At 70.2% G+C, this 112952-nt stretch carries 106 protein-coding genes, 5 tRNA genes and 1 pseudogene (1 of these 112 running past the window's edge); 77 read left to right on the forward strand and 35 right to left on the reverse strand.

Going from position 1 to position 112952, the window contains the following annotated elements:
* Positions 1-498: 498 nt before the first annotated feature.
* Both IM767_RS14890 and IM767_RS14895 read left to right on the forward strand, forming a co-directional pair.
* Positions 499-777: a hypothetical protein gene (locus IM767_RS14890; RefSeq protein WP_109211118.1), complete on the forward strand. Its 279-nt coding sequence runs from the start codon at positions 499-501 to the stop codon at positions 775-777.
* Positions 774-1454 (forward strand): recombinase family protein, encoded by a 681-nt coding sequence (locus IM767_RS14895; protein WP_109211119.1) that lies wholly within the window; start codon positions 774-776, stop codon positions 1452-1454. The genes IM767_RS14890 and IM767_RS14895 overlap by 4 nt, the downstream gene beginning before the upstream one ends.
* 82 nt (positions 1455-1536) lie before the next feature.
* On the opposite strand, the gene IM767_RS14900 is transcribed toward IM767_RS14895, so the two are convergent.
* Together IM767_RS14900 and IM767_RS14905 are read right to left on the reverse strand one after the other, a co-directional pair.
* Positions 1537-1857: a hypothetical protein gene (locus IM767_RS14900; RefSeq protein WP_109211120.1), complete on the reverse strand. Its 321-nt coding sequence runs from the start codon at positions 1855-1857 to the stop codon at positions 1537-1539.
* Positions 1858-2002: 145 nt separating this feature from the next.
* Positions 2003-3538 carry a recombinase family protein gene (locus IM767_RS14905; RefSeq protein WP_109211121.1) on the reverse strand — a complete coding sequence of 512 codons (1536 nt, stop codon included), beginning with the start codon at positions 3536-3538 and terminating at the stop codon, positions 2003-2005.
* A gap of 31 nt (positions 3539-3569) precedes the next feature.
* Here IM767_RS14905 and IM767_RS14910 point away from each other — a divergent pair.
* The 3 genes and pseudogenes from IM767_RS14910 to IM767_RS14920 form a co-directional block, all read left to right on the forward strand.
* A pseudogene (locus tag IM767_RS14910) lies at positions 3570-4184 on the forward strand (ATP-binding protein); the annotation flags it as partial.
* Entirely contained in the window at positions 4181-5368 is a 1188-nt protein-coding gene (dprA, locus tag IM767_RS14915) for a DNA-processing protein DprA (protein WP_109211122.1), read from the forward strand. The pseudogene IM767_RS14910 and the gene dprA, both read left to right, overlap by 4 nt.
* Positions 5369-5582: 214 nt before the next feature.
* Complete coding sequence (locus tag IM767_RS14920; RefSeq protein WP_239453390.1) at positions 5583-6488, forward strand: tyrosine recombinase XerC; 906 nt, start codon at positions 5583-5585, stop codon at positions 6486-6488.
* Positions 6489-6555: 67 nt separating this feature from the next.
* On the opposite strand, the gene IM767_RS14925 is transcribed toward IM767_RS14920, so the two are convergent.
* On the reverse strand, positions 6556-7122 hold the full coding sequence (locus IM767_RS14925) for a murein hydrolase activator EnvC family protein (protein WP_109211124.1): 567 nt from the start codon (positions 7120-7122) through the stop codon (positions 6556-6558).
* A 333-nt stretch (positions 7123-7455) separates the two neighbouring features.
* On the opposite strand from IM767_RS14925, the gene rpsB reads away from it, so the two are divergent.
* From rpsB to IM767_RS14970, 9 genes are all read left to right on the forward strand, one after another.
* Positions 7456-8370: a 30S ribosomal protein S2 gene (gene rpsB, locus IM767_RS14930; RefSeq protein ID WP_109211125.1), complete on the forward strand. Its 915-nt coding sequence runs from the start codon at positions 7456-7458 to the stop codon at positions 8368-8370.
* Positions 8371-8472: 102 nt separating this feature from the next.
* A complete protein-coding gene (gene tsf, locus IM767_RS14935) occupies positions 8473-9300 on the forward strand; it encodes a translation elongation factor Ts (protein WP_109211126.1) in 828 nt (275 codons plus the stop codon).
* Positions 9301-9384: 84 nt separating this feature from the next.
* Entirely contained in the window at positions 9385-10104 is a 720-nt protein-coding gene (gene pyrH / locus IM767_RS14940) for a UMP kinase (protein ID WP_109211127.1), read from the forward strand.
* A 52-nt stretch (positions 10105-10156) separates the two neighbouring features.
* Positions 10157-10711: a ribosome recycling factor gene (gene frr / locus IM767_RS14945; RefSeq protein ID WP_109211128.1), complete on the forward strand. Its 555-nt coding sequence runs from the start codon at positions 10157-10159 to the stop codon at positions 10709-10711.
* Positions 10712-10720: 9 nt separating this feature from the next.
* Entirely contained in the window at positions 10721-11764 is a 1044-nt protein-coding gene (locus tag IM767_RS14950) for a phosphatidate cytidylyltransferase (RefSeq protein WP_109211129.1), read from the forward strand.
* Positions 11761-12324: a DivIVA domain-containing protein gene (locus tag IM767_RS14955; RefSeq protein WP_109211130.1), complete on the forward strand. Its 564-nt coding sequence runs from the start codon at positions 11761-11763 to the stop codon at positions 12322-12324. The genes IM767_RS14950 and IM767_RS14955 overlap by 4 nt, the downstream gene beginning before the upstream one ends.
* 229 nt (positions 12325-12553) lie before the next feature.
* Complete coding sequence (locus IM767_RS14960; protein WP_109211131.1) at positions 12554-13153, forward strand: aggregation-promoting factor C-terminal-like domain-containing protein; 600 nt, start codon at positions 12554-12556, stop codon at positions 13151-13153.
* Between the two features lie 3 nt (positions 13154-13156).
* Entirely contained in the window at positions 13157-13441 is a 285-nt protein-coding gene (locus IM767_RS14965; protein ID WP_109211132.1) for a hypothetical protein, read from the forward strand.
* 1 nt (position 13442) lies between these two features.
* Positions 13443-14171: an alpha/beta hydrolase gene (locus tag IM767_RS14970; RefSeq protein WP_109211133.1), complete on the forward strand. Its 729-nt coding sequence runs from the start codon at positions 13443-13445 to the stop codon at positions 14169-14171.
* A 4-nt stretch (positions 14172-14175) separates the two neighbouring features.
* On the opposite strand, the gene IM767_RS14975 is transcribed toward IM767_RS14970, so the two are convergent.
* Complete coding sequence (locus tag IM767_RS14975; protein WP_109211134.1) at positions 14176-15243, reverse strand: AI-2E family transporter; 1068 nt, start codon at positions 15241-15243, stop codon at positions 14176-14178.
* A gap of 173 nt (positions 15244-15416) precedes the next feature.
* Here IM767_RS14975 and IM767_RS14980 point away from each other — a divergent pair, with 173 nt between their 5' ends.
* Both IM767_RS14980 and IM767_RS14985 read left to right on the forward strand, forming a co-directional pair.
* Positions 15417-17300 (forward strand): DUF8094 domain-containing protein, encoded by a 1884-nt coding sequence (locus IM767_RS14980; protein ID WP_162564328.1) that lies wholly within the window; start codon positions 15417-15419, stop codon positions 17298-17300.
* Positions 17300-18244 (forward strand): tetratricopeptide repeat protein, encoded by a 945-nt coding sequence (locus tag IM767_RS14985; RefSeq protein WP_109211136.1) that lies wholly within the window; start codon positions 17300-17302, stop codon positions 18242-18244. Before IM767_RS14980 ends, IM767_RS14985 begins: the two co-directional genes overlap by 1 nt.
* A gap of 28 nt (positions 18245-18272) precedes the next feature.
* Here the strand turns inward: IM767_RS14985 and glgB are convergent, their stop codons facing one another.
* From glgB to glgX, 3 genes are all read right to left on the reverse strand, one after another.
* Positions 18273-20450, reverse strand: coding sequence for a 1,4-alpha-glucan branching protein GlgB (glgB, locus tag IM767_RS14990; RefSeq protein ID WP_109211137.1), 2178 nt, complete (start codon positions 20448-20450; stop codon positions 18273-18275).
* Positions 20447-22531 carry a maltotransferase domain-containing protein gene (locus IM767_RS14995; protein WP_109211138.1) on the reverse strand — a complete coding sequence of 695 codons (2085 nt, stop codon included), beginning with the start codon at positions 22529-22531 and terminating at the stop codon, positions 20447-20449. Before IM767_RS14995 ends, glgB begins: the two co-directional genes overlap by 4 nt.
* Positions 22532-22607: 76 nt before the next feature.
* Positions 22608-24695 (reverse strand): glycogen debranching protein GlgX, encoded by a 2088-nt coding sequence (gene glgX / locus IM767_RS15000; RefSeq protein WP_109211139.1) that lies wholly within the window; start codon positions 24693-24695, stop codon positions 22608-22610.
* Positions 24696-24801: 106 nt separating this feature from the next.
* On the opposite strand from glgX, the gene IM767_RS15005 reads away from it, so the two are divergent.
* From IM767_RS15005 to IM767_RS15020, 4 genes are all read left to right on the forward strand, one after another.
* Complete coding sequence (locus IM767_RS15005) at positions 24802-25986, forward strand: cysteine desulfurase family protein (RefSeq protein WP_109211140.1); 1185 nt, start codon at positions 24802-24804, stop codon at positions 25984-25986.
* A 9-nt stretch (positions 25987-25995) separates the two neighbouring features.
* A complete protein-coding gene (gene mnmA, locus IM767_RS15010; protein ID WP_109211141.1) occupies positions 25996-27093 on the forward strand; it encodes a tRNA 2-thiouridine(34) synthase MnmA in 1098 nt (365 codons plus the stop codon).
* A 157-nt stretch (positions 27094-27250) separates the two neighbouring features.
* A complete protein-coding gene (gene ligA / locus IM767_RS15015; RefSeq protein WP_109211270.1) occupies positions 27251-29551 on the forward strand; it encodes an NAD-dependent DNA ligase LigA in 2301 nt (766 codons plus the stop codon).
* A gap of 68 nt (positions 29552-29619) precedes the next feature.
* The gene (locus IM767_RS15020) at positions 29620-29928 is read left to right on the forward strand and encodes a YciI family protein (RefSeq protein WP_109211142.1); all 309 of its coding nucleotides are present in this window, start codon (positions 29620-29622) and stop codon (positions 29926-29928) included.
* A gap of 80 nt (positions 29929-30008) precedes the next feature.
* Here IM767_RS15020 and IM767_RS15025 read toward each other — a convergent pair whose 3' ends face one another.
* Positions 30009-31709, reverse strand: a complete 1701-nt coding sequence (locus tag IM767_RS15025; protein WP_109211143.1) for a long-chain-fatty-acid--CoA ligase — start codon at positions 31707-31709, stop codon at positions 30009-30011.
* A 101-nt stretch (positions 31710-31810) separates the two neighbouring features.
* On the opposite strand from IM767_RS15025, the gene gatC reads away from it, so the two are divergent.
* From gatC to IM767_RS15055, 6 genes are all read left to right on the forward strand, one after another.
* Positions 31811-32110, forward strand: coding sequence for an Asp-tRNA(Asn)/Glu-tRNA(Gln) amidotransferase subunit GatC (gene gatC / locus IM767_RS15030; protein ID WP_109211144.1), 300 nt, complete (start codon positions 31811-31813; stop codon positions 32108-32110).
* 9 nt (positions 32111-32119) lie between these two features.
* Entirely contained in the window at positions 32120-33640 is a 1521-nt protein-coding gene (gene gatA / locus IM767_RS15035) for an Asp-tRNA(Asn)/Glu-tRNA(Gln) amidotransferase subunit GatA (RefSeq protein ID WP_109211145.1), read from the forward strand.
* Positions 33640-35163: an Asp-tRNA(Asn)/Glu-tRNA(Gln) amidotransferase subunit GatB gene (gene gatB / locus IM767_RS15040; protein ID WP_109211146.1), complete on the forward strand. Its 1524-nt coding sequence runs from the start codon at positions 33640-33642 to the stop codon at positions 35161-35163. The genes gatA and gatB overlap by 1 nt, the downstream gene beginning before the upstream one ends.
* A gap of 92 nt (positions 35164-35255) precedes the next feature.
* Complete coding sequence (gene dinB, locus IM767_RS15045) at positions 35256-36515, forward strand: DNA polymerase IV (protein ID WP_109211147.1); 1260 nt, start codon at positions 35256-35258, stop codon at positions 36513-36515.
* Between the two features lie 111 nt (positions 36516-36626).
* Positions 36627-36947, forward strand: coding sequence for a hypothetical protein (locus tag IM767_RS15050; protein ID WP_109211148.1), 321 nt, complete (start codon positions 36627-36629; stop codon positions 36945-36947).
* Positions 36922-37515, forward strand: coding sequence for a nucleoside/nucleotide kinase family protein (locus IM767_RS15055; protein ID WP_239453391.1), 594 nt, complete (start codon positions 36922-36924; stop codon positions 37513-37515). Before IM767_RS15050 ends, IM767_RS15055 begins: the two co-directional genes overlap by 26 nt.
* Positions 37516-37523: 8 nt before the next feature.
* On the opposite strand, the gene IM767_RS15060 is transcribed toward IM767_RS15055, so the two are convergent.
* The 6 genes from IM767_RS15060 to IM767_RS15085 all read right to left on the reverse strand — a co-directional run bounded on the left by IM767_RS15060 (position 37524) and on the right by IM767_RS15085 (position 39610).
* Entirely contained in the window at positions 37524-38018 is a 495-nt protein-coding gene (locus tag IM767_RS15060) for a DUF2017 family protein (RefSeq protein ID WP_109211149.1), read from the reverse strand.
* The gene (gene clpS, locus IM767_RS15065; protein WP_109211272.1) at positions 38015-38314 is read right to left on the reverse strand and encodes an ATP-dependent Clp protease adapter ClpS; all 300 of its coding nucleotides are present in this window, start codon (positions 38312-38314) and stop codon (positions 38015-38017) included. Before clpS ends, IM767_RS15060 begins: the two co-directional genes overlap by 4 nt.
* The gene (locus IM767_RS15070) at positions 38314-38655 is read right to left on the reverse strand and encodes a metallopeptidase family protein (protein ID WP_162564329.1); all 342 of its coding nucleotides are present in this window, start codon (positions 38653-38655) and stop codon (positions 38314-38316) included. Before IM767_RS15070 ends, clpS begins: the two co-directional genes overlap by 1 nt.
* Positions 38656-38719: 64 nt before the next feature.
* Positions 38720-38795: transfer RNA gene (locus IM767_RS15075), tRNA-His, on the reverse strand.
* A 37-nt stretch (positions 38796-38832) separates the two neighbouring features.
* Positions 38833-39459 (reverse strand): oligoribonuclease, encoded by a 627-nt coding sequence (orn, locus tag IM767_RS15080; protein WP_109211151.1) that lies wholly within the window; start codon positions 39457-39459, stop codon positions 38833-38835.
* A 78-nt stretch (positions 39460-39537) separates the two neighbouring features.
* Positions 39538-39610 (reverse strand) — tRNA-Arg (locus IM767_RS15085).
* A 105-nt stretch (positions 39611-39715) separates the two neighbouring features.
* Here IM767_RS15085 and IM767_RS15090 point away from each other — a divergent pair.
* Complete coding sequence (locus IM767_RS15090) at positions 39716-39928, forward strand: methyltransferase (RefSeq protein WP_109211152.1); 213 nt, start codon at positions 39716-39718, stop codon at positions 39926-39928.
* Between the two features lie 35 nt (positions 39929-39963).
* Here the strand turns inward: IM767_RS15090 and yczE are convergent, their stop codons facing one another.
* Complete coding sequence (gene yczE, locus IM767_RS15095) at positions 39964-40572, reverse strand: membrane protein YczE (RefSeq protein ID WP_109211153.1); 609 nt, start codon at positions 40570-40572, stop codon at positions 39964-39966.
* Between the two features lie 63 nt (positions 40573-40635).
* Between yczE and yczR the strand changes: the two genes are divergently transcribed.
* A complete protein-coding gene (gene yczR / locus IM767_RS15100) occupies positions 40636-42060 on the forward strand; it encodes a MocR-like transcription factor YczR (protein WP_109211154.1) in 1425 nt (474 codons plus the stop codon).
* 77 nt (positions 42061-42137) lie between these two features.
* Here the strand turns inward: yczR and IM767_RS15105 are convergent, their stop codons facing one another.
* A complete protein-coding gene (locus IM767_RS15105) occupies positions 42138-42401 on the reverse strand; it encodes a hypothetical protein (RefSeq protein ID WP_239453393.1) in 264 nt (87 codons plus the stop codon).
* Positions 42402-42630: 229 nt separating this feature from the next.
* On the opposite strand from IM767_RS15105, the gene IM767_RS15110 reads away from it, so the two are divergent.
* The 4 genes from IM767_RS15110 (at position 42631) to IM767_RS15125 (ending at position 46062) form a co-directional block, all read left to right on the forward strand.
* Positions 42631-43176 carry a single-stranded DNA-binding protein gene (locus IM767_RS15110; RefSeq protein WP_109211155.1) on the forward strand — a complete coding sequence of 182 codons (546 nt, stop codon included), beginning with the start codon at positions 42631-42633 and terminating at the stop codon, positions 43174-43176.
* A 42-nt stretch (positions 43177-43218) separates the two neighbouring features.
* Entirely contained in the window at positions 43219-43752 is a 534-nt protein-coding gene (locus IM767_RS15115; protein WP_339327403.1) for a DUF6993 domain-containing protein, read from the forward strand.
* 113 nt (positions 43753-43865) lie between these two features.
* Positions 43866-45545 (forward strand): energy-dependent translational throttle protein EttA, encoded by a 1680-nt coding sequence (ettA, locus tag IM767_RS15120; protein WP_109211156.1) that lies wholly within the window; start codon positions 43866-43868, stop codon positions 45543-45545.
* Complete coding sequence (locus IM767_RS15125; RefSeq protein WP_109211157.1) at positions 45538-46062, forward strand: acyl-CoA thioesterase; 525 nt, start codon at positions 45538-45540, stop codon at positions 46060-46062. Before ettA ends, IM767_RS15125 begins: the two co-directional genes overlap by 8 nt.
* Positions 46063-46141: 79 nt before the next feature.
* Here IM767_RS15125 and IM767_RS15130 read toward each other — a convergent pair whose 3' ends face one another.
* Positions 46142-46990, reverse strand: coding sequence for an acyl-CoA thioesterase (locus tag IM767_RS15130; RefSeq protein ID WP_109211275.1), 849 nt, complete (start codon positions 46988-46990; stop codon positions 46142-46144).
* Positions 46991-47100: 110 nt separating this feature from the next.
* On the opposite strand from IM767_RS15130, the gene IM767_RS15135 reads away from it, so the two are divergent.
* Positions 47101-47778: a DUF8185 domain-containing protein gene (locus tag IM767_RS15135; protein WP_109211158.1), complete on the forward strand. Its 678-nt coding sequence runs from the start codon at positions 47101-47103 to the stop codon at positions 47776-47778.
* A 33-nt stretch (positions 47779-47811) separates the two neighbouring features.
* On the opposite strand, the gene IM767_RS15140 is transcribed toward IM767_RS15135, so the two are convergent.
* The 4 genes from IM767_RS15140 to pepN form a co-directional block, all read right to left on the reverse strand.
* Positions 47812-49473, reverse strand: coding sequence for an FAD-binding dehydrogenase (locus tag IM767_RS15140; protein ID WP_109211159.1), 1662 nt, complete (start codon positions 49471-49473; stop codon positions 47812-47814).
* 46 nt (positions 49474-49519) lie between these two features.
* The gene (locus IM767_RS15145) at positions 49520-50059 is read right to left on the reverse strand and encodes a globin (protein ID WP_109211160.1); all 540 of its coding nucleotides are present in this window, start codon (positions 50057-50059) and stop codon (positions 49520-49522) included.
* On the reverse strand, positions 50056-51168 hold the full coding sequence (locus IM767_RS15150) for a mechanosensitive ion channel family protein (RefSeq protein WP_109211161.1): 1113 nt from the start codon (positions 51166-51168) through the stop codon (positions 50056-50058). Before IM767_RS15150 ends, IM767_RS15145 begins: the two co-directional genes overlap by 4 nt.
* A gap of 66 nt (positions 51169-51234) precedes the next feature.
* A complete protein-coding gene (gene pepN, locus IM767_RS15155) occupies positions 51235-53781 on the reverse strand; it encodes an aminopeptidase N (RefSeq protein WP_109211162.1) in 2547 nt (848 codons plus the stop codon).
* A gap of 184 nt (positions 53782-53965) precedes the next feature.
* Between pepN and IM767_RS15160 the strand changes: the two genes are divergently transcribed.
* The 7 genes from IM767_RS15160 (at position 53966) to IM767_RS15190 (ending at position 61262) form a co-directional block, all read left to right on the forward strand.
* Positions 53966-55162 carry a ferrochelatase gene (locus IM767_RS15160; protein WP_109211163.1) on the forward strand — a complete coding sequence of 399 codons (1197 nt, stop codon included), beginning with the start codon at positions 53966-53968 and terminating at the stop codon, positions 55160-55162.
* A gap of 86 nt (positions 55163-55248) precedes the next feature.
* The gene (locus IM767_RS15165; protein WP_109211164.1) at positions 55249-55806 is read left to right on the forward strand and encodes a ribose-5-phosphate isomerase; all 558 of its coding nucleotides are present in this window, start codon (positions 55249-55251) and stop codon (positions 55804-55806) included.
* Positions 55807-55810: 4 nt separating this feature from the next.
* Positions 55811-56809: an Fpg/Nei family DNA glycosylase gene (locus tag IM767_RS15170; protein WP_109211165.1), complete on the forward strand. Its 999-nt coding sequence runs from the start codon at positions 55811-55813 to the stop codon at positions 56807-56809.
* A gap of 121 nt (positions 56810-56930) precedes the next feature.
* Positions 56931-57572 carry an FMN-binding negative transcriptional regulator gene (locus IM767_RS15175; RefSeq protein ID WP_194398900.1) on the forward strand — a complete coding sequence of 214 codons (642 nt, stop codon included), beginning with the start codon at positions 56931-56933 and terminating at the stop codon, positions 57570-57572.
* Complete coding sequence (locus IM767_RS15180) at positions 57569-59071, forward strand: amidohydrolase (RefSeq protein WP_109211166.1); 1503 nt, start codon at positions 57569-57571, stop codon at positions 59069-59071. The genes IM767_RS15175 and IM767_RS15180 overlap by 4 nt, the downstream gene beginning before the upstream one ends.
* A 110-nt stretch (positions 59072-59181) precedes the next feature.
* Positions 59182-60573: a sensor histidine kinase gene (locus IM767_RS15185; RefSeq protein ID WP_109211167.1), complete on the forward strand. Its 1392-nt coding sequence runs from the start codon at positions 59182-59184 to the stop codon at positions 60571-60573.
* Between the two features lie 20 nt (positions 60574-60593).
* Entirely contained in the window at positions 60594-61262 is a 669-nt protein-coding gene (locus IM767_RS15190) for a response regulator transcription factor (protein ID WP_109211277.1), read from the forward strand.
* Positions 61263-61315: 53 nt separating this feature from the next.
* On the opposite strand, the gene IM767_RS15195 is transcribed toward IM767_RS15190, so the two are convergent.
* Complete coding sequence (locus tag IM767_RS15195; protein ID WP_109211168.1) at positions 61316-61798, reverse strand: Dps family protein; 483 nt, start codon at positions 61796-61798, stop codon at positions 61316-61318.
* 165 nt (positions 61799-61963) lie between these two features.
* On the opposite strand from IM767_RS15195, the gene IM767_RS15200 reads away from it, so the two are divergent.
* Together IM767_RS15200 and IM767_RS15205 are read left to right on the forward strand one after the other, a co-directional pair.
* Entirely contained in the window at positions 61964-64111 is a 2148-nt protein-coding gene (locus IM767_RS15200; RefSeq protein WP_109211169.1) for an acyltransferase family protein, read from the forward strand.
* Positions 64108-64647, forward strand: coding sequence for a gamma carbonic anhydrase family protein (locus IM767_RS15205; RefSeq protein ID WP_109211170.1), 540 nt, complete (start codon positions 64108-64110; stop codon positions 64645-64647). The genes IM767_RS15200 and IM767_RS15205 overlap by 4 nt, the downstream gene beginning before the upstream one ends.
* Before the next feature lie 36 nt (positions 64648-64683).
* On the opposite strand, the gene IM767_RS15210 is transcribed toward IM767_RS15205, so the two are convergent.
* Positions 64684-65586, reverse strand: a complete 903-nt coding sequence (locus IM767_RS15210; RefSeq protein ID WP_109211171.1) for an alpha/beta fold hydrolase — start codon at positions 65584-65586, stop codon at positions 64684-64686.
* Positions 65587-65693: 107 nt separating this feature from the next.
* A tRNA-Gly gene (locus IM767_RS15215) sits at positions 65694-65767 on the reverse strand.
* 183 nt (positions 65768-65950) lie between these two features.
* Between IM767_RS15215 and IM767_RS15220 the strand changes: the two genes are divergently transcribed.
* From IM767_RS15220 to IM767_RS15265, 10 genes are all read left to right on the forward strand, one after another.
* Positions 65951-66024: transfer RNA gene (locus IM767_RS15220), tRNA-Pro, on the forward strand.
* A gap of 83 nt (positions 66025-66107) precedes the next feature.
* Positions 66108-67619 (forward strand): trigger factor, encoded by a 1512-nt coding sequence (tig, locus tag IM767_RS15225; protein ID WP_194398904.1) that lies wholly within the window; start codon positions 66108-66110, stop codon positions 67617-67619.
* 165 nt (positions 67620-67784) lie between these two features.
* The gene (locus IM767_RS15230; protein WP_109211173.1) at positions 67785-68375 is read left to right on the forward strand and encodes an ATP-dependent Clp protease proteolytic subunit; all 591 of its coding nucleotides are present in this window, start codon (positions 67785-67787) and stop codon (positions 68373-68375) included.
* A 29-nt stretch (positions 68376-68404) separates the two neighbouring features.
* A complete protein-coding gene (locus IM767_RS15235) occupies positions 68405-69076 on the forward strand; it encodes an ATP-dependent Clp protease proteolytic subunit (RefSeq protein WP_109211174.1) in 672 nt (223 codons plus the stop codon).
* Between the two features lie 194 nt (positions 69077-69270).
* Complete coding sequence (clpX, locus tag IM767_RS15240) at positions 69271-70539, forward strand: ATP-dependent Clp protease ATP-binding subunit ClpX (protein WP_109211175.1); 1269 nt, start codon at positions 69271-69273, stop codon at positions 70537-70539.
* A gap of 31 nt (positions 70540-70570) precedes the next feature.
* Positions 70571-71557 (forward strand): serine hydrolase domain-containing protein, encoded by a 987-nt coding sequence (locus IM767_RS15245; protein ID WP_109211176.1) that lies wholly within the window; start codon positions 70571-70573, stop codon positions 71555-71557.
* Between the two features lie 9 nt (positions 71558-71566).
* Positions 71567-72682, forward strand: a complete 1116-nt coding sequence (locus tag IM767_RS15250; protein WP_109211177.1) for an epoxide hydrolase family protein — start codon at positions 71567-71569, stop codon at positions 72680-72682.
* Between the two features lie 212 nt (positions 72683-72894).
* Positions 72895-73731, forward strand: a complete 837-nt coding sequence (locus IM767_RS15255) for a hypothetical protein (RefSeq protein WP_109211178.1) — start codon at positions 72895-72897, stop codon at positions 73729-73731.
* Positions 73732-73880: 149 nt separating this feature from the next.
* Positions 73881-75005 carry a class I SAM-dependent methyltransferase gene (locus IM767_RS15260; RefSeq protein ID WP_162564331.1) on the forward strand — a complete coding sequence of 375 codons (1125 nt, stop codon included), beginning with the start codon at positions 73881-73883 and terminating at the stop codon, positions 75003-75005.
* An 80-nt stretch (positions 75006-75085) separates the two neighbouring features.
* Positions 75086-76162 (forward strand): alpha/beta fold hydrolase, encoded by a 1077-nt coding sequence (locus IM767_RS15265; RefSeq protein ID WP_198426003.1) that lies wholly within the window; start codon positions 75086-75088, stop codon positions 76160-76162.
* Here the strand turns inward: IM767_RS15265 and IM767_RS15270 are convergent.
* Complete coding sequence (locus tag IM767_RS15270) at positions 76159-78210, reverse strand: M3 family metallopeptidase (protein ID WP_109211180.1); 2052 nt, start codon at positions 78208-78210, stop codon at positions 76159-76161. The genes IM767_RS15265 and IM767_RS15270 overlap by 4 nt on opposite strands.
* 106 nt (positions 78211-78316) lie before the next feature.
* On the opposite strand from IM767_RS15270, the gene IM767_RS15275 reads away from it, so the two are divergent.
* Genes IM767_RS15275 through IM767_RS15285 form a run of 3 tightly spaced genes read left to right on the forward strand, consistent with a single transcriptional unit; the run spans position 78317 to position 80528 of the window.
* Entirely contained in the window at positions 78317-78955 is a 639-nt protein-coding gene (locus IM767_RS15275) for an ArsR/SmtB family transcription factor (RefSeq protein ID WP_339327404.1), read from the forward strand.
* Positions 78952-79182 (forward strand): hypothetical protein, encoded by a 231-nt coding sequence (locus IM767_RS15280; RefSeq protein WP_109211181.1) that lies wholly within the window; start codon positions 78952-78954, stop codon positions 79180-79182. Before IM767_RS15275 ends, IM767_RS15280 begins: the two co-directional genes overlap by 4 nt.
* Positions 79179-80528 (forward strand): MFS transporter, encoded by a 1350-nt coding sequence (locus tag IM767_RS15285; protein WP_109211182.1) that lies wholly within the window; start codon positions 79179-79181, stop codon positions 80526-80528. Before IM767_RS15280 ends, IM767_RS15285 begins: the two co-directional genes overlap by 4 nt.
* A gap of 12 nt (positions 80529-80540) precedes the next feature.
* Here IM767_RS15285 and IM767_RS15290 read toward each other — a convergent pair whose 3' ends face one another.
* The 3 genes from IM767_RS15290 to IM767_RS15300 all read right to left on the reverse strand — a co-directional run bounded on the left by IM767_RS15290 (position 80541) and on the right by IM767_RS15300 (position 84856).
* Positions 80541-80789 carry a hypothetical protein gene (locus IM767_RS15290; RefSeq protein ID WP_109211183.1) on the reverse strand — a complete coding sequence of 83 codons (249 nt, stop codon included), beginning with the start codon at positions 80787-80789 and terminating at the stop codon, positions 80541-80543.
* Between the two features lies 1 nt (position 80790).
* Entirely contained in the window at positions 80791-83385 is a 2595-nt protein-coding gene (gene valS, locus IM767_RS15295; protein WP_109211184.1) for a valine--tRNA ligase, read from the reverse strand.
* Between the two features lie 133 nt (positions 83386-83518).
* On the reverse strand, positions 83519-84856 hold the full coding sequence (locus IM767_RS15300; RefSeq protein WP_239453395.1) for an MFS transporter: 1338 nt from the start codon (positions 84854-84856) through the stop codon (positions 83519-83521).
* 309 nt (positions 84857-85165) lie between these two features.
* Here IM767_RS15300 and ileS point away from each other — a divergent pair, with 309 nt between their 5' ends.
* The 4 genes from ileS to ndk are packed head-to-tail and all read left to right on the forward strand — an operon-like array spanning position 85166 to position 90786.
* A complete protein-coding gene (gene ileS, locus IM767_RS15305) occupies positions 85166-88579 on the forward strand; it encodes an isoleucine--tRNA ligase (RefSeq protein WP_109211185.1) in 3414 nt (1137 codons plus the stop codon).
* The gene (locus tag IM767_RS15310) at positions 88576-89934 is read left to right on the forward strand and encodes a bifunctional folylpolyglutamate synthase/dihydrofolate synthase (protein ID WP_109211186.1); all 1359 of its coding nucleotides are present in this window, start codon (positions 88576-88578) and stop codon (positions 89932-89934) included. Before ileS ends, IM767_RS15310 begins: the two co-directional genes overlap by 4 nt.
* Positions 89922-90332, forward strand: a complete 411-nt coding sequence (locus IM767_RS15315; RefSeq protein ID WP_109211187.1) for a DUF4233 domain-containing protein — start codon at positions 89922-89924, stop codon at positions 90330-90332. Before IM767_RS15310 ends, IM767_RS15315 begins: the two co-directional genes overlap by 13 nt.
* Positions 90333-90369: 37 nt before the next feature.
* Positions 90370-90786 (forward strand): nucleoside-diphosphate kinase, encoded by a 417-nt coding sequence (gene ndk / locus IM767_RS15320; protein WP_109211188.1) that lies wholly within the window; start codon positions 90370-90372, stop codon positions 90784-90786.
* A gap of 37 nt (positions 90787-90823) precedes the next feature.
* Here the strand turns inward: ndk and IM767_RS15325 are convergent, their stop codons facing one another.
* Entirely contained in the window at positions 90824-91441 is a 618-nt protein-coding gene (locus IM767_RS15325) for a vitamin K epoxide reductase family protein (RefSeq protein ID WP_109211189.1), read from the reverse strand.
* Positions 91442-91783: 342 nt separating this feature from the next.
* On the opposite strand from IM767_RS15325, the gene IM767_RS15330 reads away from it, so the two are divergent.
* Both IM767_RS15330 and IM767_RS15335 read left to right on the forward strand, forming a co-directional pair.
* On the forward strand, positions 91784-94324 hold the full coding sequence (locus IM767_RS15330) for an Rne/Rng family ribonuclease (RefSeq protein ID WP_109211190.1): 2541 nt from the start codon (positions 91784-91786) through the stop codon (positions 94322-94324).
* Positions 94325-94424: 100 nt separating this feature from the next.
* Positions 94425-95519, forward strand: coding sequence for a glycosyltransferase (locus tag IM767_RS15335; protein ID WP_109211191.1), 1095 nt, complete (start codon positions 94425-94427; stop codon positions 95517-95519).
* A gap of 5 nt (positions 95520-95524) precedes the next feature.
* Here IM767_RS15335 and IM767_RS15340 read toward each other — a convergent pair whose 3' ends face one another.
* Positions 95525-95791, reverse strand: coding sequence for a DUF4031 domain-containing protein (locus IM767_RS15340; protein WP_109211192.1), 267 nt, complete (start codon positions 95789-95791; stop codon positions 95525-95527).
* A 162-nt stretch (positions 95792-95953) separates the two neighbouring features.
* On the opposite strand from IM767_RS15340, the gene rplU reads away from it, so the two are divergent.
* The 10 genes from rplU to IM767_RS15390 all read left to right on the forward strand — a co-directional run bounded on the left by rplU (position 95954) and on the right by IM767_RS15390 (position 102922).
* Positions 95954-96262 carry a 50S ribosomal protein L21 gene (gene rplU, locus IM767_RS15345; protein WP_109211193.1) on the forward strand — a complete coding sequence of 103 codons (309 nt, stop codon included), beginning with the start codon at positions 95954-95956 and terminating at the stop codon, positions 96260-96262.
* A 19-nt stretch (positions 96263-96281) separates the two neighbouring features.
* On the forward strand, positions 96282-96539 hold the full coding sequence (gene rpmA / locus IM767_RS15350) for a 50S ribosomal protein L27 (protein ID WP_109211194.1): 258 nt from the start codon (positions 96282-96284) through the stop codon (positions 96537-96539).
* A gap of 125 nt (positions 96540-96664) precedes the next feature.
* Complete coding sequence (gene obgE / locus IM767_RS15355) at positions 96665-98173, forward strand: GTPase ObgE (protein ID WP_109211195.1); 1509 nt, start codon at positions 96665-96667, stop codon at positions 98171-98173.
* A complete protein-coding gene (gene proB, locus IM767_RS15360; protein WP_109211196.1) occupies positions 98170-99012 on the forward strand; it encodes a glutamate 5-kinase in 843 nt (280 codons plus the stop codon). Before obgE ends, proB begins: the two co-directional genes overlap by 4 nt.
* Positions 99009-100268, forward strand: a complete 1260-nt coding sequence (locus IM767_RS15365; protein WP_109211197.1) for a glutamate-5-semialdehyde dehydrogenase — start codon at positions 99009-99011, stop codon at positions 100266-100268. The genes proB and IM767_RS15365 overlap by 4 nt, the downstream gene beginning before the upstream one ends.
* A gap of 54 nt (positions 100269-100322) precedes the next feature.
* On the forward strand, positions 100323-100547 hold the full coding sequence (locus IM767_RS15370) for a hypothetical protein (RefSeq protein ID WP_109211198.1): 225 nt from the start codon (positions 100323-100325) through the stop codon (positions 100545-100547).
* Positions 100548-100557: 10 nt separating this feature from the next.
* Positions 100558-101154 (forward strand): nicotinate-nucleotide adenylyltransferase, encoded by a 597-nt coding sequence (nadD, locus tag IM767_RS15375; protein ID WP_109211199.1) that lies wholly within the window; start codon positions 100558-100560, stop codon positions 101152-101154.
* Positions 101151-102398, forward strand: a complete 1248-nt coding sequence (locus IM767_RS15380; RefSeq protein ID WP_239453397.1) for a hypothetical protein — start codon at positions 101151-101153, stop codon at positions 102396-102398. The genes nadD and IM767_RS15380 overlap by 4 nt, the downstream gene beginning before the upstream one ends.
* A complete protein-coding gene (gene rsfS / locus IM767_RS15385; protein ID WP_109211200.1) occupies positions 102398-102778 on the forward strand; it encodes a ribosome silencing factor in 381 nt (126 codons plus the stop codon). The genes IM767_RS15380 and rsfS overlap by 1 nt, the downstream gene beginning before the upstream one ends.
* 71 nt (positions 102779-102849) lie before the next feature.
* Positions 102850-102922, forward strand: a tRNA-Ala gene (locus IM767_RS15390).
* 123 nt (positions 102923-103045) lie between these two features.
* Here IM767_RS15390 and IM767_RS15395 read toward each other — a convergent pair.
* Positions 103046-103615, reverse strand: coding sequence for a dihydrofolate reductase family protein (locus IM767_RS15395; RefSeq protein WP_109211201.1), 570 nt, complete (start codon positions 103613-103615; stop codon positions 103046-103048).
* A 159-nt stretch (positions 103616-103774) separates the two neighbouring features.
* Here IM767_RS15395 and IM767_RS15400 point away from each other — a divergent pair, with 159 nt between their 5' ends.
* From IM767_RS15400 to IM767_RS15420, 5 genes are read left to right on the forward strand one after another with little or no spacing between them, the layout of a single operon-like run.
* Positions 103775-104251: a VOC family protein gene (locus IM767_RS15400; RefSeq protein WP_109211202.1), complete on the forward strand. Its 477-nt coding sequence runs from the start codon at positions 103775-103777 to the stop codon at positions 104249-104251.
* Positions 104248-105387, forward strand: coding sequence for a PQQ-dependent sugar dehydrogenase (locus IM767_RS15405; RefSeq protein WP_109211203.1), 1140 nt, complete (start codon positions 104248-104250; stop codon positions 105385-105387). The genes IM767_RS15400 and IM767_RS15405 overlap by 4 nt, the downstream gene beginning before the upstream one ends.
* Positions 105388-105426: 39 nt before the next feature.
* Positions 105427-106512, forward strand: a complete 1086-nt coding sequence (locus IM767_RS15410) for a zinc-binding metallopeptidase family protein (RefSeq protein WP_109211204.1) — start codon at positions 105427-105429, stop codon at positions 106510-106512.
* Positions 106509-108188, forward strand: coding sequence for an acyl-CoA dehydrogenase family protein (locus tag IM767_RS15415; RefSeq protein ID WP_109211205.1), 1680 nt, complete (start codon positions 106509-106511; stop codon positions 108186-108188). The genes IM767_RS15410 and IM767_RS15415 overlap by 4 nt, the downstream gene beginning before the upstream one ends.
* A gap of 42 nt (positions 108189-108230) precedes the next feature.
* The gene (locus IM767_RS15420; protein ID WP_239453401.1) at positions 108231-109430 is read left to right on the forward strand and encodes a glycoside hydrolase family 3 N-terminal domain-containing protein; all 1200 of its coding nucleotides are present in this window, start codon (positions 108231-108233) and stop codon (positions 109428-109430) included.
* A 1-nt stretch (position 109431) separates the two neighbouring features.
* Here the strand turns inward: IM767_RS15420 and IM767_RS15425 are convergent, their stop codons facing one another.
* The 4 genes from IM767_RS15425 to IM767_RS15440 form a co-directional block, all read right to left on the reverse strand.
* Positions 109432-110304 carry a 3-methyladenine DNA glycosylase gene (locus IM767_RS15425; RefSeq protein WP_422613781.1) on the reverse strand — a complete coding sequence of 291 codons (873 nt, stop codon included), beginning with the start codon at positions 110302-110304 and terminating at the stop codon, positions 109432-109434.
* Between the two features lie 46 nt (positions 110305-110350).
* On the reverse strand, positions 110351-111064 hold the full coding sequence (locus tag IM767_RS15430; RefSeq protein WP_109211206.1) for an SOS response-associated peptidase: 714 nt from the start codon (positions 111062-111064) through the stop codon (positions 110351-110353).
* Positions 111065-111127: 63 nt separating this feature from the next.
* Positions 111128-112183, reverse strand: a complete 1056-nt coding sequence (locus IM767_RS15435; RefSeq protein WP_109211207.1) for an App1 family protein — start codon at positions 112181-112183, stop codon at positions 111128-111130.
* 4 nt (positions 112184-112187) lie between these two features.
* Positions 112188-112865 (reverse strand): DedA family protein, encoded by a 678-nt coding sequence (locus tag IM767_RS15440; protein WP_109211208.1) that lies wholly within the window; start codon positions 112863-112865, stop codon positions 112188-112190.
* A 42-nt stretch (positions 112866-112907) separates the two neighbouring features.
* Here IM767_RS15440 and IM767_RS15445 point away from each other — a divergent pair, with 42 nt between their 5' ends.
* Positions 112908-112952, forward strand: the start of a protein-coding gene (locus IM767_RS15445) for an anthranilate synthase component I family protein (protein WP_109211209.1). 1269 nt of this gene lie beyond the right edge of the window; the window shows 45 of its 1314 coding nt (coding positions 1-45); it begins with the start codon at positions 112908-112910; the stop codon falls past the right edge of the window.

Below are 112952 nucleotides of genomic sequence, written 5' to 3' on the forward strand. Positions count from 1 at the left end.
GACGGCGGCGTCAGCGCCGCCTGGGCCGTTTGACCCCCATCGAGTTCGAGACCATCATGAACACGACCGTCGCACTGGCGGCGTGACTACAACCTGTCACCGATCCGTGCAGCAGTCCCCACCCTCGCGACCATCCGTGCCGAACGGCCCTCGACCTTCGCAGGGTTGAAGCTGATCCTCGATCGGTTCGAGCCACCTTCGAGCGGAGACGCCTTCTTTCCAGGCGGTGCGGACGACACGCTCGCACTCGCGCTCATGAGCGCAGGCTGGTCCGTCGCCTTCGAAGAGGGCGACTACTTGTACACGGCGGCTCACCCAACCTCCGGTGCCGTGCTTCAACACGTTGAGGGCGACCTGTACTGCCTGCTCGAAGGCACCGTGCCCTCGCTCACAGACTCACCGCGCAGCCACTAACTGCACGGCGGGACATCAGGGCAGGGACAGGCGAGCCACTAACAAGCCTGTCCCTGCTTCACCCACCATACGAAAGGCAAGACCATGAACACGACAGACTCGAACCTCAGCGAGACCATCAAGCAGGTCGGCGCGTTGGAGAATTCCCGCAAGCGACGCAAGGCGAACGCGATCACGCTCGCGGTGATCGGCGCAGTCGTCCTCGCGTTCCTCGCCATCACGATTCCCGTGACCATCGCCAACACCGCGAACGACACGGCACGGTGCGTCGCCATCCTCGAAGAGGCAGCCGTCGACAACGCGAAGGCCCTCTGCGACGACTCGGCTCACCGTTCCGAAGTCCTGGAAGGCATCGACCGATGAGCCCCGTGAAGGGCCGCAGGATCATCGCCTACCTGCGAGTCTCGACGGACAGGCAAGACCTCAGCATGGACGCCCAGCGTGACCTGATCGAGCGGTGGGCGGCGTACCGCGAGTGCCAGATCGTCGCGTGGATCACCGACCCCGATGTGAGCGGGCGAACCTGCATCGCTGAGCGAGAGGGCGGCGCGAAGATGCTCGCGATGCTCACGGCGAAGGAGGCTGACGGCATTGTCGTGACGAAGCTCGACCGGCTCAGCCGCGACGTTGCCGACTTCGCCGCGACGCTCAAGCAGTTCCGCGAGAAGGGCTGGACCATCGCCGCGCTCGACTTCGACATCGACACGGCGACCACCAACGGCGAGATGTTCGCCAACATGCTCATCAACCTGAGCCAGTGGGAACGCCGCACGATCAGCGACCGCACGAAAGCCGCCCTTGCCGAACTGAAGCGCCAGGGCAAGTCGGTCGGCCGGCCCGCCCTCGTGCCGCTCGACGCCCCGGAGGTCCAGTACATCGACCGCGCCCGCCGTCGAGGCGAGACCGTCTCGCAGATCGCCGCCGAGCTCAACGCTCTGGGCTTCACCCCGCCGCGAGGCAAGCAGTTCTACCCGGCGAGCGTCCAGAAGTTGATTCAGCGCCTCGACAAGGCCGAATCCGCACTCGCAGAGGCGTCCTAGGCGCCGCTCCGACACTGAGGGCCGAGGGTCGATTGATTCGATCACCCTCGGCCCTCAGATGCTTGTAGGCGCGTCTACAGATTCACCGCGAGGCGGCGATCACCGCCAAAACGCCCTCCCATGCCTGGAGGTTCGTCTCGTTCGGAAGACCGATCTTCGCGGCGAGATCCATCAGAAGGTCTTGTGTCTCCTCGTCATAGTCCTTCCCGAGCGAGGTGACTTGACTGATTCGTACGTCCACCCCGTGACGACCGTCCGGAGTCGTGTGCACGCCGCCGCCGTCGCTGGCCATGTGAACGGAGAAGCAGAAGATGTGGCCCTCGTCGTGGCAGTGACCGTCAGGCGGGTTCTCAAGGCCGCGCTCGCGCTTCACTTCGCCGTCGAGTTCGAGATTGATAGTCATGATGTTCCCTTTGGGTTGGGCGCTCCCGAGTCCAAAAGGAAAAGGACATCAGGAGCAATGAATGTTCATTGCTACTGCTGTCCTTGTGGAGCCTTCCCCTAGGGCTGGCGGCTCAGACCAGTCCGCTCAGCATACACATACGCGATCACGCGCGCCACTCAATCTCGACGCGTCGCTCGACGGCCTCACGCAGGATCGCGTCCCGAGCCCCGGCGTAGTCCTCGTCGGACTCGTTGCGGAACTGCGGGCGCGTGCGGGGGAGACCCTCGGGCCATTCATCGACCACGACGCGCTCGATCAGCAGCCGGAGGAACTGGCGGCGCTGACCCGGCGTCCACTTAGGCCACCCGGCGAGGATCTTGTCTCGCCCGCCGAATGCGCTCTCGATGTCGGGCGAGCCGATCAGCTTCTGAATGTCCTTGCCGATCTGCTCGGACTCGGCCTCGATCGCATCCAGGCGCGAGCGCCGTTCCGTGCGGGTGAGGTCGCCGTCCTCGTACATCTCCAGCACTCGGGCGCGGCGCTCAGACAGGCGCTCACGCTGGGCGTTGAGCGCGGCGATTTTGTTCTCGGCGTCCGGGTCCTGCTCGGCTTTGCGCTTCTGCCAGTAGGCGGTGTCGTTGAGGCGAGCGATGGCCTGCTCGAACACGTACGCCTCGAGGAGGTCGTGACGGATGGTCACCCTGCCAGTGTCCTGCATCACCTTGACCCTCTCGCCGTTGCGAGTCGTGACCCGCTCCACGCGCGGGTGGTGCGGGCTCGGACCGTGTACGCGGGCGAGACAGCCAATGGACGGTTCCGCCCTGCCTGACTTCGTGTTCGTCACGAGCGGCTTGCCGCACTTCGCGCATACGCTCAGTCCGCCGCCCATCGAGTACTTGCCGCCCTTGACGCCGGGGGAGTGGGTGACTTTCCGTGCGGGGTCGGTGAGCAACGCCGTCACATGGTCGAAGGTCTCGGCGTCGATGATCGGGTCCCAGCCGACGACGCCCGCCTTGGTCTCTCCGAGCATCGAGCGGTTGAGCATGATCGACCGCAGGTTCGCCTGCCGCCAGTGATTCCCCTTGCGGGTCTGGATGCCGCGGTTGTTCCAGTCGGTGACGATGGCATGCATCGGCTCGCGGAGGCTCAGCAATCTCCGGGCAACTTCCTTGACGCGCTTAACCTCATCCGGCGCAGGGACGAGGCGACCGCCCTCGACGCGGTATCCGTAGGGCGGAATCCCACCGTGCCACTCACCGCGCTCAGCCTTCGCCGCCTTGTGGCGACGCTGGCGCTCACTCGCGCGGCGCGTCTCGAAGCGACCGATGCCCGCGATCATCGTGGCGCGGAACTCACCGTCAGCCGAGGCGAGGTCGATCTCGCCGTCGACGGTGACCACCTGTGCTCCGAGGTCAACGAGCTTGTTGAGGTCCTTCGTGCTTCGAACGAGCCGATCGAGGTCAACCGCGATGATCACCTCGAAGTCGCGCCCGATGCCGCTGAGCATTCGGTGCCAGTCGGTTCCCTCGCCGCGCTCACCCGAGGCTCGAACCTCGTTGTCGGTGAACGTCGCGACAACCGGCCAGCCTTTCGCGTCGGCCAGGGCCGTGCAACGCTTGCGCTGGGCCTCGATACCTTCGGCGCGGTCGAGCGACTGGCGAAGATAGATCGCTGCGCGCCGGATGGAAGAACTACTCATAGTTGACAATATCACTAGGGTGTTTTCTTGATTCCTCGCCGAGGCCGGAGAGTTCGCGGCGAGCGCGCTGGATGCGCTTCGCCAGCCGCTGGAGTCGGGGTCGATCACGATCCACCGGGCCGGTGCGATGGCGGAGTACCCGGCGCGCTTCCAGCTGGTGCTCGCGACCAACCCGTGTCCGTGCGGCGACTACGGCATCCGTGGCGGCACCTGCACGTGCCCGCCGGCCGCCATCCGCCGGTACCTCGGGCGGCTGTCCGGGCCGCTGCTGGACAGGATGGACATCGAATTGACGCTCACCCGCGTGTCGGTCGCGCAGCGGGATCACGGACCCGCGCTGTCGACCGCCACCGCTCGCGCGCGTGTGATCGAAGCGCGCGCCCGAGCCGCGCGGCGCCTGGAGGACACACCGTGGCGGGTGAATGCGGACGTTCCCGGCAGCTGGCTGCGCGAGGGACCGGGAGCACCGTCGCCGGTCGTGCGCCGCCCGCTCGACGCCGCCCTGCACCGGGGCGCGCTGACGCTGCGCGGCTATGACCGCGTGCTGAGGGTCGCGTGGTCGCTCGCCGACATCGAGGGGCGCGGGCAGCTCAGCGCGGAACACGTCGGGCGCGCGCTCTATCTCAAGAAGGGTCTGGCGCTGTGACGGGATTCGACCTGACCAGCGGGAGCGCAGAACGAGCCCTCGCACCCTTGGGGCTCGCGCTGGGAGCCGACGAGTCGCTGGAGCGTTACGCCACCGCGGTCTGGTCGCAGATCACCGAGCCCGGCGACTCCGTCGCGGGGCGGATCGTCGCTGCGCGCGGGGCCGTGGCCGGTCTCGAAGCCGTCCTCTCGGAGGGCGCGCTCGACGAAGTCACGCCCCGCGAGCTCGCCGACGGCCGGAAGCGCTGGATGCCGCGATTGTCCGCCCGCGCGGTCGCCGACTCGCTTCGCGTCGCGGCTGCGCGCGGGGTGCGTCTCCTCACCCGGAGCGATCCGGAATGGCCGTCGCAGCTCGACGACCTCGGCAGTCACAGACCGCTGTGCCTCTGGGTGCGCGGCGACGCGGCCGCCCTCGGCATGGCGCACGCGTCGGTGGCGATCGTCGGGGCGCGCGCCGCCACCCGCTACGGGGACCACGTCGCGATGGAACTCGCCGCCGACCTCGCCGGGCACGGCATCGCCGTCGTCTCCGGCGGTGCCTACGGCATCGACGGCGCCGCGCATCGTGCCGCCCTGACGGCGGGCGGCCTGACGGTGGCCCTGCTGGCGGGCGGCGCGGATCGCGCCTACCCCGCCGGACACACTCAGCTCATCGAGGACGTCGCGCGACACGGCGTGGTGGCGAGCGAGGTGCCCTGCGGCTCCGCGCCCACGAAATGGCGCTTCCTGCAGCGCAATCGCCTGATCGCCGCGGTGTCGATGGCGACAGTGGTCGTCGAAGCAGGCTGGCGCAGCGGGTCGCTCAACACCGCAGGACACGCCGCGGCGCTGTCACGACCTCTCGGCGCGGTGCCGGGCCCCATCACCTCGGCCGCCTCGGCGGGAGCACATCGCCTCATCCGCGAGTACGGCGCGGAGTGCATCACGAGCGCCGACGATGTCCGCGAGCTCCTCGGGCTCCCGCCGGCGAACGCCGCCGGCACGACCCCCGGGTCGGGCTACACCGACGACGCGACGCGGGTGCAGGACGCCCTGAGCACTCGGGCGTGGCGCGACGTCGAGGAGGTCGCGCGGCGAGCCGGTATGGCGGCGGACGGCGTCCGAGCACTCCTCGGGCTGCTCCAGCTCGACGGCCGCGTGCAGTCGGGGCCGGACGGATGGAGGCTGCTCCCCACGGCGGGATGAGCACGAATCGTCGACAGAGCGGTTTGAGAGCCCGCCGGAGGACCGACGTCGCCGGGGCACACCGGATGACGCTGCGCTGCGTCGCGGGCACACGGGATGACCCTGCGGTGCGTCGCGGCCACACCGGATGACGCTGCGGTGCGTCGCGGCCACACCGGATGACGCTGCGGTGCGTCGCGGCGACGTCTGCGCGCCGGCGGGGCAAGGTAGAGACGTGGAGATCCTCGAGGCCGCCGAGAAGTACCTGCGGCAGCTGGCCGACGTGCGGCGGCTCTCGCCCGCGACGGTGCGCGCGTACCGCGCCGACCTCGCGAGCCTCTCGGCGGCGTGCGGTGACATCGCGTTGGACGATGTCGACCTCGAGAATCTCCGCGACTGGCTGTGGCAGTCGGTGCAGCGGGGCGACAGCCGGGCGACCATCGCGCGCCGTACCGCCGCCGTCCGCGGATTCTTCGCCTGGGCGACGGAAGCCGGCCTCCTGGCAGCCGACCCGAGTCTTCGCCTCGTCGCCCCCAAGCGCGGCCGGACGCTGCCCAAGGTGGCGACCGCCGACGCCCTCGCCGACGTGCTGGCGCGGATGGAGAACGCCGCCGCCCGCGGCGACCCGATCGCCCTGCGCGACCACGCCGTGCTGGAGCTGCTCTACGGCGCCGCGGTGCGTGTGTCGGAGCTGTGCGGGCTCGACGTCGACGATGTCGACCGGGGTCGGCACACGGCACGCGTGCTGGGCAAGGGGGCGAAGGAGCGTGTCGTGCCGTTCGGCCTTCCGGCGCTGCGGGCGATGGACGCCTACCTGGTCCGTGGTCGCCCGGCGCTCGTGGCCCGCCGTCCTGACGACGCCCCGACCTCCGCGATGTTCCTTGGTGCGCGCGGCGGCCGGCTCGGCTCCCGCGCGGTGTACGACCTCGTCGCGCGCGAGCTCGGTCCTGAGCTGGGTGAACACGTCGGCCCCCATGCGCTCCGGCACTCTGCCGCCACCCATCTGCTGGACGGCGGGGCCGACCTCCGTGCGGTGCAGGAGATGCTCGGGCACTCGAGCCTCGGCACGACGCAGATCTACACGCACGTCTCCAGCGAGCGGCTCGCGGCGTCGTACCGGTTGGCGCATCCGCGCGCCTGACGATCCGCTCAGCGCCGGAGCGGTTCCGACCCCGGGCTGGGGCGGAATCTCGACCACGCGCCGGCGTTCAGCAGCACGGAAGCAGCACGGCGCGCGGCACGCCGCCCAGCAGCACCAGAGGGTTGATGTACTCGCCGTCCAGGCGGACGCCGAAGTGCAGGGCGCCGGGGGCGGTGTGTCCGCCGAGCGCGATCGATCCGACCGGCTCCCCGGCTGCGACCGGCGTGCCCGCCGCGAGTTCGGAGTCCACCGGCTCGAGCGTCGTGACCAGGCCCGAACCGTGATCGAGCGTCAGGACGCCGCGACCCGCGACCCCTCCTGAGAACGCGACGACACCGCCGGCGGGTGCGCGCACCACGGTCTCGCTCAGCGGCCGAAGGTCCACGCCGCGGTGACCGGGTCCGTACTCGTGGGCCGGCGCGACGAAGACCTGCTCGAGCCGGAAGGGGTGGACGGGCCACGTCCATCCAGACGCGACCGCGACCGTCCCACCGTCGGCCCCGGTCCCATAGGTGAGCACGGCGCCCGCCGAAGCGACCCCGGCGCCTGGCAGCACGGCCACGGCGAACGTCGCCAGCACCGCCCCGACGCGCCTGCCCGCACCCCGTCGTCGATCTCTCCCGGCCGTTCTCATGCTCCGACCCTCGACCCGCCTCGATGTGAACGGGGACGGATGCCATCGCCCGGTGGAGAACGCGTGTCCGGTGGTCCCGGGGGAGGAGGGGCGGGAACCCCGCCTGCTGATACACTGGATGCGCACTCCGCATGTCGGGGTGACTCCGCGTGCCCACAGCGCCGCAAGCCCCGAGTCTGACGAAGGGCGCGGCGCGGCATCCAATCCCAACGGTCCCTGCGAGCGCTCACCAGTGCTCCGGGGTGGGATTGAGCCGGGCACCAGGCTCGCCGGCCCCTGCCGGCGCGAGAACAACCGCAACAGGCGCGCACGCGCCGGAACAGGAGAACGGCCATGGCCGTCGTCACCATTCGCCAGCTGCTCGACAGCGGCGTCCACTTCGGACACCAGACCCGCCGGTGGAACCCGAAGGTCAAGCGCTTCATCCTCACGGAGCGCTCCGGCATCCACATCATCGACCTGCAGCAGTCGCTGACGTACATCGACAAGGCGTACGAGTTCGTCAAGGAGACGGTCGCCCACGGCGGCACCATCCTCTTCGTCGGCACCAAGAAGCAGGCGCAGGAAGTCATCGCCGAGCAGGCGACCCGCGTGGGCCAGCCCTACGTCAACCAGCGCTGGCTCGGCGGTCTGCTCACCAACTTCTCGACGGTGTCCAAGCGCCTCGCCCGCATGAAGGAGCTCGAGGAGCTCGACTTCGAGGACCCGGCGGCAAGCGGCTTCACCAAGAAGGAGCTCCTCCTCAAGAAGCGCGAGCTCGACAAGCTGCACAAGTCGCTCGGCGGCATCCGCAACCTCCAGAAGACCCCGTCGGCCATCTGGGTCGTCGACGCCAAGCGCGAGCACCTCGCGATCGACGAGGCCTCGAAGCTCGGCATCCCGGTGATCGGCATCCTCGACACCAACGCCGACCCCGACGAGTTCCAGTACCCGATCCCCGGCAACGACGACGCGATCCGCTCGGTGGGCCTGCTCACCCGCATCATCGCCGACGCCGCCGCCGAGGGCCTCATCCAGCGCCACCAGCCCACCGACGAGGCCGCCGACGCCGAGCCGCTGGCCGATTGGGAGCGCGAGCTGCTCGAGCAGGGCGCGGCGGTCGAGACCGAGGTCGCCGCCGTCGAGACCGCCGCGACCGAGTCGGCCGCCGACGAGGCGGGCGCCGATGCCGCTGAGGCGACCGAGGCCGCTGAGGCGACCGAGTCCGCTGAGGCGACCGAGTCCGCCGAGGCGACCACCGCCGAGTAAGTCTCACCCACACTCCGCCTCGGCGGGATCGTCCGGCCGGAAGGCTCGGACGGTCCCGCCGAGGCATCCACGAGAACTCACACAACCAAGGAGCCGCCACCCATGGCAAACTTCACGATCGCCGACATCAAGGCGCTGCGCGAGCAGCTCGGCACGGGCATGGTCGACACCAAGAAGGCTCTCGAGGAGGCCGACGGCGACCTCGAGAAGGCCGTCGAGATCCTGCGCCTCAAGGGTGCGAAGGGCAATGCCAAGCGCGCCGACCGCTCCACCAGCGAGGGTCTCGTCGCTGCGAAGGAGGTCGACGGTCAGGTCACGATCATCGAGCTCAACACCGAGACCGACTTCGTCGCGAAGAACGACCGCTTCATCGCGCTGGCCGAGAAGGTCCTCGACGCCGCCGCCGCCGCCCACGCCGACTCGGCCGAGGCCGCCCTGGCCGCGCCCGCCGGCAGCCAGACGGTCGCCGAGCTGATCTCGGACGAGGCAGCCATCATCGGCGAGAAGGTCGAGCTGCGTCGCGTGAACACGCTCTCGGGCGACAAGTTCGAGATCTACCTCCACCGCACCAGCAAGGACCTGCCGCCGCAGGTCGGTGTCGTCCTGGCCTACTCGGGCGACGACGCCGAGACGGCTCGCAGCCTCGCACAGCACATCTCGTTCGCCAACCCGTCGTACCTCTCGCGCGACGAGGTCCCCGAGGCCGACGTCGAGAAGGAGCGCGAGATCGTCACCGAGATCTCGCGCAACGAGGGCAAGCCCGAGGCCGCCCTCCCGAAGATCGTCGAGGGCCGCGTGAACGCGTTCTTCAAGCAGGTCTCGCTGCTCGACCAGGACTACGCGAAGGACAACAAGCTGTCGGTCGCGCAGGTCGCGAAGGACGCCGGTCTGACCCTGACGGGCTTCGCCCGCTACAAGGTCGGCGCCTGACACCTTGAGAAGGCCCGCACCGGCGACCCGGTGCGGGCCTTTTCTCATGCCCTTCGGTAGTTTGTCGTAGACGAGAGGACCACAGTGATCAACGAGAACACCGGACGCCGCCGCGTCCTTCTGAAGCTGTCCGGCGAGGCGTTCGGCGGAGGGCAGCTCGGGGTCAACCCCGATGTGGTCAGCCAGATCGCCCGTGAGATCGCGGCCGCGGTCGACCGGGTCGAGATCGCCGTGGTCGTCGGCGGCGGCAACTTCTTCCGCGGCGCCGAGCTCAGCCAGCGCGGCATGGACCGAGGCCGCGCCGACTACATGGGAATGCTCGGCACGGTGATGAACGCCCTCGCCCTGCAGGACTTCCTCGAGCAGGCGGGCGCGGCGACACGCGTGCAGTCGGCGATCTCGATGACCCAGGTGGCCGAGCCATACATCCCGCGCCGGGCCGAGCGTCACATGGAGAAGGGCCGCGTCGTCATCTTCGGCGCCGGGGCCGGCCTGCCGTACTTCTCCACCGACACGGTGGCCGCCCAGCGCGCGCTCGAGATCGACGCGCAGGAGGTCCTGGTCGCCAAGAACGGCGTCGACGGGGTCTACACCGCGGATCCGAAGAAGGATGCCTCGGCCACGCGCATCGACCGCATCACCTACCTCGACGCGCTGCAGCGCGGACTCAAGGTCGTCGACTCGACCGCCTTCAGCCTCTGCATGGACAACAAGATGGACATGCGGGTGTTCGGGATGGAGCCGGAGGGCAACGTGACCCGCGCTCTTCTGGGCGAGACCATCGGCACGCTCGTCACGGCGTGACCGCCCTCCCGCCGATACACTTGACCAGCCCCATCTACGCGAAGGAGACACTGTGATCGCGGACGTCTTGGCCGATGCCGGAGTGCGCATGGACCGCGCCGTCGAGGCTGCGAAGGAGGACTTCGCCACGGTGCGCACCGGACGCGCGAACCCGCAGCTGTTCCAGAAGGTCCTCGTCGACTACTACGGCAGCCCGACGCCGCTCGCGCAGCTCGCGTCGATCAACAACCCCGAGGCCCGCACGCTTCTCATCACGCCCTACGACAAGTCGGCGCTGAAGGCGATCGAGCAGGCCATCCGCGACATCCCGAATCTCGGCGTCAATCCGACCAACGACGGCAACCTCGTCCGCGTCACCATGCCGGAGCTCACCGAGGAGCGTCGCAAGGAGTACGTCAAGCTCGTGCGCAGCAAGGGCGAGGACGCGAAGGTGCACGTGCGCGGCATCCGCCGCAAGGCGAAGGACGACATCGACGCGCTCAAGGGCGAGGTCGGCGAGGACGAGCTGGCCCGCGGCGAGAAGGAGCTCGATGCGATCACGCGGGCTCACGTCGACGGGATCGACGATGCGCTGAAGCGCAAAGAGGCCGAGCTGCTCGAGGTCTGAAGTCTGTCCATGACCGACGCAACCGAGCCGCCTCGACGCGACGAACCCGCCTCCCCGCAAACGCGGCGCGAGGCGGGCGAGGCGCGGCGGACCGCCGAGCCGCATGACACCGGCCCGGCGCTGGGGGCGCACCTGCGCGCCGCCCGGAGCGAGCTCGAGAGCCAGGTCGCACAGGCCAGGGCGGACTTCGAAGAGGCCAACGAGCGCATCAAGGAGCGCACGGGACGCGATCTCATCCTCGCCATCCTCATCGCACTCGCGATCGGGGCGGTGCTGCTGGGCTCGCTCCTGTTCGTCAAGTGGGCATTCGTGCCGTTCGCCCTCGCGGCAGCACTCCTGGCGATCTTCGAGTTCTCGCGCGCCCTGATCGTAAGCGGACGGCGCGTCGACCTGGTGCCGCAGCTGCTCGCCGGCGCGGCGGTGGTGCTGTCGGGCTACTTCGCGAGCTCGTGGTTCCACTGGGTCGTGCTGTTCGTCGCGCTGGCGTTCGTGGTGGTCTGGCGGCTCGTGGCGCAGATGGCGGCGAACGACGGTCGCGCCTACGCCACGGTGCTCGGCGACGTCTTGATCGCCACGTTCCTGCAGCTGTACGTCGCGTTCCTCGGGAGCCTCTGCCTGGTGCTGCTGCAGCAGGAGGACGGGCAGTACTGGGTGCTCTCGTTCATCATCGTCGCGGTCGCGTCCGACACCGGCGCGTACGTCGCGGGCATCACGATGGGCAAGCACCCGATGGCTCCTCGGATCAGCCCGAAGAAGACCTGGGAAGGCTTCGCCGGCGCCACCGCGGCGGCGATCATCGCGGGCGTGCTCGCCGGGATCTTCATGCTCGGCATCGATTGGTGGATGGGCGTCATCTTCGGCATCGTCATCCTGCTCACGGCCACGGTCGGCGACCTGGGAGAATCGATGATCAAGCGCGACCTCGGAATCAAGGACATGAGTTCCTGGCTCCCGGGGCACGGCGGCGTGCTGGACCGGCTCGACTCGATCCTCCTGTCGGTCGTCGGGGCGCTGGGCCTCTATTACCTCTTCACTCCGCTGGTGGCATCATGACGGCATCCCAGACGACGGCGCGAGCGTCGTTCCCCGAGGCGCGCGGCCGGGAGAAGGGCTACGACAAGGAGCCCGTCGATGAATTCCTCGACCGGGCGCGGGCCGCGTTCGAGAACGGGAGCGACGAGCTCACGTCGGCAGACATCCGGCAGGTCGCGTTCCCCCTCGTGCGCCACGGGTACGCGATCGCCTCGGTGGACGCCGCGCTCGGACGCATCGAGGACGCCTTCGCCGCGCGCGAGCGCTCGACGGCTCTGGCCGCGTCGGGTGTCCGGGCGTGGGTCGGCCACACCCGCGAACTCGCGCAGGAGGTGCTGGACCGGCTCTCGCGGCCGGAGAAGGAGCGCTTCGACCGCGTATCGCTCCTGCGCTACGGCTACCGGATCGCCGAGGTCGACCTCGTCGCCGACAAGCTCGCGCGATATCTCGAGAACGGCGACTCCGTCACGGTCGAGCAGGTGCGCGCGGTCGCCTTCCGCATGCAGCGCGGCGGCTACCGCGAGACGCAGGTGGATGCGGTGCTCGACGCGGTCGTCGAGATCATGCTCGCCGTGAAGTGATGAGGCCGCGCGCCGCTGATGGCAGGCGCGCTCAGCCGTGTGCGAGAATCGGGACACTGTGACTTCTGGAAACGAGCTGCACCCGACCCGGCGCGCCCGTCGTCACGAGATGTCGACGCGGGCATCGCGGGCTGTGGCGACGGCCCAGGCACCGACTCAGTCCACGGCGCGGACCTCCTCCGCAGCCGCGCCGCGGCCGGCAGCCCGATGGTCCCGCCGACGCGGTGTGGTGGGCGCCTTCGCCGCCTTCGCCGTGCTCGGATTCGCAGCGGCGTACATCGGCCCGACGGGCCTCGCGCTGGCACAGGTCAGTGCCGAGGAGGGCGCGGTGTCGCTGTACGCCAGCTCTCTCGACGACGTCCAGTCGCGCGCCGGTGACGAAGACGCGCCGGTGGCCGAGCCTGCCGCCCTCGACCGGGGCACGTACTCCGTCTACGTCAAGCCGAAGCCGACTCCCACGCCCACCCCGGCCGCGTCCTCGTCGTCTTCCTCCGGCGGCTGGCGACCGCCGTTCGTGACGCCCGATCCCGGCACCGCGCAGGCGATCGCCTACGACATGGTGCTCGCGCGCGGGTGGGGCGACGACCAGTTCGCGTGCCTCGTCGCGCTGTGGAAGAAGGAGTCCGGCTGGCGCGTGAACGCGTACAACGCCGGCAGCGGCGCCTATGGCATCCCGCAGGCGCTGCCGGGAAGCAAGATGGCGACGGCAGGCGCCGACTGGGAGACGAATCCGGCGACCCAGATCACGTGGGGCCTCGGGTACATCGGCGGGCGCTACGGCACGCCGTGCGGGGCGTGGGACCACTCGCAGCGCACGGGCTGGTACTGAGCCGTGCCGCGTTCCAACCGCCGCAGACCGGACTCCAGCGGCGATGACTCGTTCGAGCGCCTCCTCGCCGGCTGGAAGCGCACGGAGGTGCGGCGCGGGGTCGTCTGGACCGTGCAGCCCGTCTCCGCCGCCCAGGCGCAGAAGCCGTACACCTGCCCCGGCTGCGGCGGCCAGATCGACATCGGCGTCGCGCATCTCGTGGCCTGGCGCGCCGATGGCGTCCTCGGCGACGCCGCGGACCTCGCCGCCCGCCGGCATTGGCATCAGCACTGCTGGAAGGTGGCTTGACATGGAGATCCGAGGCCCGATGCTGCTTCCCGCGCGTCGAGAGGACATCGAGCTCGAGACCCTCGACGGCCTGACGCTGGTGGGGGAGCTGGCGCTTCCCGAGCACGGCGAGCCCGCTGCGACCCTCGTGACGCTGCACCCGCTGCCGACGGCGGGCGGCTTCATGGATTCGCACATCCTGCGCAAGGCGGCCGCCCGCCTTCCGGCCCTCGCCGACCTCGCGGTGCTGCGCTTCAACACCCGAGGCACGACGTCGCCGCGCGGCACCAGCGAGGGCGCGTTCGACGGCGGGCGGGCGGAGGCCTTCGACGTCGCCGCGGCGATGGAGTTCGTTCGCGCGCGCGGGCTGCCGCGGCCGTGGTTCGTGGGATGGTCGTTCGGCACCGAGCTCGTCCTCAAGTACGGGCGCGACCACGCGGTCGAAGGCGCCGTGCTGCTGTCCCCGCCTCTTCACCGGGCGACCGACGCCGAGGTCGCGGCGTGGGCGGGCGACGAGCGTCAGCTGATCGTGCTGGTTCCCGAGTTCGACGACTACCTGCGACCGGATGCCGCAGCCCAGCGTTTCGCGAGCGTGCCCGACGCCGTGCTCATCCCGGTCGAGGGAGGAAAGCACCTGTGGGTGGGGGAGAACCAGACCCGCCGCGTGCTCACCGAGATCGTCGCCGCGGTGAACCCCGACGCTCTGCCGCTGCCCGTCGAGTGGGACGGGCCGGTCCCCGAGGAGGGATGAGCGGTCACCTCTCGTTCTGGCGGGGGATCACGACCTGGCGGTAGATGATGAGGATGCTGGCGGCGACAGGGATCGCCACGAGCGCACCCAGGAGTCCGAGCAGCGAACCGCCCGCGAGCGCGGCGATGACGACGACGGCTCCGGGCACCGAGACCGCGCGACCCATGATGCGGGGCGAGATCACGTAGGCCTCGATCTGCATGTAGATCAGGTAGTAGATCGCGGCGATGAGCGCCGTCGTCGGCGAGCCCACGATGAGGCAGAGGAGCACGATGATCGCCGAGCCCGTGAGCGTGCCCACGAGCGGGATCAGCGAGAAGAAGAAGGCGATGACGGCGAGGACGGCCGGGAAGGGTGCGCCGATGATCGAGAGGAAGATCGCACTCAGCACGCCGTTGATGACGCCGAGGGTCACCTGGCCGATGACGTAATAGCCGACGGAGTCGGTGATCTGCTCACCGAGGTCCATGAACCGGGCCCGCTTGGACGCGGGGACCAGCTGGTAGACCGCGCGCTTGAGGTTCGGCGTGGAGGCGGTGAAGTAGATCGTGAGGATCAGCACGATGAAGGCGCCGGCGAACCCGGCCACCAGCGCGCCGATGATCGCGATGATGCTTCCCCCGACCTCCGAGCCGATGGCCCCGACGTCCAGCGATGCGTACCAGTCCTCGATGTAGCCCCACACCTCGTCGACGTTGAGCGCAGGGAAGACGTCCTTGAGCCAGCTCTGGATCGCCCCGACCGGGTCGTCGAACATCCCGTCCTCTGCCAGACCCTCGATAGCGGACACCAGCTGACCGATCTGCTGCACGATGATCGGCACGACCATCAGGACGATGCCGGCGAATGCGGCGAGGACGCCCAGGATCGTGATGAGCACGGCCGCCCACCGGGGGAGCTTGCGACGTTCGAGCCAAGCGACGATCGGGTCCAGGCCCAGCGAGAGGAAGAGCGCGGTGCCGACGTAGAGCAGGATCGTCTGCAGGTTCTGGATGCTCCCGATGAGCAGCAGCCCGAGGCCCACCCCCAGCGTCGCGAGGAGCGCTGTGCGGAACGGGTTGTGCAGCTTCATCGATTCCCCCTTCCACCGACGAGGCGTCGATGCGTGTTCGCCCAGAATACGCACGACGGCCGCTCAGCCTGTGGAATGGCACCTCCCACGCGCCTTTCAGGTCGAGTTCGCTAGTCTGAAATGTCGAATCGAAGGGTTGCGCCCTGCGCGCGCGCCCGGGAAAGGTGTTCTTCGTGCGTTTCGTGTGGGCCGTGGCGGCGTTCGTGCTCGCCACTGTGATGATCGGGGCGGGCATCGCCCAGCGGACGATCTTCCAAGGACCCCGGACCGAGACCACGGCGATCTCGGTCGAGGAGGACACGCCGTATCTCCTGATCGACGGAGCCGTGCTCAACCAGATGCCGGGCACTCAGACTCTCCGCGCTCAGGCGGAGGGTGAGATCTTCGCGTCCTACGGCCGCACCGCCGACATGCAGGCGTGGCTCTCCGACGCCACCTACACCCGGGTGACGCTCGACGACCAGGGCGGTCTCGAGACGACCGTCGTCGAGCCCGAAGGCACCGCCGAGGACGCGGCCGCCGACGACGCGGCCGCCGACGACGCGGCCGCCGACGACGCGGCCGCCGAAGGCGACACCGCGCAGGAGGCCCCCGCCGACGGCACCGCGGCCGAGGCACCCGGCCGCAGCCCGGTGGGCTCGGATCTGTGGCTCGACGAGTATCAGCAGACCGACCTCCTGATCGCGCCGCTGCAGCTCCCCGAGGAGATGAGCGTTCTCGTGGCGGCCGATGGGACCGCACCCGCACCGAGCCAGGTAACGGTGACGTGGCCCCTGCAGACCTCCACCCCGTGGGCCGGCCCGCTGATCGTCGGCGGCGGCATCATCATGGCCGTCGGCGTGTTCCTCTACATCCTCGGCATCCGTCACGCCCGCCGCAAGCGCGGCCCGCGACGCAAGGGCCTGCCCCTCCCGGTGACCGAGCCCATCGACATCGCGATCGACGGCGACGACGACAAGGGCGTCATCAGCGCCTCGGCGGCCCCCACGCGACGCGCCGTATCGAGCGGGCGCCGTGCGTTCGCCGTGGTCCCCGTCGTCGCCGTGTCGGCGCTGCTGTTCTCGGGGTGCTCCGCCGACGCGTGGCCGCAGCTCGCGCCCACGCCCACGCCGACCCCGACCGCCACGGTGATCGCGCCGGAAGGGCAGCAGGCGCCCGCCGTCACGAAAGCCCAGGCCGAGCGGATCCTCACCCGGATCGCCACCACGGTCGCCGACGCCGATGCCGCCATGGACGGCGATCTCGCCGAGACGCGGCTCGAGGGCGCTGCGCTGGCTGCGCGCGACACGAACTACAAGCTCCGTGCGGCGATCGCCGACTACGCGGTGCCCGCACCGATCCTCGCCAAGCCCCTCGAGATCATCCTCCCGCAGGCGTACGACGACTGGCCGCGCTCGGTCATCGCCGTGGCGGACGACGACGAGTCGAAGACCTCGAGCATCATGCTGATGACTCAGCAGGATGCCTGGTCGGACTACAAGCTCTCGTACATCGCGAGCCTCGAGGCCTCGACGACGCTGCCCGATCTCGCGCCCGCGTACATCGGCGCCGCGCAGGTGGAGCCCGATTCGCCGTTCCTGCTGCTGCCGCCTGACCAGGTGGCTGCCGCGTACGCCGACGTCATCAACAACGGCGAGGACAGCGAGTCGTACGACCTCTTCGAGGCCGAGGGCGACCAGCTGCGGGTGGCGATCGCCGCCGACCGCCAGCGCCGGCTCGACGAGTTCAACCAGACGGGCGCATCCACCGGCAAGTTCGAGTTCACGTCCGGACCCGGCACGCAGCTGCCGTTCGCACTCCAGACGCTGGAGAGCGGCGCGATCGTCGCGGTGAACATCAACGAGGTCGAGAACGTCACCCCGACGACGCCGGATGCCGTGATCCGGCTTCCTGACAACCAGACCGTGAAGGCGATCACGGGCACCGACCAGTCGCCGAGCGGCTTCGCGACGACATACAGCGATCAGGTCTTCTTCTACGTGCCCAACGGAGGCTCGAACGAGAAGATCCGCCTGCTCGGTTACTCATCCGACATCCTCGATGCGAAGATTCTGTAGTGACCGATCCCACTCTGGGCGCCTCGCTGCGCGGCGCCGTCGACCTGTCCGCTCTCCGCAATCGTCCTGCGCCCGCCGCGCCGGGTGAGGAGATAGCCCAGGGCGGCGACGTGGTCGTCCCGTCGCTCGTGCTCGACGTCACCGACGAGACCTTCCCCCAGGTGCTCGAGCTCTCGCGCACCGTCCCGGTGGTCGTCGACCTCTGGGCGGAGTGGTGCGGGCCGTGCAAGCAGCTGAGCCCCGTCCTCGAGAAGGTCGTGATCGAGCTCGGCGGCCGTGTCGTGCTGGCCAAGGTCGATGTCGACGCCAACCCGCAGCTCTCGCAGGCCTTCCGCGCCCAGTCGATCCCGATGGTCGTGGCGCTGGTCGGGGGGCAGCCCGTGCCGATGTTCACCGGCGCCGTTCCCGAACAGCAGGTGCGCGACGTGTTCGCACAGCTGCTGCAGCTCGCGGCGCAGAACGGCGTGACCGGCACCGTGTCGACGGACGGACAGGCGGATGCCGCGGCGGAGGATGCCGCCGAGCCTCCGCTTCCGCCGCTGCATGCCGAGGCGTTCGAGGCGATCGAGGAGGGCGACTACCCCCGCGCGATCGCCGCCTACGAGAAGGCCCTTGCCGAGAATCCCCGTGACGCCGAGGCCCGTGCCGGTCTCGGACAGGTCCGGCTGCTGGACCGCGTGCAGGGTGTCGATCTGCAGGCCGCACGGTCGGCTGCGGCATCCGCTCCCACCGACGTCGCCGCGCAGCTCACCGTCGCCGATCTCGATCTCGCCGGCGGGCACGTCGACGACGCTTTCGGCCGTCTGCTCGACCTGTTCGCGCAGCTGCCCTCGGACGAGCGCACGCCGGTGCGCGAGCGACTGCTCGAGCTGTTCGCGCTCGTCGGCGACGCCGACTCGCGGGTGATCGCGGCGCGCGGTCGCCTGGCTTCGCTGCTCTTCTGATCGGCGGGGGCGCAACGCCCCCCGCCGATCAGCCCTGAGTCGGCGAGGGGATGTGCGCGCCCGTGCGGTGGCGCAGCCACAGCACGCCCAACGGCGGCAGCACCATCGACGCCCGCCCTCCGGCTCCGGCGTGGACGACCCCGAGATTGCCGACTCCCGAGCCGCCGAAGGACTGCGCGTCGGTGTTGAGGATCTCGTCCCAGACGCCGGCGTCGGGTAGGTCGAGCTCGTAGCCGGTGATCGGGCCGCCCGAGAAGTTCGCGACGACCACGACGGTGTTGCCGTGCCAGTCGCGTCGCGCGAACGCCACCACGTTGGGGTTCCACTTCGGGGCACCGAGCCGGGTGAAGGCGGCGCCGTCGCTGTCGCGCGACCACAGCGCGGATTCGTCGCGGTAGATGCGGTTGAGAGTGCCGACGAATTGCTGCAGCTGGGCGTGCGTGGGCTGGTCGAGCAGCCACCAGTCCAGCGAACGGCCCTCGGACCATTCGGACAGCTGCCCGAACTCCTGGCCCATGAACAGCAGCTGCTTGCCCGGGTGACCCCACATGTAGGCCAGGAAGGCGCGCATGTTGGCCAGCTGCTGCCAGTGGTCGCCGGGCATCCTGCCGAAGAGGCTGCCCTTGCCGTGCACGACCTCGTCGTGGCTGATGGGCAGCACGTAGTTCTCGCTGAACGCGTACACGAACGAGAACGAGAGCTCGCCCTCGTGGTGCGAGCGGTAGATCGGGTCGCGCTTGATGTACTGGAGCGAGTCGTTCATCCAGCCCATGTTCCACTTGAACCCGAACCCCAATCCGGCGTGGTCGGTCGGCGCCGTGACCCCGGGGAAGCTGGTCGATTCCTCGGCGATCATGGCGATGCCGGGATAGCGCTTGTACGCCGTGGCGTTGACCTCCTGCAGGAACCGGATCGCCTCCAGGTTCTCGCGGCCGCCGTGCACGTTCGGCGCCCACTCGCCCTCGTTGCGCGAGTAGTCCAAGTACAGCATCGAGGCCACCGCGTCGACCCGCAGGCCGTCCACGTGGAACTCCTCGAACCAGTACAGCGCGTTGGCGACGAGGAAGTTGCGCACCTCGTTGCGGCCGTAATCGAAGATGTAGGTGCCCCAGTCGCGGTGCTCGCCGCGGCGAGGGTCCGGGTGCTCGTAGAGCGGCTCGCCGTCGAAGCGGGCGAGGGCGAACGCGTCCTTCGGGAAGTGGCCGGGTACCCAGTCCATGATCACGCCGATGCCGGCCTGATGCAGACGGTCGATGAGATAGCGCAGATCGTCGGGGTGCCCGAAGCGGCTGGTGGGCGCGTAGTAGCCCGTGACCTGGTAGCCCCACGACCCGCCGAACGGGTGCTCGGCCAGGGGGAGGAACTCCACGTGAGTGAACCCCTGCCCGCCGACGTAGTCGATGAGCTGGTCGGCGGCATCGCGGTACGACAGCCCCTGCCGCCACGAGCCGAGGTGCAGCTCGTAGATCGACATCGGCTGCGACACCGGCGTCGACTTCGCGCGCGCCGCGAGCCAGGCGCCGTCGCCCCAGGAGTAGGAGGAGCCCACGACGCGAGAGGCGGTCGCCGGGGGCACCTCGGCGAATCGCGCCATCGGGTCGGCTTTGACGACCCAGGCGCCGTTGCGCCCACGGAGTTCGAACTTGTACGTCGCGCCCTCGCCGATGCCCGGGATGAACAGCTCCCAGACGCCGCTGGAGCCCATCGAGCGCATGGCGTGGCCTTGACCGTCCCAGCCGTTGAAGTCCCCGAGGACGCGCACCGCGCGGGCGTTGGGCGCCCAGACGGTGAATGCCGTGCCGAGGGAGCCGCCGTGCTCGCGCTCGTGCGCTCCGAGGACGCGCCACAGCTCCTCATGACGGCCCTCGCCGATGAGGTGCAGATCGAGCTCGCCGATGGTCGGAGAGTGGCGGTACGGGTCGTCGGCGACGTAGTCGGGTCCCTCCGGGTAGGTGGTCGCCAGCTCGTACGACGTCAGCGCGCCGACGCGCGTGCCCTCCCAGATCCCCGCACGGACGTGCTCAAGAGGAACGCGCATGCCGTCGGCGAAGACGGCCGTCACGCTGCGCGCGAGAGGTCGACGTGCACGCACGGTCCACGTGCCGGTGCCTTCGGCATCCGTGTCGGGGTGGAGGCCGAGCACCGCGTGGGGGTCGTGGTGCGTGCCCGCGGCGACGGCGTCGAGGATCTGGTCGGCGGGGGTCATGCGGGCTCCTTCACGTGGAGGATGTGGACCGGCTGGGTGAATGCGTCGAGCATCACGTAGTTGTGATCCGACCAGGTCCACCGGGCGCCCGTGACGAGGTCCTCGACCTCGTAGGCCTCTCCGGGCTCGACGCCCCACACGCGGGTGTCGAGGTGGACCATCGTCTGGCGCACCGAATGCGGATCGGTGTTGACCACGACGATGATCGTGTCGCTGCGGCCGTCCGGGGAGAGCCCGGCGTCCAGGTGCTTGGCGTACACGAGGATCGCGTCGTCGTCGCTCCAGTGGATGCTGAGGTTGCGCAGCTGGCGCAGCGCCGGATGCGCCCGCCGGATCTCGTTGAGGCGACCGAGGAAAGGTGCCAGCGAGTCGCCGCGCTCGATGGTTCCCGCCCAGTCGCGGAGCTTGTACTCGTACTTCTCGTTGTCGATGTTCTCTTCCGAGCCCGGTCGGGCGACGTTCTCGTAGTGCTCGTAGCCGGCGTACACCCCGTAGGTCGGAGCGGCGGTCGCCGCGATGGCGGCGCGGATCCGATAGGCCGCCCGCCCGCCGTACTGCAGGTACTCGGTAAGGATGTCGGGCGTGTTGACGAAGAGGTTCGGACGGAGGAAGTCCGCCGTCTCGTGGGCGAGGGACGACAGGAACTCCTCGAGCTCGGCCTTCGTGTTGCGCCAGGTGAAGTACGTGTAGCTCTGCTGGAAGCCGGCCGCCGCGAGGCTCTGCAGCGGCGCCGGGCGGGTGAACGCCTCCGCGAGGAAGACCACGTCAGGATTCTCGGCGTTGATCGTGGCGATCAGCCATTCCCAGAACTGCAGCGGCTTCGTGTGCGGATTGTCGACCCGGAAGATGCGGACACCCTGCGCGACCCAGTGGCGCACGACCCGCAGCACCTCCTCGCGGATGCCGACGGGATCGTTGTCGAAGTTCACCGGGTAGATGTCCTGGTATTTCTTCGGCGGGTTCTCGGCGTACGCGATCGAGCCGTCGGGCAGCGTCGTGAACCACTCCGGGTGCGCGGCGACCCAGGGGTGGTCGGGGGCCGCCTGCAGAGCGAGATCGAGGGCGATCTCGATGCCCTCCCGCCCGGCGGCGCGCACGAACGAGCGGAAATCGGCCAGTGTGCCGAGGTCGGGGTGGACGGCGTCGTGGCCGCCCTCGGCGGATCCGATCGCCCACGGCGATCCGGGATCGCCCGGGCCCGCATCGAGGGTGTTGTTCGGTCCCTTGCGGTTGAGCGTTCCGATGGGATGGATCGGCGGCAGATAGAGCACGTCGAACCCCATCTCGGCGACCGCGCCCAGGCGCTTGGCCGCGGTGCGGAAGGTGCCGCTCTTGACGGTGCCGTCCTTGAGGCGCCGCGCGCCCTCCGAACGGGGGAAGAACTCGTACCAGGCACCGACGCCCGCCCGCTCGCGCTCCACGAGCAGTTCGAGGTCGTCTCCGACGGTCGCGAGCGCCATCACCGGCCGATGCCGGAAGAACGCCGCGATGGCCGGGTCCTCGACGATGGCGAGCGTCGCGGCGTCGTCGAGGCCGGCATCGCGGAGGGATGCCGCAGCCGCCGCGAGCGACCGGCGCTCGGCCGCGGGGCGGCCCTTCTCGGCACCGGCCCGCTCGAACAGCTGTGCGCCGATCTCGCGCATGAGCGGGGCATCCACCCCCGCCGCGATCTTGAGCGAGGCGGCGTGCTCCCACGTGGCGAACTCGTCGCCGAACGACTCGAAGCGGAAACGCCAGATCCCCTGCTCGAGCAACGCGACCTGGGCCTCCCAGCGATCGAACCCGTCCTCGAGCGGGTCGAGGCGGTGCAGCGACTCGTCGCCGGAGGGGGAGAACAGACGCAGCTGCACGCCGATCCGGTCGTGCCCCTCGCGGAACGCGGTCACCCGGAACGGGACCACCTCGCCTTCGAACGCCTTCGGGCGGTAATCGCCCCACGGCACAGCGGGTGACGGCTTGGCAAGCGGGACGCGCCGCGCCGCCGTGTCTCGCTCGGCCTGCCAGGCAGGGATATCGCGGACGGGGAGAGCCGAGGCGCTCCGCCACGGGCGGGTGCGCGGAGAGCGCGTCGTCGTGACCACGCTTCGAACCTATCGCGCGCCCGGGACGTATGACAGCCGCTTGACAGGGCGCGTCCGCCGGAGCGTCGGCGTCGGTCTACTCGACGCGGAACAGGTGCATCGACGTGCCCGGCAGGGACACCATGTCGCCGGGGGCGAAGCTCCCGCGCGTGTCGTCCGGCCTCTCGTCGGCGCTGCACCACAGCGACTCGTACCGCGTCGCGCCCTCGATGTCGGGCAGGGTCACCTCGGTGGCGCGCTCGGTGCCGTGGATCATGAGCAGCACGCGGTTGGAGCTCTCGAACTCGGGCGTCGAAGCGGCGACGTACTGCAGGGTCCGGTGCGCCGGGTCCGCCCAGCGCTCCCCGGACATCGTCTCGCCGTGCTCGTCGTACCACTCCATCACCGAGGCCGAGGGCGTGCGCTTGCCCAGCCGGGCGAAGCGGCCGGGACGCAGCGCCGGGTTCTCGCGACGCATCCGCAGAAGGTGACGCACGTGGGCGTAGAGATCGCGCTGCCAGGGCGCGTGCTCCCACGAGAGCCATGTGAGCACCGAGTCGTGGCAGTACGCGTTGTTGTTGCCCCGCTGGGTGCGCGCGAACTCGTCGCCCGCCGTGATCATCGGCACCCCGGCCGACAGCAGGAGCGTGCCGATGAGGTTGCGCATCGCCTTGCGGCGCGTCGCGAGGATCGCCTCGTCGGCGGTCGGCCCCTCGGTGCCGTGGTTGAAGGACCGGTTGGTGTCGGCGCCGTCGCGGTTCTGCTCGCCGTTGCCGAGATTGTGCTTGACGTCGTACGAGACGAGGTCGCGCAGGGTGAAGCCGTCGTGCGCGGTCACGAAGTTGATGCCCGCCAGCGGCCCGCGCTCGTCGGCGAAGGTGTTGGCGGAGCCGGCGAGCCGGGTCGCGAAGCCGCCGATGCCGACGGGGGAGGTCGAGGCCCGTCGGGCGTAGTCGACATCGCTGAGCCAGAAGTTGCGCACCCGATCGCGATAGCGGTCGTTCCACTCGCTCCAGCCGTGGCCGAAGTTGCCGGTCTGCCAGCCGCCCATGCCGACGTCCCACGGCTCCGCGATCTTCTTCACCCCGGCGAGCTGCGGGTCGTCGAGGATCGCCTGGAGGAGGGGGTGCTCCGGCGTGAAGTGGTGCGCGCCGTCGCGGCCGAGCGTCGCGGCGAGGTCGAAGCGGAAGCCGTCGATCTGCACGTCGTTCGCCCAATACCGGAGCGAATCGAGCACCAGGCGGGCCGCGGCATCCGTCGACGTGTTCACCGAGTTGCCGCAGCCGGTGACGTCGATGTAGGCGCCGTCCTCCTGCTGGCGGTAGTACGCCCTGTTGTCGATGCCCCGCAGGCTCGAGCGGGGTCCGCCGATGCCCTCCTCCGAGGTGTGGTTGTAGACGACATCGAGGATCACCTCGAGCCCGGCCTCGTGGAGGAGCTTCACCATGCCCTTGAACTCGCGCAGCACCGCCTCGGGGCCCTGCCGGCGCGCGTCCTCGGTGGCATACGCCGCATGGGGTGTGAAGAAGTTGACCGTGTTGTAGCCCCAGTAGTTGGCCAGGCCGTGCTGGAGCAGCCGCGGCTCCGTGGTGAACGCGTGCACCGGGAGCAGCTCGATGCTGGTGATCCCGAGGTTGAGGAAGTGCTGGACCATCGCCGGGTGCGCCAGGCCCGCGTACGTTCCGCGCAACGCGCCCGGGACGTCCGGATGCCGCTTGGACATGCCCTTGAGATGTCCCTCGTAGATGACGGTCTGATCCAGCGGCACGGCGGGCTTCGAGACACCGGCCCAGTCGAAGTAACCCTCCACGACCACGGATCGCCAGCCGTCGTAGCCGGTGCGGTCGAGCCCGCGCGAGTAGGGCTCGAGAAGGAGCGTGCCGTGGTTGAAGGTGTTGCCGGGGCCGTGCGGGCCGTCGACGCGGATCGCGTACCGCGTGCCCGGACGCAGGAGCGGGGTGGTCAGCTCCCACACCCCGCCGCCCACTGGCGCGAGCGGCTCGGTGGCGGTGATCCAGTCGAGATCGGAGTCGTCGAAGACGACCAGGTCCACGGCTTCGGCGGCGCCCGACCACACCCGCAGCCGCGCGCCGTCGGGGAGGAGCACGACCCCGAGCCCATCCAGCTCGGGACCGAGCAGGGCGGGCGCGACAGGGAGCGGGGCGAGGGACTCCGGGCGGACCATGCGGACTACCATAACCATGGTCCGAGTCGCGAGTGTTACGGGACCGGGTCCCACGGTCACCGGCACTCGGGCGCAGCCCGTGCGACCACAAGGCGGAGGAGGGGCCGTGCCGATCTACCTGGATCACGCCGCGACGGCGCCGCTGCGCCCTGAGGCCCGTGAGGCGTGGATCGACGCCGCGGGGGCCGTGGGCAACGCCTCCTCGATCCACGGCGCGGGACAGCACGCGCGACGGATGCTGGAAGAGGCGCGCGAACGCCTTGCGGCGGTGGTCGACGCGGACCCGATCGAGATCGTCCTCACCTCCGGCGGCACGGAGGCCGTCAACCTCGCGGTGAAGGGCCTCTGGTGGGCGCGCGCACCGCAGACGGATGCCGTCGTCCTGCCGGACGGTGAGCACCACGCGACGCTCGATGCGGTCGAGTGGCTGGAGGCACAGGGCGCTCCGGTCAGGCATGTCCCGCTCGATGCCCTCGCCCGCATCCGGCTCGACGACTTCCGCGCCGCTCTGCCGGGAGCGGCTCTCGCGACGGCGCTCGTGGCGAACAACGAGGCGGGAACCGTCAATGACGCCGCGTCGCTGTCGGCGATGGCTGAGGAGGCGGGGGTCCCGCTGCACCTGGACGCCGTGGCGGCGTTCGGGCACGTGCCCGTCTCGTTCCGGCGCTGGCGCGGCGCCGCACGCGGGCGGGCAGGTCTGGCGGCGATGAGCGTGTCGGCCCACAAGATCGGCGGTCCGGTCGGCATCGGCGCCCTCGTGGTCGCGCGCGGCGCCGAGATCACCGCGCTGGTCCACGGCGGCGGTCAGCAGCGCCGCCTGCGGGCGGGCACGCAGGACGTCGCGGGGGCCGTGGCGTTCGCCGTCGCGGCGGAGCTCGCCGAAGCGGAGCGCGAAGACGAGGCGCGGCGACTCGGGGCGATGCGCGATCGCCTGGTACGCGGCATCCGGAACACCATCCCCGATGCCGAGCTGCTGGGCGATCCCGTCGACCGCGTGCCCGGCAACGCCCATGTGCTGTTCCCGGGCGCATCCGGCGAGACGCTGCTGTTCCTTCTCGACATGGCCGGCATCGCCGTCTCGACGGGTTCGGCCTGTCAGGCCGGCGTGCCGGAGCCCTCCCATGTGGTCCTGGCGATGGGACGGTCCGATGCCGAAGCCCGGCAGGTGCTGCGCTTCACGCTCGGGCGCACCACGGCGGACAGCGACGTCGAGGCGCTCCTGGCCGAGCTGCCCGGCGTGGTCGAGCGGGCGCGTGCCGCGTCCGGGTCTTCGTCAGGCAGGCTTTCGTAGACTGGAGCCATGCGGATCCTTGCGGCCATGAGCGGCGGAGTGGACTCCGCCGTCGCGGCCGCCCGGGCCGTGGAGGCGGGGCACGACGTCATCGGCGTGCATCTCGCACTCTCGCGCGCCGGCGGCACGCTGCGCACGGGCAGCCGCGGATGCTGCACGATCGAGGACGCGATGGACGCGCGCCGCGCGGCCGATCGCCTCGGCATCCCCTTCTACGTGTGGGACTTCTCGGAGCGGTTCCGCGACGACGTCATCGACGACTTCGTGGCCGAGTACCGGGCCGGTCGCACGCCGAACCCCTGCATGCGGTGCAACGAGAAGATCAAGTTCGCCGCGCTTCTTGAGCGCGCGCTGGAGCTCGGCTTCGACGCCGTGTGCACGGGACACTACGCGACCCTCGTCGGCGGGCCGGACGGGCTCGAGCTGCACCGCGCGTCGGATGCCGCCAAGGACCAGTCCTACGTGCTCGGCGTCCTCAACGCCGAGCAGCTGGCGCACACGTACTTCCCGCTCGGGTCGACGCCCTCGAAGGCGGTCGTGCGGGCCGAGGCCGAGGAGCGCGGCCTCACCGTCGCCCACAAGCCCGACAGCCACGACATCTGCTTCATCCCCGACGGCGACACGCGCGGCTGGCTCAACGACAAGGTCGGCACCGAACGCGGCGACATCGTCGACCGCACCGGCGCAGTCGTCGGATCGCACGAGGGCGCACACGCCTTCACCGTCGGCCAGCGCCGCGGCCTGCAGCTCGGCGTTCCCGCGGCCGACGGCAAGCCGCGCTTCGTGCTCGAGGTGCGCCCGGTGTCCAACACCGTCGTGGTCGGTCCCAAGGAGGCGCTGGCCACCGCCGAGATCGCGGGGGAGCGGTTCTCGTGGGCTGGACGCCCGCAGCAGCCCGGGGAGTTCCCCTGCCACGTGCAGATCCGCGCGCACGCGGAGCCGGTGCCCGCCACCGCCACGCTCGCAGGCGGGCTGCTGACGGTCGTCCCCGAGACGCCCTTCGACGGCGTGGCCCCGGGGCAGACGGCGGTGCTCTACGACGGCACGAGGGTCATCGGGCAGTTCACCATCGACCGGACCGTCTCGGCGGTCCCGGTCGGGGCCTGAGACACGGGGACGGATGCCGCGGCCCGCCGCGGGCGCCATCGATCGGCCCCGCGCTGTCCGAGCCCGCTCCTAGACTGAGCGGGTGACGGAAGACGATCTCGGTACGCCCGCCTCCGCCCCGCTCGACGCGGCCACCGCGCTCCCGCCCGATGCCGGTCTGGACACCTCCCGGGCAGAGGCGCAGGAGCTCACGGAGCGCATCATCGACGCCCGCGACGCTTACTACGGACGCAACGCCGAGCTCGTCGACGACGCGACGTACGACGGGTGGATCCACCGGCTCGAAGAGCTCGAGCGCCTGCACCCCGAGCTGCAGAGCCAGGACTCGCCCACGCAGACGGTCGGCGCCGCCGAGACGTCGATGTTCGCGCCGGTCGAGCACGCCGAGCGGATGCTGAGCCTCGACAACGTCTTCAGCCTCGACGAGCTGCGCGACTGGTGCGTCAAGACCGAGGGTGCGGCCGGTCGCAGGGTGCGGTGGCTCACCGAGCTGAAGATCGATGGCCTGGCGATCAGCCTGCGGTACGAGCGCGGCGTCCTCACTTCTGCGGCGACCCGCGGCGACGGCCGGACCGGAGAAGACGTCACGGTGAACGCCGTGCGGGTCGCGGGCATCCCGCAGCGGCTCGCCGGCACCGGGCACCCCGATCTCGTCGAGGTCCGCGGCGAGGTGTTCATCCCGGTCGCGGCGTTCGAGCGGCTCAACGCTCTCCAGGCCGACATGCGCGATCGTGCCGTCGAAGAGACACGGGCGCGCAGCCGCGCGTTCGACGAGGCGAAGGCCCGCGTGAGCGCCGAACGCCGCTTCCCGTCCTTCGCGAACCCGCGCAACGCGGCGTCGGGCGGGCTCCGCCAGCAGCTCGACAAGAAGGACGGTCTGGAGCGCGAGGCCGGGCAGGCCCGACTGGACTCGCTCCGGCTCTTCGTCCACGGCATCGGGGCGTGGAGCCGGCCGCCGGTCGACTCCCAGAGCGAGACGTACGAGCTGCTGGCGGAGTGGGGTCTTCCCACGAGCCCCTATTTCCGCACGGCCGACGACATCGACGGCGTGCTCGACTTCGTCTCGCACTATGGCGAGCACCGTCATGACGTCGAGCACGAGATCGACGGCGTCGTGGTCAAGGTCGACGAGCTCGCACTGCACGACGAGCTCGGGGCGACGAGCCGCGCGCCGCGGTGGGCGATCGCCTACAAGTACCCGCCCGAGCAGGTGAACACGAAGCTCCTCGACATCGTGGTGTCGGTCGGCCGTACCGGTCGCGCCACGCCCTTCGCCGTGATGGCTCCCGCGCGCGTGGCGGGGTCGGTGGTACGTCAGGCGACGCTGCACAACCAGGACGTCGTCCGCGCCAAGGGCGTCCTGATCGGCGACACCGTCGTGCTGCGCAAGGCCGGTGACGTCATCCCCGAGATCCTCGGCCCCGTCGTCGAGCTCCGCGATGGGACCGAGCGCGAATTCGTCATGCCCGCCGACTGCCCGGAATGCGGCTCGCCGCTCGCGCCGGCGAAGGAGGGCGACATCGACCTGCGCTGCCCGAACACGCGGGCGTGCCCGGCCCAGGTCCGCGGCCGGGTCGAGCACATCGGATCGCGGGGCGCGCTCGACATCGAGGCGCTGGGCGAGGTGACCGCTGCCGCGCTCACCCAGCCCACCGTCCCCGAGGCCCCGCCGCTCGAGACGGAGGCCGGGCTCTTCGAGCTCACGCTCGAGCAGCTCGTGCCGATCGAGGTCGTCGTGCGCGACGCCGAGACGGGTGAGCCGCGCATCGACGACAAGACGGGGGAGCCCGTTCGGCGGGCGCCGTTCCGCCGCAATCCCAGCCAGACGGAGAAGAAGGCCGGTTCGACCGGTCCGCAGCCGTCGGCTCAGGCGCTCACGCTGATCGATCAGCTCGAGCGGGCGAAGACGAAGGAACTCTGGCGCTATCTCGTCGCCCTGAACATCCGCCACGTCGGACCCGTGGCCGCCCGCGCGCTCGCCCAGTGGTTCGGCTCGGTCGAGGCGATCCGGACCGCGTCGCGAGATGATCTCGCCGGCGTGGAAGGAGTCGGCGGCATCATCGCGGACTCGCTCCGCGACTGGTTCGACGTCGACTGGCACCGCGAGATCGTCGACCGGTGGGCGGCAGCGGGTGCGCAGCTCGCCACACCGGGGCATCCCGGGCCCGGCGCCGCTGCGACCGTCGGCGGGGTCCTCGACGGGCTCACCGTCGTCGCGACCGGTTCTCTCGACGGGTACAGCCGTGAGGGAGCGCAGGAGGCGATCATCCAGGCGGGCGGCAAGGCTGCCTCGAGCGTGTCGAAGAAGACGGATTTCGTCGCGGCCGGACCGGGCGCCGGCTCGAAGCTGACCAAGGCCGAAGAGCTGGGCATCCGCATCCTCGACGCCGCTCAGTTCCACGTGCTCGTCACGCAGGGCCCGGCGGCGCTGGACGCGCCCGGCCCCGACGCGGGGTGATCGGAAGTTCCGGCTGCTGATCCGTCGTCGTCGGTGCGCCGGCGGTCGTCGCCTGCGATGATGGCGCCATGGCGCAGTGGCTGTATCGCATCGTCCCGACGCGGGCCGACATGGTGGTCGACGCGACGCAGGAGGAGCAGCGGATCGTTGGCGAGCATTTCGCGTATCTCGTCAGCCTGCGGGACCGTGGCGCGTTGATCCTCGCCGGGCGCACGCAGGAGTCCGACGGCACGTTCGGCATCACGATCTTCGACGCCGACGATGAGGCGTCGGCACGCGCGATCATGGATGCCGACCCCGGAGTCGCCGGCGGTGTGTTCGCGGCGACGCTGCATCCCTACCTGGTCGCGGTCGCACGCGACGGGCTGGAGGGCTGAGCGCTCAGTCGCTGCACGCCCGGGCGCCTGAGCGCTCAGGTGCAGAGCGCTCAGGCGCCGAGCGCTCAGGCGCCCAGCGCTCAGGCGCCCGCGTTGAGCGCCAGGAGCCGGTCCCGCACCTGACGGCGCAGCACCTTGCCGATGAGCGACTTGGGCAGTTCGTCGACCACGTAGATCCGCCGGGGCACCTTGTAAGGGGTCAGGATGCCGCGCGCGAACTCCCGGATCGCCTCGACGTCGACCTCCGCACCTGGTGCCACGACGATCGCCGCGACGACCTCCTCGCCCGAGTGCTCGCTCGGCAGACCGACCACCGCGGCGTCCTCGACCTGCGAGTGCTGCCGCAGCGCGTTCTCCACCTCTGTCGGGGCGACGTTGAACCCGCCCGTGATGATGAGCTCCTTGATGCGGTCCACGATGCGTACGAAGCCGGCCTCGTCGATCGTGACGATGTCGCCGGTGCGGAACCAGCCGTCGGCGAAGACCTGCTCGGTCTCCTCGGGCTTGCCGTAGTAGCCGCTGAACACCTGCGGCCCGCGGACGACGAGCTCGCCGCGCTCTCCGGCGGGCACGTCCTGGGTGGGGTCGTCCGGGTCGACGACGCGGCACTCCGTGCCGGGAAGCGGCAGTCCGACGGTGCCGGGCACGCGGTTGTCGGCGACAGGATTGGCCATCAGGACCGGCGAGCACTCGCTGAGGCCGTAGCCCTCGACGAGGAACCCGCCGGATGCCGCCTCGAACGGCACCACGAGCTCGTGCGGAAGTGCCATCGCGCCGGAGATCGCGACCTCGGTGCCCGCGAGCGAGACGCCGTGCTCGCGGGCGGCCTTCAGGAGACGGTCGGCGATCGGCGGCACGAGGGGGAGGAAGGTGGCCGGGTGCTTCTTCGTCACCTCCAGGACCATGTCGGGGTCGAAGCGCGGGAAGAGCACCAGACGCGCGCCCATCGACATCGCGAACGTCAGGCAGAGCGTGAGCCCGTAGGCGTGGAACATCGGCAGGACCGCGTAGACGACGCAGCCGTCCCCGCGCACGATCGACGGCACCCATGCCCGCGCCTGCGCCGCGTTGGAAAGCAGATTGCGGTGGGTCAGCGACGCGCCCTTCGGGGCGCCGGTGGTGCCGCTGGTGTACTGGATGAGAGCGAGGTCGTCCGTGCCGGGGCGGGGGTGCGAGGCCGGCAGAGGAGCCGATGCGACGACCTGCTCCCACGGCACCGTGCCCGAGACACGCTCGGTGAGCGCCGCGCGCGCCTCGCGCGCTTTGGCGATGGGCAGGGTGAGCGCGACCCGCATGCGCCACGGCATCGCCTTGACCACGTCGACCGAGACCAGGCCGGTGACCGCGAGGTCGGCGGGGAAGTCCTGCACCGTCTTCACGACCTTCGACCACACGATCGCGTGCTTCGCGCCGTGGTCCTCGAACTGCTTGCGCAGCTCGCGGGGTGTGTACAGCGGATTGTGCTCGACGACGACGGCGCCCAGTCGCAGGATGGCGTAGAACGCCACGATGTGCTGCGGGCAGTTGGGGAGGACGATCGCCACGGGGTCGCCCGCCTTGACCCCGAGATCGCGCAGCCCGGCGGCGGCGCGCTCGATCTGCTCGTGCAGCGACCGGTACGACGTCTCGCGTCCGAAGAACTGCAGGGCCGCGGCATCCGGATAGTCGCGGGTCGAGGCATCGACGATGTCGACGAGCGAGCCCGTCACGGGGGACAGGTCCTCAGGGACTCCTTCGGCGTAACTGGCGATCCAAGGGCGAGGAGGGTCGTAGGTCGTCACGCGCTCAGCCTACGCCGGGGGTGCCGGAAGCACCGGGAGCCCGAACAGGTGCGGCCGTTCGCTGTCCGGGGGCGTGCGTGGTCCCCGACTAAACTGTCGGGGTGTCTGAAATCACCCCCGATCTCGTGCGCCATCTCGGTGTGCTCGCCCGGATCCAGCTGAGCGACGAGGAGGTCGAGCGACTGACCGGTCAGCTCGACGCGATCGTCGACAACATCGCCAAGGTCTCCGAGGTCGCCACCGCCGAGGTTCCCGCCACCAGCCACCCGATCCCGCTGGAGAACGTGTTCCGCTCGGACGTGGCCGGCGACCAGCTGACGCCCGCGCAGGTGCTGCAGAACGCGCCCGATTCCGCGGACGGCCGCTTCCGCGTGACAGCGATCCTCGGCGAAGAGCAGTAAGGGACAGACGTGACCGATCTCACGAAGCTGAGCGCTGCCGCGCTCGCAGACAAGCTGACCGCCGGCGAGGTGTCCAGCGTCGAGGCGACGCAGGCGCATCTGGACCGGATCGCCGCGGTGGATGCCGACGTCCACGCCTTCCTGCATGTCAACGGCAACGCACTCGACGTCGCCGCCGACATCGACCGCCGACGCGCGGCCGGTGAAGAGGTCGGCCCGCTCGCCGGCGTCCCCCTCGCGATCAAGGACGTGCTCGTCACGACGGACATGCCGTCCACGAGCGGTTCGAAGATCCTCGAGGGATACATGTCGCCCTACGACGCGACGGTGGTCGCGCGCTCGCGCGCGGCGGGCCTCGTGCCGCTGGGCAAGACGAACATGGACGAGTTCGCGATGGGCTCGTCGACCGAGCACTCCGCGTACGGGCCCACCCGCAACCCGTGGGACCTGACCCGCATCCCCGGCGGCTCGGGCGGCGGTTCGGCGGCGGCCGTCGCCGCGTTCGAAGCGCCTCTCGCCCTCGGCTCCGACACGGGCGGCTCGATCCGCCAGCCCGCGCACGTGACCGGAACGGTCGGCATCAAGCCGACCTACGGCGGCGTCAGCCGCTACGGCGCGATCGCGCTCGCCTCGAGCCTCGACCAGGTCGGACCCGTCACGCGAACCGTCCTGGACGCGGGGCTGCTGCACGACGTGATCGGTGGACACGACCCGCACGACTCGACCTCGCTCGCGCACGAGTGGCCTTCGTTCGCCGCCGCTGCCCGTGAGGGCGCGACCGGCGACGTCCTGAAGGGCCTCAAGGTCGGGGTGATCCGCGAGCTTCCCGACAGCGGCTTCCAAACCGGTGTCTCGGAGTCGTTCCGCACGGCCCTGGCGGCCATGGAGGCGCAGGGCGCCGAGATCGTCGAGATCAGCGCCCCGCACTTCGAGTACGGAGTCGCCGCGTATTACCTCATCCTCCCGGCCGAGGCATCCAGCAACCTGGCGAAGTTCGACTCGGTGCGATTCGGCCTGCGCGTGGACGTGCCGGGCGGCACCGTCGAGGACGTCATGGCCGCGACGCGCGACAAGGGCTTCGGCGACGAGGTGAAGCGCCGCGTGATCCTCGGCACCTACGCCCTCTCTGCCGGCTACTACGACGCGTACTACGGGTCCGCGCAGAAGGTGCGCACGCTCATCCAGCAGGACTTCTCCAACGCGTTCTCACAGGTCGACGTGATCGCGACGCCGTCGGCGCCGACCACGGCGTTCAAGATCGGCGAGAAGATCGACGACCCGCTGCAGATGTACCTCAACGATGTGACGACCATCCCCGCCAACCTCGCCGGCGTGCCGGGCATCTCGATCCCCTCCGGCCTCGCGGCCGAGGACGGGCTGCCTGTCGGCATCCAGTTCCTCGCGCCCGCTCACGAGGATGCCCGCCTGTACCGCGTCGGAGCTGCGCTGGAGTCCCTGCTGGTCGACTCGTGGGGCGGAGCGCTCCTCGACAGGGCGCCGGCGCTCGGCGCGAACGGAGGTGGCCGCTGATGGCCAAGGCCAAGCTGATGGATTTCGACAAGGCGCTGGAGCTGTACGAGCCGGTGCTCGGCTTCGAGGTGCACGTCGAGCTCAACACCGAGACCAAGATGTTCTCGTCGGCGGCCAACCCGGCCAACTCGGCGAACCACGGCGCCGAGGCGAACACGCTCGTGGCTCCCGTCGACATGGGTCTGCCCGGGGCGCTGCCCGTCGTCAACGAGACAGCGGTGCGCTACTCGATCAGCCTCGGCCTCGCGCTGGGCTGCTCGATCGCACCGTCCAGCCGATTCGCGCGGAAGAACTACTTCTACCCGGACCTCGGCAAGAACTACCAGATCTCGCAGTACGACGAGCCGATCGCGTTCGAGGGCTCCGTCGACATCGAGCTGGCCGACGGCGAGGTCATCAGCGTGCCGATCGAGCGTGCGCACATGGAAGAGGATGCCGGCAAGCTCACGCACGTCGGTGGCTCCACGGGGCGCATCCAGGGCGCCGAGTACTCGCTCGTGGACTACAACCGGGCGGGCGTCCCGCTCGTCGAGATCGTGACCAAGCCCATCTTCGGCGCCGAGCACCGGGCCCCCGAGATCGCGAAGGCATACGTCGCGACGATCCGCGACATCGTCATCGCGCTCGGCATCTCGGAAGCGCGCATGGAGCGCGGCAACCTCCGGTGCGACGCGAACGTCTCGCTGCGCCCGCGCGGCCAGGAGAAGCTCGGCACACGCACCGAGACGAAGAACGTCAACTCGATGCGGTCGGTCGAACGTGCGGTGCGCTACGAGATCCAGCGGCAGGCGGCGATCCTCGCCGACGGCGGCACCATCATCCAGGAGACGCGGCACTGGCACGAGGACACCGGGACCACGTCGCCCGGCCGCCCGAAGTCCGACGCTGACGACTACCGGTACTTCCCCGAGCCGGACCTGCTGCCGGTCGCGCCCTCGCTCGAGCTCATCGAGCACCTCCGCGCAGCGCTGCCCGAGCCGCCTGCGGCGCGTCGGCGCCGGCTGAAGGCGGACTGGGGCTTCACCGATCTTGAGTTCCAGGACGTCGCGAACGGCGGTCTGCTGGCGGAGGTCGAGGCGACGATCGCCGCCGGCGCTTCTCCGGCCGCGGCCCGGAAGTGGTGGACCGGCGAGCTCACCCGCATCGCCAACGCCCAGGGGCGCGAACCCGCCGAGCTGGCGACGCCGGCCGACGTGGCCGCCCTCCAGGGGCTGGTCGAGGCGGGCACGCTCACCGACAAGCTCGCTCGGCAGGTGCTCGAGGGCGTCGTAGCCGGTGAAGGCACCCCGCAGGAGGTCGTCGACGCACGTGGCCTCGCGGTCGTGTCGGACGACGGCGCGCTGATCGCGGCGATCGACGACGCGCTGGCGGCCCAGCCCGATGTGCTGGAGAAGATCCGTGACGGCAAGGTCCAGGCAGCCGGCGCGGTCATCGGGGCAGTCATGAAGGCGATGAAGGGCCAAGCCGACGCGGCGCGCGTGCGCGAGCTCATCTTGGAGCGCGCGGGTTCGACCGGAGCTTGAGACTTCGGACCGCTCGGTCCAGTTCTTCGAGAGGGCGGTCCCACCGGGTCCGCCCTCTCTCGGATGTCGGCGATCGCTGAGAGGATCGAGCAATGGGACGCGGTGACGGAACCGGGCGACTGACGTCGCCCGCCGACGCCGACGACACCGGTACCGGCATCCTCCACGTCGACATGGACGCGTTCTACGCGTCGGTCGCCGTTCTGGACGACCCGAGTCTCAAGGGGCTTCCGATCATCGTCGGCGCAGCCGAGGGGAGAGGGGTCGTCTCGAGCGCGTCGTACGAGGCACGTCGTTTCGGCGTGCGCTCGGCGATGCCCGTCGGTCAGGCACTGCGAATGTGTCCGAGCGCGATCGTCGTGTCGCCGGACTTCGGCCGCTTCCTGGAGGAGTCGGCGAAGGTCATGGCGATCTTCCGCGACTTCACGCCGCTGGTCGAGCCGCTGTCGATCGACGAGGCGTTCCTCGACGTCCGCGGAGCCCGTCGGCTGTGGGGGAGTCCTGGCCGGATCGCGCGGATGCTCCGCGCCCGCGTACTCGACGAGACCGGGCTGACGTGTTCCGTCGGCGTGGCAGCGACCAAGCATGTCGCGAAGATGGCCTCGACGATCAGCAAGCCCGACGGGCTCCTCATCGTGCCTGCAGCCGCCACCGCAGAGTTCCTTGCGGGTCGGCCCGTCGGCGCCCTGTGGGGCGTCGGACCCAAGGCGGCCGAAGCGCTGCATGGGCGCGGCATCCGTACCGTGGCCGACATCCTGCAGACGCCGCGCGCCGTGCTCGATCGCACGCTCGGGCCGGCGATGGGCGAGCGCGTCTGGCATCTCGCGCGAGGGACGGACGCCCGGACGGTCGAGACCGAGCACATCGAGAAGAGCGTGGGTCACGAGGAGACCTTCGACGTCGACATCGCCGACACCGCGGTGCTCCGCAGCGAACTGCGGCGACTCGCCGACCGCGTGGGTGCGCGACTTCGCCGGCACGGCTGGGAGGCGTCGACGATCTCGATCAAGATCCGCTTCGCCGACTTCACCACCATCACGCGGTCGCAGACGCTGCCCGACCCGACCGCGGTCGGTCAGCGGATCGGCGATGCCGCGCATGAGCTGTTCGACGGCCTCGACCGACGCCTTCCCGTGCGACTGGTCGGCGTCAGAGCCGAGAAGCTGCGTCCTGCCGGTGAGTCGGCTCCGGCGCTGTGGGACGAGGATGCCGAGTGGCGGAGCATCGAGGGAGCCCTCGACGGCGCGACCGCACGGTTCGGCAAAGGCGCCATCACGCGTGCCACCCTGCTGGGCAAGAGCCGCGGCGGCGGCACGCTGCCGTCGAATCCTCGGCCGCCCCGCGAGGGCTGACGACGGCGCGGGCACGGTGCGGCCGGCCAAGGACGCCGCGCGATGGTCTTCAGCGAGGATCGTCCTGCATCGCTACTGGGCGTGCGCACGCGGGGCCGGTAGCGTGGACGCATGCCCAACATCGCACTCGAACTCGGCCAGCAGTCCGCGTCTTTCGGCGTGAAGAGCGCCTACGGCGAGCAGCAGGACGTCGACGGCGTCCGCATCATCCCGGTCGCCCTGACATGGTCCGGATTCGGGGGCGGGTCCGACGAAGCGGGCAACGGCGCGGGCGGCGGCGGAGGCTGGGCCGTCCCGGTCGGCGCTTACATCCGCCGCGGAGACGATCTGAGATTCGAGCCGAACATCGTCGCGCTGATCACGGTCGCGATTCCGTTCGTCATCTTCGCCGGCCGCGCCCTCAGCCGTGTCATCCGCGCCCTCAAGAAGTGATCAGGACGCGGTCGGCAACTCCCTGACGGTCGCGGTCGAGCACATCATCGACGCGGTCGCGGCGGTCGCGGCATCCAACCCGGTCGTCCTCATCGACGGACGCAGCGGGGCCGGCAAGACCTCTCTCGCCCGAGCGCTCGTGGGTCGATGGCCCCTGCGCGGGCGGGTGCAGCTGGTGGCACTGGATTCCCTCTACCCGGGTTGGGACGGGCTCGACCAGGGCGTCGAGCTCGCCCGCGAGCTGATCCTGACCCCGCACGCGCGCGGCATGGTGGGCGTGTGGCAGCGCTGGGACTGGACGGTGGGGGAACCGGCCGAGGCGCACGCGGTCGATCCGTCCCTGCCGCTGATCGTCGAGGGAGCGGGACTGCTGACGCCGGCGACCGCCCGGCTCGGAGACGTACGAGTGTGGCTGGAGTCGCCTGCGGCCTCCCGCAAGCAGCGCGCACTCAAGCGGGACGGCGACGCGTTCCGTCCGCACTGGGACCGCTGGGCGCGCCAGGAGCAGCGTCACGTCGAGCGGGACGATCCCCTGCGCCTCGCGACGCTGGTGTTTCCGGTGCCCTGACCGCGCGATCAGTCCTCGCGTTCGAGCGCCCCCACGAGCCCGTCCAGTCGATAGCCGATCCAGTCGTACACCCCGAATCGCGGGTCGTCGTGGTCGTGGTCGTCCTCCTCCACCACGCCGAGCCGCGTCGCCAGCACCAGCCGCACGGCAGCGAGGGTGCGCAGCCACGCCCGCGCGGTCTCGGCGTCGAGCCGGATCTCCACCTGCTCGAGAAGGGCGGGGTCCTCGGGGTCGTCGGGGATGTCGGCGGCGTCGGTGAGAGACGCGAGCACGAGGCCGGCGTCCGCTCCGCGGCGATCGAGCAGGTCGGACTGCGTCAGCGATCGGAACTCCCGGGCCGCGGTGTCGTCGTCCGTGTAGGCCGACGGCACGAGCCGCGCGATCGCCGGGTCGCCCTCTTCCGGCGCGGAGTCGCGCAGGAGATCCGCGAACTGCCCGACGAGGCCCGCGAGGTGCGCGGCCTCGATGCGGGTGATCTCGACGACGACGATGCGGTCGATCATTTCGGCGCCTGCCTCACGGTCGCCCACAGCCCGTAGTCGTGCATCGCCTGCGCGTGGAGCTCCATCTGCTCGCGCGCCCCCTCCGACACGACAGCGTGCCCCTCGTTGTGCACGGCGAGCATGAGCCGCTCGGCGTCGGCGCGGGGGAGTCCGAAGTATTCGCGGAAGACGTGCGTCACGTAGCTCATCAGGTTGACGGGGTCATCCCACACGACGGTCTGCCAGGGCCGTGCGGGGTCGACGCGACGATCGACGTCGACGTCCTCATCGACCGCGGGGATCGCCGGCGCCGCCATCACGCCCACCCCAGCTCGTGCAGGCGCTCGTCGTCGATCCCGTAGAAGTGCGCGATCTCGTGCACGAGGGTGGTGTGCACCTCGTCCCGCAGCTCGTCCTCGTCTTCGCAGGCAGCGAGATGCGCTTCGCGATAGACGATGATGCGATCGGGAAGTTCACCGATGCCGTAGCGCTCGCGCTCCGTGAGCGCCCAGCCGTCGTAGAGCCCGAGCAGGTCGAGGCTCCCGTCCTCCGGGCGGTCCTCCACCACGAAGACGACGTTGTCGAGGCCCTCGACCATGTCCTCGGGGAGGGCATCCAGTTCGTCGATCACGAGCTGCTCGAAGGTCGCGGCATCCATCTCCATCATGATGCCTCGCCCGAATGCGAATGGGGCGCGTATCCCGCGCCCCATTCGAAGGACTTGGGGTGAGTAACGGGACTTGAACCCGCGACCCCCTGGACCACAACCAGGTGCTCTACCAACTGAGCTATACCCACCATGTCTCCCGCCTGCGCGGGCAACCAGACGATTCTCTCACACCTCGGGAGCAAACGACGACACGGCGGCGGCGGCGGCAGCGCGCGCCCCATCGCTGGTCGGACCGGGCTCGGGGACGAACACCGCCTGGCGGTAATACGCGAGCTCGCGGATCGACTCCAGGATGTCTGCCAGGGCGCGATGACCGCCCTCTTTGGCGGGCGCATGGATGTATGCGCGGGGGTACCAGCGCCGTGCGAGCTCTTTCACACTCGAGACGTCGACGTTGCGGTAGTGCAGCCAGCGGTCGACGCGCGGCATGTACTTCGCCAGGAACATGCGGTCGGTGCCGATCGTGTTCCCGGCGAGGGGAGCCTTGCCCTCGAGCGGGACGAAGCGCTGGATGTACTCGAGAACCTGGAACTCGGCGTCCGCGACGCTGATGCCGTGCGGGATCTCTTCCAGAAGCCCCGACGTGCGATGCATGTTCGTCACGAACTCGTTCATGTTCGCCATCGCGGAGTCGTCAGGCTTGATCACCACGTGGAAGCCCGGGTCGAGAAGTCGCAGTTCGAAGTCGGTGACGACCACGGCGATCTCGACCAGTTCGTCCACGCCGAGGTCGAGGCCTGTCATCTCGCAGTCGATCCACACCAGACGATCGTTCTCGGATGCCCCCACCATGCACTCCATCCTCGTGACGGGTCCCGACATCGTATGGCCTGGACCCGGACCGCGGCTCCCGCGCCGCGACCCCAGTTGCCCCCCCGGGAGGATTCGAACCCCCGACCTGGCGGGTAGAAACCGCTCGCTCTGTCCCCTGAGCTACGGAGGGAAGGTGCTCCCCAGAGTACCTGGTCGCGCCACACCGTCGCGGACGCTGGCGCACAGACGCGGCGGGGCGTAGCGTCAGCAGCGGAGGCATCGAAAGGAGTTCACGATGAGCACCACGGAGACGCACCACCCCCTCTGGGTCGCCTACGGCCCCTCCGGCGTCGCCGGCAGCATCCGCAAGGACGACGAGGGCTACACCGTCACGATGGCGGGCGCCGACCAGTCTGCAGGCACGTACCCGACGATGGAGATCGCCAAGAGCGCACTCCACGCCCGGATGGCGCCCGGCAGCGACTGGCCGATGTTCCGGGAGCACTGACTCTCGCGCGGCGACGGACGATCGGTCGCCGAGCGTCAGATGGACGGCTCGGCGGCCACCGGCGTGTGCGACCGCCGGGTGTCGAGCAGGGGCAGCGCCACGTGCACGAGGGGCCCGATCAGCACGGCGAACAGGACCGTGCCGATGCCGACGGTGCCGCCGAGCGCCCATCCCACCAGCAGCACCGTGATCTCCACGATCGCGCGGCAGAGCCAGATGGGCCAGCCGAGACGTGCGTTCAAGCCCGTCATGAGGCCGTCCCTCGGTCCCGGCCCGAAGCGCGCCCCGATGTAGAGGCCGGAGGCGAGCGCGACCATGACGATGCCGCCGAGCAGCGTCGCCATCTGCGCGAAGAATCCTGAGACCGGAGGGATCACGCCCAGGACGATCTGCATGCTCGTGCCGACGAGCAGGATGTTCGCGATGGTGCCGAGGCCCGGCTTCTGACGGAGCGGGATCCAGAGCAGCAGCACGAAGAAGCCCACGATGTTGGTGATCCACCCGATCCCCACGCCCGTGCGGACCGACAGTCCCTGAGCGAAGACCGTCCACGGGTCCACGCCGAGGCCAGCCTCCACGGTCAGCGCGCATCCGGCTCCGTAGAGGAACAGTCCGACGAGCAGTTGAACGATTCGGCGTGGCATGGTGTCCATCCAATCGCAGAATTGGATCGCCTATAGCAGTCCAATATAGGTACCCTGGCCTCTATGGATTCCCGAGTGTCGGCCCGCGCCCTGGCTCATTCCGTCGGCGGCTGGCGCACGCGCGAGCCGGCGTACGAAGCCTTGGCGGACAGCATCCGGCTTCTCTGCCTGGACAACCGGCTGGCCCCGCGGACTGCGCTGCCGGCCGAGCGGGAGCTCGCCGCGGCGCTGCACGTCAGCCGCAGCACGGTCGCAGCGGCATATCGCAGCCTGCGCGACACCGGCCACATCGCCAGCCTGCGGGGTTCGGGCAGCGTCACCCTTCCGCTCGGGCGCAGGGACGCCGGCCGCGTGGACGCCGCCGACGGCATGATCGACCTGCAGCAGGCCAGCCCGCCCGCATGGCCGGGACTCTCGGGGATCATGGCCGAGACAGCGCTCGGCGCCTCGGCACTCGTCTCACGGGTCGGCTACGACGTGCTCGGCCGCATCGAGCTGCGTGAGGCGATCGCGCGTCGCTACACCGAACGCGGCATCCCGACGCGGCCCGACGAGGTGCTGGTGACCACCGGCGCGCAGAGCGCGATCCATCTCGTCTCATCGGTGCTCATCGGCCGCGGCGATCGGGTGCTCGTCGAGACGCCGACCTATCCGCATGCCGCGGACGCGCTCCGTCGGGCGGGCGCCCGTCTCGTCGGCGTCCCTGTGACGACGGATACCGGGTGGGACATCGACCGCGCGGAGCAGGCGTTCTCGCGCACTCTTCCCGTCATGGCCTACCTCATGCCGGACTTCCAGAATCCGACCGGGCGCAGTATGGGCGCCTCCGAACGGCAGGCGATGCTCGCCGCGGGGGAGCGATCGGGTTCTGTCATCGTCCTGGACGAGACCACCGCCGATCTCGACATCGATCGGGGGCCGCTCCTTCCCGGATTCGAGGCTTCGGAGCCGGGAACCGTCGTGCGGCTCGGATCGCTCGGTAAGACCGTGTGGGGCGGGCTCCGGCTGGGATGGGTCCGGGCGGACGGCGACCTGATCCGGCGACTGGTCGCCGCGCGTCCGGCGCATGACCTCGGCACCCCGGAGTTCGAGCAGGCGGTCGCGACCCGGCTCCTGGATCGGTTCGACGAGATCGTCCAGCAGCGGTCGGCGCTGCTGCGCTCGGGGCGCGATGCCGTGATCAGTGCGCTGACGGGAGCGCTTCCGGAGTGGGAGATCCCCGAGGCGCACGGGGGCGTGTCCCTCTGGATCGAACTGGGCAAGCCCCTCAGTTCGCCGCTGGTCATGGAAGCCCGATCCCGCGGGGTGCTGCTGAGCGCGGGCCCACGGTTCTCCGTAGACGGCGGACACGAGCGGCATCTGCGCGTTCCGTTCACCGCACCGCCGGACGAGATGGTGCGTGCGGCGGAGGTGCTCGCCGACGCGTGGGCCTCCGTGCGGGCCGGAGCACCGTCCGCCCTCGTGGAGCGAGCCGGCGCGGTCATCTGACGAGGCGCCCACCGGCCCTGCGGCACCCGTTGCGCCGCCTGAGTGACGGCGGCCCGGCGAACGCGGGCGAGGCATTTTCAGCGAGCCAGCCGGATGCATTCCAGCGCGTCGTCGGCGCTCCAGAAGTCGCCGAGTTCGCGGAACCCGTGCGAAGGAGCGTGGAACCTGCGGGCGCGGTAGCGGGTGCCGCCGGGCTGTGTACGCACCTGCAGATGACCGATCACGATTCCGCGGGGATCGAGCACCCGCCACAGGCAGGGTGCGACTGACACGAGGCGCAACGCCGTCGGCATCTTCAGCGCCGGCGTCGGTGACGTGGCTGATTCGATGGTCTGTGTCATGGTTGCTCCTCTCGCATCGAACATAGCTACGGGTTCCGACATCGCCTTCTGGCTGCTGACCCGGCCATTCCTCCCCAGCTCGGTGCCCGCGCGATCCGTCCACAGATACGCGCCGAGGCCAGATCGCCGACAGCGGGATCGAGGAGCCTGGACCCACCGCCGGCGCCTCCCGGGCACGGGGCGCCGGCGGCACCGGGGACAGGCCTCGGGACGAGAGAGAGGTTGCGATATGAGCGACACAGGCGACACCATCACCATCACCGGGAACGTGGCTACCGCCCCCGAACTGAAACGCACGACGGGCGGCGTATCGATCACCACCTTCCGCGTGGCCAGCGGGCAGAGGAAGTACGACCGGGGCTCCGGCGAATGGTCCGACGCGGGCACGAACTGGTACACCGTCTCGGTGTTCAGGAGACTGGCCGATCACGCGTTCCAGTCCCTGCACCGAGGCGACCGGGTGATCCTCACGGGCAAGCTCCGCCTGCGCGAGTGGGACAACGGCACCAAGCGGGGCACTGCGATCGAGATCGAGGCCGACGCGATCGGCCATGATCTGCTCTGGGGCACGACGACGTTCGTCAAGGACGGGCAGCCCGCAGGCGCGACGCCGACGGAGGGGTCCGCTCACACCGCAGACTCGTGGGCTCTGCCGGGGGCGGAGGTGAATGCCGAGGGAGCAGATGACAGCCGTGACGATGCCGAGGCGATCCCCGTGCTGACGGGGGTGACGGCCGGGGGCGACGCTGCGCCAGGCGATGAGACCCCGTTCTGACGCGTTCACCCTGCTCGGGGCTCGCGGCCCTAAACTCTCCCCGTGCCCCGACACCTCGCCCTCCGCGTCCGCCCGGCGGTCCCGCCCCGGCGGTTCGCCTGGGGAACGGCGGCCGTGATGCTGGCTGCCGCGCTGACGGCCTGCACTCCCGGATCGCCGGACGACACGCCCACCGCCACCGCCACTGCGACCGCTCCCCAGCCGAGCACCGGCGCCACCCCCGCACCGACGGCCCCGGCGGAGCCGACGCTGGTGCCTGACGGAACCGCTTCCGACAACCAGCCGCTTTTCGCAGCGGTCACCGCCGCTGTGTGGGCGACCGAGAACCGGGTGGCAGGGCGCGCCTACATCGACGCCCTGACCGCTGCGGGTTTCGACAAAGGCGCCATGCAGGTCACCGACGATGAGACCACCGTGGGCAACGCCGCCGAGAGCATCCAGTTCTCGGTCAGGTGGGGCGATGAATGCCTCATCGGGCAGGTCGGCCCGGCCACCGGTGAGCCCGTCACCGCCGTCGTGCCGGTGCTCGCCGAAGGCACGTGCCTGGTCGGGGAGACGCGTCCGATCGATTGGTGATCCGGCCATCGGCCGGCACCGGCGGCCGGACCGTCGCCCGCTCACGCCGCCCGCGCCGTCGGCCGGTAGGCTGGGACGCTGACGTCTGAAGTCCAAGGAGAGCAGAAACCCGCATGGCTGAGTACATCTACTCGATGGTCCGCGCCCGCAAGTCGGTCGGCGACAAGCTGATCCTCGACGACGTCACGATGGCGTTCCTGCCGGGAGCGAAGATCGGCATGGTCGGCCCCAACGGCGCCGGCAAGTCGACGATCCTGAAGATCATGGCCGGTCTCGACACGCCGTCCAACGGCGAGGCCAAGCTCAGCCCCGGCTTCACCGTCGGCATCCTCATGCAGGAGCCCGAGCTCGACGAGACCAAGACCGTGCTCGAGAACATCCAGGACGGCATCGCGATCAAGGCGAAGGTCGACCGTTTCAACGAGATCTCGGGGCTGATGGCAGACCCCGACGCCGACTTCGACGCGCTGCTGGCCGAGATGGGTGTGCTCCAGGAGGAGATCGACGCGGCGGACGCGTGGGACCTCGACTCGCAGCTGGAGCAGGCGATGGACGCACTGCGCACTCCGCCCGGCGATGCGCAGATCGCCCCGCTGTCGGGCGGTGAGAAGCGCCGCGTGGCGCTCACGAAGCTCCTGCTGCAGAAGCCCGACCTGCTCCTGCTCGACGAGCCGACCAACCACCTCGACGCCGAGAGCGTGCTGTGGCTCGAGCAGCACCTGCAGAAGTACCCCGGTGCCGTCATCGCGATCACCCACGACCGGTACTTCCTCGACAACGTGGCCGAGTGGATCGCCGAGGTCGACCGCGGCCGGCTCATCGGCTACGAGGGCAATTACTCGACCTACCTGGAGAAGAAGGCCGAGCGCCTGGCGATCCAGGGGAAGAAGGACGCGAAGCTCGCCAAGCGCCTCGCAGAGGAGCTCGACTGGGTCCGTTCCAACGCGAAGGGCCGTCAGGCCAAGTCGAAGGCGCGTCTCGCGCGCTACGAGGAGATGGCCGCCGAGGCGGACCGCACGCGGAAGCTGGACTTCGAGGAGATCACCATCCCGCCGGGACCGCGCCTGGGCAGTGTCGTGATCGAGGCCAAGAAGCTCCAGAAGGGCTTCGACGACCGGTCGCTCATCGACGGGCTCAGCTTCAGCCTCCCGCCGAACGGCATCGTCGGGGTGATCGGGCCCAACGGCGTCGGCAAGACGACGCTGTTCAAGACGATCGTCGGCCTCGAGCCGCTGGACGGCGGCGACCTCAAGATCGGCGAGACGGTCAAGATCAGCTACGTCGACCAGTCGCGCGCCAACATCGACCCGAACAAGACGCTGTGGGAGGTCGTGTCGGACGGACTCGACATCATCACGGTCGGCAAGACCGAGATCCCCTCGCGCGCCTACGTGTCGAAGTTCGGCTTCAAGGGACCGGACCAGCAGAAGAAGGCGGGCGTGCTGTCGGGTGGTGAGCGCAACCGCCTCAACCTCGCGCTGACGCTCAAGGAGGGCGGCAACCTGCTGCTCCTCGACGAGCCCACCAACGACCTCGACGTCGAGACCCTCCAGTCGCTGGAGAACGCCCTGCTCGAGTTCCCCGGCTGCGCGGTGGTCATCACGCACGACCGGTGGTTCCTCGACCGCATCGCTACGCACATCCTCGCCTACGAGGGCACCGACGAAGACCCCGACCAGTGGTACTGGTTCGAGGGCAACTTCGAGGCGTACGAGGCGAACAAGATCGAGCGCCTCGGCGCAGAGGCGGCCCGCCCGCATCGCACCGCCTACCGCAAGCTGACGCGTGACTGACAACGCTGACGCGGCGGTCGTTCCCGCGGGGAGCGGCCGCCGCCTGCACATCCCCATCCATCTGCGCTGGGGCGATCTCGACGCGTTCAACCACGTCAACAACACCTCGATGCTGAAGCTCCTCGAGGAGGCGCGCGTACGCGCGTTCTGGCTGCCAGAGCCCGGCGAGGACGCACCCGCCACCGCGGTGCTCGATTCCAGCATCTTCAGCGGCATGCTCACGCTCATCGCCCGGCAGGAGATCGAGTACCTCGCGCCGGTGCCGTACCAGCGGCATCCGCTCGATGTGCAGATGTGGTTCGGCAAGCTCGGCGGATCGAGCATCGAGGTCTGCTACGAGGTCTGCAGCCCGATCGAGACGAGCTCCGCCGCGGGCCAGACGGTGTACGCGCGCGCGACGACGGTGGTCGTCAAGGTGGATGCCGGGACCGGGCGTCCGCTGCGTCTGTCGGCCGAGGAGCGCGCGGCGTGGCAGCCGTACGTCGGCGAGCCCCTCACCTACGCGCACCGGCGCTGAGAGCCTTGACGGCGGGGGCTCGCACCACCGAACCGCTCGAGGACGCCGTGCTCACCACCTTCCACCGCCCCGCGAGGAATCAGTCCGCGTCAGGCACCCGGACCATGATCTCCTGAGCGACGCTGGCGAGCAGGGTGCCGTCGGCGGCGTAGATGCGCCCCGTGGCGAGTCCGCGGCCACCGCGGGCGCTCGGCGATTCCTGGACGTACAGCATCCACTCGTCCACGCGACCGAACCGGTGCCACCACATCGCGTGATCCAGGCTCGCCACCTTGAGCCCGCGCGTCGCCCAGGCCACCCCGTGCGCCCGGAGGATGGATTCCTGGATCGTCAGATCGCTGAGGTAGGCGAGGGCCGCGCGGTGGATCGCCGGGTCGTCCGGGATCTGCCGGCGCACGCGCATCCACACCGCCTGCCGCGGCGCACGTTCTCCGTCCACCGTCGCGTAGATGGGCGCGGGGATGTGACGCAGATCGACGGGACGGTCGGTGAACAGCCGCTTCGACATCGGATGCAGTCCCTCCAGGTGCGCCTCGATGTCGGGCAGCTCGTCGGGGCCGGGAACGCCCTCCGGCATCGGCTCCTGGTGGTCGAGTCCCGGATCTTCGTCCTGGAACGACGCGATCATCGAGAAGATCGGCACACCTTCCTGGAACGCCTGCGTGCGGCGTGTCGAGAACGACCGGCCGTCGTGGATGCGGTCGACGGCGAAGGTGATCCCCTTCGTCGAGTCGCCCGGCCGCAGGAAGTAGCCGTGCATGGAGTGGACGATCCGCTCTTCCGGGATCGTCCGTGATGCCGCCACGATGGACTGCGCGAGCACCTGCCCGCCGTAGACGCGACCCAGCGGCATCGACTGCGAGGCCCCGGTGAAGATGTCCTCGGTCGTGCGCGCGTCCGATGCGCTCAGGTCGATCACCGAGAGCATCGAGGCCACCGGATCATTCTCGGGTGCGACCTCGGCGTACGGCTCGGCGTCCACGGCTCTCCTCTCCGGGGCGCGGCCGCCCGTCGGTCCGCTTGGTAGCTTAGAGGGCGATGTCACCTCGCCTGCTGCTCGCCGACCCCGAGTCCGCCGCCGACGCCGTCACCTTCGCGGGGCGAGCCGCGCGCTTCACCGTCGAGGGCGTGCGACTGCAGGCGGCCGCCGGCGTTCTGGCGATGACGGCGGCGCCGCTCGCGCCTCGCGGCTTCGGCGACCCGACTCCCACCGTGCTCGCTCTGCGCACGCTCGCGGCCGACCCGGAACTGGTGTGCGACCTCGTGGTCGAGGCATCCGCTCTGTCCGCGGCGCCCGACGACCCGCGAGCGCTCACCCTCCCCGACACCGCGCTGTCTCCTGCGTGGGCCGGCGTCGCACCCCCGCGCAGCGGCTGGCAGCCGCGCGAGGGGATCGAGGCGTCGATCCTCGCCTCGAAGGCCCAGGGCGGCATTGCACGCGTCGCCGACACCGTGCCCACCGACGCGGGCGAAGACGTCGTCCGCACCGTGCGCGCAGCGGTCTGGGGCGCGCCCGACGACGAGCTCGGCGGACTGCCGCTCGGGGCCGCCTTCGCAGCGCTGAGCCTCGGCTTCATCAGCGGCGGCGAGACCGCGCGGGTCTTCGCGAACGGACCCTGGACGCGGGTGAGTCTGGATCGCGGCCACGTCCTCGTGCGGGGACCGGTCGCGACCGGCCTCACTCCGGTGCGACGCACCGGCTCCGCGACGAACTGACGCGCCGCCCGTCGCGGCTGTCCGTGGGGCCGCTCAGACCGCAGCCGCCGCGCGCCCGGCCACACGGCCGGAGAACAGGCATCCGCCGACGAAAGTGCCTTCCAGAGCGCGGTAGCCGTGCACGCCGCCGCCGCCGAAGCCGCTGGCCTCGCCCGCGGCATACAGCCCGGGCACGGGCTCGCCGCCGGCGCCCAGCGCGCGTCCCGACAGATCGGTCTCGATGCCGCCCAGGGACTTGCGCGTCAGCACGTGCAGCTTCACCGCGATGAGCGGACCGGACTTCGGGTCGAGGATCCGATGCGGGCTGGCCGTGCGGATCAGGCGGTCGCCGCGGAACGCGCGCGCCGACCGCAGCATCGCGATCTGCGCGTCCTTCGTGAAGTCGTTGTCGATCTCGCGATCACGGGCCTCGACCTCGAACCGCACGCGGTCGCCGTCGAGCACCTCGCCGCCCGGCAGCGCCCGCATCCCCGCGATGAGCTCGTCCAGCGTGTCGCGCACGACGAAGTCCGCCCCCTGATCCATGAAGGCCTGCACCGGGCCCGAGGCGCCCTTCCCGAGCCGGGACTTCGCGAGCAGGCGCACATCCTTGCCGGTGAGGTCGGGGTTCTGCTCGCTCCCAGAGAGCGTGAACTCCTTCTCGATGATCTTCTGCGACAGCACGAACCAGGAGTGGTCGTGGCCGGTCGCCCGAAGGTGGGCGAGGGTGCCGAGCGTGTCGAAGCCCGGGAAGAGCGGCACCGGCAGTCGCGTGCCGGTCGCGTCCAGCCACACCGAGGACGGGCCGGGGAGGATGCGGATGCCGTGATCCGGCCACACCGGATCCCAGTTCTGGATGCCCTCGACGTAGTGCCACATGCGATCGCCGTTGATCAGGCGGGCGCCGGCCGCGGCCGACACCGGCTGCATCGACCCGTCGACGTACGCGGGGACGCCGGTGACCATCGTCGCCGGGGGAGTGCCCAGGCGCTCGGGCCACCACTCACGCACCAGATCGTGGTTGCCGCCGATGCCGCCCGATGCCACGATCGTCGCACCCGCCGTGATCTCGAAGGCGTCGACCACCTCGCGGGAGCTGGCCGCGCCGCGCGCGGCGCCGGACGGCGCCAGGACGTCGCCGGCGGCGCCTGTGACGACACCGTCGGTGACGGTGAGCGAGGTCACCCGGTGCCGGGGGAGGATCGTCACGCGCCCTTCCGCCTCGCCCGTCTCCACCGCTGCTTGGAACGGCGCGACGATGCCCGGACCCGTGCCCCAGGTGATGTGGAAGCGCGGCACCGAGTTGCCCGGTCCGGTCGCGGTGTAGCCGCCGCGCTCGGCCCATCCGACGATGGGGAAGAACCCGACGCCCTTGTCGCGCAGCCACGCCCGCTTCTCCTCGTGGGCGAACTGGAGGTACGCCTCCGCCCAGCGCCGGGGCCACAGATCCTCGTCGCGGTCGAAGCCCGCGTTGCCGAACCAGTCCTGCCGCGCGAGTTCGAGCGAGTCATGGATGCCGAGCCGGCGCTGCTCAGGAGAGTCGATGAAGAACAGCCCGCCGAACGACCACCAGGCTTGCCCGCCCAGGTTCGATCTGGGCTCCTGATCGACCAGGACGACCCGCTTGCCCGCCGCCGCGGCTTCGGCCGTGGCTACGAGGCCGGCAAGGCCCCATCCGATGACGAGGATGTCGGTGTGGTGGGCGGCGGGGGGCATGTCGACTCCTTCGTCGGCGAGGTGGGTGGGTGTCGAGGAGCGTGGCTCAGCGAGCGGGTCCGGAGTCCGCGGGCGGCACTGCGGTGACCGGGAGCGAGACGGCAGGACGCGCGCCGGCGGACGGGCCGATCCCGGAAGGCTCGAAGGTGTTCACCATGGCATGCGCGGCGCGCTGCAGGTAGTCCCACAGGGTCGCCTCGTGCAGCGGGGGCAGGTCGAGCTCATCGACCGCAGCGCGCATGTGGGCGAGCCAGCGGTCGCGCGCGTCTGGGTCGACATGGAATGGCGCGTGCCGCATCCGCAGCCGCGGATGCCCGCGCTGCTCGCTGTACGTCGTCGGACCGCCCCAGTACTGCTCGAGGAACATCGTCAAGCGCACCTTCGCGGGGCCCAGGTCCTCCTCCGGATACATGGGCTTGAGCACCACGTCGTCCGCGACACCGCGGTAGAACACGTCGACGAGCCGCACGAACGTGTCGTGCCCGCCGATCTCGTCGTAGAAGCTGAGCGGGGTCGGGGTGCCCGCCGCTTCCTGTGGAGCCTCGCGCGAGTCGCCGGCTGCTGCCGGGCCGGTCGAGTCGGTCATGGCGTTCCTCCGGGGGTCGCGCCGGGGTCCTGGTCGGGCGCGGGCGACGCGGTCTTCTTGCCGGTGCGCTTGGGCTTCCATACCGCTGCGCCCGGTGCAGAGGCGACCGGCGTCGGCTTGGTCTTCGGCGGGTTGGCGCCGCGCACGCGCTGAGCGCCCTCGAGGCCGGTCGGCATGACGGCGGTCAGCGCGGGGAGACTGATGCCCATCTCATCGATGGTGTGCTTGAGGCGCATGCGCAGCTCGCGCGCGACGTCGTCCTTGGCGTTCGCGCGCGTCTTCATGACGAGGCGGATGACGAGGGCGTCTCCCGAGATCGACTCGAGGCCCCAGACCTCGGGCTGCTCGAGGATGCGGGTGCGCCACTTCGGGTCCTTCGCGAGCGCCCTGGCAGTCTCGAGCATGGCCTTCTCGACCTCGTCGATGTCGGAGTCGGTCGCCACCGAGAGGTCGAGGATGACGCGCGACCAGCCCTGCGACAGGTTGCCGATGCGGGTGATCTCGCCGTTGCGGACGTACCAGAGCGTTCCGTTCACGTCGCGGACGTGGGTCACCCGGACGCTCACGTACTCGACGATGCCGGTCGCGAGCCCGAGGTCGACGACGTCGCCGATGCCGACCTGGTCTTCGGCGACGATGAAGATGCCGTTGAGGACGTCTTTCACGATGTTCTGCGCGCCGAAGCCGAGCCCCGCGCCGATCGCCGCGGTGAGCAGTGTCAGCGACGCGAAGGCCGAGGGGGCGAGCACGTTGATGATCAGCAGGATCGCGATGATCACGATCGTCACGTTGACGACGTTGTGCAGGATCGACCCGAGCGTGCGCGTGCGCTGCACGAGTCGCACCGAGGCGAGCGGCGACCGCTCGAGCGCCTGCGTGTCGTCGACGTTCGCCTTGTTCTTTGCCCCGTTGACGATCCGGCCGACGACGCGGCGGATCACGAACTTGAGGATCCACGCGAGGATGATGGCGCCGACGATGATTCCGGCGACGGCGAGCAGAGTCAGTCCGACGTTGAGGAAGAACTGTCCGACGGCTGTCCAGAATTCGGGAGTCGTGATGGCGGGCGCTTCAGGATCCGGTGCGGTGTCGAGGGGGAGGCTGGTCATCGTGTCGATCCTAAGACGGATGCCCCGGCGCCGCCTGAGAGCGAGGCCGGGGCATCCGTGTTCCGATTACTGCGCGTCGCGGTCCTGCACCGACAGCGCCCGCTCGACCCCGGCGAGGTTCTCGGCGACGAGGCGGCGGAGAGCCGGCGCGGCGTCGGCGTGGGCCTCGAGCCACGCACGGGTGGCGTCGCGGAGCGCGACGTTCGCGAGCGGGGCTGGGTAGAGACCGACGATCAGGTACTGGGCGATCTGGTAGGTGCGCGAGTCCCAGATCGGCAGCAGCGAGTCGAAGTAGCGCGACACGAAGCCCTCGAGCAGGTCGCGGCCGGCCGGGTGCACGAAGCCCGCCGCGGCGGCACGCACGATCGTGTTCGGCTGGTCGTCGCTGTCGACGAGCGACGACCACGCGGCCGCCTTCGCCTCTGCCGAGGGCAGCGCGGCCTTGGCCTGCGCGGCGAACTCCCCGCCCTTGGCGGTGTTGTCGGCGGCGAGGGCCCCGTCGATGTCGGCGGCGGTGACGACGCCGCCGGCCGCGAGCGACACGAGAAGCTGCCACGACAGGTCGGTGTCGATCGCGAGCTCGGGGAAGGTCACCTCGCCGTCGCGCACCTGGCGCACCTTCTCCCACTGGCCCGCCGTGGACGCCGCGGAGGCGAACGCCGTCACGAACTGCAGCTGGCTGTCGCTGCCGGCCTCTGCGCGCTGCGCGAGATCCCACAGGGCGTCGGCGACCTTCTGACGCGTCAGGTCGCGCTTCTCCGGTGCCACGTAAGAGTTGGCGGCCAGCAGGAGCTGCGCCAGCGTCGTGCGGACTGTCGTCGACTCGGTCTCGGCGCCGATGTTGCGCAGGACGAGGTCGACGTAGTCCGATGCGGATGCCTCGGCGTCGCGCGTCTGGTCCCACGCGGCACCCCACACCAGCGACCGGGCGAGCGGGTCGCTGATCTTGTCGAGGTGGTCGATCGCGGTCCGCAGCGACTGCTCGTCGAGGCGGATCTTCGCGTACGCGAGGTCCTCGTCGTTCAGGAGGACCAGAGCCGGGCGCTTGCGTCCCTTGAGCTCGGGAACCTCGGTCAGGTCGCCGTCGACGTCGAGCTCGAGGTGGTGCACGCGCACGAGCGCGTCGCCGTCGAGATCGTAGAAGCCGACGCCGAGGCGGTGCGGCCGGATCGTCGGGTAGTCCGCGGGCGCCGTCTGCACGATCGCGAAGCGCGTGATGGTGCCGTCGACGTCGGTCACGATCTCAGGGGAGAGGGTGTTCACGCCGGCGGTCTCGAGCCACTTCTTCGACCATGTCGACAGCTCACGGCCGCTGGTGACCTCGAGCTCGGACAGGAGGTCGGAGAGCTCCGTGTTGGACCACTCGTGCTTCTTGAAGTAGGCCGCGACGCCGGCGAAGAACGCCTCGATGCCGACCCACGCGGCCAGCTGCTTGAGCACCGACCCGCCCTTGGCGTACGTGATGCCGTCGAAGTTGACCTGCACGTCCTCGAGGTCGTTGATCTGCGCCACGACCGGGTGCGTCGAGGGGAGCTGGTCCTGACGGTACGCCCAGGTCTTCTCCATCGCGTTGAACGTGGTCCACGCCTCGGTCCACTCGGTCGCCTCGGCGGTGGCGATCGTCGATGCCCACTCGGCGAACGACTCGTTGAGCCAGAGGTCGTTCCACCACTTCATGGTGACCAGGTCGCCGAACCACATGTGGGCGAGCTCGTGCAGGATCGTGACGACGCGGCGCTCCTTCACGGCATCCGTCACCTTCGAGCGGAAGACGTACGTCTCGGTGAAGGTGACCGCTCCGGCGTTCTCCATGGCGCCCGCGTTGAACTCGGGGACGAACAGCTGGTCGTACTTGGCGAACGGGTAGGCGTAGTCGAACTTGTCCTCGAAGTACGAGAAGCCCTGACGCGTCTTGTCGAAGATGTAGTCGGCGTCCAGGTACTGCCACAGGCTCTTGCGGCCGTACACGCCGAGCGGGATCACGCGCCCCGACGAGCTGGTGAGCTCGGAGAAGGTGGCCTCGTACGGACCGGCGATGAGCGCCGTGATGTACGACGAGATCCGCGGCGTCGGCTCGAAGCGCCACGTCGCGGTGCCGTCGCCGTGTTTCTTGGGCTCGGGGGTGGGGGAGTTCGAGACGACCTTCCAGGGCTCGGGAGCGGTCACCGTGAACTGGAACGTCGCCTTCAGGTCGGGCTGCTCGAACACCGCGTACATGCGGCGGGAGTCCGGAACCTCGAACTGCGAGTACAGGTACACCTCGTCGTCGACCGGGTCCACGAAGCGGTGCAGGCCCTCACCGGTGTTGGTGTAGAGGCAGTCGGCGTCGATCACGAGCTCGTTGTCGGCGGCGAGGTCGTCCAGCGCGATGCGCGAGTCGGCAAAGGCCGTCGCCGGGTCGATCGACCGGCCGTTGAGCGTGATCTCGCGCACCTCGCGGGCGATCAGGTCGATGAAGGTCGCGGCGCCGGGCGTCGCGCTGAAACGGACGACGGTGCGCGAGCCGAAGACCTCGGCGCCCTTCGTCAGATCCAGGGCGACCTCGTACGACTGCGTGTCGACGATCGCGCGGCGCTCCTGCGCCTCGATGCGGGTGAGGTTCTCTCCAGGCACTGCTTTGGCTCCCATGGGTGAGGATGACTGAGGATGTCGATAAGCCCGTTGCGCGGACGCACGATCCGGCGGCCGCCATCAGCGCTGCTGGCACCGATGACAACCGTCCCAGCCTATGCCAGCCACCGGCGGAAGCACCGATCCGGTGGCAGAAAGCGGCCGCCGGCGGTGTCAGGATGGAGGGGTGACCTCCTCCGAGCAGCACGTCCCGTTCGCCTCTCCCGCCGCCGCCGCGGGTGCGCCCCATGTGGAGCAGCCCGTCGCCTATGACGGCGTCCTCCTCGCCGGTTTCGGTGGCCCCGAGGGCCAGGACGACGTCATCCCGTTCCTGCGCAATGTGACGCGAGGCCGCGGCATCCCCGATGAGCGCCTCGAGGAGGTCGCGCACCACTACCGGCATTTCGGCGGCGTGAGTCCGATCAACGCGCAGAACCGCGCGCTCAAGGCTGCTCTCGAGGCCGAGCTCGCGCGCCGCGGGATCGACCTGCCCGTGTACTGGGGCAATCGCAACTGGGCGCCGTACCTCGACGAGGCGGTGACGGATGCCGCGGCCGCCGGCGACACCCGACTCCTGGGTCTCGCCACCAGCGCGTACTCCTCCTTCTCGAGCTGCCGGCAGTACCGCGAGGACTTCGCGCGGGTGCTGACCGAGACGGGCCTGGGCGACACGGTCACGATCGACAAGGTGCGCCAGTTCTTCGATCACCCCGGCTTCGTGCAGCCCTTCATCGACGGCGTGCGCGACGCCGTGGCCGGATTCCTCGGCGACGGAATCGCCCCGGAGGCGGTCCGCGTGCTGTTCTCGACGCACAGCATCCCGACGGCGGATGCCGAGCGCTCCGGCCCGCGCGAGGGCGACGAGCTGCACCGCGACCTGGGTGAGGGCGGCGCCTATGCGGCGCAGCACCTCGCCGTCGCCGAGGTGGTCATGGCGGCGGTCGCCGCCGAGGTGCCCGGAGCGGAGCACGTCGGATGGGACCTCGTCTATCAGTCCCGTTCCGGCCCGCCGACGCAGCCCTGGCTCGAGCCCGACGTCAACGACGTCATCGCCGAGCTTCCCGCGGCCGGCGTGCAGGCGGTCGCGATCGTGCCCGTCGGCTTCATGAGCGACCACATGGAGGTCCTGTGGGACCTCGACACGGAGGCGATGGATGCCGCCGCTGAGGCGGGCATCCGCGCGGTGCGGACCCCGACCCCGGGAGTCGACCCCGCGTTCGTGGCGGGGCTCGTGGACCTCGTCGAGGAGCGCCTGAAGGGGACTCCGGCTGCCGAGCGTCCGCACGCCACCGACCTCGGTCCGTGGTTCGACGTCTGCCGCCCGGGCTGCTGCGAGAACGTCCGCGCCGGCTTCAAGCCGGCGGCGGCCGGCATCGCTCCCTGAGTTCCGCTCACGCCGGTGTCGCGACGCGGGGTGCGGCCGCGGCATCCGTCGTCCCACCCGTTCCGCGCCTCCCTAGGATTGAGCTCATGCGCATCCACATCGCGACCGACCACGCCGGCCTCGAGTTCTCGACGCAGCTGCAGCACCATCTCGCCGCCGCGGGTCATGAGGTCGTCGACCACGGCCCGATCGAGTACGACCCGCTCGACGACTACCCGGCCTTCTGCATCCGTGCGGCGCAGGCGGTCGTCCGCGATCAGGCGGCCGGCGTCGAGACGCTCGGCGTCGTCTTCGGCGGCTCGGGCAACGGTGAGCAGATCGCGGCCAACAAGGTCCTCGGCGTGCGTGCCGCCCTGGTGTGGAGCATCGCCACGGCAGAACTCGCCCGCGAGCACAACGATGCCAACGTGATCGCGATCGGCGCCAGGCAGCACACGTTCGATGAGGCCGCGTCGTTCATCGACCGCTTCATCGCCACACCGTTCTCGGGTGAGGAGCGCCACGCGCGCCGCATCGCGCAGCTCGCGGCCTACGAGGAGGACGGCTCGCTCGAGCCGGACCCCCGCGCCGCTCTCCGGCAGACCCGGGGTCAGCCGGACGTCCTCGCCGCCGACGACAGCTCGTTCGACCCCGAAGCCGGCTGAGTCGATGCCCGAGGGCCATTCCGTCCACCGCATCTCTCGCCAGTTCGACCGCAACTTCGTCGGCCGCCCCGTCTCGGCGTCGAGCCCCCAGGGCCGGTTCGTCGAGGGCGCCGCGGTGATCAGCGGCCGCACGGCGACGGCCGTGCGGGCGGTGGGCAAGCAGATGTTCCTCGAGTTCGACGACGACCTGTGGCTGCGGGTGCATCTGGGCATGTACGGCGCGTGGGATTTCGCCGGCGAGATCGTCGTCGACCCGACGATCGCGTCGGCCAACGGTCGCATGGGACAGACCAACCAGCGGGGCACCGACCTCGAGGCGCCCATCCTCGACGCCGCGGGGGAGAACTCGCTCACCTCGATCGGCGCGCCGCGTCGCACCCGCGTGCACGTGCGCATGTCGGAGCAGACCACCGGACTCGCCGACGACGGCGAGGAGTGGCCCCCGCCGGTCGTCGGCCAGGTGCGCCTGCGCCTGCTCACCGAGGCGACGTGCGCAGATCTGCGTGGTCCGACCGCGTGCGAGCTGCAGACCCCCGACGAGGTCGCGGCGACGATCGCCAAGCTCGGCCCCGACCCCCTCGTCGACGACGTCGCCGAGGGCGAGGAGCGGTTCACCGCGGTCGTCCGTCGGAAGCCCACCCCGATCGGCCTCCTGCTGATGGACCAGAACGTCGTCAGCGGCATCGGCAACGTGTACCGCGCCGAGCTGCTGTTCCGCGCTCGCCAGAACCCGCACACTCCCGGCCGCGAGGTGCGCGAAGAGGTCGTGCGCGACATCTGGCGAGACTGGGTGAGGCTGCTGTCCATCGGCGTCGAGACCGGTCAGATGATGACGATGGACGACCTGGATCCCGATGCGTACCGCAAGGCCATGGCCAGCCGCGACGACCGCCACTGGGTCTACCACCGCGCGGGCCTCCCGTGCCGGGTGTGCGGCACCGAGATCATCGTCGAAGAGGCCGCGGGGCGCAAGCTCTACTGGTGCCCCTTCTGCCAGGCCTGAGCCTCTCGATCTCTGATCGCGCGCGTTGCTCGTGGCAGCGGCGAAGGCAGCCGGTTCGGCGATCCGAAGCGGGAGCGACAGGTGTGCGCGGCCATGACGGCAGGCTCGTAGGCTGGGTTCCGTGCGCCAGAACCCGAGCTTCGCGATGTCCGATGTCGGCGAGATCCGCCGGCTCATCGAGCAGAATCCGTGGGTGACGATCGTCAGCTCCGCAGAGGCCGGGCTGGTCGCATCGCACTACGCGGTGCTGCTCGATCCCGACCGCGACGACCTGACGATCGTCGGTCACGTGGGCAAGCCCGACGATCTCATCCACGGACTGGGCGAGCGCGAACTCCTCGTCGTGGTGCAAGGACCGCACGGGTACATCTCGCCGGGCTGGTACGGCGACACCCAGAGCGTGCCGACCTGGAACTTCGTCTCGGCGCACCTGAGCGGGATTCCGGAGCTGCTCAGCGCGGAGGAGAACCTCGAGGTGCTCGAGCGGCTCGTCGCTCGGTTCGAGAGCGGGATGCCGCAGCCCCGCCTGATGTGGGAGCCGCCGAACGATCCCGAATTCGTGCGACGGCTGGAACGCGGCACGGTCGGCTTCCGCCTCACGCCCACCAAGGTGGTCGGCAAGCGCAAGCTCAGCCAGAACAAGTCGGACGAGATCGTCGAGACCGTCATCGGCGGACTCGAGGCGGGTGCGAGCCCGTACGCCGATCCTCGTCTGCCCGCAGAGATGCGCCGCGACCTCGAGACGCGGAAGGCCGCCCGGTGACGCCGGCGCGCGGCGACGAACCCGACGTCCTCGCGAACGCCCGCCTCACCGGCTCGGACCGCACCGACCCGTTCGGCTCCGAGCCGGTCGACGTGCACCTCGCCGACGGCATCGTCGTCGACATCGCCCCCGCCGGCGCGCTGCCGCGCCGCGGCCGGGTGCTCGACGCGGACGGCGGGTGGGTGATCCCCGGCCTCTGGGACCACCACGTGCACACCGTGCAGTGGGCGCTGTCGGCCCAGCGTGTCGCGCTCGGCGGTGCCGCATCGGCGGCGGAGGCGGCCTCCCTGATGGGCGGCGCGGCGGCTCTTCCCGACGGCCGGCGCGTGGGCGGCGGATTCCGCGACGCATTCTGGCCCGACGCTCCCGAGCTCTCCGTCCTGGACGCCGCCACGGGGGACGTGCCCACCTACCTCATCAACGCCGACGTGCACAGCGTCTGGCTCAATTCCGCCGCGCTGCGCCGCGAGGGCTTCGAGCCGGACGCCACCGGCATGCTGCGAGAGGAGCCCGCCTTCGAGATCTCCCGGCGCCTCAACGCCGTCGACTCGTCGGTGTCGGACCCGCTCGTGGCGCGGATGGCGCAGGATGCCGCCTCGCGCGGGGTCGTCGGCCTGGTCGACCTCGACATGTCGTGGAACGAGGACGCCTGGGTGCGGCGGCTCGGGGCGGGGTTCGATGCGCTGCGCGTCTCGTTCGGCATCTACCCGCAGTACTTCGACCGCGCCGTCGCCGAAGGGCTGCAGACCGGCGACATCCGGGGCGCGACCTCCGATCTCGTGCGGGTCGGGCCCCTCAAGGTGATCACCGACGGCTCGCTGGGGACCCGCACCGCGGCCACTTCGCAGTCGTATCCCGGTGACCCGCACAACCACGGACTGCTCACCGTCGACCTCGCGACGCTCGTCGACCTGATGAGCCGCGCGACCGCGGCCGGAATCGCCTCCGCGATCCATGCGATCGGCGACGTGGCGAACTCGCATGCGCTCGACGCCTTCGCCGCGACCGGCGCGTGGGGCACCATCGAGCACGCGCAGCTCGTGGCGCACGCCGACATCCCGAGGTTCGCACGTCTGGGAGTCGGGGCCAGCGTCCAGCCCGAGCACGCCCTGGACGACCGTGACCTCACCGACACCGTGTGGGCCGGCCAGACCGCCCAGCCGTACCCGCTGCGGGCACTCGCCGACACCGGCGCGAACCTGCTGCTCGGCTCGGACGCGCCTGTCGCGCCGCTGGATCCGTGGGCCGCGATGGCGGCGGCGGTCTTCCGCACGCGCGACGGGCGCGAGCCGTGGCAGCCGCAGCAGCGGATCGACGCGGCGACCGCGCTCGGGGCGTCGACCCGCGGCGGCTCCGAGGAGCCCGCGAGGATCCAGCCGGGCGACGTGGCCGACCTGGCGATCTGCGACCACGACCCGCTCACCGCCGACGATGCGGCGCTGCGCGGCATGCGCGTGGCGGCGACGCTCATCGCCGGCCGGCTGACGCACGTCGCCTAGCCTCCACCGTCGGGCGGGGGTCTGCCCCCGTACCGGTTCGGGAGGGGAGGGGATGCCGCGGCCACGGTCTCGGCGCGAGGCTGGGATCATGACATCCGAGGGAGACGCCGATGACCGCCACCACTGAACCGGCCCCGCTGCAGCCCATCGCCGCGCGACCGGCCGGCGCCGGCTTCTGGGGGTCCTACGGCCGCGCCTGGGCGCGTACGCCCGGCAGCGCGCTCTACCTCCTCGCGGTCTTCGTCCTCGCCATGATCTCGGTGAGCCTGCTCGCGTCGCTGTTCTGGACCGGTGTGGGACTGCTGATCATCTTCGTCGGCCTGCCCCTGGTGGTGCTCTCGCTCCTCATCGCGCGCGGCTTCGGCGTCGCCGACAGGTTCCTCCTGCTGCTGACCGGTCTTCCCGAGATCGCGGAGCCGGAGTGGAATCGTGACACGCCCGACGCGACCGGGTTCTGGGTGACTCTCACCAGGCCGATCCGCAACGCGCACTACTGGGTCTACCTCGTCCACGGCATGATCGTGAGCCCGATCATCAGCACCATCTCGTTCGTGCTGACCGTCGTGTGGCTCAGCGTCGGACTCGGCGGACTGACGTACTGGTTCTGGGGTGTCTTCCTGCCTCGTGGCGACGGCGGCGCTTGGGGGCATTACGTCGCCGATGCCCTGCCGTGGCTCTTCGGCGGCTGGTCGGGCTGGGCCGTCGAGGTCGCGCTCTACCTCATCGCAGGCATCGTGTTCACGATCACGATGCCGTGGGTGCTGGGCGGACTCGCGCGCGGCCATCACGCGGTCGCCCGGGGCATGCTCGGCCGGTGGAGCTCAGACGAGCTCGCCGCCGAGGTGCGGGCCGAGGCGGCCGCGCGCGGCGCGGCCGTGCACGCCGAGGACGTCGCCCTGCGACGGCTCGAGCGCGACATCCACGATGGACCGCAGCAGCGCCTGGTGCGGCTGCAGATGGACCTCGCCGCGCTGGAACGGCGAGCGGCGGCGGGCGACACGGATGCCGCCGCCGAGCTCGCCCGCGACGCGCGCGGCCACGCGAAGGCGGCGCTCGACGAGCTGCGTGCCCTCTCGAGCGGCGTCGCTCCGCCCCTGCTCCAGGACCGCGGCCTCGCCGCGGCCCTCGACGCCCTGGCCACCGGGTCGCCGCTGTGGGTGCAGGTCGAGGTGGACCCCGCGATCGACCGCGCCGTCAGCCAGGAGGTCGCGCGCACCGTCTACTTCGTCGTCGCCGAGCTCATGACCAACGCCGTCAAGCACTCCGGCGCGACGGGTGTCACCCTCCGCGTCACTCTCCGGCGAACCCCTGCCGGTGCGCCCACTCATCTGGACGTCTGGGTCGTCGACAACGGCCGCGGCGGCGCCGCGATCACTTCGGGTCACGGCCTCGAGGGACTGCGGGAGCGTGTCGCGGGCCTGCGCGGGGTGCTGGTCGTGACGAGCCCTGTCGGCGGGCCGACATCCGTCGGGGCGCACATCCCGCTCGGAGGGACGCCGTGACCGATCCCTATCCTGAGGGGATGACCGCCGCCTCCGATTCCGCACCGCTCCGCGTCGTCCTGTTCGAGGACTCCGTCCTCCTGCGCGAGGGGCTCGTCCGGCTGTTCGACGAGGCCGGCTACGTCACGGCGGGTGCGTGGGGCGACGCCGACGACGTGGTCGCCCGAGTCCGCGAGGCGCGCGCCGATGTGGCGATCCTCGATGTGCGTCTGCCGCCGGGATTCCGCGACGAGGGGATCCGTGCCGCGCTGGCCGTCCGCGCCGCGCTGCCGGCGGTCGGCATCCTCGTGCTCAGCCAGTACGTCGAGGGCGTGTACGCCCGCGAGCTCCTCGCCGGGGGCGAGGGCGGTGTCGGCTACCTCCTCAAGGACCGCGTCACATCGTTGGAGGAGTTCACCGACGCCGTCCGCCGCGTCCGCGAGCGGGGCACGGTGCTCGACCCGCTGGTCGTGCAGGGACTGCTCTCAGCGCGACCTGATCCGCTGGCCACCCTCACGCCGCGCGAGCGCGACGTCCTCACGCTCATGGCGGAGGGGCGCAGCAACGCGAGCATCGCCGAGCGGCTGTTCATCGGCGTCGGCGCGGTCGAGAAGAACATCAGCGCCATCTTCGCGAAGCTCGGCCTCGAGGAGTCGGGAACCGAACACCGTCGCGTCCTCGCCGTGCTGGCGTTCCTGCAGCACCCGTGAGACGACGAAGACCCCCGGGATCACCGGGGGTCTTCGCATTCAGGCTTCGGAGCTCACTCCGCCAGGTGTGCGAAGAGGAACCAGCGGTCCTTCTCAAGCGACTCCTTGATGCCGATCGCGATGTCCTGGCTGGTGAGGTCGAACTCGTCGAGGCCGTCGATGGCCGCCTGGACATCCGCGATGACGGCGTCCATGTCGGTGATCACGTTGCGGATGAGCGCGTCCCACTGCGTGAAGCCGGCGGGGACGGCGGTCGCCGTCTTCTGCGCGACGGTGCCGACGCGGGCATCGACCGGAAGACCCAGGGCGACGATGCGCTCGGCGGCCTGATCGGCGCCGTCCTGCGCGTGTGCCACGACCGAGTCGAGAAGCTCGTGGATCGCGATGAAGTTCGCACCGCGCACGTTCCAGTGCGCCTGCTTGCCGTTCACGGCCAGGGCCTGCAGGCCCAGGACGACGGGGGTGAGGAACTGCGCCGTCGCGGCGGCGACGTCGGGGTTCGCTGCGGTTGCGGGGGTGGTCTGGGTGTTCGTCATGTCTCGCCTCCATCTCTCGGAGGGGCGCTCAGCTCGGCGTTCGTCCTCCAGTGACTGCAACGCTACTCAGCACGAGTCATTCCGCAAGCAAGAGAAGGCTGGGCTAAACCGGGAATCGGCAGGGTCGGTGCGGGGAAGGCCGGCGACAGCGGCTAACGTCGATAGGTGCCTTCCGCCGATCACGACCTCGGACCGCAGCATCTGGGCGATCCCGCCAAGACCGTGACCCGCGAGCCTCGCGACCGTTCACCCGAGCACGCCGAGCCCTCACGCTTCCTCCCGCATGTCCAGGGACTGCGCGCGATCGCCGTGCTGTGCGTGGTGCTGTACCACTTCTGGCCGGGGCGCGTCTCGGGCGGCTACATCGGCGTCGACATCTTCTTCGTGATCTCGGGCTTCCTCATCACGGCCCACCTGATGCGCGAGCTCATCGCGACGGGCACCGTGAAACTGGGGCAGTTCTGGGCCCGGCGCGCGCGACGCCTGCTGCCGGCATCCCTTCTCGTTCTGGTCTTCTGCGCGCTCGTCGTGATGTCGCCGTACCTCATGCCCACCTCCGCGCTGCCGAACGAGGTGCGCGAGATCCTGGCGTCGACGTTCTACGTCGAGAACTGGTACCTGGCGCTGAACTCCGCCGACTATCTGAACCACGGCGGTTCGCCCACGACCGTCCAGCACTATTGGTCGCTGTCGCTGGAAGAGCAGTTCTACGTGATGTGGCCGCTCATCATGCTGCTGGCCGCCTGGATCGGGGTGAAGTGGTTCCGGGGTGCGCGGCGACGCGCCATCCTGGTGGCGCTGGGCGCCGTGACGGTCGTGTCGTTCGCGTTCTGCGTGTGGTTCACCATCACGAACCCCGCCCCGGCGTACTTCGTCACGTTCGGGCGGATGTGGCAGTTCGGCGTCGGCGCGATGATCGCACTGGTGCCGATGCTGCGGATCCGCAACGCGATCGGGAGCTTCATCCTCGGGTGGGGCGGCATCCTGCTGCTCGTCTACGTCACGTTCACGTTCGACGCGCAGACCCCGTTCCCCGGGTACATGGCGGCGCTTCCCACCCTGGGCGCGGCTGCGATCATCGCCGCCTCGAACGCCGAGCGGTGGTGGTACCCCACCCGCATCCTCGCCATCCGCCCGGCGCAGTTCGTCGGCGACATCTCGTACTCGCTCTACCTGTGGCACTGGCCGCTCATCATCATCGCGCCGTCCGTGCCGTTCTGGGGGCTGACGATCTACCACCGGGTCGCGCTCCTCGTTCTCTGCTTCGTGCTGGCATGGCTCACGAAGCGCTTCGTCGAAGACCCGGTCCGAGGCTGGAAGGTGCTCACCGGGCGGCCGGCTCGCGTGACGCTGTGGTCCTCGCTGGCGGCGATGATCGTCGTCGCGCTCGTCGCCGCGGCGGCCTGGTTCGTGAACGCACCCCTGTACAACCAGGGCACCCGAGACATCGCGCAGCTCCAGCAGGATCCTCCCGATTGCTTCGGCGCGGCATCCGTGCTCGATCCTTCCTGCGCGGACGTGGACTTCGGCGACACGATCCTTCCCGCGCCGGGATTCGCGGGCATCGACCGTCCGGAGGATTCGCAGTGCTTCGTGCAGCTGACCGACTCGCGGCCGGTCTCGTGCAACTTCGGGTCCGACGACGCCGACGCGCCCCGGGTCGCGCTCATCGGCGACAGCCACGCGTATCAGCTGTTGCCCACGTTCCAGCGCATGGCCGATGAGAACGGCTGGCAGCTGGTGACCTGGTTCAAGGGCGCCTGCCCCTGGAACACGACGCCGCTGTCCACCCCGGGCGCCTTCGGCGCCGCGTGCACCGAGTGGCGCGAGCGCGTGCAGCGGGCGATCGACGACGCCGATCTCGATGCCGTGTTCACCGCGGCCATCGCGACCACTCCCTACTCTTCGGCCGGCTACGACTCGGCGCACGACGCGGCGGTCGCCGGCTACCGCGACGCCTGGAGCACCGTGACCGACCGCGGCATCCCGGTGATCACGGTGGTCGACAACCCGGTGTGGGAGTCCGATCCCAACAAGTGCCTGCGCACGCGCGACGCCTCCGAATGCGACGGCGCCCGCTCCGACGTCCTGGTGGCGGACGATCCGCTGCGGGATGCGGCATCCGGTGCCGATTCGGTGACCCTGCTCGACTTCACCGACGTGTTCTGCGGCGCCGAGACGTGCGCTCCCGTCGTCGGCGGCGCGAACGTCTACCGCGACCAGGACCACCTCACGGTGACGTTCGCCGACACCCTCGCTCCGTGGTACACCGAGGCAATCCAGGCGGCGCTCGCCAATAGAGTCGGATCATGACGGTCGCACCCGGAGCCTCGGTCCTCAGCGCGGCGGGCAGAACCCCGAAGCTCGACCCGACGTCGTTCGTCGCCGCCGGCGCGCGCATCGTCGGCGGCGTGACCCTGGGTCCCGGGGCGAGCGTCTGGTACAACGCGGTGCTCCGCGCCGACGGCGACACCATCACCGTCGGCGCCCGCAGCAACCTGCAGGACAACGTCTCCGTCCACGTCGACGCCGGAAAGCCCGTCGTGATCGGGGAGGACGTGTCGGTCGGCCACAATGCCGTCGTGCACGGGTGCACCATCGGCGACGGGTCGCTCGTCGGCATGGGCGCGGTCGTGCTGAACGGGGCGAGGATCGGATCCGGATGCCTCGTCGCCGGCGGTGCGGTCGTGCTCGAGGGCTCCGAGATCCCAGATGGGTCACTGGTCGCGGGCGTGCCCGCGAAGGTCCGCCGCGAGCTGACGCCCGAGGAGCGGGAGGGACTGCTGCGCAACGCGGAGCATTACCTCGCGCACATCGACGAGCACATGGACGCGAGGCCCGTCGACTGACGGCGGCGCATCCGCGGACAGAGCCGGAGGCATGAGTCAGGCCTTCGGCGGAGGGTGGTGCCTGCCGCGGTGCACCTCGTAGAGCCGCACGTGACCGGGCCAGGACGGGTCGTTGTCGATCGGCTTGTCATCCATGAAGAGGCGGATCACGTGCGCGAGCTGCCCCGGGTGGCTGAAGTTGATCGCGTGCGCGGCGCCCTCCAGCAGCACGACCAGGACGTGGCTGTCGGTCTGACTGGCGATCTCGCTCACGCGATGCGCGTGGGGCAGCAGCGGGTCCCGCTCACCCAGGACGACGAGGGTCGGGATGTGCAGCTCGAGCAGCCGCTGCAGCGACGGGTACTGGGTGAGCGAGCGGAACATCCGCATCGTGCTCGGCACGCCGAACCGCACGTAGTCGGGCACGGCAACGCGGGCCATCCGCGTGGGCTCCCGCGGCGCATCGACGGAGAGCTGGCGGATCGCTCGTCGCAGCGGCTGATTGAACACGCCGCCCGCCGGCGAGACGAGCACCGCGCGGTCGATGCGATCGGGGTAGGTGTGCGCGGTCTCGATGATGACCGGGCATCCCATGGAGTTGCCCACCAGCGTCGCCTTCTCGACGCCGCGGTCGTCGAGGAAGTCGACGGCGGCCCGAGCCAGGTCGGGGATGTCGAGCATGTCGCGGCGCTTGCCGCTGCGACCGAACCCCGGCAGATCGGGCACGAAGGTGTGGAAGTCGTCGGCGAGCTTCTCCGCGGTCGGCAGGAGGTACCGCCCTGACAGCCCGAAGCCGTGCACGTGGACCATGACGCGGGGATCGCGCGGCGGATCGGGCGACTCCCGGTAGAACACGTCGACGTCGTCGATGCGGGTCCACTTCTCGGTCAGGCTCGACGCCGGTCGGCGCGGCAGCTTCCTCGGCTGCGCCGGATCCGTGCTCGATCCCCGCTTGCTCATCGCGCCTCCCCACGGCCGGCAACAATTCCGTGCTCAGTCTGCCGCGCCGTGAACCCGGGCAACAGGAGGGGGAGGAGCGAGCCGCAGAGGTGCGGCCGAGAGGGGTGTGGAGGGGATGACGGGAATCGAACCCGCACCATCAGTTTGGAAGACTGAGGCTCTACCATTGAGCTACATCCCCGTGCGCCCGCGGACGGGCACCGGTCAATCGTAGTACATCGCGCCGACCGTGCCGTTCCGACCCGCCGGCCGCCCGAGACGCCGGCCCCGACATCGAGCGCATCCGGGTGCGCAGATACGTTCCTGGCTGGTCGGCTAGACTTCTCGGGGCCGAAATGCGCGCACACACGTGTGCGGACCCGCCCGGGGCGTAGCTCAGCTTGGTAGAGCGCCCGCTTTGGGAGCGGGAGGCCGCAGGTTCAAATCCTGTCGCCCCGACGTCAGGCCCTGATGAATTCCGACCCCAGACCTTGTACCGCCGCGTCCTCGCGCGGTCCGATAGAGGAGAAGTAACAGGCATGGTGAACAGCACCGTCGAGAAGCTCAGCCCGACCCGGGTGAAGCTCCACATCACGGTCAGCCCCGACGAGCTCAAGCCGTCGATCAAGCACGCGTACGAGCACATCGCGCAGGACGTGCAGATCCCCGGCTTCCGCAAGGGCAAGGTGCCCGCGCCCATCATCGACCAGCGCATCGGCCGCGTCGCGGTGCTCGAGCACGCCGTCAGCGAGGGTCTCGACAACTTCTACCGCGAGGCCGTCGCCGCCAACGAGCTGCGCGTGCTGGGCCGTCCGTCGGCCGAGGTCACCGAGTGGCCGAACGAGAAGGACTTCTCGGGCGACCTCGAGGTCGAGGTCGAGGTCGATGTGCGTCCCGAGTTCGACCTGCCGGCCTTCGAGGGCACGACCGTCGAGGTCGACGCCATCGAGGTCGACGAGGCCGCCATCGACGCCGAGCTCGACCGCCTGCGCGGCCGCTTCGGCACGCTCGTGACGGTCGACCGTCCCGCCGCGAACGGCGACTTCGTCGAGCTCGACCTGGTCGCGACGATCGACGGCGCCGAGATCGACCGCGCCGACGGCGTGTCGTACGAGGTCGGCTCCGGCGAGCTGCTCGAGGGCATCGACGAGGCCATCGACTCGCTCACCGCCGGTGAGGACACCACCTTCCGCTCGAAGCTGGTCGGCGGCGACCACGCCGGCGAAGAAGCTGAGGTCTCCGTCACCGTCAAGGCCGTCAAGGAGCGCGAGCTGCCCGAGGCCGACGACGACTTCGCGCAGATCGCGAGCGAGTTCGACACCATCGCCGAGCTGCGCGACAGCCTCAAGGAGCGCGTCGGTCAGCAGGGTGCGTTCACGCAGGGCTCGGCCGCGCGCGACAAGCTCATCGAGACCCTGCTCGCACAGGTCGAGATCCCCGTTCCGCCGCAGCTGATCGAGGACGAGGTCCACAACCACCTCGAGGGCGAGGGCCGCCTCGAGGACGACGTGCACCGCGCCGAGGTCGCCGAGGCCAGCGAGAAGCAGTTCAAGACGCAGATGCTGCTCGACAAGATCGCCGAGACGGTCAACGTGCAGGTGTCGCAGGACGAGCTGACCCAGTACCTCGTGCAGTCGGCCGCCCAGTACGGCATGGCCCCGCAGGAGTTCGTCAACGCGCTGCAGGAGGGCAACCAGCTCCCCGCGATGATCGGCGAGGTCGCCCGCAACAAGGCGCTCGCCGTCGCCCTCGGCAAGGTCACCGTCGTCGACACCAACGGCGACCCGGTCGACCTGAGCGGCTTCGTCGCCACCGAGGACGAGGAAGAGGTCGTGGAGGAGGCGGAGGAGATCGCGGATGCCGCGGCCGACGCCGACGCCGTGATCGAGGCCGAGGAGGCCGAGAAGCCCGCGAAGAAGGCCCCCGCGCGCAAGCCCGCCGCGAAGAAGGCGGCGGCCGCCGACGCCGACGAGGCTCCCGCCGAGAAGAAGGCTCCGGCCAAGAAGGCGCCCGCGAAGAAGGCTCCGGCCAAGAAGGCCGCCGACGCCGAGTGACCTTGGACAGGCCTGCATCGCGCAGTGACCGATGAACGCGAGAGGACGGATGCCGCGGCATCCGTCCTCTTGCGTCTCGTGCCCGATCTGCCCAGGGCGAACACGGGCGGGTCGCTCGCGACGCGCCGGTAGATTCGATGGCGACCCAAGGAAACAGGAGTACAAATGGCCGAACCACTTGTCGCGACCAGCGTCTTCGACAGGCTGCTGAAGGACCGCATCATCTGGCTGGGGTCGGAGGTGCGTGACGAGAACGCCAACGAGATCTGCGCGAAGATCCTGCTTCTCGCCGCCGAGGACTCCGAGAAGGACATCTACCTCTACATCAACTCGCCCGGCGGCTCGATCACGGCCGGCATGGCGATCTACGACACGATGCAGTTCGTCCCGAACGACATCGTCACCGTCGGCATCGGCATGGCCGCGTCGATGGGCCAGCTGCTGCTGACCGCAGGAACCAAGGGCAAGCGCTACATCACGCCCAACGCCCGCGTGCTGCTCCACCAGCCGCACGGCGGCTTCGGCGGCACGGCGAGCGACATCCAGACGCAGGCGCAGCTCATCCTCGACATGAAGAAGCGTCTCGCCGAGATCACCGCGAAGCAGACCGGCAAGAGCGTCGAGCAGATCAACGCCGACGGTGACCGCGACCGCTGGTTCGGGGCCGAAGAGGCGCTCGAGTACGGCTTCGTCGACCACATCCGCGAGTCCGCGACGGACGTCATCGGCGGCGGCGGCACCGCCACCGACAGCTGAGGCCGAAGGCGAAAGAGAGAGAACCAGGAATGCAGACCCCCACCTTCGGTCAGGCGGCGCCCCAGGCGCTGCAGATGCCCGGCAGCCGCTACATCCTGCCGCAGTTCGAGGAGCGCACGGCCTACGGCTACAAGCGCCAGGACCCCTACAACAAGCTGTTCGAGGACCGCGTGATCTTCCTGGGCGTCCAGGTCGACGACGCCTCGGCGGACGATGTCATGGCGCAGCTGCTCGTGCTCGAGTCGCAGGACCCCGATCGCGACATCATCATGTACATCAACTCGCCCGGCGGCTCGTTCACGGCGATGACGGCGATCTACGACACCATGCAGTACGTGTCGCCGCAGATCCAGACGGTCGTGCTGGGACAGGCGGCCTCCGCGGCGGCCGTGCTGCTCGCGGCCGGCGCCCCGGGCAAGCGTCTCGCGCTGCCGAACGCCCGCATCCTGATCCACCAGCCCGCCATGGGCGAGGCCGGTCACGGGCAGGCGTCCGACATCGAGATCCAGGCGCAGGAGATCCTGCGCATGCGCACGTGGCTCGAGCAGACGCTGTCGAAGCACTCGAACAAGAGCGTCGAGGAGGTCAACAAGGACATCGACCGCGACAAGATCCTCTCCGCCGAGGAGAGCGTCGCGTACGGCCTCGTCGACCAGGTGCTCACCACTCGCAAGCGCGGCCAGCAGGCGCTGACGAAGTAGCGTCCGCGACGCCCCGGCGCCCCGCCTCCCGATCAACGGGCGGCGGGGCGCCGTCGTGTGCGCGGATGTTCCGCTCACGGCGAACCGCGGTCGTCCACAACGTGCGTCGCAATGCCGCCGCTTGTCGGCGTCAGCTATTAGGCTCGGAGAACAGCCGGGGGGCGAGTCCCCTCGATGTCACGAGGAGGAGCAGAATGGCACGCATCGGTGAGAGTGCCGACTTGTTCAAGTGCTCTTTCTGCGGCAAGAGCCAGAAGCAGGTCCAGCAGCTGATCGCCGGCCCCGGCGTCTACATCTGCGACGAGTGCGTCGAGCTGTGCAACGAGATCATCGAAGAGCGCATGGCCGAGTCGTCCTCCGGCGTCGTCGCCGACTTCGATCTGCCCAAGCCGCGCGAGATCTTCGCCTTCCTCGAGGAGTACGTCGTCGGCCAGCATGACGCCAAGCGCGCGCTGTCGGTGGCCGTCTACAACCACTACAAGCGCGTGCGGGCCCACGGCACGATCCAGTCGGCCGAGCAGCGCGCCGACGAGATCGAGATCGCCAAGAGCAACATCCTGCTCCTCGGACCGACCGGCTGCGGCAAGACATACCTCGCACAGACGCTCGCCAAGCGGCTCAATGTGCCGTTCGCGGTCGCTGACGCGACCGCGCTCACCGAGGCGGGCTACGTCGGCGAAGACGTCGAGAACATCCTCCTCAAGCTGCTGCAGGCGGCCGACTTCGACACCAAGCGCGCCGAGACCGGGATCATCTACATCGACGAGGTCGACAAGATCGCCCGCAAGGCGGAGAACCCCTCGATCACCCGCGATGTGTCGGGCGAGGGCGTTCAGCAGGCGCTGCTGAAGATCCTCGAGGGCACCGTCGCATCGGTGCCGCCGCAGGGCGGCCGCAAGCACCCGCACCAGGAGTTCATCCAGATCGACACGACGAACGTGCTGTTCATCGTGGCAGGCGCCTTCGCGGGACTGGAAGACATCATCTCCTCGCGCGTGGGCAAGCACGGCGTCGGCTTCGGCGCCTCGCTGCACCGCAAGGACGAGGACCTCAACCTCTTCGGCGACGTCCAGCCCGAAGACCTGCACAAGTTCGGACTCATTCCCGAGTTCATCGGGCGCCTCCCGGTCGTCGCGTCGGTGTCGCCGCTGGACCGCGAAGCGCTCATGGAGATCCTCACCGAGCCGAAGAACGCGCTGGTGAAGCAATACCACCGCATGTTCGAGCTCGACGGCGTGTCGCTCGAGTTCGATCGCGAGGCGCTCGAGGCCATCGCCGATCTCGCGGTCGCCCGCAAGACCGGAGCCCGCGGCCTCCGCGCGATCCTCGAAGACGTGCTCGGCCCGATCATGTTCGAGATCCCCTCGACCGACGACGTCGACAAGGTGATCGTGACCCGCGCGGCTGTCGACGAGGGCGCGCCGCCGACGCTGGTGCTGCGCGAGAAGCGCAAGAGCGCCTGAGCGGTTCCACGCACCCGCTACAGTTCCAGGCATGGAGCAACTGAGCCCCGACCTCGAGGGCTACTGCGGCGTCGTCAGCGTGCGCCGCGGCGACGAGGTGCTCGGAGAGTGGTCGCTCGGGCTCGCCGATCGCACCGCAGGCGTCGCCAACACCGTCCGCACCAGGTTCGGTCTGGCCAGTGGGACCAAGACATTCACGGCGGTCACCGCGCTGTCGCTCGTAGGGGAGGGCGCTCTGTCGCTCGACACGACCGCCCGGCATGTCCTCGGAGACGACCTGCCCCTCATCGCGGACGACGTGACGATCGACCATCTCCTGACGCACACGTCGGGCATCGGCGACTACCTCGACGAGGAGATCGACGGCCTCGCACCGCTTGCGGTCCCGGTGCAGCAGCTGGATTCGACGCCGGCGTATCTGCCTCTGCTCGACGGCTTCCCGACCAAGTTCCCCGCGGGGGAGCGGTTCTCCTACTGCAACGGCGGGTACGTCGTGCTCGCCGTCATCGCGGAACGGGTCTCTGGCACCCCCTTCGCCGATCTGGTCGCGCAGCGCGTGTTCGAGCCGGCGCGGATGACGGCATCCGGCTTCCCGCGTTCGGATCTGCTCCCGCCCGGCACGGCGACCGGTTACGAGGAGAACGGCCGGACCAACGTGTTCGAATTGCCCGTCGTCGGCTCAGGAGACGGCGGGGCGCACTCCACGGTCGGCGACCTGCACAGGTTCTGGCGGGCGCTGCTCGCCGGCCGGATCATCGCCCCGGCGCTCGTCGATCTGCTGATCGAGCCCGTGACCGCCGACGCGGGGGACGGACTGGCGTACGGCCGCGGGGTATGGCTCGACGGGGACGACCTCACGATGGCGGGGGGCGACCACGGCGTCACCGCCGTCAGCAGACACGACGCGCGCACCTCCACGACGGTGTCGGGCCTCGCGAACGTGATGGTCCCCACCTTCGCCCGAACGAAGGCGCTGATGGAATCCGTGCGGGCCAGGGATGTCGGAGGACTCTCATAGTCTGCCGGAATGAGCATCCGGCCCTTCGCCGTCCACGTCCCCGACGCTGACCTCGCCGACCTGCGGAACCGCCTCGAGCGCTTCCGCCCGCTTCCCGACTCGCCGCGGCGGCCTGATTCCGGGATGACCGCCGGCTATCTCGCGGAGCTCGTCACGAGCTGGCGATCATGGGACTGGCGCGCACGGGAACGCTGGCTGAACGCACACCCGCAGTTCCTCGCCGACATCGGCGACAGCACCGTCCACTTCGCCCACCTGCGGTCCGAGAACGCCGACGCTCCCGCGATCCTCGTGATGCACGGCTGGCCGCACACCTTCGCCCTGCAGCTGGACTTCGCCGATCTGCTGCCGGACTTCCACGTCGTGGTGCCGAGCTTCCCGGGCTTCGCCTACTCGAGCGCCTACGCCGACGGTCCCGTCACCGAGACGCGGCTGGCCGCCACGATGCACACCCTGATGTCCGAGGTGCTCGGCTACGACCGGTACCTGACCTACGGCGAGGACGTGTCGGCGAACGTCAATGACCTGATCGCGGGCACATACGGCGACGAGGTGTCGGGGATCATCGCGACTCACTCGCACTTCCCGTCCTCGGCCGAGCGCGCCGAGCTGACGGCGCCCGACGAGGTCGCGTTCTTCGCGAGGCTGGAGCAGTGGGGTGGCGCGAACGGCGCCTACGGGCACGTCCAGGCGACTCGACCCGACACCCTGGCGGCCGCGCTGAACGATTCTCCCGCGGGGCTTCTGGCGTGGCTGACGGAGAAGCTGGTCGAGTGGAGCGACACGCCCGCGGCCGACCCGCGTGACCTCGAGCGCCGCATCTCCCGCGACCGGATCCTCACCGAGGCGATGATCTACTGGACGACGCAGAGCATCGGCACGTCGTTCCGGCCGTATTACGAGGGCGCCGACCAACCGGATGTGATGCCGCCGGTCGAGGTTCCGGCATCCGTCCACATCCAACGGCACGAGGGCGACTACCCCGAGTCGCTCGCCCGGCGCTTCTACCTCGACCTGCGCACGTTCGAGCGGCTTGACGAGGGCGGGCACTTCGCTGTCGCAGAAGTGCCCGCAGCCATGGCCGACCGCGTGCGCGCGTTCGCGCGCGAGATCGGAGTGCTGTGAGTCGCTGCGGCAGCGGTGGGCTTGGCTGACGCACCCTCTGGGGAGAGCCCGGCGCCGTTTGATGCCTCTGCCTCGCCGCGGATGATGGCCCGATCGGGCCATCATCCGAATGGCGACTCCGGGCGACGCGGCGACACGCGCCCAGCCGGTGTACTCGGGGCATGTCCACATCCACATCACCGTCACTCCGCGAAGCCACGTCGTCCTCGCCGGTGGCATCGTCCACTCGCGACGAATCGTCCGCCCACGCGGCGCGCGCGACAGCCCGCGCGACGACCCCCACAGCCGGCGCGACAGTCGGCGCCCGGATCGGCGACCTGTTCATCGAACGGACGCTGAACGGACCCCGTCGCCACGCCAACGGCGGATTCGCCGCGGGGTCCATCGCCCAGCACGTCGAGGCCGACAGCGTCACCGTCGTCCTCGAGCGACCGATCCCGCTCGCGCGACAGCTGGAGGTGCGCGATGACGTCGCAGGCGGCGCGATCGTCTGGGACGGTCGTCGCGTCGTCGCCCGCGCGCGCCCCGGCCGACTCACCGGCGACCATCCGGTCCCGGCCGCTCCGTCCTTCACCGAGGCTCTCGCTGCCCGGGCCCGGCACCCGCTCGCCGGGGTGCGGCATCCGCTCTCCGACTGCGTCGTCTGCGGAACGGACCGCGCGGACGGGATGCATGTCACGCCGGGCTTCGTGCCCGGTTCCTCCGACCGCCTCGTGGCGCCCTGGACCGTCGACGTCCGGTTCGCGCATGCCGGTCTCGCCCGGTATCCGGCCGTGTGGGCCGCACTGGACTGCCCGAGCTACCCCGCACGCGCGCTGGCGGAGGGAACCGTGTGCCTCCTCGGCACGATGACCGCGTGCGTCGAGAGGCGCCCTCGCGTGGGCGAACATCTCGTCGTCCACAGCTGGACCCGGGAGCAGCACGGGAGGCGTTACGAGACATCGGCGGCGATGGTCGACGCGGCGGGCGGTCTCGTCGCACGCGCCGACGCGACGTGGGTGGCACTCAAGCACCAGCGCGCCATCGGCACGATGCGCTGGCTGCGTTGACGACGATCCTCCGGCGGGTGCAATGGCCCGTTCCGGCCACCGCGGCCGCGCCCCGGGATGGCAGATCCTGCCGATGCCGAGGCGCCACGCACGGCGGTGAACTGATGCCAGCCGGGGAGCGTCCCCAAGGTCGCAAGGAAGGAACAGAGATGTCGATCAACACCCTCGACGACGCCGACGTGCTGTTGGAATCGGTTGCGTCCACTCAGGAGAAGGCGGCCGCGCTCGCGCAGCGACTGCTCGAGTCGGTCGGTCCCGCTCTCGAGCTGCTCACGGTCGAGCTCGGCCGTCGCCTGGGTCTCTACTCCGCGATCGACGGCGCCGGCATCGTGACAGCGCCCGATGTGGCGCGCCTGACCGGATACGGTGAGCGCCAGGTGCGCGAGTGGCTCGACCAGCAGGCGGTGGCCGGACTGCTCGAGGTCGACCTGGATTCGCCGCGGCGGTACTGGATTCCGCGCGCCCATCGTGCGGTGCTGCTCGATCCCACCTCACCCGTACACGGTGCCGGGCTGGCGTCGATGTTCGCCGGCGTCGCGTCGACCTTCGACGCCGTAGCCGAATCCTTCAGCGACGACGGCGCGGTGGCATTCGCGCATTTCGGCGCCCCGGTGCGCCATGGCCTGGAAGCGATCCACCGGCCGGGATACACGCACGCGCTCGCGATGTGGTTGGAACAGCTGCCGGACATCGCGTCGCGCCTGGAGAACGGCGGCGTCATTCTCGACGCGGGATGCGGAACGGGGTGGTCGACCGTCGCCCTTGCGCGCCGTTTTCCGCTCGCACAGGTGATCGGCGTCGACCTGGACGGCGCGTCCATCGAGGAGGCCCGACGCAACGCCGCCTCAGCCGGCGTCCTCGACCGGGTGCGCTTCGCACGCGCCGATGTGGGGGACCAGGCGCGGCTGCGTGCCGTCGTCGACCAGCCGGCCGACCTCGTCACCGTCTTCCTCGCCCTGCACGACATGAGTGATCCGCAGCGCGCACTCGCCTCACTGGCCGCCATGGTGGCACCCGACGGTGCGGTGCTCGTCGGCGAGGCCAAGGTCGACGACGAGTTCACGGCGCCCGGCGGACCGCTGGATCGGATGTTCTCCGCCTTCAGCGTCCTTCACTGCCTGCCGGCGACCCTCGCCGAGGGGACCGGACCGGCACACGGCGCTGTGCTGCGAGCGTCGACGGTCCTGGCGTGGAGCGCTCGGGCGGGCCTCCGCCGCGCGGCTCGCCTCGCGATCGATCACCCCACCTGGTCGTTCTACCGGCTGGACCCGTGACGATCCCGCCCCTCCGGGCCGCTTCGACCTCGCCGCCCGGCCCGCTGTATGCGGGCCGGGACGTGGCCCATACTGATCTCGTGTCCAGCCCGGTGCGCGTGCAGTACGCCTGGTCGGGATCCGATGACGTGGCGTGGTCGGAGACCGGCGCCGGAGAGCCCGTGCTCGTGGGCGGCTGGTGGATGAGTCATCTGGAGCGCGACTGGGAGTATCCGCCGTTCCGGGCGTTCGTCGAGGCGATGGCACGCCACCGCCGGGTGATCCGTCTGGACGCGCCCGGCAGCGGGATGTCGCGATCCCGGGGTGCGACGCCCGAACGCCTCGAGCCGCACATCGACGCCATGAAGGCGGTTCTGGACGCCTCCGGCGCGCCCACGGCGACTCTCTTCGCGGGATCGTCGGGGTGCGCGATCGCCGTGGAGTTCGCGGCACGCCACCCAGATCGCGTGCGTCGGCTGGTGCTCTCCGGTGCCTACCTCGACGGGTCGGCGATCGCGCCACCCGGCGATCGGGCGGCGCTCGTCGAGTTGGTGAGGAGCAGCTGGGGCCTGAGCTCCCGCGTCATGTCGGACATCTTCTACCCCGACGCGACCCCGGAGCAGCGCCGGGCCTACGCCCGCCACCAGCGCTCGACGGCGACCGCCGAGGCGGCTGCCGCAGGGCTGGAGGCGGTGTACTCCTTCGACGCCACGGCGGCGGCCTCACAGGTGCGCGCGCCCACGCTGGTGCTGCACCGTCGGGGTGATCGCGCGATCCCGCTGGCACTGGGGGCAGCGGCCGCATCGGCCATACCGGGCGCGCGCCTCGAGGTTCTCGACGGCGCCGATCACCATCCGTGGCACGGCGACGCGGCGGGGCTCCTCCGTCGCGTGCTGGAGTTCGACGGTGTTCCCGCCGACATCCTCGAGAGGGAGCCGCTGCCCTCCGTTTCCGCGCAGCACCCGGCACCCTCCTCGCCCGCGGCGCCGATCTCGGCCCGCGAGCTCGAGGTGCTGCGCCTCGTCGTGCGAGGGATGACCGATGCCCAGATCGCCACCGAGCTCTTCCTCAGCGTCCACACCGTGCATCGCCACGTGGCCAATGCGCGGACGAAGCTCGGCGTGCCGTCGCGAGCGGCCGCCGCCGCGTGGGCGGCCGCTCGCGACAGCGCTCGCTAGTCGGCGAGCCCGCGCCGCTCGAGGAGGGGCTGGATCTCGGCGTCACGCCCGCGGAAGTCGCGGTAGGCCTCGAGCGGGTCCTTGGACCCGCCGACTCCCAGCAGGCGGTCCCTGAAGCGGTCGCCGTTCTCCCGGCGCAGGCCGCCGTTCTCGCGGAACCACTCGACGGTGTCCGCGTCGAGCACCTCGCTCCAGATGTACGAGTAGTAGCCCGCGCTGTAGCCGCCCGAGAACACGTGCGCGAAGTAGGTGGACGAGTAGCGCGTCGGCACGGCCGGATTGTCCAGGCCGATGTCGGCCAGCGCGGCCGACTCGAACTCCGCAACATCGAGCTCGGCGGCCGCCTCGTCGACCGAGAGAGAGTGCCAGGCCTGATCGAGCCATGCGGCTGCGAGGTACTCGCTGGTCGCGAAGCCCTGGTTGAAGGCCTCCGAAGCGTGGAGCTTCTCGACCACCTCCGCGGGCAGCGGCTCGTCGGTGTCGATGTGGCGCGCGTAGGAGGCGAGGATCTCGGGCCAGTAGATCCACATCTCGTTCACTTGACTTGGGAACTCCACGAAGTCGCGGTAGACGTTCGTGCCGGCGAAGTGCGGGTATGTGACGGTGGCGAAGAGGCCGTGAAGCGCGTGGCCGAACTCGTGGAACAGCGTCGTGACCTCGTCGAGGCTCAGCAGCGTCGGGCGTCCGGCCGCCGGCTTGGGCACGTTCAGGTTGTTCACGACGACCGGCGCCGTGCCGCGCAGGCGGGACTGCAGCACGATCGAGTTCATCCACGCGCCACCGCGCTTGGTGTCACGCGTGTAGAGATCGAGGATGTACAGGCCGAGCGCCGACCCGTCGGCGTTGTGCACCTCGAAGACCCGCGTGTCGGGGTGGTAGCCGCCGAGATCGGTGCGCTCGGAGAACGTGATGCCGTACAGGTCGGTGGCGGCACGGAAGACGCCGTCGTGCAGCACGCGCTCGGCCTCGAACCACGGGCGCAGCGCACTGCGATCGAGGTCGTACTCCGCCGAGCGCACCTTCTCGGTATAGAACGCCCAGTCGTGAGCCTCCAGCGGGAAAGGCGCGGGTTCGCGGTCGATGATCGCCTGCAGCTTCTCCTGCTCACGGCGTGCATTGCGGGCGGCGGGCACGGCCAGCTGGCGCAGGAGATCGTGGACGGCTGCCGGTGAGCCCGCGGTCTGGTCCGAGGTCACGTACGCGGTGTGCGAGTCGTACCCCAGCAGGGCCGCGCGCTCGGCGCGCAGCCGGACGATCTCGAGAAGAGTGGCGCGGTTGTCGTGCTCATTGCCGCGAGAGCCACGCGAACGGGATGCCGCGAGCAGGCGCGCGCGGGACTCGCGGCGGGTGAGGCTCGACAGGTACGGGTGTCCGGTGAAGAGCGTGAGCGTCACGACCCACTTGCCGTCGAGGCCCCGATCGGCCGCAGCCTGCGCCGCGGCGGAGAGCTCCCCCTCGGAGAGCCCCTCGAGGTCGGCCGCGTCGTCGAAGACGACGGCAAGGTCGTTGGTGTCGGCGAGGAGGTTCTTCTCGAACTGCGTGGTCAGCGTCGACAGGCGCTGGTTGAGTTCGCTCAGTCGGGTCTTGGCCTCGTCGTCGAGGCCGGCGCCGGCGTGCGACATCTCGGTGAAGTGGCGCTCGACGAGGTAGCGCTGCTCGGGGGAGAGGTCGAGGTCGTCAAGCTGCTCGTGAATCGTCCTGATGCGCCAGAACAGTGCCGAGTCCAGCTGGATCGAGTCCTGATGGGCGGCCATCAGCGGTGCGAGCTGCTCCTCGATCTCCTGGATCTCCGGCGTCGCGTCGGCGGAGGAGACGGTGTAGAACGCACGAGAGACGTCACCCAGCAGACGGCCGCTCTCCTCCAGAGGGATCAAGGTGTTCTCGAACGTCGGCATCGACCGGACCTTCGTGATGGCCGCCACCTCGGAGCTGTGCACGGCGAACGCGTGCTCGAATGCCGGCAGGTAGTGCTCGGGCCGGATCGCGGCGTAGTCGGGCAGTGCGTACGGGAGCGTGCTGGACACGAGCAGCGGGTTGTCGATCGGCATGGCGTACAGCCTAATCACCCGCCGCCCCGATGCCGCCGATCTTTTGCAAAGAATAGATTGCAAAGAAATACTTGCAAAGAGTTCTTTGCATCGCTATCTTGAAGGCATGGCAGAGAACGACAAGGACGCGACCGCCGCCGCGATGGCCCGTTCCGAGCAGCGCCACAGCGAGGATCGCGTCCTCGACACCGGTGCGCTGCGCGCTCTGGCCCACCCGCTTCGGGTGAAGATCTACGACATCCTCAGCCAGTACGGCCCGCAGACCGCGAGCTCACTGGCCGAGCGCCTGGGGGAGTCCAGCGGCTCCACCAGCTACCACCTGCGGGCCCTCGCCAAGCAGGACCTCATCCGCGAAGCGGAGGACCGCGGCACAGGACGCGAGCGGTGGTGGGAGCGCCCTGTGGGAGGCGTCTCCTTCGCCAGCCCCGACGCGATCGCCACCCCCGCAGGACGCGCAGCCACGCAGGTCGTGATGAACGAGTTCCTGCGCAACCGCAATGAGCAGCTGCTGGACTTCGTCAACCGCGGGATCGGCGGGGAGGACGAGATCTGGCGCGACGGCACGCTCATCTCCACAGCCACAGCCCGCCTGACCCCCGAGCAGAGCAAGGAGCTGTCGCTCAAGATCATGGCGCTCATCGACGAGACCGTCGACAACTACCGCAATCAGACCGGCGAGAACGTCCGCCCCGTCACCATCCGGGCCGACCTGTTCCCGCTCCCGCAACTAGGAGAACAGTCATGACCACCATCACGGCAGACGAACTCGCTGTACGCGGATTCCAGAGCTCCGCGACACGGTTCGACCGCACGCTGCTGCGCGCAGCAGCCGCTCTCGGCGCCTACGCCCTCGGCCGCGTCGAGCGGCGCCACGACGCCGCCCAGCGCCGCGCGCTCACCGCTCAGGACGTGGCGGCCGGCGCACGCCGAGAGGCCGAGGCCCTCGGCGCCATCGGGATGATTCCGCGATGAGCGAGAGCATCGACACGGCCGAGCGCACCGGATCGACGGCCGGGCGGGCACGCAGGGTCCCGCTCGGCCGCGACTTCGGCAAGCTGTGGACCGCGGCCGCGTTCAGCAACCTCGCCGACGGCGTGGGCCGCGTCGCGGTGCCGCTCATCGCGACCACCCTCACTCGCGATCCGCTCGCGATCTCGGCGATCAGCGCCCTGGCATTCCTGCCGTGGCTCGTGTTCGGCCTCCCCGCGGGAATGCTCGTCGACCGCTTCGACCGCCGCTGGATCATGGCCATCGCCAACGGCATCCGGGGCCTCGCGGCCGTCGCCCTCGCGCTGCTGACCGTGTCGGGCGCCCTCGACATCTGGTGGCTCTACGCGGGTGTCCTGGTGTTCGGGTTCGGCGAGACCCTCTTCGACAACGCGACCAACGCCGTCGTGCCGAGCGTCGTCAAGCGCCCGGCGCTGGACCGCGCGAACGGCTGGCTGCAGGCGGCGCAGATCACGATCGACAGCTTCATCTCCTCGCCGATCGGCGGAGTGCTCTTCGCCGTCTCCCTCGCGCTGCCCCTGTGGGTGGGCGCGGCGGGCTACCTGGTGCCCATCGTGCTCGCCAGCCTCCTCCCGCTGTCGGCGGCACGACCGCTGCGCGAAGCGGAGGTGACGCCGACGCGCGCCGAGGCGTCGATCGCCGCGGGCGATCCGCTCGCCGCCGCTGAGGAGGCCGTCGCACCGACGGCTCCTGCCGCACCGTCCAAGGTGTCGGCGCGCGAGGCGCTGTCGTACCTCTGGCACCACCGCTTCCTGCGTTCGATGGTGATCTTCACCTCGATCGTGGGCTCGGCGTTCGCCTTCGCGCAGGCGCCGGTGTTCCTGTACTTCCTCGACGTGCACCACGTCGCCCCGGCTGCGATCGGCCTGGTCACCGCGGGCATCGGGGTCGGCGGACTGGGCGGGTCGCTGATCGCGTCGTCGCTCGTGGCGCGATTCGGGCGCGGGCGGGTGATGCTCGGGGCGAACTTCGTCGCGGCGATCAGCCTTGCAGGGGTGTGGGCGGCCCCGGAGGCGATCTCGGGCACCGTCGCGTACGGCCTGATGGCGGCCGCGGTGTCGGTGTGGAACGTCCCGTGGGGAGCGCTCCGCCAGACCATCGTCCCTGGGCACCTCTTCGGCCGGGTGCTCGGCATCGGCCGTACCCTCACCTGGGGGATCTTCCCGTTCGCGACGCTGCTCGGCGGCTGGGTCGCGCGGGTCGACCTGCGGCTGCCGTTCCTCCTCGCGGCGGGAGTCACGCTGGTGGCGACGCTCGTCGCCGTCAGGCTCCTCCTCGAGGCGTCGAAGCACGACGCGCCGGAGGAGTGAGCACCCAGAGGCTCACCCGAAGCCGTCGTCCGGATCGTTCCGGGCGACGGCTTCGCCGTTCGCGTTGAGCGAGACGATCACACCGGTGTCGAGTTCGGCGATCGGCCTGCCCTCCAGCCACGTCAGCGTCCAGCGCGGACGCGGCTGTCCCAGCTGGTCCGCGGGGATCGTCTCGTCGACGGCGCGGATGCCGCGGCGCAATGCCTCCGGTACCGACGAGGGCGGTTCCTCGCCCGAGGTCCAGCGTGTTCCGAGCTGCATGTCAGTCCTCCTGCGGGGCGAGCTCGATGTCGGTCACGGCGAGGGTCTCGGCGTCGGCATAGCGGATCTCGGCGATGCGGCCCACGGCGCGCAGGTCGCCCTCCGCCAGCCGCAGTGCGGCGACGGCGTCGGCGGGCGCTGCGATCGTCACGTGCGACACCGCCGCCTTCTGCGACACCTTCGCCTCGGTCTTGGCGCGGCGGATGCCGATGAGCGCTTCGCCCACGACCTCCAGCACCGCGGGGTCGCCCTCGATGCCGAGGGGCACGGGCCACGTGGCGTTGTGGACGGATCCGTCGTTGAACCACGACCACGACTCTTCGGCTGCAAACGCCAGGACCGGCGCGAACAGACGGAGCAGCGTCGACAGCGCCATACGCAGGGCCAGCGCGGCAGAAGCCTGTCCGACGTCGGTCTGGTTGTAGGCGCGCTCCTTCACGAGCTCGAGGTAGTCGTCGCAGAACGTCCAGAAGAACGACTCGGCCACCTCGAGGGCCCGTGCGTGGTCGTACGCGTCCAGCGCCTTCGTCGCCTCGCGGACGACGCCGTCGAGGGCGGTGAGCATCGACGCGTCGAGCGCGTGGGTGACCTGGGCGCCTTCGGGGACCGGGAACGACAGCACGAACTTGGCGGCGTTGAGCACCTTGATCGCGAGGCGGCGCCCGATCTTGACCTGCGTCGGGTTCTGCGGGTCGAACGCCGCATCCGTGCCGAGCCGGCTCGAGGCGGCCCAGTAGCGGACGGCGTCCGAACCGTGCTGGGCGAGGATGTCGGCCGGCGTGACGACGTTGCCCTTCGACTTCGACATCTTCTTGCGGTCGGGGTCGACGATGAAGCCCGAGATCGCGGCATCCGTCCACGGCGCGCGGCCGTCTTCGAGGGCGCTGCGCAGCAGCGTCGAGAACAGCCAGGTGCGGATGATGTCCTGGCCCTGGGGGCGCAGGTCGAACGGCGCGACGAGGTCCCACAGCTCCGGGTCGCGGTCCCAGCCGCCCGCGAGCTGCGGCGTGAGAGACGAGGTCGCCCAGGTGTCGAAGATGTCGTTCTCGCCCTCGAAGCCGCCCGGCACGCCGCGCTGGTCGGCCGAGTAGCCCGGGGGCACGTCGGTGGACGGGTCGATGGGCAGCGATGCGTGTTCGGGCGTCAGCACGCGGTCGTAGTCGCGCTCGCCGTTCTCGTCGAGCGCGTACCAGACGGGGATCGGCACGCCGAAGAATCGCTGGCGCGAGACGAGCCAGTCGCCGGTGAGGCCGTTGGTCCAGTTCTCGAAGCGCACGCGCATGAAGTCCGGGTGCCACGACATCTGCTTGCCGAGCGCGATGAGCCGATCGCGCAGAGCCTCGTCGCGGGCGCCGTTGCGGATGTACCACTGGCGCGTCGAGACGATCTCCATCGGGCGATCGCCCTTCTCGTAGAACTTCACGACGTGGGAGAACGGCTTGGGGTCGCCGATGAGGTCCCCCGACTCCTGGAGGAGCTCCACCACGCGCTTCTTGGCGCTGAACACCGTCTTGCCGGCGAGTTCGGCGTACGCCGCCTTGCCGGCATCCGTCGCGATCGCCTCGGGCGCCTCGGCGATGACCCGCCCGTCGAGCCCGAGGATGGTGCGGTTGGGCAGGTTCAGCTCGCGCCACCAGATGATGTCGGTCACATCGCCGAACGTGCAGATCATCGCGATGCCGGATCCCTTGTCGGGCTGCGCCAGCGGATGGGCGAGCACGGGCACTTCGACGTCGAACAGCGGCGTGCGCACGGTGGTGCCGAACAGCGGCTGGTAGCGCTCGTCGTCGGGGTGGGCGACCAGCGCGACGCACGCCGGCAGCAGCTCGGGCCGGGTGGTCTCGATGTGCACGTCGCCCGACCCGTCGGCGCGGTGGAACGCGACGCGGTGGAAGGCTGCGGGCTGCTCGCGCTCCTCGAGCTCGGCCTGAGCGATCGCGGTGCGGAAGTCGATGTCCCACATGGTGGGAGCGAGGTCCTGATAGGCCTCGCCGCGCTCGAGGTTGCGCAGGAACGCGCGCTGGCTGGTGCGGATCGTGTCGTCCGAGATCGTGCGGTACGTCTGGGTCCAGTCCACGCTCAGGCCGAGCTGACGGAAGAGAGCCTCGAAGTGCTTCTCGTCCTCGACGGTGAGCTTCTCGCAGAGGTCGATGAAGTTGCGGCGACTGACGGGCACCTGGTCGGCCGCGCGGCTGGACTTGTTGTCGCCGCCTTCGAACGGCGGTGTGAAGCCGGCGTCGTAGGGAAGAGACGGGTCGCAGCGCACGCCGTAGTAGTTCTGCACGCGGCGCTCGGTCGGCAGTCCGTTGTCGTCCCAGCCCATCGGGTAGAAGACGGTCTTGCCCCGCATGCGCTCGTACCGGACCTTGAGGTCGGTGTGAGTGAACGAGAACACGTGCCCGATGTGCAGGCTTCCGGAGGCCGTCGGCGGGGGAGTGTCGACCGAGTAGACGCCCCCGCGACCCACCTGCGCCGCACGGGCGCGGTCGAAGAGGTACGTGCCCTGCGCGGACCACGCGGCATCCCACTTCTCTTCGAGGCCCTCCAGTGCGGGCTTGTCCGGAATCTGTCCCTGAACGGGGCGGGCGTCGGTCATGGAGAACTCCTCGAGCGATATGTGCGGCACTGTGTGAGCGTGCCTGAGTGTGGGATGTCGCTCGATTCTAGCCCGGGGTGCTCCTACCCCGGAAAAGCGGACGGATGCCGGGGTCACCGGCATCCGCCCCGCTTCACGCGTTCGCGGTGGCGGTCGCCGGGTCGGTCGCCAGCTCCGGCTCGACACCGCGGCGGGCCGCCAGCCACGCCGACACCAGCGTGACGGCCGACATGATCGCGAGGATCACCCCGGGATGCCACCACGCGTAGCCGGTGCCCTCACCCAGGATCAGGGTGAGGTACGGCACGAAGCCGCTGATCGTCGCGGCGAGGGCGTAGGAGAACGACAGCGCCGAGTAGCGGAAGCTGTCGGGGAACAGATCGTTCATGAGACCGCCGAGCGCCGCCCACGCCATGGTGGGGAGGATGCCGCCGACGATCATCGTTCCGACGAGGATCGGGAAGGTCGCGAACTGCAGCAGGAAGTACATCGGGAAGGTGATGAGCAGCGTCCCCAGCGCGCCCCACGCCACGACGTTCGCCGAGCCGACCCGGCTCGCCCAGGCACCGAAGAGCGGGATGGTGATGAGCTGCAGCAGGCCGCCGATCGTGGTGGCGACGAGCAGATCCTGGAAGCTGAAGCCGAGCTGGGCCACGCCGTAGTTGACGGTGTACGTGTTCATCAGCGAATACGACCCGATGCCCAGGAGCGCCGCACCGATGGCGATCGCCATCGCCCCGGGGCGCTTGGCGAACATCGTGAGGAACGGCACCCGGTCGCGACGGCCTTCGGCGACGACGCTGCGGAACACGGGCGTCTCGGAGATGGACCAGCGCAGGTACAGCGACACCAGCAGCAGCGGCAGCGCGAGGAGGAACGGGATGCGCCAGCCCCACTCTGCGATCTGCTCGGCGGGGAGCACCGCGGTCAGGACGAGGAACACCGCGGCCGAGAGGATGGAGCCGACGGGGGAGCCGAGCTGCGGGACGGCGGCGTAGAACGCGCGCTTGAGGGGACCGGAGTTCTCGGTGGCGATGAGGATGGATCCGCCCCATTCGCCCCCGAGCGAGAGACCCTGGACGATGCGCAGGAGGATCAGGAGCACCGCGCCGATCCAGCCCGCCTGCGCGTAGGTCGGCAGCAGGCCGATGAGGCCGGTCGCGATGCCCATGATGGCGACGGTCCACAGCAGCGTCGCGCGACGGCCCACCCGGTCGCCCATGTACCCGAAGATGATCGCGCCCACGGGCCGCACGACGAACGCGAGGGCGATCGTCAGGAAGGCGGCGCTCGTCGCGCCGAACGCGCCGAGCGGATCGAAGAACAGCGGTCCGACGAAGAAGGCCGAGAAGTAGGCGAAGAGGTAGAAGTCGAACGACTCCAGGGAGGTGCCGACCATCGATGCCCACGCGACGCGGCGCGTGGGTGTTGCTTCGGGTGCGGCGGCGGATGCGGGTGCGGCGGCGGTCACGGACGTCAATCTTGGCACGAGTCCAGAAACCGCGGCGGCGCCCTCCGCATTCCCCCTTGCGCGCCCACGGTAGAATCGTCGGACCAGCGCGGATCCGGCCATCACCGGGGAGCTCTCGGAAGAACAGGACTCCGGTCCCCATTAGAACCGAGCGGGTCAGGCCCGTCACAGCCGCAGTGAGAGAGGGCGCTCGGTCCCGGAGCCTGTCGAAGGGCCCGAGCCGCCAATGCAGGGTGGTACCGCGGTCGGTCTGGACTCCAGACGGGTCGTCCCCGCAGGAAGCACACGAGCGAGCACCTGCGAGAGAAGATGACCTACCCCCGCCCTTCCGCCTTCGGGCCCGCGGCCGACCCCTCGACGACCTCGGCGGCCGGAGTGAGCCCCGTCGTCCCCAGCCCTCGCTTCCCCGAGATCGAGCGCGAGACGCTCGCGTTCTGGGAGGCCGACCAGACCTTCCGCGCCTCGATCGACCAGCGCGACGGCGCAGAGGAGTGGGTCTTCTACGACGGCCCGCCCTTCGCGAACGGCCTCCCGCACTACGGCCACCTCCTGACCGGCTACGCGAAGGACCTCTTCCCGCGCTTCCAGACGATGCGCGGCAAGAAGGTCGACCGCGTGTTCGGCTGGGACACCCACGGTCTTCCCGCCGAACTCGAGGCGATGAAGCAGCTCGGCATCACCGAGAAGAGCGAGATCGAGGCGATGGGGATCGCCGCGTTCAACGCCAAGTCGCGCGAGTCCGTGCTTGCCTACACACGCGAGTGGGAGGACTACGTCACCCGCCAGGCGCGGTGGGTGGACTTCGAGCGCGGCTACAAGACGCTCGACCTCAGCTACATGGAGTCCGTGCTCTGGGCGTTCAAGACGATCTACGACAAGGGCCTCGCCTACGAGGGGCATCGCGTGCTGCCCTACTGCTGGCGCGACGAGACGCCGCTGTCGGCGCACGAGCTGCGCATGGACGACGACGTCTACAAGATGCGTCAGGACCCGTCGGTGACGGTCACCTTCCCGCTGACGGGAGTGAAGGCCGAGGCCCTCGGGCTCACCGCCGTGCGTGCGCTCGCGTGGACGACGACCCCGTGGACCCTGCCGACCAACTTCGCCCTCGCCGTGGGTCCCGACATCCGCTATGTCGTGCTGCCCGGCGGGCCGAACGGCGCTGCCGACGTGCACCGCGACGACGAGCCCGCCGAGGCGGAGTCGCACCGCTACCTCCTCGCCGAGGAGCTCCTCGCCGGCTACGCGAAGGACCTGGGCTACGACTCGGTGGAAGCCGCCCGCGCGGCTATCGAGCAGACCTTCCTGGGTGCCGACCTCCAGGACGTCACCTACGACCGCCTCTTCGACTACTACGCCGACGCGGCGACGTGGGGCACCCAGGGCGCCTGGCGGATCCTCGTCGACGACTACGTCACGACCGGTGACGGCACGGGAATCGTCCACCAGGCGCCGGCCTACGGCGAGGACGACCAGCGGGTCACCGAGGCCGCCGGCATCCCGCTCATCATGAGCCTCGATGACGGCGGACGCTTCCTCCCGCAGGTGACGGATGTCGCGGGCGAGCTGTGGATGGACGCCAACCGTCCGCTGATCCGGCTGCTGCGCCAGGAGGGGCGCCTGCTCCGCGAGGCGAGCTACGAGCACTCGTACCCGCACTGCTGGCGGTGCCGGAACCCCCTCATCTACCGCGCGGTGTCGAGCTGGTTCGTCCGCGTCACCGAGATCAAGGACCGCATGCTCGCGGGCAACGAGCAGATCACCTGGGTGCCTGAGAACGTCAAGCACGGCCAGTTCGGCAAGTGGCTGGAAGGAGCGCGCGACTGGTCGATCAGCCGCAATCGGTACTGGGGCTCGCCCATCCCGGTGTGGAAGAGCGACGACCCCGAGCACCCCCGCGTCGATGTGTACGGCTCGCTCGAGGACCTCGAGCGCGACTTCGGCCGCCTGCCCCGCAACGCCGAGGGCGAGGTCGATCTGCACCGCCCGTACATCGACGACCTCACGCGTCCGAATCCCGACGACCCGACGGGCCGATCGACCATGCGCCGGATCGAGGACGTGTTCGACGTCTGGTTCGACTCCGGGTCGATGCCCTACGCGCAGGTGCACTACCCGTTCGAGAACCAGCAGTGGTTCGACGAGCACTCGCCGGCGGACTTCATCGTCGAGTACATCGGGCAGACTCGCGGCTGGTTCTACGTGATGCACGTGCTCTCCACCGCGCTGTTCGACCGTCCGGCGTTCACCGGCGTGTCGTGCCACGGCATCGTGCTCGGCAGCGACGGACAGAAGATGTCGAAGTCGCTGCGGAACTACCCCGACGTCAGCGAGGTCTTCGACCGCGACGGCTCCGACGCGATGCGCTGGTTCCTGATGTCGAGCTCGGTGCTGCGCGGCGGCAACCTCATCGTCACCGAGGAGGGCATCCGCGCGGGCGTCCGGGAGTTCCTGCTCCCGCTGTGGAACGCGTGGTACTTCTTCGCGACCTACGCCAACGCGGCCGGCGCGGCCCCGGACGGCGGGTCGGGCGAGGGCTACCAGGCGACGTGGCGCACCGATTCGACCGACGTCCTCGACCGCTACATCCTGGCGCTCACGGGCGACGTGGTGCGCGACGTGGCCGCCGACCTCGAAGTGCTCGACTCCACGCTCGCGGCGGCGAAGCTTCGCGACTTCGCCGAGGCGCTGACCAACTGGTACATCCGCCGCTCGCGCGACCGCTTCTGGGTAGGCGTGTCAGACGACCCGAAGAGCCGCGAGGCGTTCGACACGCTCTACACCGTGCTCGAGACGCTGACCCGCGTCGCCGCACCGCTCATCCCGCTGGTGTCCGAGCGGATCTGGCAGGGGCTCACCGGTGGGCGCAGCGTGCACCTTCAGGACTGGCCCGACGCCGACGCCTTCCCGGCGGCCGACGACATCCGCGCCGCGATGGACGCGGTGCGCGAGGCATCCAGCGTCGCCAATGCCCTGCGCAAGAAGGAGGGCCGTCGCGTGCGCCTGCCGCTTCCCACCCTGACGGTCGCGGTTGCCGATGCCGCGTCCCTCGGCCAGTTCGACGGCATCCTGCGCGACGAGCTCAATGTGAAATCGGTCGAGCTGATCGAGCTCGGCGACGACGTCTCGGAGCGCTACGGCATCAGCAAGCGCCTGTCGGTGAACGCGCGCGCGGCCGGGCCCCGCCTCGGCAAGCAGGTGCAGCACGTCATCGCCGGCGCGAAGGCGGGCGTGTGGGAGGAGCGCGACGGCGGCGTGGTCGTCGACGGCATCGCCCTCGAACCGGGGGAGTACGAGCTCACCCTCGAGGCGGGTGGGGTCGCCGAAGGCACGGCGATCGCCCTGCTCGCGGGCGAAGGATTCGTGCTGCTCGACACGACGACGACGCCCGAGCTCGAAGCCGAAGGGCTGGCGCGCGACGTCATCCGCGCCGTGCAGGACACGCGCAAGGCGGCGGGCTTCGACGTGAGCGACCGCATCCGACTGGGACTGCTGTTCGACGAGGCCGCCGACGGCGAGGCCGTCGCATCCGCCTTCGAGGCGGCCGACGTCGCCGGCGAGACCCTGGCGGTCGCGCACTCGGTGCGCACCCGCACGGCGGAGCTCGCCACCGCGGGCGACGGACAGGCGCCCGTGGAGTATGAGGCTGTGATCGACGCGGGCACGTACGCGAACCGCGGCGCCTTCACGGTCTCGGTCGGACGGACGGGGGCCTCGGCATGAGCGACCGCGACCGCCGCCGCGCCGACGCCGTCTACGAGGCGCTGCTCCAGAGGCAGGGCGAGCGGTGGGTGCAGCCGCGCGTCGAGCGCACCCGCCGCGTGCTCGAGCTTCTCGATGACCCGCAGAAGACGTACCGCGTGGTCCACGTGACGGGGACGAACGGCAAGACGTCGACGAGCCGCATGATCGAGAGCCTGGTGCGCGCGCACGGCCTGCGCACCGGCCTCTTCACGAGCCCGCACCTCGAGCGCTTCACCGAACGGATCATGGTCGACGGCGAGCCGATCGACGATGCCGCCGTCGCCGATGCGTGGGACGAGATCGAGCCGTTCGTGGACATCGTCGACGCCGAGCTCGAGGCGAACGGCGATGCGCCGCTCACGTTCTTCGAGCTGCTCACGGTCCTGGCCTTCGTCGCCTTCGCCGACGCGCCGATCGACGTTCTCGTGCTCGAGGTGGGGATGGGCGGGTCCTGGGACTCGACGAACACCGCCGACGGCGACGTCGCGGTGTTCGCACCCATCGACCTCGACCACGCCGACCGCCTGGGCGACACCATCGCCGAGATCGCGCACGTCAAGGCCGGCATCATCAAGGACGGCGCCGCCGTCGTCTCGGCGCGACAGGATGCCGCCGCCGAGGCGGTGCTGCGCGAAGCCGCTGAGGCGCAGGGCGCCACGATCGCGTTCGAAGGCGGCGAGTTCGCGCTCGCCCAGCAGCGGCTCGCCGTCGGCGGGCAGCAGATCACGGTCAGAGGTCTTGCCGGCACCTACGAGGACGAGTACCTGCCGCTCTACGGCGGGCACCAGGGATTCAACGCCGCCCTGGCCATCGCCGCCGTGGAATCGCTCGTGGGCGGCGGCTCCCAGCGCATCGCGGGGGACGTCCTGGCCGAGGGCCTCGGAAGCGTCACCTCACCCGGCCGTCTGCAGCTGGTCGGGGCGAACCCGACGGTGCTCGTCGACGCGGCACACAACCCCCACGGCGCGCGGGCTCTCGTCACCGCACTGCGGGAGGCCTTCGACTTCGACGAGTGGGGCGTGGTGCTGGGGGTGCTCTCCGACAAGGACGCCGCCGGCATCGTCGCCGAGCTCGCGCCGGTCGCGGCGCAGGTGTTCGCGACGGCGCCCGACTCGGACCGCGCCGAGGATGCCGACGCGATCGCGGATCTGGCCGAGGGTCACGATCTGCGCGTCACGGTGCACCGCGACCTCGCCGACGCCGCCGACGCGGCGAGGGCGTGGGCTGCGGCATCCGATCGCCGCGCCGTGGTCATCGCGGGCTCGGTCGTGCTCGCGGGCGAGGCGCTCGCCCTCGCGAGCGCGGACGACTGGAAGGCAGGGTGGAAGCAGTGAGCGCCGAGGGGCAGCCGAAGCCCCGCCGGCCCCGGGGCGCCGCCGAGTCGCTCGCGACCATCGTGCTCGGCTTCGAGTCGATCATCGCGTTCCTCGCGGGACTCGTGATCTACGGCCTCAAGGCGCTGCCCACGGGCATCGAGCCGTGGTGGGGCATCGTCGCGGGCTCCGTGGTCGCGGTGCTGATGATTGCGACGACCCGCGTCGTGCGCTACACCTGGGGGATCGCGCTCGGCTGGGTGCTGCAGGCCGTCGTGGCGCTCGGCGCCCTCCTCGTTCCCGCACTCGCGCTCGTCGCCCTCATTTTCGGCGGCATGTACGGGTATGCGACGATCAAGGGGGCAGCTCTCGACCGGCGCAATGCGCGCCTCGCGGCCCATCCTCCCGAAGAGCACTGACCCCCGAACAAGCCTGACCCCCGAAACGGAGACTCGCATGGCCATCGAAGAGACCCTCGTCCTCGTCAAGCCGGACGGCGTCGCTCGCGGCCTCACCGGCGCGATCCTCGCCCGCATCGAGGCGAAGGGGTACGCCCTCGTCGACATCCGGCTGGTCGAGCCCGACCGAGAGCGGCTCGAGCGCCACTACGCCGAGCACGAGGGCAAGCCGTTCTACGAGCCTCTGCTCGAGTTCATGATGTCGGGCCCGTCGGTCGCCATCCGTCTCGCCGGCAACCGCGTCATCGAGGGCTTCCGGTCCCTCGGCGGCACGACCGATCCGACGACGGCCGCTCCGGGCACGATCCGCGGCGATTACGGACGCGACTGGGGACTCAAGGTCCAGCAGAACCTCGTCCACGGCTCCGACAGCACCGAGTCCGCCGCGCGCGAGCTCGAGATCTGGTTCAGCTGACCGCTGTCGCGGCCGGTCTCCGTGCGACGCGCGGGGGCTAGCCGAACAGCGTCTGCCAGATGTTGACGACCGCGTTCATCTCCAGCTGGGCCAGCAGCAGGATGACGGCGTAGCTGAGGATCGCAGCCAGGGGCACCCAGGCCATCAGCCGGTCGGCGACGTGGCGAACGCGCTCCGATGCGGGAACCTGGCCGGAGCGCAGCATGTGGAGGGTCACCGCGTAGAAGGTCGGGATCGTCACCGACCATGTCACCATGCACCACGGGCAGAGGGTGTGCAGGTCGTAGAGGCTCTGGCTGATGAGCCAGATGACGAAGCCGAACGCGAACGCGATCCCTGCCCAGAAGCACCACCAGAACCAGCGGGCGAAGCGCGCGCGGGCGAGGATCGCCATCCCGACCACGATGGGCGCCACCCAGCCCGCGATGCCGAGGAGCGGGTTGGGGAAGCCGAACACGCTGCCCTGCCACGAGTCGAGGTTGGCGGTGCACTGCACCAGCACGCTCAGGTCGCACGAGGCGATGGCGTCGGGGTCCGCGAGCTTCTCGAGCTTCTCGACCGTCAGCGCGAAGGCCGCCCACCAGCCGACGACTCCGGCGATGACGAGCCATATGGCGAGCCCGGTGGGACGGGTGTGGTTCTGCTGGTCGGGCATGCCTCGGATTATGGCACCGGGATCTGCACGGATGCCGCACCACGGCGCCGTGCAAATCGACCGGCTGCGGCGTGGGGAACGCGCTGCGCGGCCGCGAATGGGCATTCTGGCGGGGTAGGTGCGATAATGGGGGGCGATGACTCACGGCCGCGCCGTGACGATCATCACCAGAAGACTTCAGGGCGACGAATGCCCTTGGCAGCGCGAGCATCCGCTGAGAGCCGAGCTCCGCTGCAGACCGAGTGAGTTCGCGGCACCGCCCCGTCCGGAGGGGCATGGGCGGCGCCGCACGAGATTTCGCCGGGCGACGCGCGGTGCCGCCCCGCTAGGAGTACGCCAGTGATGGCTGATGGAAACGATGCAGAATTCACCCCTCAGACCGAACCGGATGCGCCGCTGACGCCAGCGGACGAGTCCGTCGAGGTCGATGCGGAGGCGGAGTCCCCGGCCGAAGCGCCGGCGGCCCCGCAGGAGAGCGCGCAGGCCGAGGCGCCCGCCGAAGCGGGCGAGCCCGAGGCGAGTGAGCAGCAGCCTGACGAAGTGACGGGCGAGGCCGACGCGGACCACGTCGCGGTGACTGATGCCGATGCCGGGCCGACGGTCGAGGCGCCCGAAGAGGCGGCGAAGGCCGAAGACGCGCCGAAGGCCGAGGATGCCCCGAAGGCCGAGGACGCGCCGAAGGCCGAGGACGCGCCGAAGGCCGAGGATGAGCCGCAGGGCCTGCAGGCGTCCGACGAGCCGGAGCAGCAGGCCGAGGAGCCGCAGACCCCGCAGGAGCCGCAGCCGGCCGAGGAGCCGCAGGCCCCCGCCGAGCCGGAGCCGGTGACCGCCCAGAGCCTGGGACTTCTGCCCGATGTCTTCGTGTCGGCTGTCTCGACGCAGCTGCACTTCTACGCTCCCGAGATCGTGGTGCTGCCCGCCCGCGCCGGGCGCACGCAGCCCGAGCCCGCGCCCGAGGCGGACAGCGCAGCGTCGACCAGCTCGCGCCGCCGCAGCCGTCGTCGCGGCGGAGAGGGCCGGGACGAGGCATCCGGCGCGTCCGACGAGCCGAAGCAGCCGCAGCAGACGCGCCAGCGCGCCGTCGAGCTCATCACCGAGCCGCAGCGCATCAAGGGCTCCACGCGCCTGGAGGCCAAGAAGCAGCGCCGCCGCGACGGCCGCGAGGCGGGCCGCCGCCGCGCCGTCGTGACTGAGGCCGAGTTCCTCGCGCGCCGCGAGGCCGTCGACCGCGACATGATCGTGCGCTCGCGCAACGGCCGCATCCAGATCGCCGTGCTCGAAGACAACGTGCTCGTCGAGCACTACGTCGCCCGCAACCAGGACGCGTCGCTCATCGGCAACGTCTACCTCGGCCGGGTGCAGAACGTGCTGCCCAGCATGGAGGCGGCGTTCGTCGACATCGGCCGCGGCCGCAACGCCGTGCTGTACTCGGGCGAAGTGGACTGGGACGCCGTCGAGACCGGCAACCAGCCCCGTCGCATCGAGCTCGCGCTCAAGACCGGCGACCGCGTGCTGGTCCAGGTCACGAAGGATCCGGTCGGCCACAAGGGCGCCCGTCTGACGAGCCAGATCTCGCTCCCCGGTCGCTACCTGGTGTACGTGCCGGGCGGCAACATGAACGGCATCTCGCGCAAGCTCCCCGACACCGAGCGCGCCCGCCTGAAGAAGATCCTCAAGGAGGTGCTCCCCGAGTCGTCCGGTGTCATCGTGCGCACCGCGGCCGAGGGCGCCACCGAGGAGCAGCTGACGCGCGATGTGCAGCGTCTCACCAACCAGTGGGAGCACATCTCGAAGCAGATCGAGACGATCCAAGCGCCGTCGCTGCTGCACTCCGAGCCGGACCTCCTCGTCAAGATCGTCCGCGACGTCTTCAACGAGGACTTCTCGAAGATGCTCATCCAGGGCGACGACGCGCATCACACGATCTCGAAGTACCTCGAGTCCGTCGCGCCCGACCTCCTCGAGCGCGTCGAGCGCTACGAGGGCGAGCACGACCCGTTCGACGTGTTCCGTGTCACCGAGCAGATCGAGAAGGCGCTCGATCGCAAGGTCTGGCTGCCCTCGGGTGGATCGCTCGTCATCGACCGCACCGAGGCGATGACGGTCGTCGACGTCAACACCGGCAAGTTCGTCGGCTCGGGCGGCAACCTCGAAGAGACCGTCACGAAGAACAACCTCGAGGCTGCGGAGGAGATCGTCCGGCAGCTGCGGCTGCGCGACATCGGCGGCATCATCGTCGTCGACTTCATCGACATGGTGCTCGAGTCCAACCGCGACCTCGTGCTGCGGCGCCTCGTCGAATGCCTGAGCCGCGACCGCACCAAGCACCAGGTCGCCGAGGTGACCTCGCTCGGTCTCGTGCAGATGACCCGCAAGAAGCTCGGTCTCGGGCTCCTCGAGACCTTCAGCGAGGCGTGCGAGGTGTGCGCCGGCCGCGGGCTCATCGTCCACCACGACCCGGTCGTGAAGCACCGCGCACCGGCCGCCGGTGCTCCGTCCTCCTCCTCGGGCCGTCGCCCGCGCGGCGGGTCTCCCGCGCCGTCCGCCGGCGGCTCGAACGGCACTCACGTCATCACCGAGGGCGTGAAGTCGGCGCTGGCACAGATCGCGGCATCCACGATCCATCACAACGATGAGGCCGCGCCCGCCGAGGCCGCGCCGGTCGCCGAGCCTGCCCCCGCCGAGCGCCCGAAGAAGCAGCGCAAGAAGCGCCAGGACTCCCGCGCCAAGAAGGAGGCGCGCACCGAGAAGGACCTGCTCCTGGATTCGGTGCTCAACGCGCTCCCCGAGCCGAAGGCGCCCGGTCAGGGTCGCTCGCGGCGACGGGTCACCACGGCTGCGCTCACCGGAACGCCCGTTCCGCACACTCCGTCCGAGGACTGAGCAGCACGCGCCCCTGTCCGGCTCCGGCCGGGCAGGGGCGCGTGCTCTGTCGCCCGGGCCGCGCGCTCGATAATCTGGGCGCCCGGGGAACGGAGGCGCGATGGCGCGCTACATGTTCGTGACGTGGGACGGTGGCGGCAACCGCATGCCCACCATCGCCGTCGCGCGCGCACTCGCGGAGCGCGGTCATGACGTGCGGGTGCTCGGACACGACGCGCAGGCCGCAGCGTTCCGGGCCGCCGGTCTGCGCTTCACGCCCTACCCGAGCGCCCCCGGCTTCGTGCTCGACCCCCGACCCGCAGGACTGCTGGGGCTGTTCACCGACAGGGGACTGGCTGACGACACCGTCGCCCAGCTCGCGGCGAATCCCGTCGACGTGGTGGTCGTGGACTGCATGCTCCTGAGCGTGCTGGATGTGCTCGACCGGATGGACCAGCGCTTCGCGATCCTCGAGCACACTCTGCACGACTTCCTGGCCCGCGGCGCCCGGGCGCTGGCGGTGCTGGTCTGGCCCCGGGGTGTGCGCGTCAGCCGACCGCGATCCCACGCGGCACCGATCGTGGTGGCATCCGTTCCGAGTCTTCGTGTGCCCTTCCCCGCGCAGCCGGCGCTCTCGGCCGCACCGGGAACCGTGGTCTACGCGGGTGCCATGACACCGGCGGTCGCCGCGCACCCGGCGCAGCCGACGGTGGTGCTGAGCCTCAGCACGTTCCGGTTCGCCGGACTGGTGGCCTCGTGGCAGCGCGTGCTCGACGCCGTCGACGGCCTGGAAGCCCACGTCGTCGCGACACTGGGCCCCGCGCTGAGGGCGGGGGAGGTGCGGGTGCCGGCCGGTGTCGAAGTGCACGAATGGATGCCGCACGAGCAGGTTCTCCCGCGGGCATCGCTGGTCGTCGGCCATGGTGGGCATGGGACGACGCTCGCCGCGCTGGCTCACGGCGTGCCGGTGCTGGCTCTGCCGCTGGATGCCACGTCGGACCAGCCGCGCATCGCGAGGGCGGTGACCTCGGCGGGGGTGGGGGAGACTCTGCCGAGCCGATCGGGGCCACACGCGATCCGGGCGACTGTGGAGCGGATGCTCGCGAGCAGCGCGCTGCACTCGCGTGCCGAGCGCCTGGGCGCGGCCATCAGAGAGCTGGACGGGCCGCGACGGGCCGCCGACGTGCTCGAGCTGTCGGCATCCGCCCGCGGGTGAAGAGATCAGTGACGGTCACGGGCGCGCACCCGGAGACCGGACGCGATCAGCCGCCGCACCAGTTCGTGGCCGCTGACGTGCTCGGCTCCCGCCGCGACCAGGCGCGCGTGCGCCTCTTCGGGCACGTCGTAGTGATCGAGGTCGAAACCGCGGCGGGGGATCCCGTTCGCCGCGGCGAAGGCGTGGAGTTCGTCGAGGTCGGTGTCCGTCACCAAGTGCGCCCACAGACGCCCATGGGCCGGCCAGCGCGGATCGTCGATCAGGATCGCCACGAGCAGATCCTACGCACCGGATGCCACGACACGGTGCTGCCCGCTTTCGCGGACTGATCCGGCATCTGGTAAAGTGGACCCTTGGTGCGTCGAGAAATCCGCACCAAGTCTTTCATGACGTCCTGAGCGCGTGCGCGTGCTCCCAGAAGAAACAGGTGTGAAGTGGTTTACGCAGTTGTGCGCGCCGGTGGCCGGCAGGAGAAGGTCGAGGTCGGCACGATCGTCGTTCTCGACCGCCAGGCCGCGAAGGTCGGCGACAAGATCGAGCTCCCCGCGGTGCTCTTCGTCGACGGTGACACCGTCACGACCGACGCCGACAAGCTCGCGAAGGTCACCGTGACCGCCGAGGTGCTCGGCGAGGAGCGCGGCCCGAAGATCGTGATCCAGAAGTTCAAGAACAAGACCGGCTACAAGAAGCGCCAGGGCCACCGTCAGGACCTCACGCGCGTCAAGGTCACCGGCATCAAGTAAAGCCACAGGAGACGCAGAGATGGCACACAAAAAGGGCGCAAGCTCCACCCGCAACGGTCGTGACTCCAACGCACAGCGCCTCGGCGTGAAGCGTTTCGGTGGCCAGGCCGTCAACGCCGGCGAGATCCTCGTCCGCCAGCGTGGCACCCACTTCCACCCCGGCGCCAACGTCGGCCGCGGTGGCGACGACACGCTGTTCGCACTCGCTGCGGGCGCGGTCGAGTTCGGCCACAAGGGCGGCCGCAAGGTCGTCAACGTCGTGGCGGTCGCGGAGTAAGCCTTCGACAGGCTCATGCACCGCGACAGTGGCGCACACTTCCGGAAGGGGCGGGCTTCGGCTCGCCCCTTTCCCTTATTCCCATCCCGGATCACCGGGAAGCACCCACACCTGAGGGGGACCGCATGGTCACGTTCGTCGACCGGGTGACGCTGCACCTGCGCGCCGGCAAGGGCGGCAACGGCTGCGTGTCGGTCAAGCGCGAGAAGTTCAAGCCGCTCGCCGGCCCCGACGGGGGCAACGGCGGCCACGGCGGCGATGTCGTGCTCGTCGCCGACCCGCAGGTGACGACGCTGCTGTCGTACCACCACTCGCCGCACCGCTCGAGCGGCAACGGCGGCTTCGGCATGGGCGATCACCGCTCCGGTGCCGCGGGCGAGCCGCTCGTGCTGCCGGTTCCCGTGGGCACGGTCGTGAAGGACACCTCCGGTGAGGTGCTCGTCGACATGATCGAGCCCGGGATGCGGTTCGTCGCGGCGCCGGGCGGCCTCGGCGGTCTCGGCAACGCCGCGCTCGCCAATCCGAAGCGCAAGGCCCCCGGTTTCGCACTGCTCGGCACGCCGGGCTGGGAGGGCGACGTCCTCCTCGAGCTCAAGACCGTCGCCGACGTGGCGCTGGTGGGCTTCCCGTCCGCCGGCAAGTCGAGCCTGATCGCCGCGATCTCGGCCGCGCGGCCCAAGATCGCCGAGTACCCCTTCACCACGCTCCACCCGAACCTCGGTGTCGTCCAGGCGGGCGAGCAGCGCTTCACCGTGGCCGATGTGCCCGGTCTCATCGAGGGTGCGAGCGAGGGCAAGGGGCTCGGTCTCGAGTTCCTCCGCCACGTGGAGCGCTGCACGGCGCTCGTGCACGTGCTCGACTGCGCGACGCTCGACCCGGGCCGCGACCCGCTCACCGACCTCGACGTCATCACCGCGGAGCTCGCCGCGTATCCCGTGCCCGAAGGCCAGACGCCGCTCCTCGAGCGCCCGCAACTCGTGGCGCTCAACAAGGTCGACGTGCCGGAGGCGAAGGAGCTGGCCGACCTGGTGCGGCCCGACCTCGAGGCCCGCGGCTTCCGCGTGTTCGAGATCTCGACCGTGAGCCATGAAGGACTCCGGCAGCTGACCTTCGCGCTCGGCGACATCGTGGCGCAGCATCGTGCCGAGCAGGCAGCCGCCCCGGCGCCCGAGCGCATCGTCGTGCGCCCGAAGGGCGCCCAGAAGGAGTTCGCGGTCCGTGTCGAGGGCGGGACGTACGGCAACATCTACCGCATCCTCGGCGAGAAGCCGCTCAAGTGGGTGCAGCAGACCGACTTCCAGAACGAGGAGGCTGTGGGCTACCTCGGTGATCGCCTCGAGAAGCTGGGCGTCGAGGACGAGCTCTTCCGGGCCGGCGCGACGCCCGGTGCCACCGTCGTGATCGGCGAGGGCGACGGCATCGTGTTCGACTGGGAGCCGTCGATCTCGTCCACGGCCGAGCTCATGACCGCGCCGCGCGGCACCGACCCGCGCCTGCTTCGCGACACGCGTCGCACGACCTCGGAGCGTCGCGAGAAGTACCACGACCGCATGGACGCGAAGGCCGAGGCCCGCGCCGAGCTGGAGGCCGAGCGCCTCGCCGAGCGAGGCTGGGACGACGAGGAGGCCGAGTGAGCGCGCACGAGAGGCGTGACCTGCCCCTCGCGCGCCGGGTCGTCGTCAAAGTCGGCTCGTCCTCCATCAGCGGCGACAACGCCCACAAGATCAAGCCGCTCGTCGACGCTCTCGCTGCGGCGCACGGCCGTGGCACCGAGGTGGTCCTCGTCTCGTCCGGCGCGATCGCGACCGGCATGCCGTACCTGCTGCTCGACGAGCGCCCCAGCGACCTCGCCACACAGCAGGCCGCGGCGGCGGTGGGCCAGAACGTGCTCATCTACCGCTACCAGGAGGCGCTGCGGCCGTTCCGGATCGTGGCGGGGCAGGTGCTGCTCACCGCCGGCGACCTCGAGAACGCGACGCACCGCTCGAACGCGCGGCGTGCGATGGAGCGCCTGCTCGGCCTGCGGATCCTCCCCATCGTCAACGAGAACGACACCGTCGCCACGCACGAGATCCGCTTCGGCGACAACGACCGCCTTGCAGCCCTCGTGGCACAGCTGATCGGCGCGGACGCGCTCGTGCTGCTCAGCGACATCGAGTGCCTCTACACGCGTCCGCCGGACGAGCCCGGCGCGCTGCCGATCCCGCACGTGTCCTACGGCGACGACCTGCACGGATTCGAGTTCGGATCGGTGGTCGTCAACAGTGTCGGCACCGGGGGAGCGGCCACCAAGGTATCCGCCGCGCGGCTGGCCGCGGCATCCGGAATCGGCGTCCTCGTGACCAGTGCCGACCTGGTAGGCGAAGCGCTCTCGGGCGACGAGATCGGCACGTGGTTCCAGCCCAATCCTGAGCCCGCGGCGCCCGCCGCGACCGGGCCCGTGCGCACCGCGGTCGATAGACTGGGCGGATGACCACCACCGCCACGACGGCACGGGAACGGATGCTGCTGGCCAAGGACGCCGCCCGCAGCATCGGCCTCCTCGGCGACGACGCGAAGCGCGACGCCCTCCTCTCGATCGCGGACGCGATCGAGGCGGCCACCCCGCAGATCGTGGCGGCCAACGCCGAGGACCTCGAGCACGGACGCGCCACCGGGCTCTCCACCGCGCTGCAGGACCGCCTCCGCCTGGACGAGCCGCGCGTCGCGGCACTCGCCTCGGCGGTGCGCGAGATCGCGGCCCTTCCCGACCCGGTCGGACGCGTCCTCGACGAGCGCACGCTGTCCAACGGCGTATCGCTGACCAAGGTCGCGGTGCCGTTCGGCGTCGTCGGCTCGATCTACGAGGCCCGGCCGAACGTCACGGTCGACATCGCGGCCCTCGCCCTTCGATCGGGCAACGCGGTCGTGCTGCGCGGCGGGACCGCCGCCGAGCACACCAACGCCGCTCTCGTGCGTGCGATGCGCGGTGCGCTGGCCGAGCGGGGCATCGACCCCGAGGCCATCCAGACCGTCGACGAGTTCGGGCGCGACGGTGCCCGCGAGCTCATGCACGCGCGCGGGATCATCGACGTCCTCGTGCCGCGCGGCAGCGCCCAGCTCATCGAGACGGTCGTCACCGAGTCCTCGGTGCCCGTCATCGAGACCGGCGCCGGAGTCGTTCACATCGTGCTCGACGAGTCCGCCCCGCTCGAGTGGGCTCGCGACATCGTCGTGAACGCGAAGACCCAGCGTCCGAGCGTGTGCAACGCGGTCGAGACGGTCCTCGTGCACCGGAGCGCCGCCGATCGCCTGGTCGGTCCCGTCGTGGAGGCCCTGCAGCAGGGTGGGGTCACCGTGCACGGCGACGAGACGGTTGCGCGCCTCGCGGCCGGCGTGACGCCCGCGACCGACGAGGACTGGGTCACCGAGTATCTGAGCCTCGACCTCGCAATGCGCGTCGTCGACGATCTCGACGAGGCGCTGGACCACATCCGTCGCTACTCGACCCATCACACCGAGTCGATCGTGACGCAGGATGCCGCCAACGAGGCGCGCTTCCTCGCCGAGGTCGACTCCGCCGTCGTGATGGCCAACACGTCGACGCGCTTCACCGACGGCGGCGAGTTCGGCTTCGGCGCCGAGGTGGGCATCTCGACCCAGAAGCTGCACGCCCGGGGTCCCATGGGCCTGGCCGAGCTCACGAGCTCGAAGTGGCTCGCGCGCGGTGCCGGGCAGGTCCGCGTCTGACGGAATAGACTGGTCCAGTCCTGCGCCCCAGAGGCGAACCCGAACGGAGCCCGAATGACACTCGCCACGATCATCGCCCTCGCCGCCGAAGAGGCCGAGCACCACGGCAACGTCGCCCTCGAGACGGTCTGGTACGGCATCGTCGCGATCGTCGTCTTCGGCGTGCTGGCCCTCGTGACCGCGTCGTACCGCAACGTGGCGAACCGCCACTCGCACAAGGCCGAGGCGTACGCCAAGGCACACGCCGACGACGTCCAGCGAGCGGGGCACGGCCACTGAGGCTTGCTGCATGTCGGTGACGACAGCCCCCCGCATCGGGGTCATGGGCGGAACGTTCGACCCCGTGCATCACGGGCACCTCGTGGCCGCCAGTGAGGTGGCTCAGTGGTTCGACCTCGACGAGGTCGTCTTCGTGCCGACGGGTCAGCCGTGGCAGAAGGAAGACGTCTCGCCGAGCGAGCATCGCTACCTCATGACCGTCATCGCGACGGCATCCAATCCCCGCTTCACGGTCAGCCGCGTCGACATCGACCGCGAGGGACCGACTTACACCATCGACACGCTCCGCGATCTGAAGGCCCAGCGCCCGGACGCGGAGCTGTTCTTCATCACGGGCGCCGACGCCATAGCGCAAATTCTCAGTTGGAGAGACCATGATGAGTTGTGGGACCTCGCCCACTTCGTCGCGGTGTCCAGGCCGGGGCATGTCCTGAACACCGACGGCCTGCCCAGCGACGACGTCAGCCAGCTCGAGATCCCCGCCCTCGCCATCTCGTCGACGGACTGCCGCGACCGAGTTCAGCGAGGACACCCCGTGTGGTACCTCGTGCCGGACGGGGTCGTCCAATACATTGCGAAGCACCATCTCTACCGGAGCAAGGAATGAGTACACCCGAGCACCCGGCAACGCCAGCCCTCACGCGGAAGCAGATCCGCGAACTGCGGAACACCGGATCCACGCCGGTGATCGCGCCGCAGACCGACGCCCCCGAAGGCTCGGAGGCCACCGCCCCCTCCGCGGCACCGCCCGCCGCGCCGCCGGTCACCCCGCCGCCGGCGCCCGTCGCCGCCGCCCCGTTCCCACGCCCCGCCGAGCCCGCACCGGTGGCACCCGCGCCGGTGCCCGACGCAGCCGTCGACCTCGGTGTCTCGCCCCTGACCCGCCGGCAGGCGAGGCAGCAGGAGCGGATCCGCACCGCGTCGGTGCCGGTGATAACCCCCGAGGTCGTCGCCGCCCACGCCGCCGCGACCGCAGGTGCGGCTCCCGCGTTCGCGTTCCCGACCGCTCCGCCCGCCGTCGCCCCGTTCCCGGAGCCCGAGCGCCCGCTCTTCGCCCCGCCCCACGACGACTCCGCCGAGGTCTCGACCGACAGCGGCATGCACGCGCTCTTCGGAATCCCTCGCGAGACCGAGGACGCCCGGCCCGCTCCCGCCCCGCGCTGGGAGCCGCCGGCTCCGCCCGCGGCCTCGGTGCCCGCGCCTGCGGCCTCGGTGCCGGCGTTCGCCGCCGAGCCCGCGTTCGTCGCCGAGCCCGCGACCCGCACCACTGACGAGGACGATCTCTCCGACGTGTTCGGCGGCGCCACCGCCGCGCCGGAAGACGCCGACGAATCCGCCGCGCCCAAGGCCGTCAGCCCGCTGCTCGGAGCGAACCTCCTCGACGAGACCCCCGTCGCCGCGGCGCCGCAGGCGGTCGACATGCCGCCGTCCTTCGATCAGCTGCTCTCGCGCACGACCGGGTCGATTGCAATCCCCAACACGCTGATCGTCTCGCAGGCCCCCGAGATCGCGCCGCTGGTCGCCCCGGTCACCGCGACAGGCGAGGTCATCGTCACCGGCACGTTCAACCTGCCCGAAGGGCTCGGGTCGACCGGTCATGCCAAGGGCACCGCCGACGGCAAGGAGATCGACGCCACCCTGGTCGACGGCGAGCTGCCGTCGCACTCGTCGCCCACGCCGATCGCCGCGAGCTCCGCGGTGAGCACGGCGAAGGCGCCCGGCGACGTGATCAAGCCGCCGGCACCCGAGAAGGGCGGCAAGCTCATGATGTCGCTCGCCATCACGGCGGGTGTCCTGGCCCTGGCCCTGGTGGGCGTGCTGATCCTCGCCTTCGTGACGGGAGTCTTCTGATGGTCGCCAGTGCGCAGTCGCACGACATGCTGCAGATCGCCGCGGCCGCGGCGGATGCGAAAGGCGGCGAAGACCTCGTCGCCCTCGACGTGTCGGAACCGCTGCCGCTCGTCGACATCTTCCTGCTGGTCACCGGTCGCAGCGAGCGCAACGTAGCCGCCATCGCCGACGAGATCGAGGACAAGCTGCTCGAGGCAGGGCACAAGCGCCTGCGCCGTGAGGGGCGCGAGGAGTCCCGATGGGTGCTCATCGACTTCGGCGACCTCGTGGTGCACGTGTTCCACGAGCAGGAGCGGGTGTACTACGGCCTGGAGCGACTGTGGAAGGACTGCCCCGTCGTGCCGGTCACGCTGCCCGCCCGCGCGGCCGTCGAGGAGTGAGCCTGGTACGGAGCACCCTTCCGGGTGTTGTAAGCTAGACGAGTTGCCCCGCGAGAGCGGGAACGACATCCGGGCCTGTGGCGCAGCTGGTAGCGCACCTGCATGGCATGCAGGGGGTCAGGGGTTCGAGTCCCCTCAGGTCCACCGGAAAGAGGCCGCCCGACAGGGCGGCCTCTTCCGTTTCCGCCGGCATGATCTCGGGGCGCACCGCTGCCTGCAGCTCTCGGCCGATGAGGGTGCCTCTGGGCCGCACCCGGCGCCCCGCGGTCAGACCATCGCTCCCGTGGGTCGATAGCGGAGCGCGACGGCTCCGGAACGCAATTCGCGGCGATCGACGAGGTCGAGCTGAATCCGCTCGCGAAGCCCGGCGAACAGCGTGGGCCCGTGCCCGGCCAGCACCGGCTGCACCAGGAATTCGTACTCGTCGATCAGTCCCAGGTCGGCCAGAGCGAGCGGCAGGGCGACACCGCCCACCCAGAGCCCCTCGCCCGGTTGCTGCTTCAGCTGCGTGACGGTGCGCTCGAGGTCGCCGCGCAGCAGTTCGGCGTTCCAATCCGCCGCGGTCAGGGTTCTGGAGATGACGTACTTCTCCGCCCGGTCGATGGTCTCGGCGAACGGGATCTGCCACTCGTTCATCCAGTCCGGCCATGCGCCCGTGGAAGGTCGCCGCCACGCAGACTGCATCATCTCGTACGTGACCCGGCCGAAGAGCAGAGCGTCGGCTTCTGCCAGCCGAGCAGCCCAGTACTGCATCGACTCCTCGTCCGGCGGGAGGCCCGCCTCGTGGTGGCAGCAGCCGTCGAGTGTGACGTTGATCGAGTATCGCAACGGCCTCATCGTCTTTCCTCTCTTCATTGGAACGGTCACTCAGTACAACGAACGAGTCGTCCGAGACCGGACACTTCAGCCCAGGCACTTCATGCAAGCTGCGCACACCGACGTCATCAGCGTCCTCGCCCATTGCGCCTGCCGGAGCCGTCGGGGAGGGTGGAACGCATGAGCGCTGTGACCCCCTTCCTCTGGTTCGACGACTCGGCTGAGGAGGCCGTCGCGTTCTACACCGCGCTCGTGCCGGAGTCGGAGATCGTCACGATCGATCGCTACCCCGGCGAAGTGCCGGGCATGGGCGGCAAGGTGATGCACGTGCACTTCCGGCTGGGTGGCCGCGACTACTACGGGATGGACGCCGGCCCGCAGTTCCCCTTCACGGAGGCCGTCTCGCTCTACGTCGCGTGCCGTGACCAGACTGAGGTCGACCGCTACTGGGACGCGCTGACGGCTGACGGCGGCCAGGAGCAGCCGTGCGGTTGGCTCAAGGACCGCTGGGGACTGTCGTGGCAGATCATCCCCGAGCGCCTGGTGGAGCTCATCCGGCATCCCGATCCCGAGATCGCCCACCGCGCCGTCCAGGCGATGCTGCGGATGCGGCGGATCGACCTGGCCGTCCTCGAGGCGGCCGTGGCGGACGGATGACGAGACTTCTCCGCTGGGCGGCCGCCGGAGGTGTCATCCTCGCCTTGAACGCGGCGTCCGCCTGCAGCGCCCCGGCCACCGCGCCCGCACCGTCGTCTCAGGCTCCTTCGGTGGGACCCACACGATCCGCGCCGGCCGAGTCGTGGTGGCGGGTCGGAAGCGTGACGGGCGCCCTCGCGTCGGGACTGAGCACGCCATGGTCCGTCATACCGCTCGCCGGCGGCGGAGCACTCATCTCCCAGCGCGACGACGGCGCCGTGCGCGAGCTGACCGCCGGCGGTGAGCTCCGCACGGTGGGGACGATCCCGGGCGTCGTGTCCGGCGGCGAGTCCGGCCTGCACGGCATCGCGCTCCTCACCGCGGAGGATCCTGCGGTGCTGTACGCATACTTCGGATCAGCGCAGGATAACCGAGTGGTGCGGATGCCGCTTCTCGGCGACGCGGGAGCGCTCGCCCTCGGCGAGGCCGAGGTGGTGCTCGACGGCATCCCGCGCGCGAGCACCCACGACGGCGGCCGCCTCGCGTTCGGCCCGGACGGATTCCTCTACATCACGACCGGCGACGCGCAGCAGCGCGATGCCGCACAGGACGCCGATGCGCTGGGCGGGAAGATCCTCCGCGTGACGGTGGACGGCGAGCCGGCGCCCGGAAACCCCTGGGGCACGCGGGTGTGGTCGATGGGACACCGCAACGTGCAGGGGATCGCCTGGACGGCCGACGGCACGATGTGGGCCAGCGAGTTCGGTCAGAACACCTGGGACGAGCTCAATCGCATCGAGGCGGGAGCCAACTACGGTTGGCCCGTGGTGGAAGGCGAAGCCGGTCGCACCGAATTCGTCGACCCGGTCGCCCAGTGGCCGACGAGCGAGGCCAGCCCGAGCGGCATCGCGGCCGTGGGCGACACCGTGTTCATGGCGGGGCTGCGCGGCGAACGGCTGTGGCAGATCGACACGCGGTCAGGCGAGGCCGCGGGAGAACCCGTCGCCGCACTCGTGGGCGCCCACGGACGCCTCCGCGATGCGGTCGCGTTGCCCGACGGATCTCTGTTTATCCTGACCAGCAACACCGACGGCCGCGGGGCGCCGCGCGCCGACGACGATCTGCTGCTGCGGGTGGAGCTGGTCCCGGAGCCGTGACGTGTCTCCGGCGCCTTCGCGGGGCGCTACGGTGAGACCGTGAGCACGCAGCCCCGCTGTCCGCATTGTCGCCACTTCGTGTACCTCGACACGCTTCGCTGTCCGAACTGCGAGGCCGAGATCGGGTATCACCTGCCGACGCGCGAGTTTCACGGCGTCCGCCACGGGCAGGTCGAGATCGACGGCGAGAACTGGTACACGTGCTCCAACCGCGAGTGGGCGTGCAACTGGCTGGTGTGGGAGAACGCGCCTGCGGGTCGCTGCTTCTCGTGCCGGCTCACCCGTCGCCGTCCCGCGGCCGACGACACCGTGGCGCTGGAGAAGCTCGCGAAGACGGAGGAGGCCAAACGTCGCCTCATCCTGCAGCTGGCCGACCTGGGTCTGCCGATCGTCGGCTGGGATCTGCAGAAGGGCGGTCTCGGCTTCGACCTCATCTCGAGCCTGTCCGACGGCAAGCCGGTCACGATCGGGCACGCGAACGGCATCATCACGATCGATCTCGCCGAGAACCTCGATGACCGCCGCGAGGCGCTCCGCGTGCGCCTCGGCGAGCCGTACCGCACCATCCTCGGACACCTACGTCACGAGGTGGGCCACTACTACCAGAACGTGCTGCTCACCGACGATCAGCTGTGGGCCCGGTGTCGCGAGCTCTTCGGCGACGAACGGACCAGCTATCGCGACGCGCTGAAGCGCCACTACAAGTTCGGCGCCCCGTCCGACTGGCATGAGTCGTTCATCTCGGAGTACGCCACGATGCACCCGTGGGAGGACTTCGCCGAGACCTTCGCGCATTATCTGCACATCACGGGCACGCTGCAGACCGCGGCGGTCATCGGCATCCACCTCGACGCGTCCGTGACGAATCTGCGCGACACCGACGTCGTGCCGCTCGCCTCGTACGAGAACGAGCCGATCCAGCGCCTGCTGACGGACTGGGAGTGGATGTCGCAGGGCTTCAACCGGATCAACCGCTCGATGGGCTTCGGCGACCTGTACCCGTTCACGATCGTGACCCCGGTGCGGCACAAGCTCGCCTTCGTGCACGACATCGTCACGCGCGCGCCGCTCAGCCCAGGCGAGCAGTACGCGCTCGCGATGGTGGGGGAGCGGGAGCAGGCATGACCTCGTTCGCGCGCGGGCAGCGGGTGATCGGCGCGGCGACGCACTACGTCGACAATCAGCCGCCCTGGCGCGTGGACGTCGATGAATACGCACTCAACGCCCCGCTGCGCGAGGGTGTGGCCGGGTTCGGCGCGGGGTGGGCGGAGGAGACCCTCGCCGAAGCGGGGGCGCTCGTCGGCTCGGCCGCCTTCCAGCGCGATGCGCACCTTGCAAACCTGCACACGCCCGTCGCCCATGCGCACGACCGATGGGGCTACCGCCTCGACGAGGTGGAGTACGACCCGTCGTATCACCGGGTGATCGGGGAGGCGATCGCCCGCGGCGCGCACACGTCCGCGTGGGCCGAGCCTCGGCCGGGCGCCCACGTCGCGCGTGCGGCGATGTTCTTGCTGTTCGCGCAGGTCGAGCCCGGGCATGCCTGCCCTGTGTCGATGACCCACGCTGCGGTCGCGTCGGTCGAGGGATCCCCGTGGGTCGCCGATGACTGGCTGCCCCGTGTGTATTCGCGGGAGTACGAGCCTCGCCTGATCACCGAGGGACCCAAGCGCAGCGCGCTCATCGGCATGGCGATGACAGAGAAGCAGGGCGGCTCCGACGTGCGGGCGGGCACCACGGTGGGCGAGGCGATGGGCGGTCACGCCTATCAGCTCACCGGCCACAAGTGGTTCTGCTCCGCGCCGATGTCGGACGCGTTCCTCGTGCTCGCGCATACGCGAAGCGGTGGTCGCGACGAGGGCCTGTCGTGCCTGTTCGTGCCGCGGGTCCTCCCGCACGGGATGCGGAACGTGTTCCGGATCCAACGGCTCAAAGACAAGCTCGGCAACCGTTCCAACGCGTCGGCCGAGGTCGAGTTCGACGGCACGGTCGGCTTCGTGGTCGGCGAGCCCGGCCGGGGCGTCCGCACGATCATCGAGATGGTCCAGCGCACCCGGCTGGACTGCGTGCTCGGCACGGCAGCCGGCATGCGGCAGTCGGTGGCCGAGGCGCTGTGGCATGCCCGCGGACGCGAGGCGTTCGGCGCCCTCCTCATCGACCAGCCCGCGATGACGGCGGTGCTCGCCGACCTCGCCATCGAATACGAGGCGGCGCTCCTGACGGGACTGCGCCTCGCGCAGCTGTTCGAGGCCGAGGCTTCCGATCGCGACCGCGCGCTGCGCCGGCTCGCGACGCCGGTGTCGAAGTACTGGGTCTGCAAGCGGGGTCCGCATCACGCGTACGAGGCGCTCGAGTGCCTCGGCGGAAACGGCTACACCGAATCGTTCCCGCTGGCGCGGCGCTATCGCGAGCAGCCGGTGATGGCCATCTGGGAGGGGTCCGGCAACGTCATCGCGCTCGATGTGCTGCGCGCGCTGACGCGGGACCGCGACTCCGGTGAGGCGTTCGCCGACGAGCTGGGCTCGACCGCCGGAGCCTCGCCCGTGCTCGACCGGCACGTGGAACGCACGCTCACCCTGCTGCAGCGCCTGTCCGGCGCGGATGCCGACGACGCCGCGTCGCAGGCCCGGCGCCTCAGTGAGGACCTCGCGCTCGCCTTCCAGGCCTCCCTCATGCTCCGGCATGCGCCCTCGTCCCACGCGGAGACCTTCATCGCCGCCCGGTTGGGCGAGGACCGCGGGGTCCAGTACGGCGTGCTTCCGGCACACACGGATGCCGCCGCCATCGTCGCCCGGCACTGAATCGTGAGCGCCCCCACGGGCGGGCGCACCTAGGCTGGACGAGTGACTTCCGCGCGACGAACCGCCCTGCTCGGCGCGCTCCTGGCGATCACCGCGACGCTGTGCGGCGCCTGTGCCGCGCCGCAGGAGCCGACACCCGCACCGACGGCGTCGACAGCGACCCCGTCCGCCACCGCGACCCCGGAAGCAGCCGACCCCGCGGCGGCCGTCGTCGACGCGATGTCGCTGCGCGAGCGTGCGGCCAGCGTCGTCATGGCACACATCCCGACCACGGATCCGGCCGCTCTCCGGTCGTACATGGAGTCCGATCAGCTCGGGGGCTTCCTGCTGATGGGCGCGAACATCCCCGAGGACGCGGCCGCGCTGCAGGCGCTCACCGCATCGCTGACCGTCGATCCCGCCCGCCCGCCTCTGATCGCGATCGACCAGGAGGGCGGCGACGTTTCGCGCCTGCCGTGGGACGACCTCCCCGCGCCCTACCAGCTGCAGCAGGCGGATCCCGCGGCGGCCGAGGCCGCGTTCGCCGGACGCGCCGGTCTGGTGCGTCAGGCGGGCATCCCGGTGAACTTCGGCATCGTCGCCGACGTCACTGCCGATCCGGGTTCGTTCATCCATCGGCGCACCCTCGGCACGACGCCCGATGCTGCTGCGGCCCGGGTGGCGGCCGCGGTGCGCGGCGAGCGGGGCACCGTGTTCTCGACGCTCAAGCACTTCCCGGGTCACGGGGCCGCCCCGGGCGACTCGCACTCCTCGATCCCCACGACCGCGATGTCACTCGATCAGTGGCGCTCCGCCGACGCCGTGCCGTTCCGGGCCGGCATCGACGAGGGGGCAGAGCTGCTCATGTACGGCCATCTCGCCTATACGGCGGTGGATCCGGCGCCGGCGAGCCTGTCGGCCGAGTGGCATCGGATCGCCAGGGACGAGCTCGGGTTCGACGGAGTCATGGTCACCGACGACCTCGGCATGCTGGAGTCCTCCGGCGTCCCCGAGTACGCCGACCCCGTCGCCAACGCGGTGACCGCGCTCGCCGCCGGAAACGACCTCGTGCTGACGGTGGTAGGTTCGACGGCCGAGACCGCCCCGGCGATCGTCGACGGCATCGTGGCAGCCGTCGAGTCGGGCACCCTCGCCGAGGACCGTCTCGACGACGCCGCCACACGCGTCATGGAGCTGCGCCTGGCGCTGGCCGACTCCGCTGGAGGGGCGCTGCCCTGCACGACGTGCGATCCAGAGGGCTGAGTCAGACGGCCGCCGCCGCGAGCAGCCGCGCGCGGATCGGCCGGCCGCGCTCGGCGAACGCGCGCTGCGCGCGCACGTAGGCGGCCTTCCCGTCGGGCGTCTCGATCGGCACCGGGTCGTAGCCCCAGTCGCGGAGATCGTAGGGCGACGCGCGCATGTCCAGCTCCCGGATGTCGCGGGCCAGTTCGAACGCGTCGAGCAGCACCTCGCCCGGCGCCAGTGGGCCGAGTTTCACCGCCCACTTGTAGAGATCCATCCCCGCGTGCAGGCACCCGGGCTGCTCGAGCTCCGCCTGCCGATCGCGGGTGGGCGCGTCGCGGTTTCGCGGCACCGCATCTGGTGTGAAGAAGCGGAAGGCGTCGAAGTGGGTACAGCGGAGATCGTGCGCCTCGACGACCGCGTCCGTCGCCTCCTGACCAAGACGCAGCGGAACCGGATGCCGGTGGTCGGCCTGCCGGTAGACCATCGCCCACTCGTGCAGGCCGAAGCAGCCGAATCCCGGTGCGCGGCCCGCCGTCGCCCGCAGGATGCGCGCCACGTTGGCCACGAGCGCGCCCCGCTCAGCCCGGATGCCCGCGCCGTCGACGACCACCGAACCCGGCGTTTCGCCCGCGCGGTACCAGCGCCACGTCGCGCGGGCGTCGGATGCGGCATCCGCCAGCTCCACGCCCGCTCCGGGGTGCCACCGGTGCAGCACCGCGGGCTTGTACGAGTAGTACGTGAAGAGGAAGTCCTCGACCGGATGCGCCTCCCGGCGCGCCGCACGCTCGCGATGCGCGCGCGTCAGCGCCTGCGCGCGGGCCTCGTGCGCAGCCGCGCGCTCGCGCCACACGCCCGCCGGAAGCATCGGCGCGGCGGAGAGGGCGATCGTCACCGTACGAGGATACGCCGGGGATCCCGCGCGGTCGCGGGGAGCCGGGTCAGGAGTCCGCGGGCTCGATGAGCTCGGGGGAGTTGTTGCGCACGTTCCCGACGGCCTTGGACACCTCGTGGTCGCTGAGCGTGTCGGCCAGGGCCGGAGCGGCGTCGATCGCCGCATCGAGGACGTCGCGAACGTTGTCGGTCGTCGGATCGAGCCACGCGTCCGCGTGGTCGGGGTCGAGGAACAGCGGCATGCGGTCGTGGATGGAGCCGAGGTGCCCGATCGAGTCGCGGGTCAGGATCGTGAAGCTCAACAGCCACCGCTCGGGGTCATCGTCGCCCTTGGTCTTGTCGCGCCACCACTCGTAGAGCCCCGCCAGGAACAGGGGCTCACCGTCGGCGGGATGGATGTAGTGCGGGATCTTGACCCCGTCCACGTTCTTCCATTCGTAGTAGCCGGATGTCGGAACCACCGCACGCCGCTTCTCGAGCGCGCTGCGGAACATCGGCTTGTCTTCAAGCTCCTCCGCGCGGGCGTTGAAGGCGCGGGCGCCGATCTTGGTGTCCTTCGCCCAGGACGGGATGAGACCCCATCGGGCGGCCTCCAGGCGCCGCGTGGGGGGCTCGGTCTTGGCCGAGTCGAGCACGATCGCGACGCTGTTGGTGGGCGCCACATTGAAGGAGGGGGCGGGCAGGTCATCGCCCTCGACGTCGACTCGCAGGACACCGACGAGGTCGGAGCCGGCACTGGCCACTACGAAGCGTCCGCACATGCGGCCAGCCTACGCGCGGCCGCCGACGTACGGCCCGCCACACCCGTCGGCGTGCGTGGCGCCTCAGGCCTCGATCGTCCCTGCGCTGCCGAGGACCCCGACGCCCTCCAGGCGCTCGAGCAGGCCTGCCCCGTCGTTGTCGCTCACCCACGGCACCTCGGCCGCGGCGTGGTCGTTGACGGCGGTGCGGCCGCCGGCGAGAACGGCCTCGGCGGGGGAGAGCCGGCGGATGGCGACCGCCACCACCTGCGAGGGGTGCTCGTCGGTGAACGTGGTGTAGATCTCGTCGTCGTGCTGGCCGTCGTCGCCGACGAGGAGCCAGCGCACGTCGGGGAACTCGGCGGCCAGTCGGCGCAGGTTGGAGAGCTTGTGCGCCTTGCCGCTGCGGAACCAGCGGTCGTGGGTCGGTCCCCAGTCGGTCAGCAGCAGAGCCCCCGGCGGGAAGACGTGGCGGCTGAGGAAGCGGATGAGCGTCGGCGCGATGTTCCACGCGCCGGTCGAGAGGTAGATCAGCGGCGCACCCGGGTTCTCGCGCACGACGCGTTCCATCAGCACCGCCATGCCGGGGACCGGCTGACGCGCGTGCTCGTTGACCACGAACGAGTTCCACGCCGCGAGCAGCGGCCGGGGAAGGGCGGTGACCATCACCGTGTCGTCGACGTCCGACACGATGCCGAATCGCACGTCGGGACCGACGACGAAGACACGGGTCTCGACGGGCTCGCCGTTCTCGACGGTCATCGTGAAGGTCTGCCAGCCGGGTTCCAGCTGTGCAGGAAGGCGCGTGTCGATGACACCGCCGCGGTCGGCGACCACTTCGTGCTCGATGCCCGCGATCGTGACGGTGACCTGGGCGTAGCCGATGGGCACGGCGGCGAAGCTGCGCCAGCCGCGCACGCCGGCGTACTCGCCGGACTCGGTCTGCTTGACGGGCGGGACGATCATCACGCGGCCGAGGACGCGCACCCACCCGGGTCCGCCGTAGCCGGGGAAAGGGGCCACCGTGGGGGTCTGTCCGCGCTTGCGGGCACGGCGCTCGCGCCACGCGTGGAACCGGTACTCCAGGCGCGCGAGCCAGAGCACTTTGGCGCGCACCGGCTGGGGATCGGTCTGAGGCACCGCTTCAGTCTTTCACGTCCGCCACCGACGTCTCGTCCGGACCCTCGTGATCGAGGTGCTTGCTCTCGGCGCGCTCGATGACCTTCTTGCTGATGTACACGAGCACCAGGAACAGGACGATGACGCCGACGAAGATGTAGCCGGCGTAGTGGAGCTGGTCGGCGAGCTCGCGGTAGGTGCCCGCCGCCAGCGCAGCGACGGAGATGTAGAGCGTCGACCAGATGACGCACGCGGGAACGGTCCAGGCGAGGAAGCGGCGGTACGGATACCCGCTCATCCCCACCGTGAGCGGCACCAGCGAGTGAAGGACCGGCAGGAAGCGGGAGATGAAGATCGCGGGTCCGCCGCGCCGGCGCAGGTATCGCTCCGACCGCTCCCAGTTCTCCTCGCCGATGCGCCGGCCGAGCCGCGAGTGCCGGATGCGCGGGCCGAGGAATCGCCCGAGCCAGAAGCCGATGCTCTCGCCGACGAGTGCGCCCAGCACGACGACGACGCCCAGCACGATGCCCTCCAGCAGCGACGCGACCGCCGTTCCCGCGACGATCACGATCGTGTCGCCGGGCACGACCAGGCCGATCAGCACGCTCGTCTCGAGCATGATCGCGAGTCCCGCCAGGAGTGTCCTGACGACCGGGTCGACGCTCTGAACCGCGTCGAGCAGCCAAGTCAGGAACTCGTTCACGCCACGAGCCTAGAGGCCTTGGCGTCGCTCTAACCTGGGAACATGTCGGACCCCCTCGCCACCTCGGACGTCGCGCACTGGGTGGAT

Source organism: Microbacterium ureisolvens (assembly GCF_015278315.1).
GTDB classification, from domain to species: Bacteria; Actinomycetota; Actinomycetes; order Actinomycetales; family Microbacteriaceae; genus Microbacterium; species Microbacterium ureisolvens.

What these genes read in the sequence shown, in the direction of transcription:
- rsfS (WP_109211200.1), top strand. Translation starts at nt 102,398, where the DNA reads ATGGTCGCCAGTGCGCAGTCGCACGACATGCTGCAGATCGCCGCGGCC.
- IM767_RS15130 (WP_109211275.1), bottom strand. Translation starts at nt 46,990, where the DNA reads ATGCTCTCGGTGATCGACCTGAGCGCATCGGACGCGCGCACGACCGAG.
- IM767_RS15165 (WP_109211164.1), top strand. Translation starts at nt 55,249, where the DNA reads ATGCGCATCCACATCGCGACCGACCACGCCGGCCTCGAGTTCTCGACG.
- IM767_RS14970 (WP_109211133.1), top strand. Translation starts at nt 13,443, where the DNA reads ATGGAGATCCGAGGCCCGATGCTGCTTCCCGCGCGTCGAGAGGACATC.
- IM767_RS15415 (WP_109211205.1), top strand. Translation starts at nt 106,509, where the DNA reads ATGACCTCGTTCGCGCGCGGGCAGCGGGTGATCGGCGCGGCGACGCAC.
- IM767_RS15210 (WP_109211171.1), bottom strand. Translation starts at nt 65,586, where the DNA reads ATGAGCAAGCGGGGATCGAGCACGGATCCGGCGCAGCCGAGGAAGCTG.
- IM767_RS15070 (WP_162564329.1), bottom strand. Translation starts at nt 38,655, where the DNA reads ATGGATGCCGCGACCTTCGAGCAGCTCGTGATCGACGAACTGGATGCC.
- IM767_RS14900 (WP_109211120.1), bottom strand. Translation starts at nt 1,857, where the DNA reads ATGACTATCAATCTCGAACTCGACGGCGAAGTGAAGCGCGAGCGCGGC.
- glgB (WP_109211137.1), bottom strand. Translation starts at nt 20,450, where the DNA reads ATGACCCCCGCCGACCAGATCCTCGACGCCGTCGCCGCGGGCACGCAC.
- clpS (WP_109211272.1), bottom strand. Translation starts at nt 38,314, where the DNA reads ATGGCGGCGCCGGCGATCCCCGCGGTCGATGAGGACGTCGACGTCGAT.
- IM767_RS15400 (WP_109211202.1), top strand. Translation starts at nt 103,775, where the DNA reads ATGAGCGCTGTGACCCCCTTCCTCTGGTTCGACGACTCGGCTGAGGAG.
- yczR (WP_109211154.1), top strand. Translation starts at nt 40,636, where the DNA reads ATGGATTCCCGAGTGTCGGCCCGCGCCCTGGCTCATTCCGTCGGCGGC.
- IM767_RS14895 (WP_109211119.1), top strand. Translation starts at nt 774, where the DNA reads ATGAGCCCCGTGAAGGGCCGCAGGATCATCGCCTACCTGCGAGTCTCG.
- IM767_RS15335 (WP_109211191.1), top strand. Translation starts at nt 94,425, where the DNA reads ATGGCGCGCTACATGTTCGTGACGTGGGACGGTGGCGGCAACCGCATG.
- IM767_RS15150 (WP_109211161.1), bottom strand. Translation starts at nt 51,168, where the DNA reads ATGACCAGCCTCCCCCTCGACACCGCACCGGATCCTGAAGCGCCCGCC.
- dinB (WP_109211147.1), top strand. Translation starts at nt 35,256, where the DNA reads ATGGGACGCGGTGACGGAACCGGGCGACTGACGTCGCCCGCCGACGCC.
- IM767_RS15235 (WP_109211174.1), top strand. Translation starts at nt 68,405, where the DNA reads ATGCAGACCCCCACCTTCGGTCAGGCGGCGCCCCAGGCGCTGCAGATG.
- IM767_RS14950 (WP_109211129.1), top strand. Translation starts at nt 10,721, where the DNA reads ATGACCGACGCAACCGAGCCGCCTCGACGCGACGAACCCGCCTCCCCG.
- IM767_RS15145 (WP_109211160.1), bottom strand. Translation starts at nt 50,059, where the DNA reads ATGACCGACTCGACCGGCCCGGCAGCAGCCGGCGACTCGCGCGAGGCT.
- IM767_RS15195 (WP_109211168.1), bottom strand. Translation starts at nt 61,798, where the DNA reads ATGACGAACACCCAGACCACCCCCGCAACCGCAGCGAACCCCGACGTC.
- valS (WP_109211184.1), bottom strand. Translation starts at nt 83,385, where the DNA reads ATGACCGACGCCCGCCCCGTTCAGGGACAGATTCCGGACAAGCCCGCA.
- IM767_RS15330 (WP_109211190.1), top strand. Translation starts at nt 91,784, where the DNA reads ATGGCTGATGGAAACGATGCAGAATTCACCCCTCAGACCGAACCGGAT.
- tsf (WP_109211126.1), top strand. Translation starts at nt 8,473, where the DNA reads ATGGCAAACTTCACGATCGCCGACATCAAGGCGCTGCGCGAGCAGCTC.
- obgE (WP_109211195.1), top strand. Translation starts at nt 96,665, where the DNA reads ATGGTCACGTTCGTCGACCGGGTGACGCTGCACCTGCGCGCCGGCAAG.
- IM767_RS15110 (WP_109211155.1), top strand. Translation starts at nt 42,631, where the DNA reads ATGAGCGACACAGGCGACACCATCACCATCACCGGGAACGTGGCTACC.
- IM767_RS15245 (WP_109211176.1), top strand. Translation starts at nt 70,571, where the DNA reads ATGGAGCAACTGAGCCCCGACCTCGAGGGCTACTGCGGCGTCGTCAGC.
- IM767_RS15280 (WP_109211181.1), top strand. Translation starts at nt 78,952, where the DNA reads ATGACCACCATCACGGCAGACGAACTCGCTGTACGCGGATTCCAGAGC.
- IM767_RS15105 (WP_239453393.1), bottom strand. Translation starts at nt 42,401, where the DNA reads ATGACACAGACCATCGAATCAGCCACGTCACCGACGCCGGCGCTGAAG.
- ettA (WP_109211156.1), top strand. Translation starts at nt 43,866, where the DNA reads ATGGCTGAGTACATCTACTCGATGGTCCGCGCCCGCAAGTCGGTCGGC.
- IM767_RS15290 (WP_109211183.1), bottom strand. Translation starts at nt 80,789, where the DNA reads ATGCAGCTCGGAACACGCTGGACCTCGGGCGAGGAACCGCCCTCGTCG.
- orn (WP_109211151.1), bottom strand. Translation starts at nt 39,459, where the DNA reads ATGGTGGGGGCATCCGAGAACGATCGTCTGGTGTGGATCGACTGCGAG.
- IM767_RS15250 (WP_109211177.1), top strand. Translation starts at nt 71,567, where the DNA reads ATGAGCATCCGGCCCTTCGCCGTCCACGTCCCCGACGCTGACCTCGCC.
- IM767_RS15270 (WP_109211180.1), bottom strand. Translation starts at nt 78,210, where the DNA reads ATGCCGATCGACAACCCGCTGCTCGTGTCCAGCACGCTCCCGTACGCA.
- gatB (WP_109211146.1), top strand. Translation starts at nt 33,640, where the DNA reads ATGGCCAAGGCCAAGCTGATGGATTTCGACAAGGCGCTGGAGCTGTAC.
- IM767_RS15090 (WP_109211152.1), top strand. Translation starts at nt 39,716, where the DNA reads ATGAGCACCACGGAGACGCACCACCCCCTCTGGGTCGCCTACGGCCCC.
- IM767_RS15170 (WP_109211165.1), top strand. Translation starts at nt 55,811, where the DNA reads ATGCCCGAGGGCCATTCCGTCCACCGCATCTCTCGCCAGTTCGACCGC.
- IM767_RS15020 (WP_109211142.1), top strand. Translation starts at nt 29,620, where the DNA reads ATGGCGCAGTGGCTGTATCGCATCGTCCCGACGCGGGCCGACATGGTG.
- IM767_RS15380 (WP_239453397.1), top strand. Translation starts at nt 101,151, where the DNA reads ATGAGTACACCCGAGCACCCGGCAACGCCAGCCCTCACGCGGAAGCAG.
- IM767_RS14955 (WP_109211130.1), top strand. Translation starts at nt 11,761, where the DNA reads ATGACGGCATCCCAGACGACGGCGCGAGCGTCGTTCCCCGAGGCGCGC.
- IM767_RS15190 (WP_109211277.1), top strand. Translation starts at nt 60,594, where the DNA reads ATGACCGCCGCCTCCGATTCCGCACCGCTCCGCGTCGTCCTGTTCGAG.
- rpmA (WP_109211194.1), top strand. Translation starts at nt 96,282, where the DNA reads ATGGCACACAAAAAGGGCGCAAGCTCCACCCGCAACGGTCGTGACTCC.
- IM767_RS14975 (WP_109211134.1), bottom strand. Translation starts at nt 15,243, where the DNA reads ATGAAGCTGCACAACCCGTTCCGCACAGCGCTCCTCGCGACGCTGGGG.
- IM767_RS15365 (WP_109211197.1), top strand. Translation starts at nt 99,009, where the DNA reads ATGACCACCACCGCCACGACGGCACGGGAACGGATGCTGCTGGCCAAG.
- IM767_RS15405 (WP_109211203.1), top strand. Translation starts at nt 104,248, where the DNA reads ATGACGAGACTTCTCCGCTGGGCGGCCGCCGGAGGTGTCATCCTCGCC.
- IM767_RS15285 (WP_109211182.1), top strand. Translation starts at nt 79,179, where the DNA reads ATGAGCGAGAGCATCGACACGGCCGAGCGCACCGGATCGACGGCCGGG.
- glgX (WP_109211139.1), bottom strand. Translation starts at nt 24,695, where the DNA reads ATGGTCCGCCCGGAGTCCCTCGCCCCGCTCCCTGTCGCGCCCGCCCTG.
- IM767_RS15185 (WP_109211167.1), top strand. Translation starts at nt 59,182, where the DNA reads ATGACCGCCACCACTGAACCGGCCCCGCTGCAGCCCATCGCCGCGCGA.
- IM767_RS15370 (WP_109211198.1), top strand. Translation starts at nt 100,323, where the DNA reads ATGACACTCGCCACGATCATCGCCCTCGCCGCCGAAGAGGCCGAGCAC.
- IM767_RS15205 (WP_109211170.1), top strand. Translation starts at nt 64,108, where the DNA reads ATGACGGTCGCACCCGGAGCCTCGGTCCTCAGCGCGGCGGGCAGAACC.
- clpX (WP_109211175.1), top strand. Translation starts at nt 69,271, where the DNA reads ATGGCACGCATCGGTGAGAGTGCCGACTTGTTCAAGTGCTCTTTCTGC.
- yczE (WP_109211153.1), bottom strand. Translation starts at nt 40,572, where the DNA reads ATGCCACGCCGAATCGTTCAACTGCTCGTCGGACTGTTCCTCTACGGA.
- rpsB (WP_109211125.1), top strand. Translation starts at nt 7,456, where the DNA reads ATGGCCGTCGTCACCATTCGCCAGCTGCTCGACAGCGGCGTCCACTTC.
- ndk (WP_109211188.1), top strand. Translation starts at nt 90,370, where the DNA reads ATGGCCATCGAAGAGACCCTCGTCCTCGTCAAGCCGGACGGCGTCGCT.
- nadD (WP_109211199.1), top strand. Translation starts at nt 100,558, where the DNA reads ATGTCGGTGACGACAGCCCCCCGCATCGGGGTCATGGGCGGAACGTTC.
- IM767_RS15310 (WP_109211186.1), top strand. Translation starts at nt 88,576, where the DNA reads ATGAGCGACCGCGACCGCCGCCGCGCCGACGCCGTCTACGAGGCGCTG.
- IM767_RS15325 (WP_109211189.1), bottom strand. Translation starts at nt 91,441, where the DNA reads ATGCCCGACCAGCAGAACCACACCCGTCCCACCGGGCTCGCCATATGG.
- IM767_RS15060 (WP_109211149.1), bottom strand. Translation starts at nt 38,018, where the DNA reads ATGATCGACCGCATCGTCGTCGTCGAGATCACCCGCATCGAGGCCGCG.
- IM767_RS14890 (WP_109211118.1), top strand. Translation starts at nt 499, where the DNA reads ATGAACACGACAGACTCGAACCTCAGCGAGACCATCAAGCAGGTCGGC.
- IM767_RS15230 (WP_109211173.1), top strand. Translation starts at nt 67,785, where the DNA reads ATGGCCGAACCACTTGTCGCGACCAGCGTCTTCGACAGGCTGCTGAAG.
- mnmA (WP_109211141.1), top strand. Translation starts at nt 25,996, where the DNA reads ATGCGGATCCTTGCGGCCATGAGCGGCGGAGTGGACTCCGCCGTCGCG.
- IM767_RS14905 (WP_109211121.1), bottom strand. Translation starts at nt 3,538, where the DNA reads ATGAGTAGTTCTTCCATCCGGCGCGCAGCGATCTATCTTCGCCAGTCG.
- IM767_RS15395 (WP_109211201.1), bottom strand. Translation starts at nt 103,615, where the DNA reads ATGAGGCCGTTGCGATACTCGATCAACGTCACACTCGACGGCTGCTGC.
- IM767_RS15275 (WP_339327404.1), top strand. Translation starts at nt 78,317, where the DNA reads ATGGCAGAGAACGACAAGGACGCGACCGCCGCCGCGATGGCCCGTTCC.
- IM767_RS15260 (WP_162564331.1), top strand. Translation starts at nt 73,881, where the DNA reads ATGTCGATCAACACCCTCGACGACGCCGACGTGCTGTTGGAATCGGTT.
- IM767_RS15135 (WP_109211158.1), top strand. Translation starts at nt 47,101, where the DNA reads ATGTCACCTCGCCTGCTGCTCGCCGACCCCGAGTCCGCCGCCGACGCC.
- IM767_RS15430 (WP_109211206.1), bottom strand. Translation starts at nt 111,064, where the DNA reads ATGTGCGGACGCTTCGTAGTGGCCAGTGCCGGCTCCGACCTCGTCGGT.
- IM767_RS15050 (WP_109211148.1), top strand. Translation starts at nt 36,627, where the DNA reads ATGCCCAACATCGCACTCGAACTCGGCCAGCAGTCCGCGTCTTTCGGC.
- IM767_RS14925 (WP_109211124.1), bottom strand. Translation starts at nt 7,122, where the DNA reads ATGAGAACGGCCGGGAGAGATCGACGACGGGGTGCGGGCAGGCGCGTC.
- ileS (WP_109211185.1), top strand. Translation starts at nt 85,166, where the DNA reads ATGACCTACCCCCGCCCTTCCGCCTTCGGGCCCGCGGCCGACCCCTCG.
- IM767_RS15140 (WP_109211159.1), bottom strand. Translation starts at nt 49,473, where the DNA reads ATGCCCCCCGCCGCCCACCACACCGACATCCTCGTCATCGGATGGGGC.